The organism is Methylobacterium sp. 77, from assembly GCF_000372825.1.
In the GTDB taxonomy this organism is placed as follows: Bacteria; Pseudomonadota; Alphaproteobacteria; order Rhizobiales; family Beijerinckiaceae; genus Methylobacterium.
Genome location: NZ_KB910516.1, coordinates 3216495 through 3329592, shown reverse-complemented (window position 1 = coordinate 3329592; position 113098 = coordinate 3216495). Strand labels below are relative to the sequence as shown.

General features: G+C 67.4%; 104 protein-coding genes (2 of these 104 only partly in view). 52 read left to right on the top strand and 52 right to left on the bottom strand.

All coding sequences use genetic code 11. The features are described from left to right. From A3OK_RS0115785 to A3OK_RS24635, 8 genes are all read right to left on the bottom strand, one after another. Positions 1-361, bottom strand: partial view of a hypothetical protein gene (locus A3OK_RS0115785; RefSeq protein WP_019905864.1) — the 5' portion only. It extends 443 nt beyond the left edge of the window; 361 of the gene's 804 nt are visible here — the first part of the coding sequence; it begins with the start codon at positions 359-361; its stop codon lies off the left edge, out of view. A 162-nt stretch (positions 362-523) separates the two neighbouring features. After that, entirely contained in the window at positions 524-892 is a 369-nt protein-coding gene (locus A3OK_RS0115780; protein WP_019905863.1) for a helix-turn-helix domain-containing protein, read from the bottom strand. Between the two features lie 119 nt (positions 893-1011). Then, positions 1012-1464 carry a hypothetical protein gene (locus A3OK_RS24085; RefSeq protein ID WP_155912041.1) on the bottom strand — a complete coding sequence of 151 codons (453 nt, stop codon included), beginning with the start codon at positions 1462-1464 and terminating at the stop codon, positions 1012-1014. Between the two features lie 93 nt (positions 1465-1557). Beyond that, positions 1558-1782: a hypothetical protein gene (locus A3OK_RS24080; protein WP_155912040.1), complete on the bottom strand. Its 225-nt coding sequence runs from the start codon at positions 1780-1782 to the stop codon at positions 1558-1560. Beyond that, on the bottom strand, positions 1760-2989 hold the full coding sequence (locus A3OK_RS0115775) for a site-specific integrase (RefSeq protein WP_026597315.1): 1230 nt from the start codon (positions 2987-2989) through the stop codon (positions 1760-1762). The genes A3OK_RS24080 and A3OK_RS0115775 overlap by 23 nt, the downstream gene beginning before the upstream one ends. Positions 2990-3297: 308 nt before the next feature. Further along, positions 3298-4350, bottom strand: a complete 1053-nt coding sequence (locus tag A3OK_RS0115770) for a zinc ribbon domain-containing protein (protein WP_019905861.1) — start codon at positions 4348-4350, stop codon at positions 3298-3300. Positions 4351-4545: 195 nt separating this feature from the next. Continuing rightward, positions 4546-5334 (bottom strand): DUF4239 domain-containing protein, encoded by a 789-nt coding sequence (locus tag A3OK_RS0115765; RefSeq protein ID WP_019905860.1) that lies wholly within the window; start codon positions 5332-5334, stop codon positions 4546-4548. Between the two features lie 15 nt (positions 5335-5349). After that, positions 5350-5799 carry a hypothetical protein gene (locus A3OK_RS24635; protein WP_245259369.1) on the bottom strand — a complete coding sequence of 150 codons (450 nt, stop codon included), beginning with the start codon at positions 5797-5799 and terminating at the stop codon, positions 5350-5352. 352 nt (positions 5800-6151) lie between these two features. Between A3OK_RS24635 and A3OK_RS0115755 the strand changes: the two genes are divergently transcribed. From A3OK_RS0115755 to A3OK_RS24075, 4 genes are all read left to right on the top strand, one after another. Continuing rightward, positions 6152-6571, top strand: a complete 420-nt coding sequence (locus A3OK_RS0115755; RefSeq protein WP_019905858.1) for a CopG family transcriptional regulator — start codon at positions 6152-6154, stop codon at positions 6569-6571. A gap of 60 nt (positions 6572-6631) precedes the next feature. Next, a complete protein-coding gene (locus A3OK_RS0115750; protein ID WP_019905857.1) occupies positions 6632-7891 on the top strand; it encodes a PHB depolymerase family esterase in 1260 nt (419 codons plus the stop codon). Between the two features lie 270 nt (positions 7892-8161). Next, positions 8162-9253: a DNA polymerase IV gene (gene dinB / locus A3OK_RS0115745; RefSeq protein WP_019905856.1), complete on the top strand. Its 1092-nt coding sequence runs from the start codon at positions 8162-8164 to the stop codon at positions 9251-9253. Positions 9254-9512: 259 nt separating this feature from the next. Beyond that, the gene (locus A3OK_RS24075) at positions 9513-9755 is read left to right on the top strand and encodes a hypothetical protein (RefSeq protein ID WP_155912039.1); all 243 of its coding nucleotides are present in this window, start codon (positions 9513-9515) and stop codon (positions 9753-9755) included. Here A3OK_RS24075 and A3OK_RS0115740 read toward each other — a convergent pair. Further along, the gene (locus tag A3OK_RS0115740; RefSeq protein WP_019905855.1) at positions 9724-10023 is read right to left on the bottom strand and encodes a hypothetical protein; all 300 of its coding nucleotides are present in this window, start codon (positions 10021-10023) and stop codon (positions 9724-9726) included. The two genes, A3OK_RS24075 and A3OK_RS0115740, sit on opposite strands and share 32 nt — an antisense overlap. A gap of 457 nt (positions 10024-10480) precedes the next feature. Here A3OK_RS0115740 and A3OK_RS0115735 point away from each other — a divergent pair, with 457 nt between their 5' ends. Continuing rightward, a complete protein-coding gene (locus A3OK_RS0115735) occupies positions 10481-11494 on the top strand; it encodes a DUF2778 domain-containing protein (RefSeq protein ID WP_036302988.1) in 1014 nt (337 codons plus the stop codon). 62 nt (positions 11495-11556) lie between these two features. Then, positions 11557-12024 (top strand): hypothetical protein, encoded by a 468-nt coding sequence (locus A3OK_RS0115730; RefSeq protein ID WP_245259368.1) that lies wholly within the window; start codon positions 11557-11559, stop codon positions 12022-12024. Positions 12025-12110: 86 nt separating this feature from the next. Here A3OK_RS0115730 and A3OK_RS0115725 read toward each other — a convergent pair whose 3' ends face one another. Then, entirely contained in the window at positions 12111-12308 is a 198-nt protein-coding gene (locus tag A3OK_RS0115725) for a hypothetical protein (RefSeq protein WP_019905852.1), read from the bottom strand. A gap of 274 nt (positions 12309-12582) precedes the next feature. Here A3OK_RS0115725 and A3OK_RS0115720 point away from each other — a divergent pair, with 274 nt between their 5' ends. Then, positions 12583-14910, top strand: coding sequence for a PAS domain-containing protein (locus A3OK_RS0115720; protein WP_019905851.1), 2328 nt, complete (start codon positions 12583-12585; stop codon positions 14908-14910). Between the two features lie 19 nt (positions 14911-14929). Here A3OK_RS0115720 and A3OK_RS0115715 read toward each other — a convergent pair whose 3' ends face one another. Continuing rightward, the gene (locus A3OK_RS0115715; RefSeq protein WP_019905850.1) at positions 14930-17158 is read right to left on the bottom strand and encodes a CHASE3 domain-containing protein; all 2229 of its coding nucleotides are present in this window, start codon (positions 17156-17158) and stop codon (positions 14930-14932) included. 378 nt (positions 17159-17536) lie between these two features. On the opposite strand from A3OK_RS0115715, the gene A3OK_RS0115710 reads away from it, so the two are divergent. After that, positions 17537-18538 (top strand): HWE histidine kinase domain-containing protein, encoded by a 1002-nt coding sequence (locus A3OK_RS0115710; protein ID WP_019905849.1) that lies wholly within the window; start codon positions 17537-17539, stop codon positions 18536-18538. Between the two features lie 15 nt (positions 18539-18553). Here the strand turns inward: A3OK_RS0115710 and A3OK_RS0115705 are convergent, their stop codons facing one another. Continuing rightward, a complete protein-coding gene (locus A3OK_RS0115705) occupies positions 18554-19003 on the bottom strand; it encodes a MarR family transcriptional regulator (RefSeq protein WP_019905848.1) in 450 nt (149 codons plus the stop codon). A 235-nt stretch (positions 19004-19238) separates the two neighbouring features. Here A3OK_RS0115705 and A3OK_RS0115700 point away from each other — a divergent pair, with 235 nt between their 5' ends. Next, entirely contained in the window at positions 19239-19550 is a 312-nt protein-coding gene (locus A3OK_RS0115700; protein WP_019905847.1) for a hypothetical protein, read from the top strand. A 153-nt stretch (positions 19551-19703) separates the two neighbouring features. Then, positions 19704-19931 (top strand): hypothetical protein, encoded by a 228-nt coding sequence (locus A3OK_RS0115695; RefSeq protein ID WP_019905846.1) that lies wholly within the window; start codon positions 19704-19706, stop codon positions 19929-19931. A gap of 260 nt (positions 19932-20191) precedes the next feature. Here the strand turns inward: A3OK_RS0115695 and A3OK_RS0115690 are convergent, their stop codons facing one another. From A3OK_RS0115690 to A3OK_RS0115655, 8 genes are all read right to left on the bottom strand, one after another. Then, positions 20192-21946, bottom strand: coding sequence for an ABC transporter ATP-binding protein (locus A3OK_RS0115690; RefSeq protein WP_019905845.1), 1755 nt, complete (start codon positions 21944-21946; stop codon positions 20192-20194). After that, on the bottom strand, positions 21940-22686 hold the full coding sequence (gene fhuF, locus A3OK_RS0115685) for a siderophore-iron reductase FhuF (protein WP_019905844.1): 747 nt from the start codon (positions 22684-22686) through the stop codon (positions 21940-21942). Before fhuF ends, A3OK_RS0115690 begins: the two co-directional genes overlap by 7 nt. After that, positions 22683-23885: an MFS transporter gene (locus A3OK_RS0115680; protein WP_155912168.1), complete on the bottom strand. Its 1203-nt coding sequence runs from the start codon at positions 23883-23885 to the stop codon at positions 22683-22685. Before A3OK_RS0115680 ends, fhuF begins: the two co-directional genes overlap by 4 nt. 530 nt (positions 23886-24415) lie before the next feature. Further along, complete coding sequence (locus A3OK_RS24630) at positions 24416-27109, bottom strand: PAS domain-containing protein (protein WP_019905842.1); 2694 nt, start codon at positions 27107-27109, stop codon at positions 24416-24418. Further along, positions 27106-27264 (bottom strand): hypothetical protein, encoded by a 159-nt coding sequence (locus A3OK_RS24355; RefSeq protein ID WP_019905841.1) that lies wholly within the window; start codon positions 27262-27264, stop codon positions 27106-27108. The genes A3OK_RS24630 and A3OK_RS24355 overlap by 4 nt, the downstream gene beginning before the upstream one ends. A 320-nt stretch (positions 27265-27584) precedes the next feature. After that, on the bottom strand, positions 27585-28817 hold the full coding sequence (locus A3OK_RS0115665) for a CoA transferase (RefSeq protein WP_019905840.1): 1233 nt from the start codon (positions 28815-28817) through the stop codon (positions 27585-27587). A gap of 94 nt (positions 28818-28911) precedes the next feature. After that, complete coding sequence (locus A3OK_RS0115660; RefSeq protein ID WP_019905839.1) at positions 28912-30168, bottom strand: MFS transporter; 1257 nt, start codon at positions 30166-30168, stop codon at positions 28912-28914. A gap of 352 nt (positions 30169-30520) precedes the next feature. Next, complete coding sequence (locus tag A3OK_RS0115655) at positions 30521-31696, bottom strand: aminotransferase class V-fold PLP-dependent enzyme (protein ID WP_019905838.1); 1176 nt, start codon at positions 31694-31696, stop codon at positions 30521-30523. Between the two features lie 159 nt (positions 31697-31855). On the opposite strand from A3OK_RS0115655, the gene A3OK_RS0115650 reads away from it, so the two are divergent. Next, complete coding sequence (locus A3OK_RS0115650) at positions 31856-32614, top strand: GntR family transcriptional regulator (RefSeq protein WP_019905837.1); 759 nt, start codon at positions 31856-31858, stop codon at positions 32612-32614. A 7-nt stretch (positions 32615-32621) separates the two neighbouring features. Here A3OK_RS0115650 and A3OK_RS0115645 read toward each other — a convergent pair whose 3' ends face one another. Then, positions 32622-33668, bottom strand: a complete 1047-nt coding sequence (locus A3OK_RS0115645) for a threonine aldolase family protein (RefSeq protein ID WP_019905836.1) — start codon at positions 33666-33668, stop codon at positions 32622-32624. 126 nt (positions 33669-33794) lie between these two features. Here A3OK_RS0115645 and A3OK_RS0115640 point away from each other — a divergent pair, with 126 nt between their 5' ends. The 4 genes from A3OK_RS0115640 (at position 33795) to A3OK_RS0115625 (ending at position 39962) form a co-directional block, all read left to right on the top strand. Further along, a complete protein-coding gene (locus tag A3OK_RS0115640; RefSeq protein WP_019905835.1) occupies positions 33795-36827 on the top strand; it encodes an FAD-binding and (Fe-S)-binding domain-containing protein in 3033 nt (1010 codons plus the stop codon). Positions 36828-36983: 156 nt separating this feature from the next. Next, entirely contained in the window at positions 36984-38675 is a 1692-nt protein-coding gene (locus tag A3OK_RS0115635; protein WP_019905834.1) for a HAMP domain-containing methyl-accepting chemotaxis protein, read from the top strand. Positions 38676-39120: 445 nt separating this feature from the next. Next, positions 39121-39537, top strand: a complete 417-nt coding sequence (locus A3OK_RS0115630; protein ID WP_019905833.1) for a YeeE/YedE thiosulfate transporter family protein — start codon at positions 39121-39123, stop codon at positions 39535-39537. Next, the gene (locus A3OK_RS0115625) at positions 39537-39962 is read left to right on the top strand and encodes a DUF6691 family protein (protein WP_019905832.1); all 426 of its coding nucleotides are present in this window, start codon (positions 39537-39539) and stop codon (positions 39960-39962) included. The genes A3OK_RS0115630 and A3OK_RS0115625 overlap by 1 nt, the downstream gene beginning before the upstream one ends. Positions 39963-40047: 85 nt before the next feature. Here A3OK_RS0115625 and A3OK_RS0115620 read toward each other — a convergent pair whose 3' ends face one another. From A3OK_RS0115620 to A3OK_RS0115580, 9 genes are all read right to left on the bottom strand, one after another. Continuing rightward, the gene (locus A3OK_RS0115620) at positions 40048-42063 is read right to left on the bottom strand and encodes a family 2A encapsulin nanocompartment cargo protein cysteine desulfurase (protein WP_019905831.1); all 2016 of its coding nucleotides are present in this window, start codon (positions 42061-42063) and stop codon (positions 40048-40050) included. Next, positions 42050-43441 carry a family 2B encapsulin nanocompartment shell protein gene (locus A3OK_RS24750; protein WP_026597312.1) on the bottom strand — a complete coding sequence of 464 codons (1392 nt, stop codon included), beginning with the start codon at positions 43439-43441 and terminating at the stop codon, positions 42050-42052. Before A3OK_RS24750 ends, A3OK_RS0115620 begins: the two co-directional genes overlap by 14 nt. Positions 43442-43790: 349 nt before the next feature. After that, complete coding sequence (gene cysE, locus A3OK_RS0115610; protein WP_196805444.1) at positions 43791-44657, bottom strand: serine O-acetyltransferase; 867 nt, start codon at positions 44655-44657, stop codon at positions 43791-43793. Positions 44658-44714: 57 nt separating this feature from the next. Then, entirely contained in the window at positions 44715-44906 is a 192-nt protein-coding gene (locus A3OK_RS0115605) for a hypothetical protein (RefSeq protein ID WP_019905828.1), read from the bottom strand. A 483-nt stretch (positions 44907-45389) separates the two neighbouring features. Further along, a complete protein-coding gene (locus A3OK_RS0115600) occupies positions 45390-46169 on the bottom strand; it encodes a molybdopterin-dependent oxidoreductase (RefSeq protein ID WP_019905827.1) in 780 nt (259 codons plus the stop codon). Continuing rightward, positions 46166-46825 (bottom strand): cytochrome b/b6 domain-containing protein, encoded by a 660-nt coding sequence (locus A3OK_RS0115595; RefSeq protein ID WP_019905826.1) that lies wholly within the window; start codon positions 46823-46825, stop codon positions 46166-46168. Before A3OK_RS0115595 ends, A3OK_RS0115600 begins: the two co-directional genes overlap by 4 nt. An 88-nt stretch (positions 46826-46913) precedes the next feature. Beyond that, positions 46914-47513 carry a hypothetical protein gene (locus A3OK_RS0115590; RefSeq protein ID WP_019905825.1) on the bottom strand — a complete coding sequence of 200 codons (600 nt, stop codon included), beginning with the start codon at positions 47511-47513 and terminating at the stop codon, positions 46914-46916. A 121-nt stretch (positions 47514-47634) separates the two neighbouring features. Continuing rightward, the gene (locus A3OK_RS0115585; protein ID WP_019905824.1) at positions 47635-48255 is read right to left on the bottom strand and encodes a hypothetical protein; all 621 of its coding nucleotides are present in this window, start codon (positions 48253-48255) and stop codon (positions 47635-47637) included. Between the two features lie 164 nt (positions 48256-48419). Then, positions 48420-49280 carry a universal stress protein gene (locus A3OK_RS0115580; protein ID WP_019905823.1) on the bottom strand — a complete coding sequence of 287 codons (861 nt, stop codon included), beginning with the start codon at positions 49278-49280 and terminating at the stop codon, positions 48420-48422. A gap of 387 nt (positions 49281-49667) precedes the next feature. On the opposite strand from A3OK_RS0115580, the gene A3OK_RS0115575 reads away from it, so the two are divergent. After that, complete coding sequence (locus A3OK_RS0115575; protein ID WP_019905822.1) at positions 49668-50369, top strand: DUF4142 domain-containing protein; 702 nt, start codon at positions 49668-49670, stop codon at positions 50367-50369. 155 nt (positions 50370-50524) lie between these two features. Here the strand turns inward: A3OK_RS0115575 and A3OK_RS0115570 are convergent, their stop codons facing one another. The 3 genes from A3OK_RS0115570 to A3OK_RS0115560 all read right to left on the bottom strand — a co-directional run bounded on the left by A3OK_RS0115570 (position 50525) and on the right by A3OK_RS0115560 (position 52690). Further along, positions 50525-51196: a carbonic anhydrase gene (locus A3OK_RS0115570; protein ID WP_026597311.1), complete on the bottom strand. Its 672-nt coding sequence runs from the start codon at positions 51194-51196 to the stop codon at positions 50525-50527. Between the two features lie 141 nt (positions 51197-51337). Continuing rightward, a complete protein-coding gene (locus A3OK_RS0115565) occupies positions 51338-51928 on the bottom strand; it encodes an NUDIX domain-containing protein (protein ID WP_019905820.1) in 591 nt (196 codons plus the stop codon). A 9-nt stretch (positions 51929-51937) separates the two neighbouring features. Next, positions 51938-52690, bottom strand: a complete 753-nt coding sequence (locus A3OK_RS0115560) for a DUF429 domain-containing protein (protein WP_019905819.1) — start codon at positions 52688-52690, stop codon at positions 51938-51940. A gap of 167 nt (positions 52691-52857) precedes the next feature. On the opposite strand from A3OK_RS0115560, the gene A3OK_RS0115555 reads away from it, so the two are divergent. The 3 genes from A3OK_RS0115555 (at position 52858) to A3OK_RS0115545 (ending at position 54632) form a co-directional block, all read left to right on the top strand. Then, a complete protein-coding gene (locus A3OK_RS0115555; RefSeq protein ID WP_019905818.1) occupies positions 52858-53256 on the top strand; it encodes a DUF3775 domain-containing protein in 399 nt (132 codons plus the stop codon). 238 nt (positions 53257-53494) lie between these two features. Further along, complete coding sequence (locus A3OK_RS0115550) at positions 53495-54172, top strand: transglutaminase-like cysteine peptidase (RefSeq protein WP_019905817.1); 678 nt, start codon at positions 53495-53497, stop codon at positions 54170-54172. A gap of 115 nt (positions 54173-54287) precedes the next feature. Further along, positions 54288-54632, top strand: a complete 345-nt coding sequence (locus A3OK_RS0115545; RefSeq protein ID WP_019905816.1) for a hypothetical protein — start codon at positions 54288-54290, stop codon at positions 54630-54632. Between the two features lie 62 nt (positions 54633-54694). Here the strand turns inward: A3OK_RS0115545 and A3OK_RS22890 are convergent, their stop codons facing one another. Further along, complete coding sequence (locus A3OK_RS22890) at positions 54695-56803, bottom strand: EAL domain-containing protein (protein WP_019905815.1); 2109 nt, start codon at positions 56801-56803, stop codon at positions 54695-54697. A gap of 624 nt (positions 56804-57427) precedes the next feature. Between A3OK_RS22890 and A3OK_RS0115535 the strand changes: the two genes are divergently transcribed. The 4 genes from A3OK_RS0115535 (at position 57428) to A3OK_RS0115520 (ending at position 60481) form a co-directional block, all read left to right on the top strand. Continuing rightward, positions 57428-57643, top strand: coding sequence for a hypothetical protein (locus A3OK_RS0115535; protein ID WP_019905814.1), 216 nt, complete (start codon positions 57428-57430; stop codon positions 57641-57643). 107 nt (positions 57644-57750) lie between these two features. Next, the gene (locus A3OK_RS0115530) at positions 57751-58638 is read left to right on the top strand and encodes a CoA ester lyase (RefSeq protein ID WP_026597307.1); all 888 of its coding nucleotides are present in this window, start codon (positions 57751-57753) and stop codon (positions 58636-58638) included. A 29-nt stretch (positions 58639-58667) separates the two neighbouring features. Next, the gene (dut, locus tag A3OK_RS0115525; RefSeq protein ID WP_026597306.1) at positions 58668-59156 is read left to right on the top strand and encodes a dUTP diphosphatase; all 489 of its coding nucleotides are present in this window, start codon (positions 58668-58670) and stop codon (positions 59154-59156) included. 209 nt (positions 59157-59365) lie between these two features. Then, positions 59366-60481, top strand: a complete 1116-nt coding sequence (locus A3OK_RS0115520) for an HD domain-containing phosphohydrolase (RefSeq protein ID WP_019905811.1) — start codon at positions 59366-59368, stop codon at positions 60479-60481. 28 nt (positions 60482-60509) lie between these two features. On the opposite strand, the gene fabI is transcribed toward A3OK_RS0115520, so the two are convergent. The 3 genes from fabI to fabA form a co-directional block, all read right to left on the bottom strand. Further along, positions 60510-61337, bottom strand: a complete 828-nt coding sequence (fabI, locus tag A3OK_RS0115515) for an enoyl-ACP reductase FabI (RefSeq protein WP_019905810.1) — start codon at positions 61335-61337, stop codon at positions 60510-60512. A gap of 389 nt (positions 61338-61726) precedes the next feature. Next, positions 61727-62953 (bottom strand): beta-ketoacyl-ACP synthase I, encoded by a 1227-nt coding sequence (fabB, locus tag A3OK_RS0115505; RefSeq protein WP_019905808.1) that lies wholly within the window; start codon positions 62951-62953, stop codon positions 61727-61729. A gap of 121 nt (positions 62954-63074) precedes the next feature. Next, positions 63075-63632, bottom strand: a complete 558-nt coding sequence (gene fabA, locus A3OK_RS0115500; protein ID WP_019905807.1) for a 3-hydroxyacyl-[acyl-carrier-protein] dehydratase FabA — start codon at positions 63630-63632, stop codon at positions 63075-63077. A gap of 305 nt (positions 63633-63937) precedes the next feature. On the opposite strand from fabA, the gene irr reads away from it, so the two are divergent. After that, on the top strand, positions 63938-64444 hold the full coding sequence (gene irr / locus A3OK_RS0115495) for a Fur family transcriptional regulator Irr (protein WP_019905806.1): 507 nt from the start codon (positions 63938-63940) through the stop codon (positions 64442-64444). A gap of 86 nt (positions 64445-64530) precedes the next feature. Here irr and A3OK_RS0115490 read toward each other — a convergent pair whose 3' ends face one another. Then, a complete protein-coding gene (locus A3OK_RS0115490; RefSeq protein WP_019905805.1) occupies positions 64531-65118 on the bottom strand; it encodes an SH3 domain-containing protein in 588 nt (195 codons plus the stop codon). Between the two features lie 321 nt (positions 65119-65439). Between A3OK_RS0115490 and A3OK_RS0115485 the strand changes: the two genes are divergently transcribed. The 3 genes from A3OK_RS0115485 to A3OK_RS0115475 all read left to right on the top strand — a co-directional run bounded on the left by A3OK_RS0115485 (position 65440) and on the right by A3OK_RS0115475 (position 68281). Further along, the gene (locus A3OK_RS0115485) at positions 65440-66444 is read left to right on the top strand and encodes a D-glycerate dehydrogenase (protein ID WP_019905804.1); all 1005 of its coding nucleotides are present in this window, start codon (positions 65440-65442) and stop codon (positions 66442-66444) included. Between the two features lie 239 nt (positions 66445-66683). Further along, positions 66684-67724: a PAS domain S-box protein gene (locus A3OK_RS0115480; protein WP_019905803.1), complete on the top strand. Its 1041-nt coding sequence runs from the start codon at positions 66684-66686 to the stop codon at positions 67722-67724. A gap of 134 nt (positions 67725-67858) precedes the next feature. Next, the gene (locus tag A3OK_RS0115475) at positions 67859-68281 is read left to right on the top strand and encodes a SufE family protein (RefSeq protein ID WP_019905802.1); all 423 of its coding nucleotides are present in this window, start codon (positions 67859-67861) and stop codon (positions 68279-68281) included. A gap of 15 nt (positions 68282-68296) precedes the next feature. On the opposite strand, the gene A3OK_RS0115470 is transcribed toward A3OK_RS0115475, so the two are convergent. Beyond that, positions 68297-69151, bottom strand: coding sequence for a DUF6456 domain-containing protein (locus A3OK_RS0115470; protein ID WP_036302963.1), 855 nt, complete (start codon positions 69149-69151; stop codon positions 68297-68299). Positions 69152-69325: 174 nt separating this feature from the next. Then, the gene (locus A3OK_RS0115465) at positions 69326-69760 is read right to left on the bottom strand and encodes a MucR family transcriptional regulator (protein ID WP_019905800.1); all 435 of its coding nucleotides are present in this window, start codon (positions 69758-69760) and stop codon (positions 69326-69328) included. A gap of 520 nt (positions 69761-70280) precedes the next feature. Here A3OK_RS0115465 and A3OK_RS0115460 point away from each other — a divergent pair. Next, the gene (locus A3OK_RS0115460; protein WP_026597303.1) at positions 70281-72431 is read left to right on the top strand and encodes a S9 family peptidase; all 2151 of its coding nucleotides are present in this window, start codon (positions 70281-70283) and stop codon (positions 72429-72431) included. Positions 72432-72450: 19 nt separating this feature from the next. Here A3OK_RS0115460 and A3OK_RS0115455 read toward each other — a convergent pair whose 3' ends face one another. Next, the gene (locus A3OK_RS0115455) at positions 72451-76062 is read right to left on the bottom strand and encodes an AsmA family protein (RefSeq protein ID WP_019905798.1); all 3612 of its coding nucleotides are present in this window, start codon (positions 76060-76062) and stop codon (positions 72451-72453) included. A gap of 185 nt (positions 76063-76247) precedes the next feature. Then, complete coding sequence (locus A3OK_RS0115450) at positions 76248-76496, bottom strand: hypothetical protein (RefSeq protein ID WP_019905797.1); 249 nt, start codon at positions 76494-76496, stop codon at positions 76248-76250. Positions 76497-76638: 142 nt separating this feature from the next. Between A3OK_RS0115450 and A3OK_RS0115445 the strand changes: the two genes are divergently transcribed. The 3 genes from A3OK_RS0115445 (at position 76639) to A3OK_RS0115435 (ending at position 80583) form a co-directional block, all read left to right on the top strand. After that, on the top strand, positions 76639-79044 hold the full coding sequence (locus A3OK_RS0115445) for a UvrD-helicase domain-containing protein (RefSeq protein WP_026597302.1): 2406 nt from the start codon (positions 76639-76641) through the stop codon (positions 79042-79044). Between the two features lie 448 nt (positions 79045-79492). Then, positions 79493-80209 carry a PhoH family protein gene (locus tag A3OK_RS0115440; RefSeq protein ID WP_026597301.1) on the top strand — a complete coding sequence of 239 codons (717 nt, stop codon included), beginning with the start codon at positions 79493-79495 and terminating at the stop codon, positions 80207-80209. 131 nt (positions 80210-80340) lie between these two features. Further along, entirely contained in the window at positions 80341-80583 is a 243-nt protein-coding gene (locus tag A3OK_RS0115435; RefSeq protein ID WP_019905794.1) for a hypothetical protein, read from the top strand. 81 nt (positions 80584-80664) lie between these two features. Here the strand turns inward: A3OK_RS0115435 and A3OK_RS22885 are convergent, their stop codons facing one another. Both A3OK_RS22885 and A3OK_RS0115425 read right to left on the bottom strand, forming a co-directional pair. Beyond that, entirely contained in the window at positions 80665-82230 is a 1566-nt protein-coding gene (locus tag A3OK_RS22885; protein ID WP_245259440.1) for a murein L,D-transpeptidase family protein, read from the bottom strand. Positions 82231-82622: 392 nt separating this feature from the next. Continuing rightward, entirely contained in the window at positions 82623-83585 is a 963-nt protein-coding gene (locus tag A3OK_RS0115425) for an acetyl-CoA carboxylase carboxyltransferase subunit alpha (protein WP_019905792.1), read from the bottom strand. A gap of 312 nt (positions 83586-83897) precedes the next feature. Here A3OK_RS0115425 and A3OK_RS0115420 point away from each other — a divergent pair, with 312 nt between their 5' ends. From A3OK_RS0115420 to A3OK_RS0115400, 5 genes are all read left to right on the top strand, one after another. Continuing rightward, a complete protein-coding gene (locus A3OK_RS0115420) occupies positions 83898-85037 on the top strand; it encodes a patatin-like phospholipase family protein (RefSeq protein WP_019905791.1) in 1140 nt (379 codons plus the stop codon). Between the two features lie 37 nt (positions 85038-85074). Further along, positions 85075-85818, top strand: coding sequence for an acetoacetate decarboxylase (locus tag A3OK_RS0115415; protein ID WP_019905790.1), 744 nt, complete (start codon positions 85075-85077; stop codon positions 85816-85818). Between the two features lie 26 nt (positions 85819-85844). Continuing rightward, the gene (locus tag A3OK_RS0115410) at positions 85845-86630 is read left to right on the top strand and encodes a 3-hydroxybutyrate dehydrogenase (protein WP_026597300.1); all 786 of its coding nucleotides are present in this window, start codon (positions 85845-85847) and stop codon (positions 86628-86630) included. Between the two features lie 33 nt (positions 86631-86663). Then, positions 86664-86933 (top strand): hypothetical protein, encoded by a 270-nt coding sequence (locus tag A3OK_RS0115405; protein ID WP_019905788.1) that lies wholly within the window; start codon positions 86664-86666, stop codon positions 86931-86933. A gap of 73 nt (positions 86934-87006) precedes the next feature. Next, positions 87007-87393, top strand: a complete 387-nt coding sequence (locus A3OK_RS0115400) for a DUF4279 domain-containing protein (protein WP_019905787.1) — start codon at positions 87007-87009, stop codon at positions 87391-87393. A gap of 73 nt (positions 87394-87466) precedes the next feature. Here A3OK_RS0115400 and A3OK_RS0115395 read toward each other — a convergent pair whose 3' ends face one another. From A3OK_RS0115395 to meaB, 3 genes are all read right to left on the bottom strand, one after another. After that, the gene (locus tag A3OK_RS0115395) at positions 87467-87811 is read right to left on the bottom strand and encodes a CsbD family protein (RefSeq protein WP_019905786.1); all 345 of its coding nucleotides are present in this window, start codon (positions 87809-87811) and stop codon (positions 87467-87469) included. Positions 87812-87938: 127 nt separating this feature from the next. Further along, complete coding sequence (locus A3OK_RS0115390; protein ID WP_019905785.1) at positions 87939-88571, bottom strand: hypothetical protein; 633 nt, start codon at positions 88569-88571, stop codon at positions 87939-87941. Further along, positions 88568-89572 carry a methylmalonyl Co-A mutase-associated GTPase MeaB gene (gene meaB, locus A3OK_RS0115385; protein ID WP_019905784.1) on the bottom strand — a complete coding sequence of 335 codons (1005 nt, stop codon included), beginning with the start codon at positions 89570-89572 and terminating at the stop codon, positions 88568-88570. Before meaB ends, A3OK_RS0115390 begins: the two co-directional genes overlap by 4 nt. 206 nt (positions 89573-89778) lie before the next feature. Between meaB and A3OK_RS0115380 the strand changes: the two genes are divergently transcribed. The 3 genes from A3OK_RS0115380 to A3OK_RS24070 all read left to right on the top strand — a co-directional run bounded on the left by A3OK_RS0115380 (position 89779) and on the right by A3OK_RS24070 (position 91915). Next, on the top strand, positions 89779-90831 hold the full coding sequence (locus A3OK_RS0115380; RefSeq protein ID WP_051092929.1) for an alpha/beta hydrolase: 1053 nt from the start codon (positions 89779-89781) through the stop codon (positions 90829-90831). 155 nt (positions 90832-90986) lie between these two features. Beyond that, a complete protein-coding gene (locus tag A3OK_RS0115375) occupies positions 90987-91349 on the top strand; it encodes a hypothetical protein (RefSeq protein ID WP_019905782.1) in 363 nt (120 codons plus the stop codon). A gap of 191 nt (positions 91350-91540) precedes the next feature. Continuing rightward, the gene (locus tag A3OK_RS24070) at positions 91541-91915 is read left to right on the top strand and encodes a VOC family protein (protein WP_019905781.1); all 375 of its coding nucleotides are present in this window, start codon (positions 91541-91543) and stop codon (positions 91913-91915) included. A 13-nt stretch (positions 91916-91928) separates the two neighbouring features. Here A3OK_RS24070 and A3OK_RS0115365 read toward each other — a convergent pair whose 3' ends face one another. After that, positions 91929-93440: a L,D-transpeptidase family protein gene (locus tag A3OK_RS0115365; protein WP_019905780.1), complete on the bottom strand. Its 1512-nt coding sequence runs from the start codon at positions 93438-93440 to the stop codon at positions 91929-91931. Between the two features lie 142 nt (positions 93441-93582). On the opposite strand from A3OK_RS0115365, the gene A3OK_RS0115360 reads away from it, so the two are divergent. Then, positions 93583-94455: an SDR family NAD(P)-dependent oxidoreductase gene (locus A3OK_RS0115360; RefSeq protein WP_019905779.1), complete on the top strand. Its 873-nt coding sequence runs from the start codon at positions 93583-93585 to the stop codon at positions 94453-94455. 45 nt (positions 94456-94500) lie between these two features. On the opposite strand, the gene A3OK_RS0115355 is transcribed toward A3OK_RS0115360, so the two are convergent. After that, positions 94501-96042, bottom strand: coding sequence for a Dyp-type peroxidase (locus A3OK_RS0115355; protein WP_019905778.1), 1542 nt, complete (start codon positions 96040-96042; stop codon positions 94501-94503). A gap of 810 nt (positions 96043-96852) precedes the next feature. On the opposite strand from A3OK_RS0115355, the gene zwf reads away from it, so the two are divergent. Both zwf and A3OK_RS0115345 read left to right on the top strand, forming a co-directional pair. Continuing rightward, positions 96853-98331 (top strand): glucose-6-phosphate dehydrogenase, encoded by a 1479-nt coding sequence (zwf, locus tag A3OK_RS0115350; RefSeq protein WP_019905777.1) that lies wholly within the window; start codon positions 96853-96855, stop codon positions 98329-98331. 189 nt (positions 98332-98520) lie between these two features. After that, positions 98521-99195, top strand: coding sequence for a GntR family transcriptional regulator (locus A3OK_RS0115345; RefSeq protein ID WP_019905776.1), 675 nt, complete (start codon positions 98521-98523; stop codon positions 99193-99195). Between the two features lie 137 nt (positions 99196-99332). Here the strand turns inward: A3OK_RS0115345 and A3OK_RS0115340 are convergent, their stop codons facing one another. Both A3OK_RS0115340 and A3OK_RS0115335 read right to left on the bottom strand, forming a co-directional pair. After that, a complete protein-coding gene (locus A3OK_RS0115340; RefSeq protein ID WP_019905775.1) occupies positions 99333-101009 on the bottom strand; it encodes a methyl-accepting chemotaxis protein in 1677 nt (558 codons plus the stop codon). A 128-nt stretch (positions 101010-101137) separates the two neighbouring features. Beyond that, a complete protein-coding gene (locus A3OK_RS0115335; RefSeq protein WP_019905774.1) occupies positions 101138-101794 on the bottom strand; it encodes a GntR family transcriptional regulator in 657 nt (218 codons plus the stop codon). A gap of 164 nt (positions 101795-101958) precedes the next feature. Between A3OK_RS0115335 and dctP the strand changes: the two genes are divergently transcribed. The 5 genes from dctP (at position 101959) to A3OK_RS0115310 (ending at position 105723) form a co-directional block, all read left to right on the top strand. After that, positions 101959-102978 carry a TRAP transporter substrate-binding protein DctP gene (gene dctP, locus A3OK_RS0115330; protein ID WP_019905773.1) on the top strand — a complete coding sequence of 340 codons (1020 nt, stop codon included), beginning with the start codon at positions 101959-101961 and terminating at the stop codon, positions 102976-102978. Further along, positions 102975-103634 carry a TRAP transporter small permease gene (locus A3OK_RS0115325; protein ID WP_019905772.1) on the top strand — a complete coding sequence of 220 codons (660 nt, stop codon included), beginning with the start codon at positions 102975-102977 and terminating at the stop codon, positions 103632-103634. Before dctP ends, A3OK_RS0115325 begins: the two co-directional genes overlap by 4 nt. Further along, a complete protein-coding gene (locus A3OK_RS0115320; RefSeq protein WP_019905771.1) occupies positions 103631-104983 on the top strand; it encodes a TRAP transporter large permease in 1353 nt (450 codons plus the stop codon). Before A3OK_RS0115325 ends, A3OK_RS0115320 begins: the two co-directional genes overlap by 4 nt. A gap of 133 nt (positions 104984-105116) precedes the next feature. Continuing rightward, positions 105117-105419, top strand: coding sequence for a BrnT family toxin (locus A3OK_RS0115315; protein WP_019905770.1), 303 nt, complete (start codon positions 105117-105119; stop codon positions 105417-105419). Next, on the top strand, positions 105391-105723 hold the full coding sequence (locus A3OK_RS0115310) for a BrnA antitoxin family protein (protein ID WP_019905769.1): 333 nt from the start codon (positions 105391-105393) through the stop codon (positions 105721-105723). Before A3OK_RS0115315 ends, A3OK_RS0115310 begins: the two co-directional genes overlap by 29 nt. 17 nt (positions 105724-105740) lie before the next feature. Here A3OK_RS0115310 and A3OK_RS0115305 read toward each other — a convergent pair whose 3' ends face one another. Further along, a complete protein-coding gene (locus tag A3OK_RS0115305; protein WP_019905768.1) occupies positions 105741-106337 on the bottom strand; it encodes a TIGR00730 family Rossman fold protein in 597 nt (198 codons plus the stop codon). A 214-nt stretch (positions 106338-106551) separates the two neighbouring features. Here A3OK_RS0115305 and A3OK_RS0115300 point away from each other — a divergent pair, with 214 nt between their 5' ends. The 5 genes from A3OK_RS0115300 to A3OK_RS0115280 all read left to right on the top strand — a co-directional run. Further along, positions 106552-108309, top strand: coding sequence for a LysM peptidoglycan-binding domain-containing protein (locus tag A3OK_RS0115300; RefSeq protein ID WP_019905767.1), 1758 nt, complete (start codon positions 106552-106554; stop codon positions 108307-108309). Positions 108310-108441: 132 nt separating this feature from the next. After that, on the top strand, positions 108442-110409 hold the full coding sequence (locus A3OK_RS0115295) for an ABC transporter ATP-binding protein/permease (protein WP_019905766.1): 1968 nt from the start codon (positions 108442-108444) through the stop codon (positions 110407-110409). A gap of 450 nt (positions 110410-110859) precedes the next feature. Then, positions 110860-111114 (top strand): acyl carrier protein, encoded by a 255-nt coding sequence (locus A3OK_RS0115290; RefSeq protein WP_019905765.1) that lies wholly within the window; start codon positions 110860-110862, stop codon positions 111112-111114. Positions 111115-111125: 11 nt separating this feature from the next. Further along, positions 111126-112289: an acyl-CoA dehydrogenase family protein gene (locus tag A3OK_RS0115285; RefSeq protein ID WP_026597297.1), complete on the top strand. Its 1164-nt coding sequence runs from the start codon at positions 111126-111128 to the stop codon at positions 112287-112289. Continuing rightward, positions 112289-113098, top strand: partial view of an amino acid--[acyl-carrier-protein] ligase gene (locus tag A3OK_RS0115280; protein ID WP_019905763.1) — the 5' portion only. 153 nt of this gene lie beyond the right edge of the window; 810 of the gene's 963 nt are visible here — the first part of the coding sequence; the start codon lies at positions 112289-112291; its stop codon lies beyond the right edge, outside the window. Before A3OK_RS0115285 ends, A3OK_RS0115280 begins: the two co-directional genes overlap by 1 nt.

Genomic DNA, 113098 nt, shown 5'->3' with positions numbered 1-113098 from the left:
TGCTGGGGGTGATGCCGCTGGCCACAGCGGCCGCCTTCACCGCTGCGAGGACCCGCCGGCAAACGGCCGCATCAAGCTCGCGCGGCAGGACGCAGCCCCAGCTGGGCACCACCGTGATCATGGTCATCCGGCCGCGCAGGGCCCGTGCAGGCCCGCGAACGAACCGATTTGCTAGGTCCAGGGCAGCGAGTTGGAGAAGGCCGCCGCACTCGGTGCAGGCACCGCTCAAGCAGGGATCGGCTTCGGTGCAGGCAACGAGTGTCGCAGCAAGCTGGCGCTCGGCGTTGCTGCCGTGCTCCAGCCGGCCGATCAGTCGCCGTCGGTTCTGGCGCCGAGCCTTAAGGTAGTAGGGTTCAGACATGCGGGATCCTTGGCAATAGCTGCCCTGCCGGCCGGGAGGCCGGTTGCTTTGGTGGCGGGGTGATTTTCGTGAGGGGAGTGAGAGAGCGGCTGGCTGGTTTCCCGGTTGCCAGAGTGCTCGTTGTTGCCTGTGCGGTGCAGGTTTACGCGGTGGTGGGGCGGATTACTCCGCCGCCACCCTGGTGGCCTCGCGGGCCGCGCGCTCGTAGTCGAGGATGTCCTGGACGCTAAACCGCATCGCTCGCGCGCCGATGCGCACGGGAGCTGGCAGTCGATCCTGCTGGATCCAAAGGTGCATCGTGCTGTTGCTGATTTGCAGGCGGGCCTGCACCTGGGCGTAGGTGGCGTAGCCCTCGGCCGGGAACGCAATGGGCGCGGGCTTGGACTTCGGCTTGACCGGCTTGTGCGGGGCGAAGCCCTCCTTCACGGCCTTCAACGGCGCCGTCGCAACCGGCGTAGGCAGGTAGGCAACGTAGCCGTCGGGCAAGAAGCCTTGGGGGTTGGGTTTTTCGGGCTTGGCGTACTGATCCATCGGACCCTCCAGCTTATTGGACAGGGTCGGACATCAACCACCGCACATGACGGTTTGCGAGCGAATCCTAGGACACGATTGACCGTGATTTTGATGGCTCATCGTGTCTTCGTTCAGCGTTATGGCCGCTTTTTGCCCTCGTCGCGCGCTTCTGCCTGCTGCTTTTGCCACGCGAACCACGCCCTCAGACCCGTTTTGATTGGAGGTAAGTCCAATGTGGGATCGATGGCTTGTATTGCCGCCTGAACAAACAAAGCATCTACCGACGAAAACTCGTTTTCCCCGGTCGTAAACCTGCTGTTTGCGCCTCGTTTCGTCACCTCATAAGTACGCAAGAATGGTTGACCAGAAAGCCGCTCGCGAACGCTGACGATGGCGCCGCATGCATTGCGTATCGAAGCTTGCGTTTGTTTTGTTGCTTTGCGACTGACGAGTAGGTCGATGCACGCTTGAACGTCTTTAACCGCAAGTAGGGCATCATTGAATGATCGCGTGGATAATGGCAGCTTCAGTATTTCGCTGAGTGTTTTGCCACTTAGACCTCTTCGGGCAACGGGGGAGAGGCTTTCCATTCCTTGGACCAGGGCATCTGCATGTGGTTTGAGCTTGCTAAGCTCAGCTTTGATGGTGCCAGCAGCTGCCCTGTCATCATGCTCCTTATCAGACTAATAGCGGGCCGATACTTGACATAAACTTTGTAGGATCAGCTGACGATTGTCTCGCCATTTGTCCTTGGCGACCGCAGATTTTCCATAGCTGACAAAACTTCGAAGAATGAAGTAAGCCCGACGCGTGCTCGCCTTTTCTGTAGCCTTGTCGCGAAAGAGCTTGATGCCAAAATTCGGCTGTAGCTCAGGGAAAGCATCGCTAGGCTGTTTTTTGTTGGTCATGAGAGATCGTAGCGCCAGCTATGTATGACGCCCAAGCTTCCATCATCTCGCGTCGTTTTGCCAGCAGATCGCCTCGCCGATAGGCCGCCTCGACCCGGTTCTCTACGGCATGGGCCAGTGCCATCTCAGCAACCTCGCGCGGCAGGTTGGTTGCCTCAGCTGCCCAGTCGCGAAATGACGACCGGAACCCATGGGCGGTGATCGGCACTGCCATCCGGCGCAGGGCCATCAGGAAAACCATGTTCGACAGTGGTTTCACGCCCGACCGCCCAGGGAAGATGAGGGTACTGCCGCTACCCAGGGCTTTCGCCCGTGCCAGCACCGCAACCGCGCGACTGCTGAGGGGGACCCGGTGCTCGCGCCCCGCCTTCATGCGAGTTGCCGGCACCGTCCACAGCGCTTCAGCGTCGTTGACCTCGGACCACGCAGCGCCGAGCACCTCACTGGTACGGGCAGCTGTCAGAATTAAAAACTCGAAGGCTAGTCGGGCGACTTCACCCTGCTCGCTCGACCCGCGCAGTTGCGCAACGAAAGCGGGAACCTCAGCATAGGGCAGCGCCGCATGGTGCTCCGCGCGCTCGCCTTGCTTCGGCAGTCCCCGGCTAACCCCGTCAATCGGATTGTCGCCGCTGCGATAGCCGGCAGCCTTGGCCCAGTCGAGGACAGTGCCAATGCGCTGGCGTACCCGCCGCGCCGTCTCCGGCTTTGTTAGCCAGATCGGTGACAGGGCGCGAAGCACATCGGGTGTTTCGACCTGATCCACTCGCCGGCTCCCGAAAAACGGATTCGCGTAGGTTTCGAGGGTGGTATTCCACTGCGCTGCGTGCTTCGCGTTATTCCACGAGGGCTTGTTGTCCTTGAAGACCCGAATGACCGCTTCGGCGAAGGTCGGGATCGTCTCGACAGGCTTGCGCCGTTCGGCGAGCGGGTCGCCACCATCGCGGGCAAGCTTACGGTAGGCGAACGCTTTTTCCCGGGCTTCGGCCAGCGTGACAAGGCTGGCACCGCCTAATCCGATGTCGCGCCGAGTACCCTGGATAACGATCCGCAGAAGCCATCGTTTTGAGCCGGATGGCTCGACAACAAGGTAGAGGCCATGGCCATCTGCATGTCGACCCGGAGCCTTGAGCGCCCGAACCTGCACGGCGGTGAGTGCCTTTTCAGGATGGCGACCTTTTCGTTTTCCTGAAGCGTCCGTCGAACTCATAGCACCCACATTTTCAACCACACTTTATGTGGGGTGTAGGTGGATTGCAACGGACAAGCTCGCACAAGGTATGATAGCTAAGCCATTGACGAACAACAGCTTGTCGAACAACAATGGTTGTTGTCGCATATGAGTAGGGCAGTCCCCCTCTCCGCCATTTGCCCTCGCTTAGCTCCGGATCCAGCGAAGACCGTTCGCTACGGTTCCGGCGGGAAATCCCTTGACAGTCCCCGACTCCCAAACCCGGTCATAGCGACTTCAGCCGGTCGGTCCGGCGCAGCGCCGGACCTCATCCTGTCGTCGCGTGGCTAGTACACGTCCACCGCCTGCGCGGAAGGCGTTCCGCAGGCGCGGCAGAAGCGCTCGAAGGTGCTCTTGCGCTGATCGCAGGCCGGGCAGCGCTCGAAGACGCCGAGGCCGCAATGGGGGCAGAAGTTCAGGCTCGGATCGTCGAGGGCGATCGGCCGCTCGCAGCCCGGGCAGGACTTCTTGGCGAGGCGCTGGAGCGCCTGATCGGTCGCGATCTCGCCGCGACGCTCCTCCGTCGAGCGGGTTTCCGCGAGCTTCTGGCGCTCGTTGTAGGATTGCAGGGCGCCGATCGCGGCCCGGCCGGCGATGAGGGTGGCGAGGACGCCGACGCCATACTGCACGTATCCGCCGTAGCTCGGCATGTAGGGGACGAGTTCGACGAAGAAGGCGAAGGCCGCCGCGAAGGCGAAGCCCCAGACGAAGGGCCAGTTGCGGGTCCGGCGTCGCTTCAGGAGCAACCAGCCGGCCAGCGCCAGAAGCGGCACCGTCAAGGCGAGGCGGTATCCGAAGACGCGCAGCTCCTGCTCACGCTCCACGGCGTCGAGCTTGACCTGGGCCGCCGCGCGCAGGTCGCTCTCCGCCCTCATCCGGGTTTCCTCCCGCTCGGAGAGATCCAGCCGGGCCTTCGCCAGACCTTCCAGCCGTTCCTCGACGGTCCGTTCGGCAGCCTTCAGCGCATCGAGCGTCTGCGTGCGTGCGATGAGGTCGGGATCCTGGTCGACGCGCTGCGTCGCGTCGCGGGTCTTCAGCCAGTTGGCGAAGGTCTCCCGCGCCGCCTCCGAGGCCGAGCGCGCGGCATCGAGGGCGAGCTGCTCCTGCTCCGTCCGGCGCCGATTGTCGTCCAGCTCTCGGCGGATCTGCTTCAGGGATTCGGCGGCCGGTCCGTCCTCGGCCCCGTCGAGGAATTGTTCGAGGGTGTAGCGGTTCTCGACCTGCGGCAGGTCGCCGACGACGAGGGAGCCGAGGCCGATCAGGAACCACGCGAAAAGGATGGCGATGAGCCAGAGCCCGAGCGTCAGCCAGCGTTCGGACAGTCTTCGGCTGGAGCGCATGTCATGGACCTCGTTGAATGAGGAGCGGTGGGGTTTCGCTCGCAACCGGCTTCGGATCAAGCATCGACGGGATCGATCGAGCATCATCCCGACAGGTGGACGCCGGTTTTCGCGCACGATGATGTACCATCGAGAGCCGACTGCATCGCCCCCGATACGGTATCGGGGAGGATGACGTCGCCACGCCGTCCAACGTCAGTTGCCCGGCGCGACCACCGTATAGACTTTCTCCAGAAGCCTCGGACTGAGCGCGAGCGGCCCGTCGAAGGGACGTTCGTGCATGGCGACCACGCCGAGCGTGATCACCATCGCCATGCCGAACATCGCCAGGGTGATGGCTTGCGACAGCGGGCGCTCCGTATGGATGGAGGCGATGATCAGGAGTGTGAGGGCGGAGAGCGCGAGGAGGGTCGCCCATTTGCTGTCGTCGCCCTCCACCTCGCTGAGGGCGAGCCGCTCGCTGCGGGCGGTCTGCAGGCTGAGCACGGCGCCGAGCAGCGCCGAGTGGTTCGCCCTGCCCACCACGATATCGAAATTCGGCGCGACCACAGCCTGCAGCAGGCGGCCGAAGGCGAGATCCGCCTTGGGTGAGGCATTCCCGCCATTCGCCATCGCCGGCCATTCCTCGACGACGATCGCCTCGATGTATTCGGCCAGCATGATGCGGATGTCCGGCAGATCCTTGGACACCGATCGGCTGAGGTTGAACACGGCGCGGGCATGGCCGCTCTCCGTCTGCACGATGCGGGATGCCTGGCGCTGGCGCTCCCAGGCATCGTTGGCGACGAAGCCGATCAGCAGCGAGAGCAGCACCGAGACGACGCCGACGAAGGCGGGTGCGATGCCGGTGCCGACGAACAGGATGAACGGGCGTGTCCGCTTCGCGTTCGTCAGCGCCACCAGGACGAAGCACCAGGCCGATATGAAGAGGGCGAGAAACCCGAAGATGAGCCAGACCGGTTGATCGAGCCAGAACGTGAGCATCGTCGAGGGCCCGGCTCAGCGCGCGCTGAAATCGGTCATGGCATTGCCGGCGAACTTGCAGTCGACGTTCCAGAATGCGGAGGACGATCCGGGCTTGTTGATCTCGAAGGACAGGGACGCGCGCTTCTCCCGGCCCGGGAACACGAAGCTCGTCGCACGGCGCTTGATCGGGTAGGGAGCGACCTGTCGTGCGCGGCGTTCGCATTCCGAAAGCGCGAGACCGTCGGAAATGGTCTGCTCCCCGGCCGGGGGCGCGATGCGACCCCCATACGGCGCGGGCCGGGCCTCGTCGCTGCGGCGCTCCAGGGTCACGCGGCATTCGACATAGGCCTGAGTGCCGCGCGTGGTCCCGTAATCGAGGCAGCGTCGGTCGTCCTCCGCATCCGCGTCCTGAGCTGATCCGGCGGAGCCGAACACGGGGATCAGCGCGAGCGTGATCAGGCACAGGGCAATCGATCGCGACACCGGCGTCTCCACACTTCATCGCCGGAGATGCGCCATGGCGATCGGCCGACGGCAACGGCTATCCGATGTTTTCGGATCGATGGCCATGGCGCGATCCGTCGTCATGCACAGCAAGTCTCGCACAGTGAGTCTCGCACGGCTGGTCTAGGTGCCATCCCCTCGACAGCGCCTCGGCTGCCGCTCCAGCTTTCGCACAGGGTGAGGAATGCCTTGTGCCGAGCCAGGGCCATCGCCCGCCGGAACGCCGCTTCCGAACGACCCGAACGAGGCCCGGCGACGACATGCCCTTGTGCTTTTCTATCTGGATACCATCTCCAGACCATCCAGCCGGATGGTTTGTGGAGTGCGGTAGATGGCGGACAATGTTCGGGACCTTCGTCCCAAGGCGCCCGACAGTGAGAAGCTGACCCTCAATCTCGGCTTCGTCGATCTCGGCCAGATCGACCTCCTGGTCCGGGACGGTTTCTACGCCAACCGCGCCGATTTCATCCGGACGGCCGTGCGCAACCAGCTCGACCGGCAGGGTGACGCGGTGAAGCAATCGGTCGCCCGCAAGCAGCTCAGCATCGGCCTGTCCCACTACACGATCCGCGACCTCGAGGCCGCCAGGGATGCCGGGATGCCTCTCCATATCCAGGTGCTCGGCCTCGCCAGCATCGCCGTCGACGTGACGCCGGAACTGGCCCGCGAAGCCATCGCCTCGGTGCAGGTGCTCGGCGCATTCCAGGCCAGTCCTGCGGTCAAGGCAGCCCTGGCCGACCGCATCGCCTGACCTTTCGCGACGACACGTGCGGGACGCCGTCCCCCCCTCTCTCAATCCAGGATCGTGACCATGACCGTTTTCTCCAAGATCGACATGAGCGAGGTGACCCGTCTCACCCGCGCCGGCCAGTTGAACGAGGCGATGGCCCTGCTTCAGGGCAGGCCCGCCTCCGGGACGCCCGCACGGGCGGGCAGCGTCCCCGAGGCATCGAACGTTGGCGCGACCATCGACATGGTGGCGCCGTCCCTCTCCGGGGGCGCCTGGACCGCTCCGGGCATCGGACCGGACACCGAAGAGGCACCCGCGCATGCGAAAGCCTTCGCGCGGCCGAGTCTCGCGGAGACGATACGGAGCCTGCGCGAGCGTTTCCCCAAGATGGGCGCCATGCCGGAATTCGGCGGGGGATTGGGCGCGGGGCTCGGCGGCGGACTTGGATCGTCGCGTGGCGTCACCGTCGCGGTGCCGGCGGGGGCGCGGTTCGAGGAGCGAAGCTTCGCCAACGCGGCGGGCAGTCGCTCGTACAAGGTCTACGTCCCGAGCAGTTATACCGGCCAGGCACTTCCCGTGGTGATCATGCTGCACGGATGCACCCAGAACCCGGACGATTTTGCCGCCGGCACCCGCATGAACGAATTGGCCGAGGAGCAGACCTTCCTGGTGGCGTATCCCGGCCAGCCGCAATCGGCCAACATGCAGAAATGCTGGAACTGGTTCAACGCGAGCGACCAGCAGCGGGACCGCGGCGAACCCTCGCTGATCGCCGGAATCGCCCTGGAGGTGGTGAAGGAATTCTTGGCCGATCCGAGCCGGGTCTACGCGGCGGGCCTGTCGGCAGGCGGGGCTGCGGCCGCGATCATGGCGTCCACCTATCCCGACGTGTTCGCGGCAATCGGCGTCCATTCGGGGCTCGCCTGCGGTGCCGCTCGCGACATGCCCTCCGCCTTCGCGGCGATGAATGGCGGCGGCACCCCTGCGGCGCGGAAGGACGGGACCGGCGTGCCGACCATCGTCTTCCACGGCGATGCCGACAGGACGGTGTGCCCCGTCAACGGCGAGCAGGTCATCGCGCAGGCGCTGTCCGGCGAGACGCTGACCCGCGTCGTGACCCAGGGAGAATCCGGGCAGGGGATGAGCTTCACCCGCACGGTCCAATCGAGCGCCTCGGGACGCGCCATGGTCGAGCATTGGGCCCTGCATGGGGCGGGGCATGCCTGGTCCGGCGGGAGCACGGACGGCAGCTACACCGACCCGCGCGGTCCCGATGCCAGCCGTGAGATGATGCGCTTCTTCATGGCCCACTCGACCTCGCCCGCCCAACCACGGCACTGAACCGGTCTGAACCGCCGCGACCGCCCGTCGGCAAAGTCCGGCGGGCGGTCTCGTTGAAGGCATGAAAGCTGTTCGGGCCGATGGCCGATGCGTGGGCCGCCCCGGCATCGATGGGGGCGGGGCCGCGCGATGCCCTGGCGCGGATTACCTATTGAGAGCCTGGCATGCGCCGCTGCCCGCCGGTTGACCGGGAGCCCCGGATGCAGGAAGAACAAACACCGAACGAGAAGCACGTCCCGTCTCCGACCATCCAACCGACAGCCCGATGCGATGTCGAGCCCCGATGACGACGTCCCCGTCCGCAAGATCATCCATATCGACATGGATGCCTTCTATGCGTCCGTGGAGCAGCGCGACGATCCGGCCCTGCGCGGTCGGCCCCTGGCGGTCGGCGGCTCGCGCGAGCGTGGCGTCGTGGCCGCCGCCAGCTACGAGGCGCGGGTCTTCGGCGTGCGCTCGGCCATGGCCTCGGTCACGGCCCGGCGCCTATGTCCCGACCTGGTCTTCGTCAAACCGCGTTTCGAGGTCTACCGGGGGATCTCGGAGGAGATCCGTGCGGTGTTCGCCGAGCATACCGCGATCATCGAGCCGGTGGCGCTCGACGAAGCCTATCTCGATGTCACCGAGAACCTGCAGGGTCTTGCCACCGCCACGGAAGTCGCGCGGGTCATCCGGGCCGACATCCTCGCGCGGACCGGCCTCGTCGCCTCGGCGGGCGTGTCCTACAACAAGTTCCTCGCCAAGGTCGCCTCGGACTTCCGCAAGCCCGACGCGCTGTTCGTGATCACGCCCGCGATGGGGCCGGGCTTCGTCGAGGATCTGCCCATCGGACGGTTCCACGGCGTCGGCCCCGTCACCGAAGCGAAGATGAAGCGCCTCGGCATCCTCACCGGTCGCGACCTCAGGGCCCGCTCGCTGGCGGAATTGCAGGCGGCCTTCGGCAGTTCGGCGCCCTATTACCACTCGGTCGCGCGCGGCATCGACGAGCGACAGGTGCGCGCGCATCGCATCCGCAAGTCGGTGGGGGCCGAGAGCACCTTCTCCGAGGATCTGAACGGGTTCGACGCCATGGCCGGGCGATTGGAGCCGCTGATCGACAAGGTCTGGACGTCCTGCACCGCCAAGAACGTTTCAGGGCGCACCGTGACGCTCAAGGTGAAGTTCTCGGATTTCGTCCAGATCACCCGGGCGCAGTCTTTCGAGGTTCCGATCAATGAGCGCGAAGCGATGCTGCACTCGGTCCTCGGCCTGCTCCGCACCGTGTTCCCGCTCCGACGCAGCGTCCGCCTTCTCGGCGTGTCCCTGTCGGGCCTGCATCATGGTCAGCCCGAGGGACCGTGCCAGCTCGGATTGGCGATCTGACGCCAGCGGAAGGCAGGCGCCGGAACGCTCGCGCCGGAGCGGTGCCGCTGCCGGTTCGAGGACGCGGCGCACGGAGCAGGATGCAGCGCAGAGAAAAAGGATGCCGACGTAAACCTACGGCAGATCGTGAGACGAGCGCCAAGAGCCGACAGTCGAATGCGAGTCATGCGTAAGCATCATGTGTACGGTATCAATCGGCCTTGTACGCCTACGCTGTAGCCGATAGCGTTCTTCCGACGTCTCTGCGCGGAGGAAACGCATGTTGGTCGAATACCACAAGCACTCCGCAGGCGGTTACGCATTCATCGTCTACGAGCCACCGGCCGAAAGCCTCCCCTGGCTGGCGGTCTGCATAGGGCCGGCCAACGTCGTTCTCGGAGCCGAAGCTTATGCGACCGTCGAGGAAGCCAATCGGCGCATCATGGAACTCGCCGACAAATTTGCTGCTCGCGCCGATGGTCCGACAAATTTCAGTTGGTCCAAGTCGCCATTGAGTCAGTAGACAGAATGCTCGAACCTTGGATCACGCGCAGTTCTGCGGCCTGAGGAAAGGGCACGAACGCGACCGTTGCCCCGCCTCCATCGCAGATGTCGATGACGCCGTCCAAGGCTTCGCTGAGCGGAAGCCCCTGCATCAGGTCGAAGGCGATCATCTGCCTCGCGCTGGCAACCGCCTCCTTGTGAACCGCGTCGAGCGTGGCGAACTCTCTGCCCTCGGTATCCAGGATCTGATCGCCGCGAAGTTGCAGATGGATAAAATATCTGGCCATGGGCGCTTTTCGGCTGCGAGCGAGCGAGACTTCAGAGTTCCTGCCGCTGGCGCTCGAGGACTGCCTGCCAGCAGTGTTCGATATCAACCCGACTTCTGGAATGCCCGCAACTCCTTATGGTGTCACCTGAAGGAAAGTGAACGAAAGGATACAATTTTGCCGCAGAGCGCATCGGGCCGGGATGCCGGCGCGATCGGTCCGGCCGCATAGCGGCTTGGCGGCGGGCATCCGAAAGTCGACGGGGAATTGGCAGTCCGATTTCGCCCTGGCCGGGGCAATAGAGCGATTCTCCTTGGTCCTCAAAGTTGGCGCAATCCAGCCACAGAAATGCCGACCCCCTCGGATTAGACAGAATTCGTGGCGGATCATTACTTGTCTTTCCGTCACCTGCGCAGCTGACAGCGCGGAAGGAAGGGGTGGCAACCACGCCAACCCAGAATGGCGGATGGCCCTGACCATGGCTGAAGCTCCCCGGACTTCCATGATTGCGCGGTCGGGTCGTCCCATCGGAGGCGTCCTGGCGATGGTGGTCGTCCTCGGCGGCGGCATGGCCGGCCTTTCCTATCGGTCCCAGCTTCCGTCCTTCGCCCGTCTCGACCCGGCCGCTTCGCCGACGATGGCGACGTCGGACGGTTCCGCTGCCTCCGACATCGCCACCGCAGCCGATATCGCGACGAAGGCCCACGATGACCTGCTCATCGCGGACCAGGGCGAGGCGTCCGCTCCTTCGCAGGATGTCGCAACCTACGCGGCCGCCCCTGAGCCTTCGCCGCCGGACAACCAATCCGCGCCGTCGATCCCGGACGCTGCCATGCCGGCCCCGGCAGCGCTGGCCTCGCGGCTGGTCCCCCTTCCGGTGCCGCGTCCGCCCGAGTTCCGCACCGGCAGAGCCGCCTCGCCGGCCCCGCGCCTCGCCGCGCGCCGGGCTCCGCAAGTGGCGGCGGCACCGCCCGAGGACACGCGCTCGTTCTTCGAGAAGCTGCTCGGTCTCGAACGCTCGGATCCGCCGCGCCTCGCCTACGCGGCCCTGGAGACGAAGCCCGTCGACACCGTATTTCGCAGGGCCTTGAGCGTCGTGCCGAATGCCGGCACCGGCGGCGTCGCGATCTACGACATCCGCGCCAAGGTGGTGACGCTCCCGAACGGAGAGAAGCTCGAGGCGCATTCGGGACTCGGCGACAGTATCGACGATCCGAACCACGTCCATGTCCGCATGAAGGGACCGACGCCGGTGGGGACCTACGATATCACCGAGCGCGAGCAGCCCTTCCATGGAGTTCGCGCCTTGCGCCTCAATCCCGTGGGAGGTCCCGAGGCCGTGCATGGTCGCGTCGGTCTACTCGCCCATACCTACATGCTGGGGGCGAACGGGGCCTCGAATGGCTGCGTCTCGTTCAGGGATTACGAGAAGTTCCTGCAGGCGTATCTGCGCGGCGACGTCCAGCGCCTCGTGGTGGTCGCCGGAGGCTGAGACCGCCCACTCTCCCGAGGGCACCGACGGCAGCGGAGGGCGTGTTGATGTGGCGGCGCCCGATGAAATTCCTCCACACGATGGGGGCGACCGGATTGATGGGGGCGATGGCGGCTTTGATCGTCATGCTGAGCGTCGCGCCCCCGCCGAGCAAACTGGTCGGCTACACGGCCTCGCGCGGGGCCATGGGCGCCGTCGCCACCTGGATCGTCCTGCCGAGCCTCGCGCTCATGCTGGTCTCCGGGCTGCTAGCGATGACGCTCAATCGCGCCTTCCTCAACGCGGGCTGGGCCTGGCTGAAGCTCGCCACCGGGGTCCTGATGTTCGAAGGCGTGCTCGTCTACGTGGAGGGGCCGATGCGGCAGGAGGCCGAGCAGAGCGCCGGGGCGCTCGCCGGTCGGGTCGATCCCGCCACGCTCGCCGCCTCGCTCGGGCCGGAGCGCAACACGCTCTGGCTGCTGCTGGCGATCGCGACGGCGAACGTCGTGCTCGGCATCTGGCGACCCCGGATCCTGCGATTGCCGCGATAGGCGGCATCCCTCCGCATGGTGACGCGCCGTCCGATGGACGGCCGCCCAAATCCCGAGACGGATGGGGCGACCGGCCCCGGCAAGGCCTATCGCAGGGTCGAGGATTCACCGGGATGCAGGGGCCGCTCCTCGTCGGGTCCGCTGACCGCGTTCAGCCGCTCCAGATGCTCGAAGACGTGTTCGAAGGCGCTCGTGACGGCCTGTTCGAAGGAACCGTCACCCTTGCCCTGGGCCGCCTTGAGCGCGGTGAGCAGGGCCTGATGTCTCTCGGTATCGCTCGCCATGATGGCAATCTCCCAGCCGGACGGCGTGCCGGCGCAGGTTGGCAAGCCTCGGCGCCACGAGCGGGTTCCGAAGGGCCGCGATCGGTATTCTCCGGCTCCGCGGTTCCGACCGTGTTGTCACCGTCACCTCATGGTCGCCGTGACGGGATGAATGCTTCGTTCCACTGAATGAAGGCCGGCCGCACTTGTTCGAGCCGGATGTGTTAGACAATGTCGATGCGACGCCCGGGCAACCTCAGATCCGCGCGAGTCAGCCGAAAGCCGATCCCAGCTTGTGACATCCTCACCGACCGGTCTCGAACTCGCGGCGGATGCCGAACGCCTGGCGGCGCTCGACGGGTATGACATCCTCGATACCGAGCCCGAGCAGGGTTTCGACGACATCGTGCTGCTGGCCTCCCAGATCTGCGAGGCGCCGACCGCCCTCGTCAGCCTCGTCGCGAAGGACCGGCAATGGTTCAAGGCGCGCATCGGCTTCAACCCCTGCGAGACGCCGCTCGATCAATCGGTCTGCGCCCATGCCCTCGGCGCCGACGACCTGCTCGTCATCACGGACCTGACGCAGGACCCGCGCACTTGGGGGAACGCCCTCGTCACCGGCGAGCCGCATCTGCGGTTCTATGCCGGGGCACCCCTCCACACCCCGGAGGGAGCCACCCTCGGGACACTCTGCGTGATCGACACGGCGCCGAGGCCGCACGGGCTCGACGACGGGCAGCGGAGCGGATTGAGGGCGCTCGCACGCCAAGTCATGGTGCAGCTCGAACTCCACCGCGCCGTCGAGAACCGGGGGCAGGCCCTGGCGGCGCGGGCGAAGGCCGAGGAACAGATGCGCCTCGCCGCCGAGGCGACCGGCATCGGGGTGTTCGATTTCGAGCCGCGAAGCGGCGCCCTGCATTGGGACCATCGCGTCCGGGCGCTGTTCGGCGTGCCCGAGCGGAGCCCGGTCAGCTACGAGGGGTCGTTCCTCGCCAATATCCACGCGGATGACCGCGCCCATGCCGATGCCGCCGTGCAATCGGCGCTCGATCCCTCGGGGGCCTGCCGGTTCGATACGGAATACCGCGTGATCGCCGCCGATACGGGCACCGAGCGCTGGCTCGCCGCCCGCGGCCAGGCCATCGTGGAGGGGGGCGAGACGGTCCGTTTCGTCGGCACCGTTCGGGACATCTCGGCGCAGAAGGGCGCCGAATTCGCCCTGCGCGCGACCGAGGAGCGCTACCGTCTGGCGGCTCGGGCCACGACCGATGCGATCTGGGACTGGGAGTTCGCCAGCAACCACGTGCTGTGGAACGAGGCGTTGACGGAGGCCTACGGCCACGCCCCCGAGGATGTCGAGCCGACCGGGGATTGGTGGATCGACCATATCCACCCGCATGACCGGGCCAAGGTCGATGCCTCGATCCATGCGGTGATCGACGGGACGGGCACGGCCTGGACGGACGAGTATCGCTTCCTGCGGGCCGACGGGAGCTACGCGCCGGTGCTCGATCGCGGCTACGTCATCCGCGATGCGAACGGGCGCGCGATCCGCATGATCGGTGCGATGCTGGACCTGACCAGTATCCGTGCGGCCGAGGCCGCCCTGCGCGATGCCCGGCGCAAGCTCGACATGGAAAGAAGCCTGCTCCAGGCGATCTTCCGGCAGGCGCCGGTCGGCATTGCCGTGGCCGACGCCGCATCGGCCTGGACTACGATGATCAACACCCAGGCGGAGGAGATGCTCGGGCATGGCCTCGGCGCGCCCGGCGAGGAGAGGCAAGCGGGATACGGCGCGCTCCATGCGGACGATACGCCCTATGCGCTCACCGATTATCCCACCCTGCGCGCGCTGCGCGACGGCGAGGCGGTCCGCGCCGAGGAGATGCGCTACCGCAACGGCATCACCGGCGAGGTGCGCCGGTTCGAGGTGTCGAGCGCGCCTGTCCGTGACGAGGCGGGCGGCATCCAGGCGGCGGTCACCGTGCTGGTCGACGTCGAGGACCGGCGGCGGGCCGAGGCGATGCAGACCCTGATGAATCACGAACTCGGCCACCGCATGAAGAACCTGCTGACGATGGTCCAGTCCATCGCGGTGCAGACCCTGCGCGGGGCCACGGATCTCGGCGCGGTCAAGGAGATTCTCGGCGAACGCCTCGTCGCCCTCGGCAAGGCGCAGGATATCCTGCTCGGGAGCGATCTCGATCGTGCCGCCATCGGCGCCGTCATCCGCGGGGGCGTCGGCGCCCACGACGAGTTCGGGCGCTTCCGCTACGAGGGGCCGGATGTCGAGATCTCGCGCGGCGCGGCCCTATCGCTGTCGCTGATGATTCACGAGCTCACCACCAACGCGGCGAAATACGGTGCGCTCTCGGTCGAGGACGGCCGGGTCGAGGTGACGTGGTCCCTCGCTCCCGGAGCCGAGGAGGCGGACCTCTGCATCGCCTGGCGGGAAAGCGGCGGTCCCGTGGTGGTGGCGCCGACCCGAAAAGGCTTCGGCTCACGGCTGATCGAGCGGGGCCTGTCCGGCCAGGTCGGAGCCGAGATAGCGGTCGACTACGCCGCCGGCGGCGTGACCTGCCATGTCCGCGCGCCCCTCGGTGCCTTCCAGAAGGAGGGTTGAGCGGGGCCCGTCATGACCATCACGGCTCGCGTCTCGCCCTGAATTCGACGACCTTGCCGGTCTCGTCCCTGACTTCGGCTCCGGTTCCGAGAATATCGGCGATCTTCACGGCGAGTTGCTCGCGCTTGAACGGCTTGCCGATCAGGTGGACGCCCTCGTCGAGGCGTCCATGATGGACGATGGAATTCTCGGTGTAGCCCGACATGAACACCACCTTCACCTCCGGCCGGATCGCCCGGATCCGCTCCGACAGCTCCCGGCCCCGGATCTCGCCCGGCAGGATGACGTCGGTCAGCAGCAGGTCGATCGCGGCGGCGTTGGCGCCGAAGACGCGCAGTCCCTCTTCGCCGTCGGACGCCTCCAGCACGCGATAGCCGAGATCGCCCAGGATCGCGCAGGCGATCTCGCGCACCGCCGCCTCGTCCTCCACCACCAGCACCGTCGCCGACCCGCGGGGCAGCTCCAGCGGCGTCCCCATGCGCTGGCCAGCGACCCTGACCGTCCCCGTCGCGCGGGGAAGGTAGAGCTTCACCGTCGTACCCTCGCCGGGCTCGGAATAGACCTTCACGTGGCCGCCCGACTGCTTCACGAAGCCGAACACCATGGCGAGTCCGAGCCCCGTGCCCTTGCCGTCTGGCTTCGTCGTGAAGAACGGCTCGAACACGCGAGCAATTACCTCCGGCGTCATGCCGTGACCGGTGTCGGAGACCGCCGCCATGGCATAGTCGCCGGGCGTCACCTCCGCATTGTGGCGCGCATAGTCATCGTCCAGCACCGTGTTGCCGAGCTCGATGGTGAGCCGGCCGCCGCCCGGCATCGCGTCTCGCGCGTTGAGGGCGAGGTTTAGGACCGCGCTCTCCAGTTGCGCCGGGTCGGCCATTGCCGGCCACAGGCCCGCCGTCTCGACGTAGCGCACGTCGATATGCTCGCCGAGCGTCCGTCGCAGGAGCGGGATCAGGTCGGGCATCGTCGCCGAGAGGTCGATGGCGGCCGGTGCCAGGGGTTGCTTGCGGGCGAAGGCGAGGAGCTGCCCGGTCAGCGTCGCGCCGCGTTGGGCGGCCCAGGTCGCGCGCTCGATGCGGGATTGGAGCTTGCCGTCGCCGTCGAGCTTGGCCCGGACGAATTCCAGGTTCCCGAGGATGACCTGGAGCAGGTTGTTGAAGTCGTGCGCGATGCCGCCGGTGAGCTGGCCGATGGCCTGCATCTTCTGGGCCTCGCGCAGCACACCCTCGGCCTGGGCGCGCTTGGTCATGTCGGAAATGGTCAGGACGAAGCCGCCATCCGGCATCGGCGTCCGCCGGATTTCGAGATGATGCCCGTCGGCGCGTTCGCGCTCGTAGGTGATGGCCTCGCGCAGGGGCCGGGTGCCGTGCCGGACCTGGTCCTCGCTTTCCAGCTCCGGCCTGCCGGGCTCGGCCGTATGCTCGACGAAGGCCAGATAGGATGCACCGGGCCGGACCATGGCCTTCGGGAGGTCGAGAAGGATCTGGAAGCACTCGTTCCAGTTCTTCAGCTTGCCGTCGGGACCGAACACGGCGACGCCCTGGCTCAGGCTGTCGAGGGTGGTGCGCAGGCGCAGGACCAGGGCCCGCTGCTCGGCCTCCGCCTTGTAGGAGCGCGACCAGGCGTGGTTGAGCAGCCTAGCTGCCAGGAGCAGGGTCAGGATGGCGAGGCCCGAGCCGCCGATCACCAGCCAGCGGACCCAGGCCGCGCGCGCATCGTTCTGGACCTGGCGCTGGGCGAGCAGGACCTGCTCATCGGCGAGAAGGTCGGAGAGCATGGCTTCGATTTCGCGCATAAAGGTGCGACCGGCATCGGTGTTGACGATACGCAGCGCCGCTTCGAGGCCGCTGTCGCGACGGGCCTGCACCGTCTGGGCAAGCTCTTCGAGCTTGTGCTGGATCGTCGGGGACATGGCGCGCAGGCGTTCCTGTTGCGCCGGGTTGTCCGCCGTCAGCTTCTGCAACTCGCCCTGCAGCAGACCGATGCGGTCGCGCGCGGCGTTGTAAGGCCCGAGGTAATCGGCCTTGCCCGTGAGAAGGTATCCCCGCTGGCCGCGCTCGGCGTCGCGCAGGGCGATGGCGAGATCCTTCATCGTGCCAAGCACACCGTAGCTGTGCTGCGACCATTCCCGTGCGTCACGCGAGGCGTTCAGGCGCTCCCAGGTCACGGCCCCGACGAGGCTCAGAAGCGCCAGCAGGACGCCGAGGACGAGAATGTTGGCACGCGCGACGAGATGTTTGGTCATGCCGGCGTCTCATGTTTCGTCATCGGTCGGAGGCGGAGGCGGAGGCGGAGGCAGGGGGCGGAAACGGAGATCGTCCGATCCGTGTCCGAAGACCGTACCTCTCGTCCGCGATTGCGCATTATTTGCGGCCCGGACGACGCATCCTTTCCAAAACGGCGAGAGCCCCGCCTCGGGGCCTTCAAGTCTTCCTGGCGCCAGATCTTCGAGCCACCAATTCTTACCGCGCACGGATCATCCTGCGTCCAGGTGTCCGGCACCGGCGGCCGCAACCGACGGTAACGCCGGTTGTTGTTCCGTTCAGGGAGATACCTGCCGCGTGGCGTGCCCGAGCGTCCGGGGTGCGGCGTCGACATGGCACCCCGGGAGGCGGTTCGGACGATGCGTCGTGATGACAACGGGGTGGGGGGAGTCGACCCGAGACTCCTGAAGGCTGCGGTCGAGGCGGCGGGCGAGGCCATCCTGATCACCACGGCCGAGATCGAGGAGCCCGGCCCGAGCATCGTCTACGCCAACCCTGCCTTCACCCGCCTGACGGGATACGAGGAACGCGAGGTCACCGGACGCAGTCCCAGGCTGCTGCAAGGGCCGGGCACGGACCGCGCCACGCTCGACCATGCGAGGGCCTCGCTCCGTGCCGGAGAGGCGTTCCAGGGCGAGGCGCTCAACTATCGCAAGGACGGCTCGACCTACAGGGTCGAATGGCTGATCACGCCGATCCGCGACGCGGATGGGCGGATCACGCATTGGGTCTCGGCACAGCGCGACGTCACCGAGCGACGGGCCTTCGAGGACCGGCAGGCGCTGATGGTGCGCGAGCTGCATCACCGCGTGAAGAACACCCTCGCCACCGTGCAGGCCGTGCTGAACGCGACCATGCGGTCGTCCGTGACCATGGCGGAGTTCGGACGCGCGTTTTCGGGGCGGATCATCTCGCTGGCCCGGACCCACGCGCTCATCACCGAGGACGAGGCCCAGGTCGCCTCGTTCGCTGGCCTGCTCCGGGCTGAGCTGAATCCTTACAGCGAGGGGGGCCGCATCGCGCTGGAAGGCCCGAACCTCAAGCTGCCATCCGAACTCGCGGTGCCGATCAGCATGGCGCTGCACGAGCTGACCACCAATGCCGTGAGGCATGGGGCGCTCGCGCATCCGGACGGGCGGGTCGCGGTGACCTGGGATGTCGAGGAGGGCCCTGACGGGTCCTGCCTCGCCTGGGTCTGGAACGAACATGACGGACCGCCGCCGACGCTGCCGACACGGGAAGGCTTCGGAACGCGGCTGCTCAACAAGATCCTGACGGCCCAGACATCGGCCAAGGTCGACATCGCCTTCGATACTGACGGATTGAGGGTCCGGATCAAGGTTCCGCTCCGGAACCGGTAGACCCGGTGCCCGTGCTCAGGTCGACAGCGCCGTTACGGCCGCGCGAAAATTGGTCTGATCGACCGTGCCGAGCTGTTCGGCGCACGCCGCCTGCGCTTCCTCCCAGAGCGGGTATGCCTCGGTCAGGACTGCGCGCCCCTCATCCGTGAGCAGGATGCGCCGGATCCGCCGATCGTCCGCGTCGGTCTGGATCGCGAGCAATCCGCGGCGCTCCAGGGGTTTCAGGTTGGCCGTGATGGTGGTGCGATCCGTCGCCATGTCATGCGCCAGCGCGCCCACCGTCGGCACCGCGTCGCGGACGAGCATCATCAGCAGCGTGAACTGCCAGTTCGACAACCCTGTCGGGCGCAGGGCCGCATCATAGCGGCGACCGATGGCACGTGCGGCCTTCTGGGCCGCGAAGCTGAAACAGGCCTGCTCCACCGCAGCCGCGACGATCGGTGTCAGGACGGGGGGCGTAGCCATGGGCGGCTCCTCGGGAAAGTTGATACCAACCCTATAGCACATCTCCCGTCGTGGCGCAGCCGGCCGCGACCTCAATCCTGCACGTCCCCTCCGATAAAGTTGATATCAACCCATGTGTCGTACTGCACGGCGAAAAGCTGAGACAGGTTTATATCAACCTTATCGCAATGAGCATCCACGCCGGGTTCCCGGGGACCACACCGCACCCATCGCTCACCGACCAAGGAGACTTCCGATGACCGTACGTTCCGCTCTCACCATCGCTGCCATCGCCGCCGCTATCGCCGCCCTCGGCACTCCCGCCTCCGCCCAGGACGTCCGGACCTTGGCGATCTGGAACCATACCTTCGACGTCATGGAGTGGCGGCCGGCCTCGGTTGCGGCCTTCCCGGCCAGTGACAGCGCAATCCGGACCACCGGCTCGATCGCTCCCAAGCGCGCCTACGCGTCGGCCAAGGCCGGTGTCGCCGACGCAGGGGCCGTGGAAGTGCAGCCGACCCGTACCCTCGACGTCTGGGACGCCGCGGTCTCGGCTCCGGTCCGGTAGACCAAACCATCCGGCAAAGCCGGCCTGCGCCCATCATCATTGATTTCGTCGATATGGAGTATTGACGATATCTGTTTGAATGATGGTGCGGTGCGAAGTACATCGGTCTCACGAAACAGGGCGCTGCCCTGAAGCATCAGAGGAAGTTTTACCATGACAGTCCGAGTTCTCGTTCTCGCCGCTCTGGCATCCGCCACCCTGGCCGGCACGGCCATCGCCGATGAGCGGATCAACCTCACTCCGCCGCTCTACCGTGAGCAGGCCCGCGTGACGGCAGCCGTGCGTCCGGCTTCCGAGCTGACGACCACGCCGTCCGTGACCGCGCGTGCTCTCCCGACCCGCCGCATCGTTGCCGAGGCAGTCGACACCTCGACCCGCTAAGGTGGCCCCGTGGCTCGAACCGAGTCATCTCGGCGCATCCGCGTTCCAGTAGGGTGTTCCCTACTGGAACGTTTTTTAATGGTGGCGGGCGTGGACGAAAGAGCCCGAACGCTTCAGGCTCGATCCGTCACACCACACAACGGGACCAAACATCTAAGAGCGAGCAATCCGAATGAGGGCGATGACGGTCGTGATCCCGTCGAATAATTTCGGGTCGTCTGGCTACTTCTTACCTGCCTGAACCCAAGTGCCTTGGGGCTTCACTCGGCTGCGAACTCCGCGGGCGATCCGTTCTCCTGGCGTTGCGCGAACTGGGCGGTGTAGAGGCGTCTGTAGGCTCCGTTTGCCGAGAGAAGCGCCTCGTGCCGGCCCTGCTCGACGATGCCGTCCGTCCCGATCACGACGATCCGGTCGGCCTGGCGGATGGTGGCGAGGCGGTGGGCGATGACGAGGGTGGTGCGCCCTTCGGAGAGTTCGACCAGGGAGGCCTGGATCGCCTGCTCGGTCTCGCTGTCGAGGGCCGAGGTCGCCTCGTCGAGGATCAGGATCGGCGGATTCTTGAGAAACACCCGGGCGATGGCGAGGCGCTGCTTCTGGCCGCCGGAGAGCTTCACGCCGCGTTCGCCGACCAGGGTGTCGAGCCCGTTCGGCAGGTTCTCGATCAACCCGCCGAGCTTGGCCCGCCGCGCCGCCTGGGTGATCTCCGCCTCGCTGGCATCGAGCCTTCCATAGGCGATGTTCTCGCGGATCGTGCCCGCGAACAGGAAGACGTCCTGCTGGACGATGCCGATCTGCCGACGCAGCGAGGCGAGCGTGAGGTCGCGGATGTCCCTCCCGTCGATGGTGATGCGCCCGCGATCGACGTCGTAGAAACGCGGAATGAGCGAGCACAAAGTGGTCTTGCCGGCCCCCGAGGGCCCGACGAAGGCGACCGTCTCTCCCGCCGCGACGTCGAGGTCGAGCCCGGTCAGGACGGGCTGCTCTCTGGTGTAACCGAAGCTCACGCCCTCGAAGCGGATGTCCCCCTTCAGCGCCGGCACGGAGACGGCATCCGGACGGTCGACGATATCGGGCTCGGTCGCGAGCAGTTCGGCGTAGCGCCGGAAGCCGGCGACCCCTTTGGGGTAGGTCTCGACGACGGCGCCGATCTTCTCCAGCGGCCGATAGAACACGCCCACCAGCAGCAGGAACCCGATGAAGCCGCCGGGCGAGAGCTCGCCGCGCACGACGAAGGCGGCCCCGCCGAGCAACACCACGATCTGGACGAGCCGCATGCCGAGATAGTTGATCGACAGGCTGGCCGCCATGATCCGGTAGGCTTCGAGCTTGGTCTCGCGGTATTTCCGGTTGTCGGCGGCGAACAGGTGGCGCTCGTGCGGCTCGTTGGCGAAGGCCTGGACCACGCGGATGCCGCCGACATTCTCCTCGATACGGGCGTTGAAGGCGGCGACGCGGCCGTATTGCGCCTGCCAGTTCCGGGTCATGCGGCCGCCGTAGCGAAGGGTGACGAAGGCGATCACCGGCAGGATCCCGGCGGTCAGGAAAGCCAGCGGCGGGTGGACATAGACCATCAGGGCGAAGGCGCCGATGAGTGTCATCACCGCGATGAAGAGATCCTCCGGGCCGTGATGCGCGACTTCGCCGATCTCCTCCAGGTCCTTGGTCACGCGGGCGACGAGGTGGCCGGTCTTCTGGTTGTCGAAATAGCGGAACGAGAGTTTCTGCAGGTGATCGAAGGCGCGCCTGCGCATCTCGGTCTCGATGTTGATGCCGAGAACGTGCCCCCAATAGGTCACGACCACCATCAGGCCGGCATTGGCCACGTAGACTAGGCCGAGACCGAGGGCGGCGAGCAGGATGAGCTGCCAATCCTGGCGCGGCAGCAGCACGTCCACAAACACCTTCACCGCCATCGGGAAGCTGAGTTCGAGCAGGCCCGACAGGACGGCGCAGCCGAAATCGACGAGGAACAGGGTCCGGTGCGGGCGATAATAGGCGAGGAAGGCCTTCAGCATGATGCTTTCGTCAGATGATCGACGGGGCAGAGGGCTCCGCAGGACGGCACGCCCGGTAGCTTGTAGCGCATACAGCAAACCCGCCGTCGCCGCTCCTCGCCGACGCTGAAGGCCCGGGCCAGCGGGCAGCGGCCGAACGCATCCGCGCCGCAGCGACCGAGGCAGGCTTCCACGCGGAACTGGACCGGCACCATTGCCGCCGTGCCGATGCTCAATTCGCGCAAGGCGAAGTCGGCGGTGACGCCGGCATTGCACCAGAGCACGCGGCGGGACAGTCCGTAATGCCCGTGGCACAGGTCGAAGAACGGCCGCAGATGGCCCTCGATCAGGGGATCGAGGCCGGGCTCCGGCTCGGCGTCACGGGAATCCGCCTCCGCCACGATGAAGCGGGAGACGATGCCGGCCTCGTCGAGTTCGAAGCCGACCCGGTCGAACCCGATCGGCAAGGCACGGCCGAGGCGGCTAAGAGCGGTGAAATAGGGGATGATGAGGGCAGGAAGGTAGTACTGGGTCCAGAGCGAGACCAGGGCCCGCCGGTCGGCTGTTTCGAATCCCTGGCCGGCGCCTCCGCTGCCCCCTTCGCCCAAGGCTCTGCCGAACCCGTCCACCACACCGTCGAAGGCCGCCTTGCTGGCCAGGATCGAGAGCGGCCGGGCCTCGGGCCTGGACGGTGTCGCGGCGATGCGGCAGCCGAAGGCCGCGAGCGAGGGTGGAACCAGTGCTGCGAGCCGATCGATCATGCGTCCCCCGCGACCCGATCGGCCTCGAGGGTTCGGCCGATCGCCGAGCGCAGGCCGGCGAAGGCGACGGCGTAGAACAGGATCGCGGCAGCGAAATAGACCGGCCAGCCGGCATGCGCCGCGAGAGCCGGGGCGGCGATCCGCAGCGGCATCGCGGCGAAGAACGCCGCCCCGAACAGCAGGGCGTAGTCGGTGGCGGGGCGCGGCCCCTGCGCCCAGCGATAGATCATGTTGAACACCGGCACGCCCAGCCCTCCGCCGCTGACGATGCCGAGGATCGTCGCCGCGATGGCCAGCCAGGCCGATCCGACGGCGCAGGCGACGAGCATCAGGACGCCGCCGACGAGCATGCCGAGAGCCGAGACCCCGATGAGGCGCAGCGTCCCCACCCACTGCACGAGGCCGCCCGAGACCAGTGCCATCACGAGATTGACGATCGGCGAGAGGCTGCCGGTGACGAACCCGACGTCCTGCAGCGGCACGCCGAGATCGAGCAAGGCGAGGTTGTTCAAGCCGGAGAGGACGAACAGGGCCGCGAAATAGAGGCCCAGCACCAGGATGCGCGGCGCCAGCGCTCGCAAGCGCTCGAGGGAGCCTCCCGATCGTTCCGCCGGCGCGGCGTCCCGGTAGAGCCGGGCTTCCGGATACCGGAGCATCGGCAGGAGGCAGAGGAGGTTGAGGCCGGCGACGCCGAGTACCGCGGCCTGCCAGCCGAGGGTGTCGTAATATCCGATCAGCAGGCCAGCACCGGCGATGCCGCCGAGCGAAGCGCCGGAGAGTTTGGCCGAGGCCACGAACGGCCGCCGGTCGGCGGGCACCGTCTCGACCACGAGCGCTTCGAGGGCGATGTCCATCGTCGCGATGCAGAAGCAGGTCGCCACCGCGAGACCGAGCAGCACGGCGAGCGGCCAGGTCTCGCCCTGGCTGAGGACGATGAGCAGGGCGATGGCCGCACCCTGCATCAGCACGATCCAGCCGATGCGGTGCGGGAGGCCCGGCAGGCGAAACCTGTCGACAGCGACGGCCCAGAGAAACGTCAGGCCGACGGGCAGGTTGATCAGCTGCAGCAAGCCGATCTCGGCCAGTTCGACGCCGCGTGCCCGCAGGATCAGCGGGGCGCCGCTCGACAGGAAGCCGAGCGTCGTCCCGAAGGTGATGTAGAGGCAGAAGAACGGCAGTAGGGGCCGCACCCAATGCATCCGGGAAGAACCTTCGAACCGGGTGCCGATCGCGCGCGCCGCCGCGTCCGGTCCGCCGACCTGCCACGAACGAGGATCGGCTTCGGCCTCCCTCCGGCCGTGCGGCTCAGGCATGCCCGACGGAGAAGCAATGTCGACGGGCACGCGGAATGATCAGCGACCGTCCTGCGAGTCTGCGAGCCGAAGGATACGGCCTCGATTCGAGCATCGGGAGCATGCGTCCGTCCTACTCCATGGCCGGCCTCTTCGCGGCAGGCGTAGTTTTTAAATAGAATAATGTACTGTAATCATTGATCTTTTCATGAAGTATGCGGTGTCCGGATCGGGCGCAAGGGCGGTTTGCCCGCAGCGATGCCGGCCGGAGTGGAGCGGCGTCGAAGGCTTGGGATCGTCGAAGGCGTGGGCTCGTCGAAGACTTGGGCGCGTGGGTCTCTTGGGCGCGTCGGTGTCTTGGGAGGAGTCGAAGGCTTGGGCGCATGGACGGTGTGTGCCGAAGGGCGGGCGGTTCGGGGTTCCGGCCCGGCCTTCGATCACACCTTCCCTTCGATGAGTCCTCGAATCCGCGTGGCGAGTGCCTCGAGGGCGAACGGCTTGACCATGACCTGCATGCCGGGGGCGAGATGGCCGTGGTTGAGGGCGGCGTTCTCGGCGTAGCCGGTAATGAAGAGCACCCTGAGATCAGGCCGGGACAGAAGGGCCGCCTCCGCCATCTGTCGTCCGTTCATGCCGCCGGGCAGGCCGACATCGGTCACGAGCAGGTCGATGCGCACGTCCGATTGTAGCACTTTCAGCCCGGAGGCACCGTCCGCCGCCTCGATGGCGGCATAGCCGAGATCCTCCAGCACCTCGGTCACCAGCATGCGCACCGTCGGCTCGTCATCGACCACCAGCACCGTCTCGCCGGCCTTGGCACGCGCCGCCTCCGACAGATCGGGGACCGGTTCCGACCCTTCCGCCTCGCCGCGATGGCGCGGCAGGTAGAGGCAGACCATCGTGCCCTCGCCGGGCTCCGAATAGATCCGCACCTGTCCGCCGGATTGTTTGGCGAAACCGTAGATCATGCTGAGACCGAGCCCGGTGCCCTCGCCGAGCGGTTTCGTCGTGAAGAAGGGATCGAAGGCCTTGGCGGCGACGTCCGGCGTCATGCCGGCGCCATTATCCGAGACGCAGAGCGAGACGTACTGGCCCGGCTCCAGGTCGCGCTCGCGGGCACCGCGCAGGTCGAGCCAGCGGTTGCCGGTCTCGACCACGACGCGGCCACCGTCGGGCATGGCGTCGCGCGCGTTGATGCAGAGGTTGAGCAGCGCGTTTTCCAACTGGCTCGGGTCGACCAGTGTCGGCCACAGGCCGCCGGCCCCGACCACCTCGACCGACACGCCCGGCCCGACGGTGCGGCGCACCAGATCCACCATCCCCTCCACCAGACGATTCACGTCGGTCGGCTTCGGGGCGAGCGTCTGCCGACGCGAGAATGCGAGCAGGCGGTGTGTCAGGGCCGCCGCCCGCCGCGCCGCTCCCTGCGCGGCGCCGATGTAACGTTCGAGGTCGCCCACCCGGCCCTGGAGCATGCGGGTCTGCATCAGCTCCAGGGAGCCGACGATGCCGGCGAGCATGTTGTTGAAGTCGTGGGCGAGGCCGCCGGTCAACTGACCGACCGCCTCCATCTTCTGCGCCTGACGCAGCGCCTCCTCGGTTCGGGCGAGGATGTCCGCCTGCTCCTTCGCGGCGGTCACGTCGCGCACGGTCGCGTAGATCAGCCCCTCGCTGGTGACGGCGTTCCAGGAGAACCAGCGGTAGCTTCCGTCGCGGTGCCGGTAGCGGTTCTCGAACGAGAGCTGCGCCTCTCCGCGCGTGAGACCCTCCGAGGCCGCCACCGTCGTGGCGCGGTCGTCGGGATGGACGAGGTCGAGGAAGGGCCGTGCCTTCATCTCCTCATCGCTCCAGCCGAGGGTCGCCGACCAAGCGGGGTTGAGACTGATGAACCGCCCGTCGAGACTGGCGACGCTGAGCAGGTCGGAGGTGGCCCGCCAGATCATGTCCCGCTCGGCGGTGCGGGCGGCGACCTGACGTTCGAGTTCCGCGGCGTGGCGCCTGCGCTCGTCGATGTCGGTATTGGTGCCGATCCAGCCCGTGACCGTCCCCGCGCCGTCCCGGATCGCCTCCGCCCGCGCCAGGAACCAGCGGTAGGTCCGGTCGGCGCGGCGGATGCGGAACTCGACCTCATACGCGGCGCCGGTCGCGAGGGAGCGGGACCACGCCCCGGCGGCGACAAGGAGGTCGTCGGGATGGATCAGGTCTTCCCAGGCCAGCTTGCCGTCGATGGCGCCCGCCTCGACGCCCGCATAGGCGTAGGCCTGGGCGTTGAACCAGTAGAGGTCGCCGTCCGGCCGCGCGGCCCAGACCTGGTTCGGCACGGCCTCGGAGAAGGCGCGGAACTGCGCCTCGCTCGCGCGTAGATCGGCTTGCGCGCGCTTGCGTGCCGTGACGTCGCGAAACAGCACCGAGACCTGGCGGTTGCTCGCGGGCTCGATCCGCGCCGCCGAGACCTCGATATGGCGTCGTGCCGCCGGGAACGCGCGCTCGAACCGCACCGGCTCACCCGTGCGCAGCACGCCGCCATAGAGGCCGAGCCAGCCTTCGGCCTCGTCGGGCGCGAGGTCGCGCAGGGTGCGGCCGACGATGTTCGGGATGCCGGTATGGCGCTCGTAGCCCGCATTCGCCTCGACATGGACGTAATCGCTCAACGGGCCGTGCGGTCCGTCGAAGAACTCGATGATGCAGAAACCGTCGTCGACCGCATCGAATAGCGCACGGTAGCGCGCCTCGCTCGTGGCCAGCGCATCGAGGGCCGAGCGTTGTTCGGTCACGTCGCGCGCGACCCCTGAGAACCGGATCGGGCGTCCCGAGACGTCGCGTTCGAGTTCGCCCTTGCGCGCGATCCAGCGGATCTCGCCGGTATCGGCGCGCCGAATGCGGTACTCGACGTCGAGGACCAGTTCGCCCCGGCGCCGGCCCTCCACCGTCGAGACGAGATGCGCGTCTTCGGGGATGACCAATCCCTCGAACGCCGTCGCGGGATAATTCGACCGCTCCGGCAAACCATAGAGCCGACAGAATTCCCAGGTCGGATGGAGAACCCCGTCGTCGATGCCGACCGAGAAGACGCCGATGCCACCGGCTTCCTGGGCGCGGCGCAGAAGCGCCTCGGTTTCGGGCCGGCTCATGCCTGGACCGCCGATCGTTCGGCACGCCTGCCGGAAGCGTGGCCCGCACCTGCGATGCCGTCGGCCCAGCAAACGGTGCCGGTCTCGGCCTGTGCGGCCTCGTGGGCGAGGCGATGAGTGAACCGGCTGATGGTGACGATGGCGAGACGTTCCATGGCAGCTTTCTGCCGCAATCCTCGGGGTGGCGCCAGAGTGGGCCGCGCCGGGCGCGATCCGCCGAGTGGCCGAATCCATCGTGTGTGGCGCCGCTGATCGCGTCATGCCAGGCCATGAATCGCGGGCGTCACCCTCCCGTCATTGCGGTCGTGAGGTCAGTCTCGAAGTGACGCGCCCACCTTGGCGCTCACAGGACAAAGCCATGTCCTTTGGGCATGATCATGGGGCGGGGGGCATCCTCAAGACCGATAGGACTGCCCGGCCTCTCGCTTCACTCGGCTCACTGTCGTTGATCCGAGCACCGGCTCACCAAGCGCTGTCATGCGGCGAAGGCCCCGCGCGAGCGCAGGGTCTCGATCTCGTCCGCCGAGAGACCGAATTCCGCCAGCACGTCGTCGGTGTGTTCGCCGAGCAGGGGGGCGTGCGTGCGGACGCGCTGGGGCGTGCCCATCAGCTTCACCGGAAAGCCGATATTCGGCACCGTGCCCTCGATCGGGTGGGGAACCTCGATGCGCATCTGCCGGTGCCGGCCGTGCTCGCTCTCGAACGCCTCCGGGTACGTGTTCATGCGTCCGGCCGGGATGCCGGCGTCGAGAAGCAGGGAGACCCATTCCTCGGCGCTCTTGGCGGCGAAGCTCCGCTCCAGCTCCTCGATCAGAGTCTCGCGGTTGGCGAGCCTTGCCGGGATGTCGACGAAGCGGTCATCGTCGAACAGGTCGCCGCGGCCGAGCACGTCGCAGAGCAGGCGCCAGAGCTTCTGGTTCGTCGCCCCCATGACGAAGTATCCGTCGGAGGCGCGCACCGCCTGATAGGGCGCGCTCATGCGGTTGGAGGTGCCGAGCGGCTGCGGGATGCGGCCCGTCCCCCAATATTCCGAGACATCCCAGATCGAGAAGGCCAGGGCCGCATCGAACAGGGAGGCGTCGATATACTGGCCCTCGCCACTGGCCTGTCGGCCGATATAGGCGGCCAGGATCGCGTAGACGGTGAACAGCGCGCAGCCGATATCGGCGACCGGGACGCCGGCTTTGACCGGCGGTCCGCCGGGATGGCCGGTGACGCTCATCACCCCCGACATCGCCTGCGCCATCAGGTCGTAGCCGGGCCGTTTCGCCCAGGGGCCCGACTGGCCGAAGCCCGAGATGCTCGCATAGATCAGCCCCGCATTGCGGGCGCGCATCGCCTCGTAGCCGAGGCCGAGCCGGGCCATCACGCCGGGCCGGTAATTCTCGACCAGCACGTCCGCGCTGGAGGCCATGTCGAGCAGCAGGTCGCGCCCGGCATCGGATTTGAGGTTCAGGGCGAGGCTGCGCTTGTTCCGGTTCATGTTGAGGAAACCCATGCTGTCGGGCCCCTTCATCTTGAACCCCATGGCGCCGCGGGTCTGGTCGCCCGTGCCCGGCGGCTCGATCTTGACGACATCTGCCCCGAGATCGGCGAGCAGCATGCTGCAGAACGGCCCCGCCATCACCTGGGTCACGTCGAGGACGCGGATCCCCGCCAAAGGAAGGGGGCGGCTCGGCGTGGCGTCTTCGCGCACGGATTCGTCCATCCTGCTCGGTTCCTCTGTTGTGTCGTCTGGCGGTCGATGGAAACCGGCGCATGGGGCTCCCCTCCCCCTCGCGAGGGGAGGGGAGCGTGGTGCGCTATTCCGCCGGTACGGGCCGCCCCACCGGCAGCGACGGTTCCTCCTCGAAGGGGCGCTCGGGGTGCATGGTGAAGGCGAGGCCGGCACCCACCAGGCAGAGGCCGATGGAGCCGACGAAGGGCAGCGTCCAGCTTCCCGTCGCGTCGACGATGAGCCCGAACACGATCGGCGAGATGATCGCCGCCACGGCCGATCCGGTATTCATCAGCCCGGCCGCCGTGCCCGAATAGGTCGGCGCGATATCCATCGGCACCGACCAGATCGGGCCGATGACGAGCTCGGCGAAGAAGAAGCCGGAGCTCAGAAGGAGCGCCACCAGGGTCAGGTCCTTGGTGAAGAACACGCCGGTGAGGCTCGCCGCCGCGCCGAGGAAGCCGACCACGATGATGCTGAGCCGGGCGAGCTTGAGGTTGCCGGTCTTCTTCAGGATACGGTCGCTGAGCACGCCGCCGAGCGTATCGCCGACCACGCCGGCGAAGAACACGCCCGAGGCGAACAGGGCCGAGTTCTTCAAGTCGAGCCCGTAATTCAGCTTGAAGAAGCTCGGCAGCCAGCCGAGGAACAGCCACAGCGTCCAGCCGTAGCAGAAATAGGTGAAGGTGACCGGGAGCATCCGCATGGTCAGGCGGCTCCAGGGGATGTTCTGCTTGGCGCCGACCTTGCGCGGCGGAGGCAGCACCGCGAGTTCCTCCGGCGTGATCGCCGGATGCTCGGCCGGGTCATCGCGGAAATAAAGGTACCAGACCACGACCCAGAGGAAGCTCGCCACCCCCAGGATGACGAAGCCGATGCGCCAGCCGAACTGGTAGATCAGGACGGCGACGATGGGCGGCGCCACCGCGTTGCCGAGGCGCGCGAACGCATGGGTGATGCCCTGCGCGAAGCCGCGCTTGCCCGGCGCGGTCCAGTTCTGCATCGCGCGGGTGGCGGTGGGGAAGGTCGCGCCCTCGCCGAAGCCGAGGAGCACGCGGGCGAGGAACAGGCTGACGAGGCCGCCCACGAGTCCGGTGAGGATCGTTGCCGAGGCCCAGATCAGGCCGCAGACGAGGAGGGTGCGCCGCGCCCCGAACTTGTCGCCGACCGAGCCGCCGATGACCTGGAAGATGGCGTAGGGGTAGGCGAAGGCGGACAGGATCAGACCGAACTGGGTATTCGAAAGCCCGAGATCCTTCATGATCTCGCCGCCCGCCGTCGCGATGTTCACCCGGTCGAGATAGGTGACGAAATACATCAGGCAGAGCAGGAACAGCACCATGTTCGACGCGCTGACGCGTCGCTTGGCAGGTTTCGACGCGATGACGCGTCCATCAGCAGGTTCCGACGCGGATACGCGTCCATTGGCAGGCGTCATCGGGGTTTCCTCAGGTTGGAAGTGCGAGGCCGCCCGATCTGATCGCCGAGCTTTCTGGTGGCTGCGCGCGCGGTTGGTGGTTCGTGTGGTGTCGGTTTGTTCGTGTTCGCTGAGTTCGGCGCCCCGTCATCCCGGGGCCGGGTCGGGGAACCCGAAGTCCGGGGAGCCCGGCGGTGCAAAGCCGCGCACCGTCCGCGTCCCGGAAGGACGATGCGCGACGGCGCCAGCCGGTCGGAGCGGCTGGACGCGTCGTCCCTCAATCGTCGAGGCCGGAGCGCAGGGCGGTCATCGCCGCGAGCACGCCGCCGCTCCTGTGCGGAACGCCGGCAGCCTTGAGGCCCATCTCGACGCCCGACAGCGCCGCCATCAGCATCAGGTCGTTGCACTCGCCGAGATGGCCGATGCGGAAGACCTTGCCGCTGAGCTTGGCCAGCCCGGTGCCGAGGGAGAGGTCGAACTTCTCGAGGATCAGCTTTCGCAGGGCATCGGCATCCTGGCCCGCGGGCAGCATCACGGCGGTGAGGACCGGCGAATAGTCCGACGGCTCCTGACACAGGACTTCGAGGCCCCAGCCCTCGACGGCGGCGCGGGTCGCGGCGGCGAGGCGGTGATGGCGGGAGAAGACCTGCGGCAGACCTTCCTCTCTCAGCATGGCGATGGCTTCGCGCAGGCCGTAGAGGAGGTTCGTCGCCGGCGTATAGGGGAAGTAGCCGCTGGCATTCGGCTTGAGCATGTCCTCCCAATCCCAGTAGGAGCGGGGCAGCGTCGCGGTTTTCGCGGCGGCGAGCGCCTTGTCCGACAGGGCGACGAGGCCGAGCCCCGGCGGCAGCATCAGGCCCTTCTGCGAGCAGCTCACCGCGACGTCGACGCCCCATTCGTCATGGGCGTATTCGGCCGAGCCGAGGCCGGAGATCGTATCGACGAGGAAGAGGGCCGGATGGGAGGCGCGGTCGATGGCCTTTCGGATGTCGGCGATCCGGCTCGTCGCACCCGTCGAGGTCTCGTTATGGACCACCATCACCGCCTTGATGGATTTCGCCCGGTCCTCGGCCAGGATCGCCTCGACGCGCTCCGGATCGACGCCGCGGCGCCAGTCGCCGGGGACGAACTCGACCTCGATGCCCCAGCGCGCCGCCATCTGGCGCCACAGGGTGGCGAAATGGCCGGTCTCGAACATCAGCACCCGGTCGCCGGCCGACAGCGTGTTGACGATGGCGGATTCCCAGGCGCCCGTGCCGGAGCCCGGATAGATGATCACCGGTGAGCGGGTCTGGAACACCGCCTGGGCTCCCTCCAGCACCGACTTGCCGAGTTCGGCGAAGTCGGGTCCGCGATGGTCGATCACCGGCATGTCCATGGCGCGAAGGACGCGCTCTGGCACCGGGCTGGGGCCCGGAATGTGCAGGAAGTGGCGTCCGGTCCGTGTCGTCATCGGTGTCTCCGCGATGGCCGGTCGAAGGGAGTGGCCCCCCGAGATCGACGGATCGGGGCGGCATGCGGCGGAAAATTGCATTCATTTTTTGAGAGGGCAAGCATTATTATGCGAACATTCATCCTCGACCGCATCGCTTTCGGCTGGTAAGCCCGCATTATGGTGCTTGACCCCATCTCCGAACCCGACGCCGATACCGGTCCTCCGGCGAGCGACGGAGCGCGCCCCGCCGCTGTCCCGTTCCTGGCGAAATCGCTGCACGGCGAGCTTCTGGCGCGCCTTAGGGACTATATCGTCGAGGGCAATCTGGCGGCCGGTGCGCGGGTGCCGGAGCGCATCCTGTGCGAGCGTTTCGGCATCTCGCGCACACCTCTGCGCGAGGCGCTGAAGGTGCTGGCCTCGGAGGGGCTGATCGAGCTCCTGCCGAATCGCGGCGCACGGGTGCGCCAGCTCGGCACCGAGGAACTGGTGGACCTGTTCGACGTCATGGGCGGGCTCGAAGCCCTGGCCGGGCGCCTCGCCTGCGAGAAGATCACGCCCGCCGCCTATGCGGAGATCGAGCGGCTGCACCATGAGATGTACGGCTGCTACATGCGGCGCGACCTGCACGGCTACTTCGCCTGCAACCAGGCGATCCACGACCGGATCGTGCAGGCGGCGGACAACGAGCCGTTGCGGGCGAGCTACGCCAATTTCGCCGGGCGCCTGCGCCGTGTGCGCTACTCGGCCAATCTCGACGAGAATCGCGACCGCTGGGGCGAGGCGATGCGCGAGCATGAGGAAATCCTCGATGCGCTGCGGCGGCGCGCCGGCAACGAGCTCAGTGACATCCTGTTCGGGCACCTGCGCAACAAGCGCCGGGCGGCGGCCGGGCGCGAGACGGCGTGCCCGCCGGACGTCGCCTCCGCCGCATCGTGACGGCGGCTCAGCGGAAGGCCTCATGAAACCGTGCGGCCTGCGCCCGGATCACGTCTGCTGCGGTCAGGATGCCGGCCCGGTCGACGTCGAGATGGGTGGTCGCGCGGATCTGATGCGCGCCGATGGCGCGGATACGCACATCTTCTGCGAGACACGCCTCGGCGAAGGCGGTCGCGGTGATGCCCAGCGGCTCCACCGAGAAGCACAGGATGTTGGACTGGGCCGCATCGGGCGCGATGGTAAGGCCCGGCGCGCCGGTGATGCGGGCCTTCAACTCGCCGGCATTGGCGTTGTCGAGTTCCAGCTGGTCCACATGGTGATCGAGGGCGTAGAGCCCGGCCGCGGCGAGGATCCCCGACTGGCGCATGGCGCCACCGAGCCGGTACTTCCACCGCCACGCCTCGACGATAAAGTGCTTCGATCCGCACAGAACGGCGCCGACCGGGCAGCCGAGTCCCTTGCTCAGGTCGATCCAGACGCTGTCGAAGCCTTTGGCGTAGTCCCTGGCGGAGATGTCGGTGGCAGCCACGGCATTGAGCAGGCGCGCCCCGTCGATATGCGCCTTCATGCCGCTGTGATGGGCGAGATCACGGATGCGGCGCATGTCGGTGAGCGGCCAGACCGAGCCGCCCGAAAAGCTCGTGGTCTGCTCCACCGAGACCAGGGCCGAGCGCGGCGCCGTGCGAGCCGGAGGGCGGATCGCCGCCTCGAACGCCTCGGGCGTGAAGACGCCTGCCGGCGTCGCCAGGGCCTTCACCGACACACCGCCGATGGCGGCCGAGCCCGCAGCCTCGGTGTTGTAGATGTGGGACTGGTCGTCGACCACGATCTCGTCGCCGGGGCGGGTCTGGACCAGGATCGAGGCGAGGTTGCACATCGTGCCCGACGGCATGAACACGCCCGCTTCCTTGCCGAGCAGGGCGGCGACGCGCTCGCACAGGGCCAGGGTCGTCGGATCGGAATCGGATTGCTCGTCGCCGACCTCGGCGCGGGCCATGGCCTCGCGCATGCCGGGCGTTGGCCGCGTCTGCGTGTCGCTATACAAATCGATCATTCGGCGGCCCTGTTTTGCATGCAATTCGTGCAGACCACTTTAGCCGGTCGGAGCGATCCCGCCACCCTGCCGAAACCCGGATCGCCGTGATGCCGGCTTACGGCATCCTCACGAGGACGATGGATCATGACCGCCACGGCTGAGCCCGCCACCGGCCCGAATCCCGCCGGGTCGCCCGCCGCTGCCGGATCGGGGCCGATCAGCCCCCGCGCCGCCAACCGCCAGGGTGCGGGCCTGCCGCGACGTCTCGCCGAGGCTCTGCGCGGCGAGGCGCGATTCGATGCCTTCACCCGCGGGCGCTATTCCAACGACGCCTCGATCTACCAGATCATGCCGGCGGGCGTGGTCCTGCCGCGCAACGCCGCCGACATCGCCGCGACGCTGAAGATCGCGGCCGAGCACGATGTGCCGGTGATCCTGCGCGGCGGCGGCACTTCGCAGAACGGCCAGCCCATCGGGCGCGGCCTCGTGGTCGATTGCTCGCGCCATTTCAACGGCATCATCGCCTACGATCCGGAACGAGGCACCATCACGGTGGAGCCCGGCATGGTGCTGGAGCGGCTGAACACCCGCGTGAAGGCCGATGGCTGGTTCTTTCCCGTGGAACCCTCCACCGCGACTCGTTGCACCATCGGCGGCATGGCCGGCAACAATTCCTGCGGCGCGCGCTCCCTGCGCTTCGGCAAGATGAGCGACAACGTGCTGAGCCTGGAGGCGTTGTTCCATGACGGCGAGCCCTTCGGCTTCGGCCTCACCGGAAACGAGGCGACGGGCGTCGTCGGCTCGGAGCGCGCCGGTGACCTCGCCGCCGCGATGCGGGCGCTCGCCGATGCTGAGCGCGACGAGATCCTGCGGATCTACCCCCGGGTCCAGCGCCGGGTCGGCGGCTACAATCTCGATGCGCTGATCGAGGCGCGGCCGAACCTCGCCCATCTCCTGGTCGGTTCGGAGGGCACGCTGGCGGCCACGACCAGCGTGACCCTGAAGCTCTCGCGCCTGCCGACCCACCGGGTGATGGGCGTCTGCCACTTTCCCTCGTTTCGCTCCGCGATGGAGACGACGAAGGCCATCGTCGATCTCGACCCCGTGGCGGTGGAACTCGTCGACAACAACGTGCTCGTGCTCGGCGCCGACATTCCCCTGTTCCGGGCGACGCTCGCCGACATCACGCGCGGCCGGCCGAACTGCCTGCTGCTGGTGGAATTCGCCGGCGACGACCGGGATGCGTTGCTGCGCGACCTCGAACGCCTCGATACCTGCATGGCCGATCACGGCTTTGCCGGTGCGGTGGTCGAGGTGCCGGAACCCGTCCGCCAGAAATCGGTATGGGAGGTGCGCGAGGCCTGCCTCAACATCATGATGTCGATGAAGGGCGACGCGAAGCCGGTCTCCTTCATCGAGGATTGCGCGGTGCCGCTGGAGCATCTCGCCGATTATACCGACGCGGTGACGGAGGTGTTCACCCGCCACGGCACGCGCGGCACCTGGTATGCCCACGCTTCCGTCGGCTGCCTCCACGTCCGCCCGATCCTCGACATGAAGCAGGGCGGCGACGTCGCCAGGATGCGGGCCATCGCCGAGGCCGTGAGCGAGCAGGTCCGCCGCTTCAAGGGCTCGTATTCGGGCGAGCACGGCGACGGCATCTCGCGCTCGGAATACATCGCGCCGATGTTCGGGGAGCGCCTGACCCGCGCCTTCGAGCAGGTCAAGGACGGGTTCGACCCGGAGAACCGGCTCAATCCCGGCAAGATCGTCCGGCCGCTGAAGATGGACGACCGCTCATTGATGCGGTTCCAGCCGGGCTACGCCGTGAGCCAGCCGAAGACGACCGCCCTCGACTGGTCGGAATGGGGCGGGTTCGGCGGCGCCGTCGAGATGTGCAACAACAACGGCACCTGCCGGAAGCTCGCCGGCGGGGCGATGTGCCCGTCCTATCGCGTCACGAAAGAGGAGCAGCACCTCACCCGAGGCAGGGCGAACACCCTGCGGCTCGCGATCTCGGGTCAGCTCGGCAACGACGCCTTCACCAGCCGCGAGATGAAGCGGACGCTGGATCTCTGCGTCTCGTGCAAGGCCTGCCGCCGCGAATGCCCCACCGGCATCGACATGGCGAAGATGAAGGTCGAGTTCCTGCACCATTACCATGCCCGCCACGGCCTGCCGCTGAAGGAGCGGCTGGTGGCGGCGTTGCCGCTCTATGCCGGCACGGCGGCGTGGCTGGCGCCCCTCCTCAACCTGCGCGACCGCCTGCCCGCTCTCGCGAGACTGTCCGAGCGGGTCGCCGGACTCTCGGCGCGGCGCACCCTGCCGCGCTGGCGCCGTCCCTGGGTCGAGCAGGGCGAGCCGGCCCATCCCGCGGACGTCGCCGGCGACGTCCGCGACATCGTCCTGTTCGGAGACACGTTCAACCGCGCCTTCGAGCGCGAGAACCTGGAGGCGGCCGAGCGCGTGCTGATTGCGGCCGGTTACCGGCTGCACCGGGTCGTCCCCCATCGCGGGCGGCGTCCGCTCTGCTGCGGGCGGACTTATCTCGCCTCCGGCCAGACCGACCGGGCCCGCGAGGAAGCGCGCCGCACGCTCACCGCGCTGCTGCCCTTCGTGAGGGCCGGCGCGCGGATCGTCGGGCTCGAACCCTCCTGCCTTCTCACCTTCCGCGACGAGTTCGCCTCCCTGCTCCCCGGCCCGGAGGCGGGGGAGCTGAGCAAGGCGAGCTTCCTGTTCGAGGAATTGCTGGCGGTGGACCTCGATGCCGGGCGGATCACGCTGCCCATGGCCGATCAGCACGGGCGGGTGGCGCATCTCCACGGCCATTGCCACCAGAAAGCCTTCGCCGCCATGGGCGCGGTGGAGACGGTCTTGCGCGCCGTGCCGGGGCTGGACGTGCGGGTGATCGAGTCGAGCTGCTGCGGCATGGCAGGGGCCTTCGGCTACGGCGCCGAGACCATCGACGTCTCCCTGGCCATGGCCGAGCTCTCGCTGTTCCCGGCCCTGCGCAAGGCCGGCCCCGATGATCTCGTCGTGGCCGACGGGACCAGCTGCCGTCACCAGATCCATGACGGTCTCGGCATCCATGCGCGTCACGTGGCTCGGGTACTGGACGACGCGATGGCGGAACGCCGCCGGACAAGTACGAATACTCGATCCCGTAGGGATATCTGACGGAAAATCTATGTCACTTCGTGTTTTGTCGAAGTGTATATTTCTATAATGGCCAGACGGCGATCGATAGCCTTTTTATTCGCAGGAAACGAGGCATTAGCCAAAAATTTAAGCATGATGTGATTGAGTATGCCGCGGCATTGAAGGCGGGCACACATGCAGATCCTCTCCAGAATCAAAATCCTTCCGAAGTTGTTGGCGGTCCTGATGTTCATCGCCACGATCGTGGGCGGCTGCGTGTGGTACGCCCAATCGCGCATGAGCCAGATCGACGACGCCTATAGTCATCTCATCGGCCAGGAGTCCAAGGCCGTCGCCAGCGTTCGACGGACCAATCATCTGATCTATGCGCTGAATTATTGGGTCTTCCGCGTCATCGCCGAGACCGAACCGGATCAGATGAAGAGGGCCGATGCCGGCTTCGAGGCCACGCTGCCGAACATGGATAAGGTCCTGGCCGAACTCCGCGACCAGGCTCCCACCTTCGCGGCACGCATCGACGCGCAGACTGCCCTCGTGAAGCGTTTCGTGCAGGATGTGAACGAGGTTCGCCGTCTCGGCGTCCTGAATCAGAATGCCGAAGCCATTGCGCTGATGCACTCGTCCATCGACCCGACCTTCGGGGCGATGACGAAGGAAGGGGCCGCCTTGGCCGAAGACATCGCCAAGTACATGGAGGTGCGCTCGGACGCTCTCACCGACCAGACGGACTCCACCCGCCTCGCCCTGACGATCTTGAGCGCCGTCGGGTTGTTGGGTGGAATGGTGGCCGCCGTCGCCATCTCGATCTTCGGCATCACCCGTCCCCTCGGCGGCCTGGTCGGCGTGCTCCAGCGCATGGCCTCGGGCAACATCGACGCCCAGATCCCGGAAGCGGCACGCCGCGACGAGATCGGCGAGGTCGGTCGCGCGGTCGAGGGCATCAAGTCCATGGTCGCTGCGAAGGCTGCCGAGCAGGCCGAGATCAAGCGCATCGCCGATGAGGCGGCGACCGTCGCACGCAAACGGACGATGGTGGAACTGGCCGACGGCTTCGAACGGGCGGTGGGCAGCATCGTCGAAATGGTGTCCTCTTCGGCCACGGAACTGCAGGCCACTGCGCAGAGCATGAACGTCACCGCCACGGAGACCGCCAGCCAATCCACCACCGTGGCCGCCGCAGCGGAAGAAGCCGCGACCAACGTCCACACCGTGGCCGCCGCGGCCGAGGAACTCGGCTCCTCGGTCCAGGAGATCGGACGTCAGGTTGCCGGCTCCTCGACCCTGGCGCAGACGGCGGTGCACGAGGCGGACCAGACCCTGCAACTCGTGCAGGCCCTGAGCCAGGCGTCGTCTCGCATCGGCGACATGGTCGGGCTGATCGCCAACATCGCGAGCCAGACCAACCTGCTGGCGCTCAACGCCACCATCGAGGCCGCGCGAGCCGGCGAGGCCGGCCGGGGCTTCGCGGTGGTGGCCACCGAGGTCAAGGAACTCGCCGCCCAGACCGCGCGGGCCACGGAGGAGATCGGAGGCCAGATCAGCCAGATTCAGGGCGCGACGGGTCAGGCCGTCTCGGCCATCGGCGGGATCACGGCGCGCATCCGCGAGATCAACGACGTGGCTGCCTCCATCGCGGCGGCCGTGGAGCAGCAGGGGGCGGCGACGCAGGAAATCGTCCGCAATGTGGCGCAGGCGTCGTCGGGCACCGGCGAGGTGACGAGCAACATCGCCGGCGTGGCGCAGGCCTCGGAAGAGACGGGTGCCGCAGCCGCGCAGGTTCTCTCGGCAGCCTCCGAACTGTCTCGCCAGTCCGAGCATCTCGGGACCGAAGTCACCCGCTTCCTCGAGACCGTGCGGGCGGCCTGAAAGGCGAGGCGACCGGGTGGCTGGCCTTCGTCAGGCCAGCCACCCGAAGAGCGAGCGCGGCGGTTCGACATGCCATCGAGGCAGTCGGCCGCCGCCTCATGTGACGCCGCACCGGCCAGGAGACGCCGCACCGGCCAGGAGACGCCGCACCGGCCAGGAGACGCCGCACCGGCCAGGAGATGCCGCACCGGCCATGACGATACGTCGACCATGCCTCACGTCCTTGCGATCCTGCACGAGCGCTCGGCGCAGCGCCCGGTGTCGGAAGCAGGCGCGTCCCATTGACAGTGACGCTCCGGCATTCGACCTATCGTCGGGAGTGCGAACCGTGGCCGTATTGCCGTTTTCGGTTCGTGACGATGGGCGCGTCATCGCCGACCGTTTCGGTCCGCCATGGCCGTGGCCCGTTCCGGATAGCCCCATAAAGTCGGGCCGGAGTCGCTGAATGAACACCTACCTGTCGGCCCTCGCCGGAGGTGCCCTGATCGGGACCTCCGCCGCACTGCTCCTCATCCTCAACGGCCGCATCGCCGGCATCAGCGGCATCGCCGCCGGGGCGATGCGGCCGCCGAGCCGCGAGGTCCTCTGGCGCTGGACCTTCCTCGCGGGATTGCTCCTCGGGCCGATCCTGTTCCGCCTCGCCTTCGGCGCCTGGCCGGTCGTCCAGCTCGACGCGCCGTGGATCCTCGTCGTCCTCGGCGGACTCCTCGTCGGCTACGGGACGCGCCTCGGCGGGGGATGCACCAGCGGCCACGGCGTTTGCGGGCTCGCTCGGCTGTCGCCCCGCTCCATCGCCGCGGTGGCGACCTTCATGGTCACCGCCGCCGCGACGGTGTTCCTCGTCCGCCACGGAGGATGGTGATGGATGTCCTGCGTTCAGCGGTGGGGTTGCTCGCCGGGCTCCTGTTCGGCTTCGGCCTCGCCCTGTCGGGCATGATGGACCCGGCGCGCGTGCTCGGATTTCTCGATGTCGCGGGAGCCTGGGACCCGAGACTCGCCTTCGTGCTCGCCGGCGCGGTCGCGGTCTCGGCCCTGGGCTACGCCCTCGTCAAGCTCATGCGGAAGCCCGTTCTCGCACAGCGGTTCGAGATTCCCCACAACCGTCCGATCACCGCCAGCCTGATCGGGGGCGCGGCCCTGTTCGGCATCGGCTGGGGGCTCGTCGGTCTCTGCCCCGGCCCTGCGCTGGCCGGCCTGGTTCTCGGCCTGCCGCAGGTCATCGGGTTCGTGGCGGCGATGCTGGCGGGGATGCTGCTCCATCGCTTCACCCGCGAGCGCTCCGCCTGATCCCACCCCAAATGCGTTCAGACCTCGATGGGGCGAGCCCATCGAGGTCTGGTCGAGATGATCGTCCTGCAGGCGTCGCCGGGAATTACCGGCGCGGCAGGGCGTGCAGCGCCTTGAGGAACACGTCCACCTCCGCCCGGGTGTTGTAGAAGGCGAGCGAGGCGCGGACCGACTGATCGACGCCGAAGCGGCGCAGGGCCGGGAGGGCGCAATGGTGGCCCGAGCGCACCGCGATGCCGCTAGCGTCGAGGTGCTTGGCCACCGCCTCGTTCTCATGTCCATCGATCACGAAGGACATCACGCTGGCCTTCTGCCGGGCCGTGCCGATGAGGCGAAGGCCCTTCACCTCGGCGAGTCCGTGTTGCGCGTAGTCGAGCAGGTCGTGCTCGTAGGCCGCGATTCCGGGCAGGCCGACGCTCTCGAGGTAGTCGAGGGCCGCACCGAGTCCGACCGCGCCGGCGATGTCCGGGGTGCCGGCCTCGAACTTCTCCGGCGCTCCCTTGTAGACGGTATGCGCGAAGGTGACGTCCTCGATCATGTGGCCGCCGCCCTGCCAGGGGGGCATCGCCTCCAGCAGGTGCTTCTTGCCGTAGAGGGCGCCGATCCCGGTCGGGCCGAACACCTTGTGGCCGGAGAAGACGAGGAAGTCGGCATCCAGCGCCTGCACGTCGAGGGGGATGTGCGGCGAGGATTGGGCCGCATCCACCAGCACAGGCACGCCGTAGGCATGGCTGAGGGCGATGATCTCCGCGACCGGGTTGATGGTGCCGAGCGCGTTGGCGACATGGGTCACCGACACGATCTTGGTGCGGCCCGAGAGCAGGGCGGCGAACTGCTCGAAGATGAGCTCGCCCCGGTCGTTGACCGGGATCACCCGCAGGGTCGCCCCCGTGGCCTGGGTCAGGAGCTGCCAGGGTACGATGTTGGCGTGGTGCTCGATCTGGCTGACGATGATCTCGTCGCCCGGACCGATATTGGCGCGGCCGTAGGAATTGGCGACGAGGTTGATCGCCTCGGTGGTGCCGCGCAGGAAGACGATGTCGTCCTTCGACGGTGCGTTGATGAAGCGCCGCACCTTCTCGCGACCGCCCTCGAACAGGTCCGTCGAGCGCGCCGCCAGGGTATGCGCGGCCCGGTGGATGTTCGAGTTGTGCCGGGCATAGAACTCGGACGTCGCGTCGATCACGCTCTGCGGCTTGTGGGTGGTGGCGGCGTTGTCGAGCCAGACCAGCGGATGGCCGTTGACGCTCTGGTGGAGCGCCGGGAAGTCGCGGCGCACCCGCTCCACGTCGAACGGCGCGGCTACCGGGCTAGAGCCCTGGCCGGTGGGAAGGCGAGCGGATTCTCCGCGTCCCTGGTTCTCGCGGGTCTTCACCTGCGCGGGCGCGGTGCTGCCAGAGCGGCTGCGATCCGCGAGGAAGTAATACTCGTCCGTGGCGTAGGAATCGGCCGAGCCGGGCTTCCCGGTTGGCGCGGTGACCCGGCCGGGGCGCCCATGGGATTCCTGCGACACGTCGTGCGACGCATGAGAACCCCGAGCGGTCGGGGCGGAGGGCGTCGGGGCGGAGGGCACCAGCGATGGGGCGAACCCGTGCGCGAAGGCATTGGCGCGCGGGTGGTCCTTGGCGATCGTCGCGTGGAGGTCGCGTCCCCCCGGAAGGAAGGCGGCCACGTCGTCGACGCTCGGCACGAAGAATTCCGGCAGGCCGCCACGGGGAGCCTGCGCCTCGGGATGGACCGAGGGGAAAGCCGAGGGCTGGGCGAAGCCCGGCCCGGTCAGGCCCGGAAGACCGACGGGCGGGGCACCGAAGGAGCGGGCGGCGAGGGCCGACGCGTCGGGCTGCAATCCCGAGGGCGCGGAACCCGAGGGGATCGACGGCGTACCGAGATCCGCCTTGGGCGCCAGCGGGTGGCCGAAGCCCTGGGGAAGATTCTCCAGGGCCTGCGGTGCCTGCGGGGTCTGCGGCAGGTTAGGGGTCAGGGGCGCGCTCGCGGCCTGCCCCTGGCCGTAGATCTCGCGGGCGAGACGCCCGACGAGATCCGCATGCGCCGTATCGCCGAACAGACCCGTGGGGAGGCCCGGCGCGCTAGGCGTAGTCATGGTAGTTGCCCAGCAGCACGTTATCGAGGCGTGCGATGGCATCCTCCACCAGGACGGCGGCGGAGAAGTAGCGGGTCACGAGGTGCGAGGCGATGGAATGGTCGTTGGTGCCCATGTAGCGCACCGACAGGCCGGTCTCGATCTCGCCGGTGACGCCGGACTTCTGAAGGCCGACCACGCCCTGCTCGCCTTCGCCGACGCGCAGCAGCAGGATCGAGGTGGTCTGGGCGCCGGTCACCGGATCGATGTCGATCGGCAGCTTGTCGCTGGGCACGATCGGCACGCCGCGCCAGGTGAGGAAGGGCGAGCCGAACAGGTGGATCACCACCGGCGGCACGCCACGGCGCGTGGCTTCCCGGCCGAACGCCGCGATGGCGCGGGGATGGGCGACGAAGAAGGCCGGCTTCTTCCAGACCAGGGTCAGGAGCTCGTCGAGATCGTCCGGGGTCGGCGGTCCGCCACGGGTGGGGATGCGCTGGCGCTGGCTGACTTCGTGGAGCAGGCCGAATTCGGAATTGTTGAACAGCTCCCACTCTTCACGCTCCTTCACGGCATCGACCGTGAGGCGGATCTGCTCGCGCAGCTGGTCGATCTCGTTGGAATAGAGATCGGTCACGCGGGTATGGGTGTGCAGGATCGTCTGGATCGTGGAGAGGTGGTACTCGCGCGGATCCTCTTCGTAATCGACGAAGGTGGTGGGCAGGCGCGGCTCGCCGGTATGGACCGCGAGCAGCTCGATGCCCTGCTCTCCGTGGCTGTTGGTGTGGCCCTTGAGGCGGTCGCGCTCTTCCACATACTGGGTGATGCGCGAGCGGATGCCCTCGTCCTCGATGGCGGCGCGGTCGAGGGTGAGCAGCGTCACCGCCGAGAGCGCCTTCACGGCCGGGGCGGGCGTGTTCTCGCCGACGAGGTCGCCGTCACCGAAATAGTCGCCGCCGGTGGCGAGGCCCTGGCGCAGGCGACCCTTGAACGGACCGGACAGGGTCAGCTCGACGGTGCCGTCGGCGACCACGGTGAGGCTGCGGCCGGTGGAGCCCTCCTCGGCGATGATCTCGCCGGCCTTGTGCTGGGAGGTCGTGAACTTCGATGCGAGAGCCGACAATTCGTTGTCGCCGAGGCGGCTGAACAGCGGGATGCGGCGCAGGGAGGCCGGACGCACGCTGCGCTCGTTGCCCTCGCTGCTAAGTTCGATCCGGCCGGGCTTGGCCAGCACGACCGCGCGGCGGTTGACGCGATAGACGCCGCCGGCGACGTCGACGAAGGGCAGCAGGCGATGGAACCAGCGCGGGGTGTTGGCCGCATTCTGGACCGAGGTGACGGTTGCGGTTGCAAGATTACGTGCCGCCGAGGCGCTCACGCTCAGACCAGGTCCACTCATCGGTATGTATCTCCGTATTGCGGCAGGAGGCGTTGGCCGACCCCGACGCAGCCGTAGCCGCGTCGGAGCCGCACCTATCGCGCGTCCGCTCTCGCTCGTTGGATAATCTTGGACTGATCTTGATCGGCGCCCGCTGCCTCAGACAAAGCGTCACTGCGGGAGCGATTTACCTCTAGCTCTTGTAATGGAAGGCGGTCAACAAAAAGATGTTCTATAATTCAGTCACTTTATAGAATGGATATTCTATTTTGCTGGATATGAACTAATTATATTCTATAAAATAGCGATCTGGTGGATGAAATATCTCGGAGTTGCGCGTTGCACGGAAGTGAATAGTCGAAATCTTTTTCTAAATCCCGTCGCCGAAAAACTGGTCCATGCTGAGCGCCGGATCCTCGGCGGCGCTGATCCGGGACACGACACGGGCAGGCACCCCTGCGACGGTGGTGTGAGCGGGCACGTCGTGGAGCACCACGGCGGCGGCGGCGACCTTCGCCCCCTCGCCGACCCGGATGTTGCCCAGCACCTTGGCGCCGACGCTGAGCAGCACCCCGCGCTCGATCTTCGGATGGCGGTCGCCGCTCTCCTTGCCGTTGCCGCCGAGGGTCACCGATTGCAGGATCGAGACATCGTCGGCGATCACGGTCGTCTCGCCGATGACGACGCCGGTGGCGTGATCGATGAAGACGCCCGAGCCGATTCGCGCGGCGGGATGGATATCGGCCCCGAACACCTCGGAGATCCGGCTCTGGATATGGAGGGCGAGGGTGGCGCGGCCCTGGTGCCAGAGCCAGTGGGCCACGCGGTAGCCCTCCAGGGCGGCGAGGCCCTTGTAGAACAGGAAGGGATCGAGGTAGCGCCGGCAGGTCGGGTCGCGCTCGCGGATGGCGACGAGATCGCGCACCGCATGGTCGCCCGCATGCGGATCGGCCTGGAACGCGGACAGGCAGAGGTCGCGGGTGGAAAGCCGCGAGAGGTCGCCATCGCCGAGGCGATGGGCGAGCCGGTAGGCGAAGGCGTGGATCAGGCTCGGCTGATCGAGCACCGTCGCCTGGACGATGCCGGCATAGAGCGGCTCTTCGATCAGCGCGGCCTCGGCCTCCGCGCGCATCGCCCGCCAGACGTCGGATTCGGCGTGGGTCTGGCTCACGCTGCGCAGGGGCGGGCGCAGGATGTTGCTCGGCATACTGCGCGTGGCCAGACTGCCGGCTGTCATGAGTTCGTCGTCCTCGTGGCGGCTCGGGCGAGCCCCGTCGGCACCGGAATTCCGGTCTCAGCCGACGCGCTGGAAAAGCGAGGCGATGTAGCCCACCAGCAGGCGGTGGCCTTCGAACTGGACGTTCACCGCGTCCGCCCCGTCGGCGCCGGATACGATGTCGACGACTCGCCCCGTGGCGTGGCGCCAGATGCCGAGTGCCTCGGCAACGTCGAGTCTCGCGAACACGACCTGATCTCCGAGAACCATCGCTCTCTCCTTCGGGTGCCGTTTGGTGTGTGGGGGGGGCAGTTGCGTGCCTGACGGCCTTCGCCTGTCAGGTCGTCGGCGGCATCGGATCGGGTATCGTGCCGGTTCGCTGCTACGAGGCTCGGCGGGACACGGGCTTACTTCCGCGAGCCGGCATTCGGCCGCCGACCCGGCATCGTCGTTCGATCCCGTTCCGCGACACCGAACCTGTCGTCATGTCGGCGGGGAGCATTCCAAGGCGTCGCGACACGGTTTTCCAATCGAAGCATTGCATCCCGACAAGACTGTCGTCGGGAGCATGACGCGGGCGAGTGATATTTCCTTCGGCCCTGGCTCTATTGTGCCTATCCTGACCCGTCCGGGTCAACGACAGTGATTTTCAAAGACAAAGCGCTTGCGAAAAGATCCTTCCCTGTGCCGCGCGGACGGGAGCAGGCTTGTTCTTCGGCGGCCTCGCCCGGTGTCGCCGGATCGCGCCGACGATCAGATGCCGCTGAACCAGTTGTAGCCCTGGTCCTCCCAGTAGCCGCCCGGATAATCGTTGGTCACGAAGATCGAGGCGATGTGCTTGGGGCTCTTGAAGCCGAGTTTCGTCGGCACCCGCACGCGGAGGGGATAGCCGTATTCGAGGGGCAGGGCCTTGCCGCCGAAATCCAGTGCCAGGACCGTCTGCGGATGCAGGGCGCTCGGCATGTCGAGGCTGCCATAATAGCGGTCGGCACATTTGAAGCCGACATATTTCGCGGTGAGGTCGGCGCCGACGCGTTCCAGGAAGGTCCTCAGCGGAACGCCGCTCCACTGGCCGATCTGGCTCCAGCCCTCGATGCAGATGTGCCGGGTGATCTGGCTCTCCTGCGGCAGGGCGCGCAGCGTCCGCAGCGTCCAGGGCGTCTTGTCGGAGACGAGGCCGGAGATTTCGAGTTTCCAGCTCGCCTCGTCGATCTCGGGGATGTTGTCCGGCGGGTAGAAGGCGTTGAAGCGGAACGGCGTGTCGATCATGCTCGCCGGGTAGGTCGGCGCCAGGGTGTTCGGATCGAACAACCAGGCCTGGACCCTGTCGTTGGCGCGCGACATCGCCCAAAGCGTCCGGTCGATCAGCGTGCCATTGGTGCCGGTGGAGAGGTCGCAGCCCGAGAGCAGCGACAGGGCACCGAGCGACAGGCCCGAGCGCAGGAACAGGCGGCGCTCCAGTCTCACCAAGTCCGGCTGGATCTCGCGGCGGAGGTCGCGCAAGCGCTGCGCTTCGGTCGGGTCGCGGCTCATGGGCGGCTCTCCACCATGTCGGAGGGCGGATCGACGGGAACGCGGGCACGGCCGGTGACCATCGCGACGAGGGTGCGCGGCACCAGGATCACCAGCGCCAGATGCAGCAGGATGAAGCCGACGAGGCCGGACATGGCGGCGAAATGGACGCGCCGCGCCCATTCATAGCCGCCGAACAGATTGGCGAGTCCCTGCAACTGCACCGGCTTCCACAGGGCGAGGCCCGAGGCGATCAGCAGGATTCCGAGCAGGAACGCCACCAGATAGGCGAGCCTCTGCACCGCGTTGTACTGGCCGATGCGGTGGGTGAGGCGCAGCCTCAACGCGGCCGTGGCGTCACGCCAGAACGCCGTCGGGCTCAACGGCAGGAACGATCTGGCGAAATGGCGGCTGAACAGGCCGTAGAGCGCATAGGCGAGGCCGTTTAGGGCGAACAGCCACATGGCGGCGAAATGCCAGGCCAGGGCCCCGCCGAGCCAGCCGCCGAGGGTCGCCCATTTCGGAAAGGCGAAGGGGAAGAGCGGCGAGGCGTTGTAGATCGCCCACCCGCTGAACAGCATGCAGAACACCGCGACCGCGTTGATCCAGTGGGTCACGCGCACGACGAGCGGGTGGATCACGAGGAGACGGGACCGGGGGTCGCCGGGTGATGACATGATCTGGTCTCCCTGTGGCACGCGTGCCGGATCAGCGCCGATCCGCGAAGACCCTCCCCCCGTAGAGAGGGGAGGGCCGCCCGATCCGTTACATCGACGGGACGGTGCCGTTCCGGCCGACGATGAGGATGATCGCGCCGGGCTTGCCGTCGCTGCCCTTCTTGGTGAAGGCGACAACCTTCGCGCCGTCGACGACGATGGACTTGTCACCCGGATCGACCAGCGTCACCGGCACGTCGTCGGGGACGTTCACCTTCTTCTCGCCGCCCTGGTACTTGACCAGCATCGTCCGTCCCTCGGTGCCGGAGATCGTTCCGATGGCACCGTTGGTCATGGTGGAATTGGAGCCGAGATCCCACGGATAATGGCCGTCGGCCGTGCCGCGCAGGGACGAGGCGAACACGGTGACCTGCAGCGCCTTCTGCGATCCGTCCGGCTGCGGGATGGCCGCCGTGCCGATATAGCTGTCGGGCTTGATATCGGTGAGCTTGCCGGTGGTGGCCGACAGTACCTTCACGTCGGGGGCCATGGTGACCGTCAGCGCGTCGCCGATGCGCGGCTTGATCGTTACCGCCGTTCCATCGACCTTCTCGATGGTGCCGCGGTAGCGCGTGACGTCGTCGGCCTGGGCGGCCGTCGCGGTCACGGCCAGGGTCAGGGTGAGCGTCGTGAGGAAGGATTTCAGCATGGCGTTTCCTTGAGCGTCGGAGTTCGGCGTCGTTGTCATCGGGGCCAGGCCGGGAAGGCCCGGCACCGATGCCGGGACCGCGCCGCTGCCCCGGAATGTCGTGTTCGGGGATAGGCGCGGCCTACATCGGCGGCACGGTGCCGTTCTCGCCGACGATCATCCGGTCGGCGACGATCGCGCCGGCGGCATCCGCCTTGGTGATCGCCACCACGCGGGCGCCCACCTTGATCACCGATGTGTCGGACGGGTTGAGGGCGACGATCGGCACGTCCTCGGGCACGCTGATGGTCTTCTCGCCGCCCTTGTAGGTCACGGTGATCGTGCGGCCCGACGTGCCGGCGAGCGCGCCCACCGCGCCGTTCGTCATCGTGCTCTCCTTCTCGAGATCCCACGGATAATGCCCGTCGCCGGTGCCGCGCATGCTCGGGGCGAAGACGGCGACTTCGAGGGCCTTGAGGGTGCCGTCGGCCTGGGGCGTCGCGGCGGTGCCGATGTAGCTGTCGGGCTTGATGTCGCCGATCTCGGCCTTGCTGGCGGCAGCGACCCTCATCGCATCGGCGAACTTGACCGAAACGGCCTGTCCGATCCGGGGCTTGATCGTCACGTGATCGCCCTCGATCGACTCGATCGTGCCGCGAACGCGAACCACGGCGGAATCGGCCAGGGCGGCCGGGCTCAGTGCAGTCAGGCTGGAAAGCAGGCCGAGGCACAGGGTGCCGGCCGTGATGATCCGTCGTGTCATGAAATGCCTTGCGCTGGAGCGGTCCCGAGTGTCGGGACCGGGCCGGATGCTTCCGCCTTCGCGGCAAGAAGCGTTCGGACAACGCGCAAGGTGGCATCGGGTTCGTATGCGCACAAATCAATTGTGCGCCATCATGAGCCGGCTCGGAAGCGGCCCGGAAGGGGTCAGTGCGCCATCAGCATCGGCATCGTGGCATGGGCGAGAACGTGGCTGGTGGCGCCGCCGAAGATCATCTGACGCAGCCGGCTCTGGGTATAGGCGCCCTTGATCAGCAGATCGCAGCCGAATTCCTGCGCCTCGTTGAGGAAGACTTCGCCGGGCGTCCGCCGGCCTTCCGGGAACGCCCTGTGATCGGCGTAGATCCCCTCGCAGGCGAGAGCCTTGGCGAGATCCTCCGCGCTGGGTCCTGGCACCATGCCGCCTTCCGCGCTGATGACCCGGATCCGCGCGGCCTTGCGGAGGAAGGGCATGGCGAAGGCCACCGCCCGCGCGGTCTCGCTCGAACCGTTCCAGGCGATGAGGATCGCCTCGCCGAGGCTCGTCGGAGGTTTGGGGGGCGCCAGCAGGATCGGCCGGCCGCTCTCGAACAGGGCCGTCTCGAACGTGGTCATGCGGGGGGCGCCGTCGCCCGAGCCGGGACGTCCGACCACGGTGGCGGTGAACAGGCGGGCGTAATGGCCTAGGAAGGCATCACCCGCCGGCACGTCCGGGCGCCAACGATAGCGTGCCCCGGCCGCGGCTACGAATTCCGGCGTGCACGGCCCCTCTGTGGCCAGGGGGATGCCGGCACCGACGAGGAAATCGACGAAGCGCTTGCCGGCCGCCTCGGCCTCGGCCTTGTCGGCCTCCTCGTCGCGCAGCCAGGTCATGCCGCCGACCATGTCGACGGGGACGTATTCGGCCAAGGCCGGCCGCAGGGAGACGCCCTCGATCAGGCTGCCGAACCTGCGCGCGGTCAGGAGCGTCGTCTGGAACACCGAAGGCAGCGCGTCATGGAGCGCCACCGGAACGAGCAGGGTCTTCATCGCCGGGAGCCTCCATCACCGTCATCGCTATCGATCCGGAGGCTAGAGCGGTTTCGCATCCCGGAAAACTCCGCCGCCCCGTAAACCCACGCTTTTCTGCAGGTTCGGGGCCGCAGGTTCGGGTTTCGCGGCATGCCGTAGTGCCTGCGTGACGGCTCGGGCGCGAGCGGCAGGCGCTTACGCTGAGGGCGGATAGAGCTTGGCTATAAAGCCCGATGAGAAGCGTAGAATGTCAGTAGAATGACGGAGCCTGTAGCGGAATTTGTGCGGAACCGATCGGATAGTCCATCGTTGTCCGCCAAACGTGGCTTGAATGGGCTCGCTCATCTTCAATGATGCACGCCGGCCTTTCGCCCATGCGTTTTCCGATCATATCCAGAGGTCAGAATGATGAATAAGTACGTTGCGCTTTCCGCTGCCGTCGTCGCCATGGCGACCCCCGCCGCCGCCCAGACGATGTCCGGCGATTTCCGCCTCCAGGCGATGCAGGCCAATGCGTTCGAGGTCCAGTCCAGCCAGATCGCGCTGTCGAAGAGCCGCAACCCGCAGGTGATCCGCTTCGCCCGTGATGCCGTGCGCGACCACCGCGCCGCCAACGTGGCGCTGGCCGGCGGTGAGCGGACCTATGCCGGCAATGGCGGTCCCGGTGGCCTGATCGGCGCCCCGCTGGCCATTGCCGGCGGCGCTGTCGGCGCGGCCACGGGTGCGGCCACCGGCGTCGTTGCCGGTACGCTGAGCGGCGGTCCGGTCGGCGCGGTCGAGGGTCTCGGAAGCGGCGCGACCAACGGTGCCGCCGCCGGCAGCCGCGCCTTCAACGGCGATGTCGATACCACGGCCGGTACGACCATGGTCCCGGTCGACCCGCAGCAGCAGGCGATGCTGGCGGAGCTCGCCGCTGCCCCGGCCGGCCAGCGCTTCGACCGTCTCTACGGTGAGATCCAGGTGAAGTCGCATCAGATGGCGATCGGCATGTACCAGTCCTACGCCCAGTCGGGCACCAACCCGGCCCTGCGCGCCCATGCCGAGCAGGCCCTGCCGGTGCTGCAGCAGCATTACCAGATGGCGCAGCGTCTCCCCGGCGCCCGCTGAAATTCGCGGTCTCGCCGCCCTTCGACAGGATGACGGCGAGACATAGGAAATGAGAAACGCCGGGCTGGTGAAGCCCGGCGTTTTTCGTGCGCGGATCGGTCCGTGCTGAGCGCCGAGCCTCCGTACCCGGCTCCGGATACGGAGGCTCGGCTCGGTCAGACTTCGCTGCTGTGCATCAGGGAGGCGGGGGTCATCGGCTTTCCGCGTCCATCGACGGCGGGCTCGAAATCGCCCGTCTCGGGATTGCGCAGGAGAAGCTCGCCGTGGGCGATGCCGAAATGCGCGCCGTGAAGCGACAGGCGACCGGAGGCCACACGCTCGCGGACGAACGGGAACGTCATCAGGTTCTCGAGGCTCTGCGCCACCGTCGCGTATTCGAGGCGCGTCAGGTGATCCGGTCCCTTCTGGACCTTGAGCTTCTCTTCGGCGCCCGCCACCAGGGAAACCCACTTGCCGATGAAGTCGCTCTTCGAGAGCGGGCCCGGCGGGTTGGCGTAGGCCTTGATGCCGCCGCAGGTGGCATGGCCCAGCACGACGATGTGCTTCACTTCCAGAGCCTGGACCGCGAACTCGATGGCCGCCGACGTGCCGTGATACTCGCCACCTTCCTCGAATGGGGGAACGAGGTTCGCCACGTTGCGGATGATGAAGAGCTCGCCCGGTCCGGTATCGAAGATCACTTCCGGCGAAACGCGGCTGTCACAGCAGCCGATCAGCAGGACTTCCGGGCTCTGGCCTTCCGCGAGGGCGGCGTAGCGCTTGGCCTCGTCGGACAACCGTCCGTCGAGAAACGATCGGTATCCTGTTCTCAGCTTTTCTGGAAACATGCGTTTGCCTTCCTTGTTCGGTGTTGATGGGGGCGGGGCTGCCCGATCGTCGACACGTTGCCTTCGACGATCACGGCCCGTGCCATACTCGACTGTGACGCCACATGTTCCTCAGGATCGACCGCAGGGGCCAGTGCGGAGTCACACGTCGTGCCGTGATCCCGGGTGCCAGGCCAGAATGACCGGCGCGTCGGGCCGCTCGCCGGACGCGATCCGCCTGGCCAGGCGAGCCAGGCCGGCCGGTTCGATCCGTTCGCCGCTGGCGTCCAATTCATCGAGCGTCCACCAGCGCGTGCCGAGGACGGTGCTGTCCTCGGTCTCGGCGAGGCGGCTGGTATCCACCTCGTCGCTGGGAAGACGCACCACGAAGTAGCGTTCACGGGCATCGCGCGGTTTCGGAAACAGGAAGAACGGGCCGTCGCAGGCCGCGACCTGCGGTCCGATCTCGGCATCGAAAACCCCGATCTCCTCTCCCAGTTCCCGAAGGCAGGCCTCCCTGTGATCTTCGCCGGGCTCCAAGCCGCCTCCCGGCATGAACCAGAAGGTGCGCGCCTCGGGGTTCGAGGACTCGAATGGCCTCTGCGCCTCGTAGGCGATCAGGAGCAGCCGGTCCTGCGGATCGAAGACCAGGGCTCGGGCGATGTGGCGCAGAGCAGGCGCTTCGGAGGAAGGCGCTTCAACGGCTTGGCTCGATGAAGGCCCGGACGTCCCGGTGGTCGGAGGTGAAGTCATCCCACCGCTTTAGCAGGGAATCGGACCCCCGCCAGCCGGTGCCCAGATGACGATGGGCAGGCCATGGCCGTCGCGCCCCGGCGGGTCGGGCATCGGGATGGCGCGACCGAGGGCGATGTCCCGGGCGACGACCAGGGCGGCGAGGGCGTCGAGGTGATCGTCGGCGCCGACGCCACGCGGCCTTGCAGCATTCACCAGCGGGGCGGGAAGGCCGGCCTCGCGCAGGAGCGCGCGGCGCTCCTCCAGCCCCGCCTGGCGTCCCGGCCCCTTCTTCCGAAAGGCCAGTGGCCGGTCTCCGTTGAGGCGGCGAAAGGCGACTTCTGGATGGACCTCGTGAACCCGCTGGCGAAGCGGCGGCGTCGAGAGCAGCAGATCGTCGACCTCGCGGATGGAGCGGGTGATGTTCCAGCACTGGATCGACGGCGCGAAGGGCGGGGTGCTGGCGGCGCGGGAGAGGGCCTTCGCCTCCTCGTAGCTCGCGGCATGGATCGCCGCGCGCGGTGGCACCGGAAAGACGCTTGCCCGACCGCCCGCGAGATAGGCCCTGGCCGCGCGATCGGCGACGCGACCGCCGCCTTCGACGACGTCGGGCAGGCCGATCGGCACGTCGATCCCGACGCAGACCGGCGCCTCCGGCGCGTCGAGGATGTCGACGACGCGGGCGAAGAGCGCAGCCCGGTAATGGCCGGGATCGTCGAGGTCGAGAAGCGTTCCGGCCCAGGCGCCCCGGCAGCCGTCGAGTCCGGCGATCCAGCGCGTCATGCCAACCCCATACGTCATGCCAACCCCGTGCGCCTTGCGAACCGATGCATCACGCGAACCCCGCCGGCCCTGGCGGGTTGACGCTGCACAGGGATGGCCGGCCGCAATGGCCGCCCTCCCGGATCAGGACACGCCGCCTCTGGCGACACGCATCACAGGATCGTTTCATGGACATCGCCATCGACAAGGTCACCGACATCATCCTCCGGGTCAGGGCGCTCGACGTGAAGGAGGGGCCGACCGATCCCGATTCAGGCTCCAACCCGATCGATGACGGCTCCACCGACGTGCTCACCTCCGGCACCGACGATGCCACGGAATCGGAGGTTCGCTCCATGATCAGCGGCCTCAACGACGACGAGCGGGCCAACCTCCTCGCCCTGATCTATGTCGGGCGCGGCGACATGGAGGCGGAGGAGTGGAGCGAGGCGGTGCGTTTCGCCCGCGAGCGCGAAGCGGCCGGCGAAGGCGCCATGCGCGAGATTCTGGGCTCGCCCGATGCCGGCGATCTCCTGGACGAGGGCCTCGCCGCCCTCGGGATCAGCCAGGATCTGCCGCAAGCCTAGGCTATCCGAAGAGTCGAGATCGACCTCGAGACACATCGATATGCGACGACGATCCGGTGCGGCGATGCCCTGTCGCCGCACCGGTTTCGGACGCTCCCCCATGTCGTCCGGAACGCGTTGTAATTTTACGTCATGCACAGCTGTTCACAGCATTAACCTTTTCTTAACCCGGAGATTGCCGCCCAACCCTGGCCGTGAGACGTTCGTTAACAACAGATTAACGGGACGAGCGGCGGCCATGCGGATCGCGATTTCCAAGCTCCAGAATGCGGTGACTGCCCTCGGGCGCACCGTCGGACGTCTCGGCCTCGTCTCGGGCCTGATGGTTGCTTCCCTTGCCGCCGTACCGGATGGCGCCGCCGCCCAGACCCTGGCGTCGCTGCCCGGCGTGGCAAGCTCGATCGCGACGTCGGGGGCCGCCCGCCCGATCACCGCATGGGTCACGTTCTGCGAGTCCTACGTCTCCGAATGCGCGGTGAATGTCGGCGAGCCCGCCACGATCGCCCTGACGCCCGCCATCTGGAACACCATCGTCTCGGTGAACCGCCGCGTGAACAAGTCGATCCGGGCCGTCACCGACATGGAGCAGCTGCACGTGGCCGACCGTTGGGATCTCGCAGAATCCGGCGCCGGCGATTGCGAGGATTTCCAGCTCCTCAAGCGCAAGCTCCTCGCCGATGCCGGCCTGCCGCGCCGGGCCATGCGGATGACCGTGGTGATCGACGAGAAGGGTGAAGGCCATGCCGTCCTGACCCTGATCACCGACAGGGGCGACCTCATCCTCGACAACAAGACCAGCAACATCCTGCCCTGGCGCCAGACCGGCTACACCTTCATCAAGCGCGAGAGCCAGGATGCGGTGGCCTGGGTCTCGCTGGGCCGCGCCACATCGCCGGTGACGACCGCAAACCGCTAGGCGCGCGCCCCTCCCCGGGGCGCCCGTCCCGGTTCGGGATCGTATCGAAGGCGACGCATTAGCGAGTTGTTAAGCTTGCGCAGGCGAGGGTGAGCGGGTTCGGGAACCCCTCCTCATGACGAAGCTGAGCCGCGTGCCCGCAGCTGTCCTGCTGGCTGCCATGGTGCTTTTGTCCGCCATCCCTCAGGCCTCGGCCGAGGATTCCGATGTCGGTGCCCTGCATGCGGCATGGCGCGGATGCCTGCACCGGAATTTCGGTCTGCAATCCGTCCTGACGAGCCGTGTTCTGGCCGTGGAATCGGCGCTTAAATCCTGTCGTGGCAGCGAGGGCGCCTATCTTTCCGCCCTCTCGACCTCGCCCCTGGTCGATGGCGAGGACGTGGCCCGGGTTCGCCCGGCCCTGATCCAGCGCGCGAAGTTCTGGCTCCTCCAGAAGCCGAACGCGACCCGCCCGCTCTAAAACCGGTCTTACACCGGCCCTCGACGAGACTGACCTATGGGTCAGCTCATCGAGTCTTGGAACTACGCTGCCTTCTTTCCCTGCCGGCCCTCGGTCCGTACGGCCGTGATGAGAGCGGCCAGCGCGTCGGCTTGCATGGCCCGGCCATAGAGATAGCCCTGGCCCTCGCGGCAGCCCATCATGCGCAGCATCGTGTCCTGCTCGGCCGTCTCGATCCCCTCGGCGATGACGTCGAGGCCGAAGCTCTGGGCCATGCCGAGCACGGCACGGACGATTTCCGCATCGTGACGGTCGGTGAGGATGTCGCGGACGAAGCTGCGGTCGATCTTCAGCCGTGTCAGCGGAAACCGCTTGAGTGAGCTCAGCGAGGCGTAGCCGGTACCGAAATCGTCGAAGGCGATGGAGACGCCATGCCCGTGGAGCTCACGCAGCGGGTCCAGCACGGAATCGTCGTTCTGGAGGGCGATCCTCTCCGTCACCTCGATCTCGAGCAGGTGCGGCGGCACCGCATGGCGCGTCAGGGCGGCCATCACCTCGGCTGCGAGCGTACCCTTCCTCAGGTGAGCCTCGAACAGATTCACGGCGAGGCGCAGGGGCGGCAGGCCGTCGGCTCGCCAGGCGGCGGATTGCCGGCAGACGTCTTCGACGATCCAGCTGCCGATCGATGCGGCGCGGGGATGGGCTTCGAGGGCGTCGATGAAGGCGGCGGGGAGAAGGAGCCCGCGCGTGGGATGCTGCCACCGCAACAGGGCTTCCGCCCCGATGATCCGCCCGGAAGCGATCTCGACCTGCGGCTGGTAGTGCAGAACCAGTTCGGCGTTCTCAAGCGCCCGGGTCAATTCGTCATGGAGGGCCCGGCGCGCGACGACGGCACTGCGCATGGGCTGTTCGAACAGGCGAAAGCAGCGTCGCCCGTCACGTTTGGCCTGGTAGAGCGCCAGATCCGCATCGGCGATCAACTCGTCCCGGATGCTGCCCGGCCCGCCGATCGCCGCACCGATGCTGAGGCCGACGTGAAAGATATGGCCCGCCACCGGGATCGGGGTCTGGAACGCCTCGAGGATTCTCGCGGCGCAGGCCCCCGCTTTCAGCGGATCGCCCTGGCCCGGTAGGAGAATCGCGAACTCGTCGCCGCCGAACCGCGCGACCGTGTTGTCGGAGGTGACGCAGGACGACAGACGCACCGCGACGGCCTGGAGCAGGATATCCCCGACGGCATGGCCGAGGCTGTCATTGACCTCCTTGAAGCCGTCGAGATCGAGCAGCATCACCGTGGCGTCCCGGTTCGCCCCGAGGCTTCCATCGAGGCGCTCGTCGAAGAGGGCGCGGTTGGTGAGGCCGGTCAGTTTGTCGTGATGGGCCAGCTGAACCAGCTTGGCATCACGGGCATGCCACTCGCTGATGTCGCGAATGACGGCCCCCATCCCGATCTCGCCGCCCTCATGCCAGAGCGACATCGAGAACTCGATCGGGAAGGTGCGGCCGTCGCGATGCAGGGCGATCAGCTCGATGGTGCGACCGGCGAGATGCGAGGCGCTGCCCGAAGCGATCCGGGAGAAGCCTGCCCTGTGAGCGGCCCGGAGCGGCTCGGGGATGATGATCTCGATGGACTGGCCGAGCATCCCGCCTGACTCGTAACCGAACAGGGAATCCGCCGAGGGATTGCAGAAGGCGATCGTGCCGGTGCCGTCCACGGCGAGGAAGGCATATTCGGCGGCCTTGGCGAAGCCGAGCACCACGGCTTCGTCGGAGCGGCGGCTCTGCAGCCGGTCCATGACGATGTCGGCGAAGGCCGCGAGCCGGTGCCGGCCGGCCTCGCCGAAATCGACATGCGGTTCGGTGTCGAGCACGCAGAGCGTACCGATGCACTGCCCCGCGCCGGTGACGAGGGGCGCGCCGGCATAGAACCGGACGTCGGGCAGGACCTGAGGAAGCCGGTCGTCCCGGAGCTCATGTCCGCCATCGGTGACGATCAGGATGTCGGAGCTCGCGATCACGATCTCGCAGGGCAGGGCATGTCGCGGGAATCTGTCCCGATCGACGCCGATCCGAGCCGCGAGCCACGCAACGTCATCATCGACGAGCGAGACCCACGCCATCGGCATTCCGAAGCTCGCGGCCGTCAAGGCAACGATGCGGTCGAGGCCGGAATCCGGAGCGGCGCCGATCATGCGACGGGAGCGAGACGCGGCGGGTCGATCACCTTCCTGCGTCGCGCATTCCGGGTCGTCGTTTCCGGCGGGTGCCGAAAGTGGAGCAAGCATAGAATCGGCACCGATCATGAGCAGCTTGATCGAGACCATAATATAAAATGCTAACAGACCATGCTACAGAGCCGGGAAGTATCGCCTTTCGCGACATATTCGAGCGACTGTTTTCATCGGACGGCACTCGCCGATTCGAGGTCGTCGGAAGGCTAGGTCCGCAGCCGGTGCGGTCGAAACCTTGTCGATGCGCGCTAAGGTTGTGATGCGGCCTGCCGGTCAACCTGACGGGCGTGGCGGCTTCCGAGCTGGGCAACCGCGAAATTTGCTCTTGCCTACCGACCGAACGTGCCGCCCGTCGCCCTCGCCGGGGAAGACTTCCGTCCGGCCGTCACGCCGCTCTGCAACCGGAGGATGCCGCCCGCGATCTCCGGCGCCTCGCCGTGATCATGAAGCAAAAGGCCAATCAAATACGAGAAAAGCTATTAAGATCGATTAACCATATTGCATAATCTCTGAAAACCAAATGCTCGGCGCCGGCTTGATGTAGATATCTCGGCCCATCAAATCCCTTTTCGAAGGAGTCCAATCATGGCGCATTCGATCTACGTGAGGAAAATCGTCGAAGGCGATGAAAGCGCCTGGAAGACTCTCGCCCATGCCATCCACACTCGGACCGAGGCCGTCCTGCTCGCGCGGAGACTGGCGTCGTCCTACCCGGAATCGGGAGCGAATCCGTTCAAGCGGGTCTTCTGGTTTCGCGACCGGACCGGACTTCATGAGATCTGCGCGGCACCCGAGCGCTAGCTTCTCCTGAGCCACCTTTTTCCGGGGGAGCTTGAAACCGAAGGGGGGTGGCGGTATCGCCGGCCGGCAGGGGCACCAAGCTGCGGCTTCAGGGAGACCGACGCGCCATGACAGAGATCCGTCCGCGTCGAAGCGTTCTCGCCATGCCCGGCTCCAATCCACGGGTGATGGAAAAGGCGCGCGGCCTGCCCACCGACGTCGTGATGATCGACCTCGAGGACGGCGTCGCGCCCGACATGAAGGCGGAGGGACGGGAGGCCGTCGCCGCCACGGTGGCCGCCCGGCCCTATGGCCGGCGCGAGGTCGTCGTCCGCATCAACAGCCTCGACACGCCATGGGGCGAGGCCGATCTCGCCCGCATCGCGCCGGCCGGGCCGGATGCGATCGTGATCCCGAAAGTGTCCGGTCCCGACGCCCTCGTCTCGGTGGGCTCGCGCCTGCGCCGGCTCGGCGCGCCGGACCGTACCCGTGTTTGGGCGATGATCGAGACGCCGCTCGCGATCCTGCATATCGCCGAGATCGCCAGCGCCGCCCGCGACGTGGATACGCGCCTGTCGTGCCTCCTGGTCGGGCCGAACGACCTCGCCAAGACGAGCCGGGTCCGGCTCGGGGTACCCGGTCGTCCCGCGCTGATGCCCTGGCTGATGAACGTGGTCATGGCCGCCCGCGCCTACGACATCGACGTGATCGACGGCATTTACAATGCCTTCCGCGACGAGAGCGGCTTCCGGGCCGAGTGCGAACAGGGCCGCGACAGCGGCTTCGACGGGAAGATGCTGATCCACCCCAGCCAGATCGCCACCGCCAATGCGTTGTTCGGCCCCTCCGAGGCCGAGATCGAGGAAGCGCGGGCGATCATCGCCGTCTTCACCGAGCCCGAGAACCGTGCGCGTGGCGCCATCGGCTTTCGCGGCCGGATGATCGAGCGGCTCCACGCCGTGGAGGCCGCCCGGATCGTCGCGCTCGCCGATGCCATCGCGGCACGAGCGGCGTGAGCGGGGCCGTCCCAACCGATTCCCCCGGAATCGACGCGCCGAAGATCGACCTGCGCATCCGCGACCCGCGCCTGAAGGAATGGGGCTTTCCGCGCTGGGGGTCCTCGGCGGCGGCGGGGCTCGACCTGCATGCCTGCCTCGACGAGGCGCTGACCCTGGCGCCGCACTCGCCCGCGATCCTGATCCCGGCGGGGTTCAGCGTGCTGATCCGCGACCCGGATTGGTGCGGCCTCATCTTCCCGCGCTCCGGGCTCGGCCATCGCGACGGTTTGGTCCTCGGAAACAGCGTCGGCGTCATCGACGCGGACTACGAGGGACCGCTGATGATCTCGGTCTGGAACCGCAACGCGGATCCGGCCGCCACGATCCACATCCGCCCCGGCGACAGGATCGCGCAACTCGTCTTCACGCGGGTGACGAGGCCCGTCTTCACCATCGTGGATGCCCTCGATCCCGAGGAGCCGGAGCCGCGGGATGGTCGCGGGCAGGGCGGTTTCGGATCGACCGGCCGGCGCTGATCCGGTGTTCTGAGATGCGGGTCGCGGAGCCCCCGGCGCGAGACCGGCCGATCGAGGTCCCGCGCACAATTTCGCTTGATGACGTCCATGCCGGGCATGCGGGCGATGGAACTCGCGTGGATCGCGGGTTAGCCTGAGGCGCCCCGTCACCTTCCGGATCGTCCGGAAGCCCTTGCGGCGTTACGACGACCGGGAGAGACCGTGTCCTGATGCCCGCCACGCCCGCCGCCGTTTCCTCCGTGCCCGTTTCGTCCGAGCCCGCTTCCTCCGAGCAAGCCTGGGCCCTCATCGCCATCGTCTGCACCTCGGCGCCGGTCCATCGCGTCCTGAACCTGCGGGGCCTCGATTGCGCCATCCGGCTCGTCACCGGGGCGAAGGCCGCCGCGAGCGAGGAGATCTTTCAGCCGGCGGACCTCGTCATCGTGATGCATGATCCCGAGGGCGGGATCGACGGGCTCACGGTGGTCCGCAACCTGCGAAGTCGCGAGTGCCATGCCCGCACCGCCATTCTGGTCCTCGGCACGCCCGCCGCCCTGCGGCGCGCCTCGGTCGAGGCCGGTGCCACCGACGTGATGATCGAGCCCATCGATCCGCTCGACCTGCAGATCCGGGTCTGCAGCCTCATCGAACTCACCCTGGCGCGCCAGCTCCTCGACCGGCAATCCGATGCGATGAACCGCAATATCGATCGCGCCCGTACCGAGGCGGCCCTGCGGGAGCGTGAAATCATCCGTCGCCTGATGCTGGCGGCCGAGTTCCGGGACGATCAGGCGGGGGATCACCTGACGCGCGTCGCCGGCTGCGCCATCGCCATCGCCGAGGGGCTCGGCCTGTCGGAGGCCGATGCCAACGATATCGCGCTGGCCTCGACGATGCACGACATCGGCAAGATCAGTATTCCCGACAGCATCCTGATGAAGCCGGGGCCTCTGAGCGAGAGTGAGCGCGAGGAGATGAAGCAGCATGCGATCCGCGGCTACCGCATGCTCCACGACAGCCCGTCGCACCTGCTGCAGCTCGCCTCCGACATCGCCCTGACCCATCATGAGCGCTGGGACGGCGGCGGCTATCCCCAGGGGCTCGGCACGACGCAGATCCCTCTCGCGGGACGCATCGTCGCCGTCGCCGACGTGTTCGATGCCCTGATCTCGGAGCGGGTCTACAAGAAGGCCTGGACGCCCGAGGCCGCGCGCCGGCATCTCGAAGAGCATGCGGGCACCCATTTCGATCCGGCCTGCGTCGCCGCCTTCGTGTCCCGCTGGGACGACATCCTCGGGCTGGTCGAGAGCAACCGGCCCGAAACCGCCGCCGTTCCGGATGCCTGACCCCCCGGATGCCTGACCCCGCAGGGGATCAGGTGTCGGCGACGCCGGCCTCGTCCTGGGCCTGCAGGACGTCGGGCCGCGGCATCGAGATGATGTTGTAGCCGGAATCGACGAAATGGACTTCGCCGGTGACGCCGCCGGACAGGTCCGAGAGCAGGTAGACCGCCGAGCCGCCGACCTCTTCCAGCGTCACCGTGCGACGCAAGGGGGCGTGGGCGCGCTGATGGTTGAACATCAGGCGCGCATCGGCGATGCCCGCGCCGGCCAGGGTCCGCATCGGGCCCGCCGAGAGGGCGTTGACGCGGATTCCCTCCGGGCCGAGATCGCCGGCGAGATAGCGCACGGAGGCTTCGAGCGCCGCTTTCGCGACGCCCATGACGTTGTAGTTCGGCATGATCCGGGTCGAGCCGCCATAGGTCAGCGTCAGCATCGAGCCGCCCTTGCGCATGCGCTTGGCCGCGCGCTGCGCGATCTCGGTGAAGGAGAAGCACGAGATGACCATGGTCCGCGAGAAGTTCTCCCGGCTGGTCACATCGACGTAGCGGCCCTTGAGCTGCGCCTTGTCCGAGAAGCCGATGGCGTGGACCACGAAATCGATCCCGTCCGGGAAATGCCCGTCGAGAGCCTCGAACAAGGAATCCACGCTGGCGATGTCTTCCACATCGCAGGGGATGACGATGTCGGAGCCGAGGGAGGCTGCCAGCGGCTTGACGCGACGGCCCAGGGCTTCGCCCTGATAGGTGAAGGCGAGTTTCGCCCCATGGTCATGAAGGGCCTTGGCAATGCCCCAGGCGATGGAATGATCGTTGGCGACACCCAGGATCAGGCCACGCTTGCCTGCCATCAAACCCGTCATGCGTTTCCCCGCGTCCATCGCGCCGAAGTCCCGAGACGTCCGGCTGTTGTGAGGACGCTTAGCGCGGGCGTCGATGGACTGTCCAATCCGGTGTCGATGATGATGAGGATACCGAGGTCTCGCCGTCGCCCAAACGCGCCACGAGAGGCAGGTGATCAGAAGTAACCGCGCGTCTCGTCGAGGGCTGTATCGAACAACGCCTGCTTGGAGCGGATGCAGGCCACCGCCGCGATGCCGACGCTGCCGACGGCGATCAGAGAAATCATCATCACGACCATCGCGTCCTCGCCCGCCTCATCCATGAAACGCGAGGTTGAATCCGCGGTTCCGGACGAAGAGGCCGGAGGCATGCCGGTACGGCCGAAGTCGAGTTCCGCAGGCGCTGCGGTTCAGGCGTCGATATGCTTCAGCACGAGCGTGGAATTGGTGCCCCCGAAGCCGAACGAGTTCGACACGACATGGCCGAGCTGGACGTTGTCGCGGCGCTGGCGAAGGATCGGCATGTCGGCGAAGGCCGGATCGAGCTCGTCGATATGCGCGCTCTCGCAGATGAAGCCGTTCTGCATCATCAGCAGGGAATAGATCGCCTCATGCACCCCGGTCGCGCCGAGCGAATGCCCGGTCAGCGACTTGGTGCCCGAGATCGGCGGGCAATCGTCGCCACGTCCGAAGACCTCGCGGATCGCCTCGATCTCCTTGAGATCGCCCACCGGCGTCGCCGTGGCATGGGGGTTGATGTAGTCGATCCTGGCGCCCTTCAGGCCTTCCATGGCCTGGCGCATGCAGCGCACCGCGCCCTCGCCCGACGGCGCCACCATGTCGTGGCCGTCCGAGGTGGCGCCGTAGCCGGCGAGTTCACCGTAGATCCGCGCGCCGCGCGCCTTGGCGTGCTCCAATTCCTCGAGCACGAGGACGCCGGCGCCGCCCGCGATCACGAACCCGTCGCGATTGACGTCGTAGGCACGGGAGGCGCGGGCGGGGGTGTCGTTGTAGCGCGAGGACATGGCGCCCATCGCATCGAACAGGACCGACAGGGTCCAGTCGAGATCCTCGCAGCCGCCGGCGAAGATGATGTCCTGACGTCCGCCCTGGATCACTTCAGCGGCATTGCCGATGCAGTGATTGGACGTCGCGCAGGCGGACGAGATCGAATAGTTCACGCCCTTGATCTTGAAGAAGGTCGCGAGCGTCGCCGAGGCGGTCGAGCACATCGCCTTGGGCACGGCGAAGGGGCCGACGCGCTTGGGACCCTTCTCCCTGGCGATGTTGGCCGATTCGACGATCGCCTTCGTCGAGGGGCCGCCGGATCCCATGATGATCCCGGTGCGGTCGTTCGAGACGTCTCCCGCCTCGAGGCCGGCATCGCTGATGGCCTGATCCATGGCGATGTGGTTCCAGGCGGTGCCGCCGCCGTGGAACCGCATGGCACGCCGATCGACGACACCCTCGGGGTCGATGCTGGGACGACCCTCGACCTGGCTGCGGAAGCCGAGTTCGGCATAGGAGGCCGAACGGCTGATGCCCGACTTCGCCTCGCGCAGGGAGGCGAGGACTTCCTGGGTGTTGTTGCCGATGGACGAGACGATGCCCATCCCGGTGATCACGACACGCCGCATGGAAACGCTCTTCTCTTTCGCCGAAGCGCGATCGCGCCGACGCCTGTGAGGTAAGACGATGGCGAGGCAATCTCAACCACCGGAATGCCGGTAGCGTACAAAGATGCCTCAGGCGGCGGGGCTAGGCCGGTGCCTGGAACAGGGCGACCCTCAGATCCTTGGCGTCGTAGATCCTGGCGCCATCCGCCTCGAGCCAGCCATCGGCGATGCCGAGGACGAGTTTGCCCTGGCGCACGCGCTTGATGTCGATGCCGTAGACGACCTTCCGCACGGTCGGCAGCACCTGATCGCTGAACTTCACCTCGCCGACGCCGAGCGCCCGGCCGCGGCCCGGGGCTCCGAGCCATCCGAGATGGAAGCCCACGAGCTGCCAGAGCGCGTCAAGGCCGAGACAGCCGGGCATCACCGGATCGTTCTTGAAGTGGCAGCCGAAGAACCAGAGGTCCGGCCGCACGTCGAATTCCGCCAGGACATGGCCCTTGCCATAGGCGCCCCCCTCCGTCCCGATCGAGGTGATGCGATCGAACATCAGCATCGGGGGCAGGGGAAGCTGCGCGTTGCCGGCACCGAACAGCTCGCCACGGCCGCAGGCCAGCAACTCCTCGTGGGAATAGTGGGAGGCGCGGGGAACAGTCTGGTCTGAACCGGCGGTGGCGGGCGATTCGGAATCGGAAGACATGATCGGTGTGTCGGTCCTTGGTGGAGGGCGCACTCGAAACGCCGGACATCGCCCCCGGACACCGAAGCGACCGTGGCCATCGAGGTCCATGATCCGTTCGAGCTCGCGAGCGGCGCTTCGTTAACACAGGGCTTTGGCGCCTCAAAACACCTCTGTATCCCGCAAGCTCAATAGAACGATTTTAAACAAGCCTCATGTTCACAACGCACGGCCACCCGTCATCGAGCTTGGGTTGCGACGAGGGGGCAGGTTCGTATACAGTTATGCCTGTAATCTGCTCGCTCCGTGAGATGTCAGTACCGCCGATGTCCAACTTGCTGCCGCTGCAGGCCATGCTGAACGCACGTGGCACTCCGCTCGACTCCGCTTCGGTCGCGGGGCGCCGGGGGTGTCCCCTGTCCGACCTGCGTGACCGCCTGCGTCGCGCCGGTCTGCGGCCGACCCGTCAGCGGCTCTCGCTCGGCTGGCTGCTGTTCGGACGCGGCGACCGTCACCTGACGGCGGAAATGCTCTACGACGAGGCCATGCGCGCCAAGGTGCCGGTCTCGCTCGCCACCGTCTACAATACCCTGCACCAGTTCACCGAGGCTGGGCTCCTGCGCCAGCTGGCGCTCGATGGGTCGAAAGCCTATTTCGACACCAATCCGAGCGAGCATCACCACTTCTTCCTCGAGGACGAGGGACAGGTTCTGGACATGCCGGATTGCGGCATCACCGTCGATTCTCTCCCCGATGCGCCCGAGGGCATGGAAATCGCCGGCGTCGAGGTCATCGTCCGCCTCCGCCGCCGCCACGGCGCACGCGCATCCTGAGGCGCGCTTCCGCCATCTGATCGAGATCATACGAAAAAGGCCCGGTCGAACCGGGCCTTTTTCGTATGCGTGGATCCGCGATCCCCTCAGTCGATCTTCTCGTTGGGGTAGACGCCCCAGAGGCGGTCCTGGCGGATATAGCCGTCCACGTCGCCGCTCTTCTGCGGCAGCGCGACGACGACCCGGCACCAGCTTCCGGTGCAGCTCTTGACGCTGCCGATGACGCCGGCCTGGAGTTTCGCCTCCACCCCCGACCCGTCATCCGCCCGCGCATGCAGCGGGATCGCGGTATCGGCGCTCTTCGACGCCGTGACGATGGAGGTGCGCCGGCCCGACAGCAGCGAATGCAGGACCCAACCTTCGGTCCCCTCGGAATCGCGGATGCGCCGCCATGTCTCGAACTCGGCGACGATCTCGATGGGCAGCCCCGCCCGCTGGAACACCCAGAGCGTCCGGTGGTCCTTCGACGGGCCCTCGCGCAGGTTGACCCGGTCTGTCTTGAGGCTGGCATAGCGCGGCAGCGGCAGGCCGGTCGCCGGGCCGAGGCCCGTATCCGGGCCGCCTTTCGGTGCCGGCGCCGCGAGACCAGCCGACGAGATCGCCGCGAGAGACGCGGCGGCCAGGAGGCATGCCGGGAGGCCTTTGAAGAACGGAAGAGCAGGCAGGCGCGTCATCGGTCTTCCCAGAGGTTCGCGATCGTCGGTGTCCCACGATCGTCGTCGTGCATCCTCGTCTTCGCGGCTCTCGCGCACGATGCTTCAGGCGCATCGCGCGCGGGGCACGTTGTGTTCCGTGCCCTCTCTGGTAGAGAGGCCTCGGGAACCGGCAGCCAAGGCGTCGGAGCTATGGGACCTGTCTGGCCGATGCGTGGTTAATACCAGGTCAAGCCCCGGCATGAACCCGGCCTCCCGGCCGCGTTCGACGCGAGCCGGGCGAACCATCGGAACCGTGCGCGGGCGGCGACCGGCGCATCAGAAACGTTCGCGGGAGGGTGCATGTCGTCGTTGAAGCGCAAGCCACTCGTTGTGGTCACGCGTCGCCTGCCCGAGGTGGTCGAGGCACGCATGCGCGAGCTGTTCGATATCCGCCTCAACCCCGACGACAAGCCGATGAGCAGCGAGGCGCTGGCCGCCGCCTTGCGTGAGGCCGACGTACTGGTTCCCACCGTCACCGACAGGATCGATTCCGGGCTCCTCGCCCAGGCGGGTCCGAACCTGCGTCTGATCGCGAATTTCGGAAACGGCGTCGACCATATCGACGTGGCGGTCGCGCTCGAGCGCGGCATCACCGTCACCAACACCCCCGGCGTCCTCACCGAGGACACGGCCGACATGACCATGGCGCTGATCCTCGCCGTGGCCCGCCGCCTGGCCGAGGGCGCGCGGATCATTCCGGACGACAATTGGGACGAGGGCTGGTCCCCGACCTGGATGCTCGGCCGCCGCATCACCGGCAAGCGCCTCGGCATCGTCGGCATGGGCCGGATCGGACAGGCTCTGGCGCGTCGCGCCAAGGCGTTCGGTCTGCAGATCCACTACCACAACCGGCGCAAGGTGCCGGCGCAGATCGAGCGCGAGCTCGACGCGACCTATTGGGAATCCCTCGACCAGATGCTGGCGCGGGTGGATATCGTCTCGGTCAATTGCCCGCACACGCCGGCGACCTACCACCTGCTCTCGGCCCGCCGCCTCAAGCTTCTCAAGCCGGAAGCGATCGTCGTGAACACCGCTCGCGGTGAAGTGATCGACGAGACGGCTCTCGCGCGCCTGATCGAGGCGGGCGAGATCTCCGCGGCCGGCCTCGACGTGTTCGAGCAGGAACCGGCCGTGAGTCCGCGTCTCGTCAAGCTGGCGCGGTCGGGCAAGATCGTCCTGCTGCCGCATATGGGATCGGCGACGCACGAGAGCCGGACGGATATGGGCGAGAAGGTCATCATCAACATCAAGACCTTCATGGACGGACACCGGCCGCCGGATCGGATCCTGCCTAGCATGCTCTGAAATCCCGGCGTTTCGGCCGTCGGTTCGGCTCCGGGGCATGACCCTGGGCCAAGTCCGCAGGTCCGTCCGCGCATGGGTTCCCGCGTGGCTTGCAGGATTCTTGCATATTTCCCGTCGATTTTTCCCGTCCTCTGTGCACTTGCGTACCGAGGCCGTAGGAACGGCGCCATGTCCGATACGTTGACCGGCGCCGATATCTCGTCGATCGAGCGTCGCGCAGCGGGTAGAGTAGGAGCATCATGGCCGCGGAGACCCAGTCGACCGAGGCAAGCAGCGAGACCGTGATCCCCTGCGACGATTTTCGTCGCTTCGCGGATTTCGTCCCCCTGATGATGTGGCGCTCCGATACCGAGGGGAGCGCGGTTCATCACAATGAGTGCTGGCTCGACTTTACCGGCCGGACCCGCGAGGACGAACTCGGTCACGGCTGGCGGCGGGGGCTCCATCCGGACGATTTCGAGCGGCATGCGGCCCTAGTCGAGGAATCCTTTTCCTCCCGTATTCCCTATTCCATCGAGTTCCGCCTGCGCCGCCACGACGGCGCCTATCGCTGGTTGCTCAACAACGCTCGTCCCCTGACGGAGAACGGCGCGTTTCAGGGCTATCTCGGATCCTGCTTCGACATCACCGACCGCAAGCGCGCCGAGGAGCATGCCGAGCATGCCCTCGTGGAAAAGGAGGCCCTCCTCGCCGAGGTCTACCACCGCGTGCGCAACAACCTCCAGGTGATGGTCAGCCTGATCGGGCTCTACGGTCGGGCCGCGCCACCCGCCTGCCGCGGCAGTTTCGAGGCGCTCGGCCAGCGGGTCCGGGCGATCGCCCTCGTCCAGCAGCATCTGCACGAGGCGCCGCACATCGCCTCCATCGATCTGCGCGACTATCTCCACCGGCTGGCATCGGGGCTCGGCCAGCTGCGCCGGGTCGGCCGTATCGGCGTCGTGGTCGGCGGCAGCGGCACCAGCCTCGTCGAGCCGCGGACCGCCAATGCCCTCGGCATGATCGTCGCCGAAGTCGTGGCCGAATGCCTCGACGCCACGGCGGATTCGGTGTCGTGCACGATCGCGATCACCATCGACGCGAAGGCCGGCGCCCCGGTTCGCCTCACCATCGTGTCGGGCGGCGACCAGACCGGGGTCGACGTCCAGGACGTGCCCAATCTCGGTCCCCGCCTGGTCGCGGCCTATGCCGCACAGGCCGAGATCGCCGTTCGCGGCACCGGCACGCATTCCTCCCCGATGGAATTGCAGCTTCCAGAAGTCCTGGTGCACCCGTCGGAATAGAAGAGCGGCCCTCGGTGTGGGGTCGCTTGTCGGTGGTGCGCCCCCTATATCGACGGGATGACGTGTGCCGCCGCCGCGCGCGTCATCGACGTTCGCAGGCGTTTGGCCTGCCATCATGAGTTCAGCCCGCCATCATGCTTCCGCCCATTGAGACGATCATCGACAATTTCGGCATCCTCGACGAGGGGCCGGACCGGTACGAGTATCTGATCGAGCTCGGCCGCGCCCTGCCGGCTTTTCCCGATGAGTTGCTGACCGAGGAGAACCGGGTCCACGGCTGTGAAAGTCAGGTCTGGGTGGATTCCCACATCGACAGCTCGCAGGAGCCGCCGCGCCTGCATTTGCGGGGGACCAGCGATTCCTTCATAACCAAGGGGCTGATCGCCCTGGTGATGGCCTTGCACGACGGGAAGACGCCGAAGGATATCGCGGATGTCGACGTCTTCCAGGTCTTCAAGCAGATCGGTCTCGGTTCTCACCTGACCTCGAAGCGGTCGAACGGTGTCCGCGCCATGGCCGAGCGCATCCATCGCGACGCGGTCCGTCTGACCGCCTGAACCGGAACGCCGGTCTCAGGCCCGCTCGCGCCACTGGCGCAGGCGGGCATGGCTCGGTCCGACGGCTTCGCGCTCCAGGCCGTAATGCTCCGCCAGCCTTGCCAGGGCGATGCGGATGACGACTTTGGCCGAGCGCGCCGGCCAGCGACGCTCCGCCTCGATCCGCTCCAGGCCTTTGAGAAATCCGCACAGGTCGATCAGCAGGCCGGACAGGTCGCTGCCGACCGCGCCGAGGGCGGCGCGCACGCGCTGCCGGGCCGCCAGCATGGCGTCGGACCCGGCCGACGGATCGCGCGGGCCGCCGCCATCGACCTTGACCCCGCTCCAGTCCGACCCCATCCGCGGCATCAGGGCCCCCATCGTCATGTCACGCCGCAGCCGCTCGCCCGCCTCGAAACAGGCGGCGTCGATCAGGGGCGTCCCATCGCGGTCGCGGCGGCGCGCCATCCAGGCGAGCGGACTTTCGGAAGCGTCGCGCACAGGACGGGTCGGCTCGCCATCGCCGACGAGGTCGAGATGCTGGGCGAGGTAGGGCGTGTCGCGACCGGCCCGGTCGCGCCGCAGGCGCGCACGGCCTGCTGCGCTGATGGTGAGCCGGGCACGGCGCCCGGCCGCCTGTTCGGCGAGATCGCAGGCGATGAGCGTCTGCCCGGCTTGCGCGACGTAGCGGCCGCAACTCACCGAGATGCCGGAGCCGCCGCTCCGTACGATGATCTCGTCCTCCGCCAGAGGGTCGGGCAGCGCATAGGCGCCCTCCTCGGCGAGGGCCGCGAGAAGCCTGGCGGCATCGCGACCGAGTTCCGCCGGAACACGCGCCGGCTTCTGTTGCCGTCTTGTGCCGCGAGCGGTGGCGATCCGAGTTATGTTCATGATATGTTCCATGATGCATCGTCGCGGCAAACGCCGCAGCACCGTGGATAATAAAGGAAATAAATCCTAACGCAAGCCCCGCTAGCCGTCTGTCGCGACGATGCGGCTCTCATCGGACCGGAGGAAGTGCAAAGGCCGGGCGACGGAATTACCCATGCGCCCGGCCCGGAAGCCTTACGCGGCTTCGTCGTACGTGCCGTTGCGGGTCTGGCCGAGGCCGATGGCCTTGGCGAGGTCCGAACGTGCCTTGGCGTAGTTCGGGGCGACCATCGGGTAGTCGGACGGGAGGCCCCACTTCGCGCGGTACTGTTCCGGGCTCATGTCGTATTTCGCCCGCAGGTGGCGCTTCAGCGATTTGAACACGCGCCCGTCTTCGAGGCAGATGATGTGGTCGGCGGTCACCGACTTCTTCACGGGAACTGCCGGCTGCTGCGGGGCGGACGCGACCTTGGTCTCGGCCTCTCCATTCGCGACCTGGGTCAGCGAGGAATGGACCCGGGTAATGAGCTGCGCGAGCTCGCCGACAGGAACGGGATTGTTGCTCACATAGGCCGAGACGATGTCGACCGTCAGTTCCACGAAGTCTGCCGAATTCTCAATGTCGCTCATTGTCCCAACGGTTCCCTTTAGTACGGTATGGGTCTCGATATGCTCAGAACGCGGGCAAGAAGCCAACTACGTGCTGGTAACCACGGCTGTAATCCGCGGCGTCGCGTCGTCGCCCAAGAGTGCTCTACGATGATGGAGTGCTCTACGATGAAGGGCGATCGTAATCGCCTTAATCCACCTCTATGATATTCAAGTTGATCTCGCAAGACGGTCGCCAGTCCTGGGGATATGCCGAATCAACTTCCGCAGAGGGAATTTCAATTTAACGCGAGGTCGTTTCGACGCACCGTCTCGTGTCCTCAAATGGACATAGTGGACGATGCGGACCTGACAAGGTCGACCTTAGTGGCATAAGCCGATCCGGCAGCGCTTGACTGGCGCCGACTGGAAAAGACATTCCGATCCACCTTGCCCGCGAGCCCGACCTGAGACACATGCAGGCTTCGAAGGCGGCCACGGCGACGATGGGCGCTCGCACGCTGTTCAGCCGACTGTGGTTGGCAACCGTAAAGGTCTATCCATGGACGATCTTTTCCACGTGGAAAGCAAGTCACCTGTCGCTGAAGTGCGATCGCACACATTCGCGGTGCACGGCCGGTCAATTTCCGACAACTATGCTTGGCTAAAGGCCGAGAACTGGCGCGACGTTCTCAAAGATCCCGCCGCGCTTCCGGCCGACATCCGCGCGCATCTCGACGCGGAGAACCTCTATACGGATGCGGCTCTCGGCGATCTTGCCCCTTTCCGCAAAACGCTGGTTGCGGAGATGCGCGGACGCATCCGCGAGGACGATAGCGGCGTGCCCGAGCCGGACGGCCCCTTCGCCTATTACACACGACATCGTGAGGGGGGGCAGCATCCCCTCGTCTGCCGCCGGCCACGAACCGTGGTGGTGATCCCCGGCCAGGGCGCGGAAACCGCGGCAGAGGGCGGGCCCGAGCCGGGCGAGGCGATCCTCCTCGACGGCGACGCGGAGGGCAAAGGCCTGTCCTTCTTCGAGCTCGCGGCGGCGGTGCATTCGGACGACCACACCCGTCTTGCCTGGAGCGCGGATTCGAAGGGCTCCGAGCTCCATACCATCCGTATCCGAGACCTCGACACGGGCGAGGACCTGCCCGACCGGATCGAGGCGACGACGGGCGAGGTGGTCTGGTCCGCCGACGCTGCCTCGTTCCATTACGTCGCCGTCGACGAGAACCATCGTCCCGCCCGGGTCATGCGCCACGTGGTCGGCACGGAGCAGGCGGTCGATACGATGCTCTACGAGGAGGCGGATTCGGGCTTCTTCGTCCATATCGAGACGACGCAGTCGCGCGATTACCTAGCGATCACCGCGAGCGATCACGAGACGTCCGAGGTCCACCTCCTCGACCGTAAATCCCCTGACGCAACTCTGCTCTGCGTCCAGCCCCGCCAGCCCCTGCTGATCTATTCCGTGGAGAATTGGGGGTCCCACCTCTTCATCCTGACCAATGCGGACGGGGCCGAGGACTTCAAGATCGTCACCACGCGCGTCGGGGCGTCGGGCCGCGCGCATTGGAACGACCTGATCCCGCACCGGCGCGGCGTGATGATCCGTCACCAGCACGTCATTGGCCAGCATCTCGTGCGCCTCGAGATTGAGAATGCGCGGCCCCGCATCGTCGTCCGCGATACGCAGGGCAACGAGCACATCGTGGCCTTCGCCGAGGAAGCCTATTCCCTCGGCCTCCAGCCGGGCCATGAATTCGAGACGGCGGTGATCCGGTTCACTTATTCGTCGATGACGACGCCGGCCGAAACCTACGATTACGATTGCTCGACGCGCGCGCGGCAGCTGCGCAAGCGCCAGACGATCCCGAGCGGGCACGATCCCGCCGCCTACGTCACGCGCCGGATCTTCGCCACGGCGCCGGACGGCGCGGAGGTGCCGATCTCGCTGCTCCACCGCCGCGACCTCGTCCTCGACGGCTCGGCGCCGCTGCTGCTCTACGGATACGGTTCCTACGGAACGCTGATGCCGGCCTCGTTCCGCACGAACCTGCTGTCGCTGGTGGATCGCGGTTTCGTCTACGCCATCGCCCATATCCGTGGCGGCACGGAGAAGGGCTGGCACTGGTACATGGACGGCAAGCGCGAGAAGAAGCCCAACACCTTCAGCGATTTCGTCGCCTGCGGCCGCGCCCTGGCGGAGGCCGGCTATACGAGTTCGGGCCGCATCGTCGCCCATGGCGGATCGGCCGGCGGGATGCTGATGGGAGCGGTGGCGAACCTCGCGCCCGACCTGTTCGCGGGGATCGTCGCCGACGTGCCCTTCGTCGACGTGCTCAACACCATGCTTGACGGCGAGTTGCCGCTCACCCCGCCGGAATGGCCCGAATGGGGCAATCCGGGCGAGAGCGTCGAGGCTTTCGAGACGATCCTGTCCTACTCGCCCTACGACAACGTGGCTGCCCAGAATTACCCGGCGATCCTGGCGCTCGGCGGCCTCACCGACCCGCGCGTGACCTATTGGGAGCCGGCGAAATGGGTGGCGCGCCTGCGCGCCACCATGACGGGCGGCGGACCGATCCTGATGCGGGTCAACATGGAAGCCGGACATGGCGGCGCCGCCGGCCGCTTCGACCGCCTGGAGGAGGTCGGCCTGATCTACGCCTTCGCCCTGCGGGCGGTGGGCAGGGCAACGGCCTGATCCGCCAGGGTCGAGCGCCTCAGGGTTGCGGCGCCGGAGCCGCACCCTGGCGCGCGGCCTCCTGGTCGGCGCGGATGCGGGCCTGCCGCTCCGCCTCTTCGGCTGCCGCTCTATCGGACGCAGCTTTCTCCGCGGCGGCCGCCCTCTCGGCCTTCAGCTTGGCCTGACGCGCCGCCTCTTCCGCGGCGAGTTTCTCGATCGCCGCCTTTTCCAGGGCCGCCTTCTCGGCCGCGGCCTTGAGCGCGACGGCGCGCGCCTTGTCCATCTCGATCCTGGCGCGGCGGCGCTGGCGCTCGATCTGATCGGCCTCGAACAACTCGATCTTCTCGAGTTCGCGCTGGAGCACCACGGCGGCGAGGCCATTGGTCAGCGGGCCGGCATCGATGCTGCGCTCGGGTCTGGTCAGGGGACCGGAATAGCCGAGCTGCACGGAGGGAAACCCTGCGCTCCAGCCCTTCGGCACGCCGCCGGCCGTCAGCGTGCCGCGCGCGTCGATCCGCCCGGTCGTCAGGTCGAGGGAGAGCGTGCCGGCCCAACGCGGTCCGCCGAGATCGAAGGCGAGGGGAGCGGCGCGCAGCGAGCCGCCGACGAGGGTCGCGGGCGCCTTGACGGTCCCCCTCACCGCCATCGGCGCGGCGGCGAGCTCCTCGGCCACCAGTGCCTGAAGCCGCCCGTCGCGCAGCGGGTCGTCCTCGCCGAGAGCCGTGCCCAGAGCGCGCTCGATCCCGCCCGGATCGCCGCCGGGAAGCACGAGACCGGTCAGGGCGATCTCGCCGCTGCCCCCGAGATTGTTCGCCATGCTCGCGACGCTCTGGCCCGAGGCGCCGAAGCGCAGCGTCGCGCTCGCCTGTCCGGAGATGGGACCCGGACCGGTGAGTTCCGCGATGGACGCGTCGCTCACGATGGCTTCGCCGGCGATGGCCGCCGCGCCCCCCTGCCGGGACAGGGTGATGCTGCCGGTGAGGCGGCCCCCGGCGAGGCGTCCGCTGAAATCGCGGACCGTGAGAACACCGTTGTCGAGACGGGCGCCGAAGGCCGCACCCTCGGCGGTGAAGCGGCGGCCGAGATCGAGCGTGTCCGCCCGGACGTCGAGGTCGATGGGCGGCCGGGCCGGCGGCGGGGCGGCGAAACGCGCGCCGTCCCCGGCCTCCGTCCGCTTACCTTCGGGCGGAATCACCAGGGATGCGGCGAGCCAGGGCAGCGACAGCCGGCCCAGGGCCACACTGCCGAAGATGTCGCCCTCGGGTGAGCGGTTGAGATTGGCGATGATCGTGGCGCCCGCGATTCGCCCGGACACATCCGCATGGGCATCGCGCCCGGCCCGCGTCAGTCCCACCAGCAACTCCGCCGGAAGCGGCGAGGGCAGGGCGGCGGTGCTGCCGGCGAGCATCAGGAAGGGGGCGAGGTCGGGGGTCCTGGCCCGGATCTCGCCGGCTTCCGGCGGCGTCTGGCCCGGTCCGGGCACGACCGGCTTCACCGTCGAGAGGGTGAGATCGGCGATGGTGCCGGAGACATCGAGTCCGAGCGGCGGAACCGCCCCGTCGGCGGCGGCCTGTCCGCGTGTCCCGACGATGCGCAGGGCCGCCGGCTTCCGCAGGGTGGCCATGTCCTCGCGCTCGAACCAGCGTCCGGCGACCGGCGTCGTGAGTGCGAGGGAGAGGTTGTCGATACGGCCGCCCCGGGCCAGCAGGTCGAGGTCGAGGCTGCCGCCCGCCGCCGTGCCGCTGGCGCTGGTGCGCAGGGTGTCGGCGGCTCCCGCTTCTCGCTCCAGGGTCACGGCGAGATCGAGGGCGCCGGCGCGGAGGAAGGCCGGGATCATCCGCGTCTCGGCGATCCAGGTCCGGTCGAGGAGGGCGATCAGGGGGGCGGCCACCGGCGCCGACATCCGGCCCGCGATGCGGCCGGACCCGTCGGCGGCGATCCGGCCGGAGAGCTTGGCGTTGGCGCCGGCCAGATCGGTGACATCGAGGCTGCCGACATTGAGGCTCGCCCCGTCCGATTGAATGCTCGCCGAGATGGTGCCGTTGCCCGAATGCGCGCCGGCCGGCCCGTAGCGCACGTCCCGCGCCTGGATCGTCAGGCCGACATCGTGGTCGTGGAGCCCGGAGAGCACGCTGCCGAAGGCGGGCAGGGTGGCGACGTCGATGCCCTGCGCCGAGAGCTGGGCGTCGAAGCGCCCGCGTCCGCCCGGCTCCGCCTGGGTGTAGCGGGCATTTCCGGTGATCCGCGCCTCGCCGAGGGAGAGACGGAGATTGCGCAGCGACAGCGCGGGGCTTGCGCTTGAGAGGTCCGCCGTCGCCTGGATCGGGCGTCCGTCCATCACCGCGATGGCCGGGCCGCCGAGGCCGAACTTGCGCAGGTAGCGGCCGAACCCGTCCGAGGCCGCGGCGTCGAGAGAGACGGTGCCGGTGAACCGCAGGGCCGGCTGCGTGTCGATGTCGCCGGAGGCGGTGAGGGCGGCGTCGCCCGGGGTCGTCACCGCAAAGCGCCGGAGAGCGAGCCCCCCCGTCCGGTCGAACGTGCCGGACAGCCGGAGACCGGTCCATTCGTCGAGACCGAGGGCGATGCTGTCGAGGCCGAGGTCGAGATCGACCATCATCGGCAATTCGGAGCCGGCCCGGGGCATCCCGCGCGCGAGCAGGGCCTGACCGCCCGTGGAGAGCAGGAAGGCGTCGAGGTCGAGGCGGCGCGCCTCCAGCGTCAGCGCCGCTCTCCAGGCGCGCAGGTCGATCCGCCCGGTGCCGCCGAGGCGCATGGCCTGGCCGCCGGGATCGATCTCGGCCTTCACGTCGGAGAACCGCACCACGGGGCCGCGCGCCTTGAAGGTGCCGCCGATGGAGAACGGCAGATAGGCGCCCGCCACCTGGACCGGCGGCCCGACCACGATTCGCGCCGACCCTTCCGCCTTCGGGATCATCGCGCGGAGGGCGCTCCCTTGCGTGGAGGGCTCGCCGACCATCGGTTCGAGCCTGATGCGGGTATCGGCCTCGAAGCGCGGATGGGTATCGCCGCCGCCCGAGAACTTCACGGCGACGCTGCCGTCCTCCAGGGGCTCGCCGGTGGCGATGCGGAAGGGCACCGTGCCGGACAGGCCCTCGATCCGCCAGGGCCCGAGGAGGCGAGGCGCGGAGAGGTGCACCGTCTCGGCCCGGACCTGATCGGTGCGGCCGCTCTGCGGCACGACGGTGGTCAGGATGACCTGTCCGATGTTCAGATCCTCGACCGCGAGATCCTGGGCGGCGAGGGTCTGGTAGAGGTCGGCGGGCAGGCGCACCGCGTCGTCCTCGCTGATCGGCAGCGTGATCTCGGCGCGCCCGATCCGGGTTTCGGTGAAGCGGATCTCCCCCGTCAGCAGCGGCGTGAGACCGATCTCGGCCTTGACGAGCGTGAGGTCGAGGGCCGGCTTGTCGGCCTGTCCGCCGATGCGCAGGCGATCGACGCTCAGTTGCGGCGAGGGCAGGAGCCTGACGGCGATCCGGCCTTCGGTGCGTGCATCGAGACCGAGGGATGTCCCGATCGTCCGGTCCACCAGCGTGCGGTAACTCTCCCAGGCCACGAGGGGCGGGACCGCGAGGGCCGCGACGAGGATCAGGATGACGGCGCCCGCCAGCGCGGTCAGGATGTCTCGCACCGTCTTGGTTTCCGCCTCGCTCCGGCCCGGTCTCGGGGCCTGCCATGGGGCGGGCACGTCGTCTCACCGGACGTCGTGCCCGGTCGTGCCCCCACGCCATGCGGCATAGCACAACGGCCCCGGCTTCGCGCCAGGGCCGAATGTCATGGTCAACAAATGCCGGGCGAGCGCCCGGCGTTCTCCGGTCAGCGTCGCGGCGTGATGCCGGACCCGATCGGGGCCGGCCGGGTGACCTCGTTGCGCTGCATCTGCATCCGGATCTGGTTGTTCTCGAATTGCTGCTGATGCCGGACGCCGCGAATCTCGCTCTGGGTCGCCAGGCGGTCGTTGGTCTCGTTCAGCGACCGTGTGCCGGGGGACTGGGCCATGGCGGGGGACAGACCGAGGCCGGCGGCCACGGTGAGGATCGAGACGGCGGATAGGGCGGTACGCATGGAACGTCCTCGATTGATGGTGTTCACGGTATGGTGAGACGACGCCCGAGAGGAAACCGTGGTTCCGCGCCGAGTGGCCGTTCGAGCCCGGCCTTTTGTCCCAACCCTCGACGCCGTTCGCGTTTTGGTCCAGGGAAGCAGCATGAAACAGCATCCCGACGCGGCAGTGGCTCCTGTGCCGGCGCCGGCCTCCGGCGTGGCGGCCGAGGCCGCGCAGAGCTCCATCGCCGCCCGCGCCATGGCCTCCCTCAGGCCGCAGGGCTCGCCCTATCTCGAAGGGCTGAACCCCGAGCAGCGCCGCGCCGTCGAGACGACGGAAGGGCCGGTCCTCGTCCTCGCGGGCGCGGGTACCGGCAAGACGCGGGTGCTCACCACGCGAATCGCCCACCTCGTCTCGACGGCCAAGGCGCGGCCCTATGACATCCTGTCGGTGACCTTCACCAACAAGGCCGCCCGCGAGATGAAGCACCGCATCGGCGCGCTCATCGGCCCGGCGGGAGAGGGGATGCCGTGGCTCGGCACCTTCCATTCCATCGGCACCAAGATCTTGCGCCGGCACGCCGAAATGGTGGGGCTGAAATCCGATTTCACCATCCTCGGCATGGACGATCAGCTGCGCCTGATGAAGCAGGTCATCGTCGACCAGAACATCGACGAGAAGCGCTGGCCGGCCCGCGCCCTGTCCTCGGCCATCGACGGGTGGAAGAACCGCGGCCTCCTGCCCGAGCAGGTGCCTCCCGGTGAGGCGGGGGCCTTCGCGTTCGGCAAGGGCGGCGCGCTCTATACCGCCTATCAGGCCCGTCTCCTGACCCTGAATGCCGCCGATTTCGGCGATCTCCTGCTGCTCTGCCTCAAACTGTGGCGCGAGAACCCGGACGTGCTGGCGAATTACCAGCAGCGCTTCCGCTACATCCTGGTGGACGAGTATCAGGACACCAACGTCGCCCAGTATCTCTGGCTGCGCCTCCTGGCGCAGGGGCACCGCAACGTCGCCTGCGTCGGCGACGACGACCAGTCGATCTACGGCTGGCGCGGGGCCGAGGTCGACAACATCCTGCGCTTCGAGCACGACTTTCCCGGCGCCACCGTGGTGAGGCTGGAGCGCAACTATCGCTCCACCGGACACATCCTTTCCGCCGCCTCGGGGCTCATCGCCAAGAACGAGGGCCGCCTCGGCAAGACCCTGCGTACCGAGGACGTCCCCGGCGAGAAGGTGACGGTGTCCGGCGCCTGGGATTCCGAGGAGGAGGCGCGCCAGCTCGGCGAATCCATCGAGAGCCTGCAGGCCAGGCAGCATCCCCTGTCCGAAATCGCGGTGCTCGTGCGCATCTCGGCCCAGATGCGCGAGATCGAGGACCGCTTCGTCCAGCTCGGCCTGCCCTACCGGGTCATCGGCGGCCCGCGCTTCTACGAGCGCGCCGAGATTCGCGATGCGCTGGCCTATCTGCGCGTCACCATGAACCCGGCCGACGATCTCGCCTTCGAGCGCATCTTCAACACCCCGAAGCGGGGCCTGGGCGATGCCACGCTCCAGATCCTGCACGGCTATTCGCGCTCGCAGCGCGTGCCGCTGCTCCAGGCCGCGCGCAGCCTGATCGAAACCGACGAATTGAAGCCGCGCGCCCGGTCCGGCGTGCGCGCCCTGGTGGAGAGCTTCGGCCGCTGGGCGCGGCTGGTGGGCGCGCAGCCGCATTCGGAGGTGGCGCAGACCATCCTGGAGGAATCCGGCTACACCGAGATGTGGCAGAAGGACAAATCCGCCGATGCCGCCGGGCGCCTGGAGAACCTCAAGGAGTTCGTGCGCTCCATGGAGGAATTCCCCGACATGGCCGCCTTCCTCGAACACGTCTCCCTGGTGATGGAGGCGAGCGAGGCGGAAGGGGTCGACCGCGTGTCGCTGATGACGCTGCATGCGGCCAAGGGGCTCGAATTCGACACCGTGTTCTTGCCCGGCTGGGAGGACGGCCTGTTCCCGAACCAGCGAGCGCTGGACGAGAGCGGCCGTGCCGGGCTGGAGGAGGAGCGCCGCCTCGCCCATGTCGGCCTGACCCGGGCCCGCAAGCGCGCCAAGCTGTCCTTCGCGGTCAACCGGCGCATCCACGGATTATGGTCCTCGACGGTGCCGAGCCGCTTCATCGACGAATTGCCCGCCGACGCCGTCGACGTGATCGACGCGCCGGCGCATTTCTCCGCCGGCGCCTCGCGCTTCGACCGCAACCCGACGCCGTTCGGCTCCTCCTATGCGACGCCGGGCTGGCAGCGGGCGCAGGCCAACACTGTCGGCAACCAGGGGTTCGGCTCCGGTCACGGACAAGGTTTCGCGCGCTCGTCCTCTCCGGGCCGAGGCAACGCTGGCCCGCGCCAGATCGAGGGCGAACTCGTGGCGAAGTCGACGGGCGCGCCGTCAGCGTTTTCGGATGGGATGCGGGTCTTCCACACCAAGTTCGGCCCCGGCAACGTGGCGGCCGTCGATGGTAACAAGCTGACCGTTGACTTCGACAAGGCCGGCCGCAAAATGGTCCTCGACAGCTTCATCCAGCCTGGATGAAGCATCCCGCCGGCCGCATGCCGACAGGTTTCGCGGTTTGGTCGGTCATGTCCCTCGACAGGAGGGCGAGAGGGCCGTGGCCGAGATGGATGCTTCGTCATCCCACCCTCTCCATTGTCCAAAGCTTGTCTCTTCCGTCGTGCCCGCGCTCTCGACGTGGAATTCAGCCACACTCATAAGATTTCGTGCCGTCATACCCCTGTCGCCGCCGGCGCGGCATGGTGTGTGCGTGGCTGATTCGCGGCCGACGGCTTCGGGTGCCGCATCGTCCCTAGGCCAAGTCGTCCACAGGTGTTGTGGCGACTTGTGGAACTGACCGACCTGCCATCGAATTGTCTTGTTAAGGATTACGGGGCATCATTTAGCAAATCTTATCGAGGGCAGGACGCGTAAGCAGGTCGAAGATCAGTTGAACCCTAGTTGGCAAGTCCAGTTGGAGTGTTGATCGATGAAAAGACGGCGCACACGACTTGAGCTGGTAGAGGACCGCCCGGTGCGGCTGCACCGCACCCGGTTCGACGACGAGCGTAACTTAAGCCCGATCCAACCACTCACCGACCGGCAGGCGGAATATCTCGACGCCCTCGCCGTCAACAAGCAGGTCATCGTCCTCGGACCGGCCGGCACCGGCAAGACCTACATCGCCGGAACCCGCGCCGCCGACCAGCTCCGCCAGCGCCGCATCGGCAAGGTCATCATCACCCGTCCCAACGTCCCATCGGGCCGCTCGCTGGGCTTCTTCCCCGGCACACTCGAGGAGAAGATCGCACCCTGGGTCACGCCTCTCACCGAGACGATGAAGGAGCGCATGGGCGACGCCGCCTACGAGATCGCCATGAAGACCGGCGACATCGAGGTGGTCCCGTTCGAAGTCATGCGCGGGCGCACCTTCAAGAACTGCCTCGTGATCCTCGACGAGGCGCAGAACACCACCACGGCCGAGATCAAGATGTTCCTGACCCGCATCGGCGACGATTGCCAGGTCATCATCAACGGCGACGTGTCTCAGACCGATCTACGCGAGACGTCGGGCCTCAGAACCGTCATCCACCTCATCAAGAGCCGGATGATGCCGATCCCGATCGTCGAATTCACGCTCGACGACATCGTTCGCTCGGGCATCTGCGCAGAATGGGTTCGGGCTTTCGAGGAAACGAAACTCTGACTTGAGTGTTGATAGCGGCGGGTCGAACCGGACCCGCCGCGCGTCTCGACGTGCGGTAATCATCTCTCCAGCCCAAGCGGGGGAGATCATTCCGAGCGTCGCGCTCGGTTTAAAGAGAACGGAAACGCCCGATGAAAAAATTGATCTTCGCTCTCGCCATGGTCGGAAGCCTCGGCGCTGCCGCCCTCGCGACGAGCGCTTCGGCTGCCCCCGGTGCGCCGATGGGCGTTACCTCCTCCGAGACCGTCACCCCCGTTCGGATGCACCATGGCGATCGCCGCATGCATCGCCGGATGCACCACCGTCACCACATGAAGATGCACCGCCATCACATGCGTCACCGGATGATGCATCGCCGCATGAACCGCATGTGATCGCATCGACGATCCGAATGAGGAAAGGGCCCCGATCGGGGCCCTTTTTTTATGTCGCCGACGAGTGGAGGACTGCCGGGCTCAGAGCTTCGGCGTCGCCGCCGTGGCCTTCGCTGAAACATCCTTCACCGATGAGTCCTTGGCCGACGCTTCCTTGGAGGATCCCGCCTTGGCTGCAGGCGAGGAGTGGCCGCCCGAGGCCTTGCCGGCCTTCGCGGGCTCGGCGACCGTCTTCGCCTTCGACCCGACCGCGCCCGTGACCACCGGCGCCGTCACGGCATGGGCCGTATGGACCGGCTTGCCCGGTTTCGTCGGCGGCTGGACCGTCTCCGCGGCGGCGACGGCGGGGATCGTGGCGGCATCGGCCGAGGGCGTCGCCGGAACCGGCGCGGCCTTGCCGGTGAAGAGGCTGCCCAGCACCTTCGTATAGGAGGGTGAATCGACGTCGGCATCCGCGACCATGACGCGAGCCGGCTTCTGCGGCTCGGGAGCCGCCTCCTTCTTGGCGACGACGCTGCCGGGTTTGGTTTTGTCGGAACCCGCCTTGAGAGCGGCCGCTGCGGCCTTTGTCGGGATCGGCGCCTCGGCGGCGGCCAGCATGACCGGCCGCCCCTTGGCGTCGATCTCGACCTCGCGCTCGCCGGCAGCCAGGCTCTCGGGCCGGCTCACCTCGCCGAGATGGTGGCGCGCGTATTCCTTCGGGTCGTAGGGCGCGTCCGGCTCGTCCTTCTTCGTCAGGTTGGCGAAGGCCAGGGTCGAGGCGGGGGGCTGAGGCCGGAAGACCGGGTTCTGGCCGCCATCGTCGTACACGACGCGGGTCGCGGGCGTCCCCTTGGCGACGAGTTCGGCGATGTCGTGGTTGTCGCGCGACCGCTTCTCGGCGACCAGAGTGTCGACCTTGGGCGAGCACGATCCGGCGGCCACGTCCTGTCCGCCGAAGACGTAGCGCGTCCCGCACACGTTCACCCGCGGCTCGTCGCGCAGGGCCTCGAAATAATCCGAGCCCTCTTTCAGATTCTTCCAGAACGTCGCATTCGGGTCGTTGCGGTACTTGGCGAAGTTCGTCGCCGTCATCCGGAACGGGTAGGACTGGAACTGGAAGGCGCGCTGCCCGCCGGCGAAGGAATCCCGCGCCAGGGCGTAGAGCTCGCCCATCGACTCGTCGGTCATGGCGAAACAGCCCGACGACGAGCAGGTGCCGTGCACCATGATGTAGTTGCCGGTGCGGCCGTTGGCCCGGTCGTAGGTGTTCGGGTAGCCGGTGTCGAACGAGAGATAATACGACGAGTTCGGGTTCATCTGCCCCGGCGTCACCGTGTAGAAGCCTTCCGGCGCCTGCCGGTCGCCCTGCTTGGTCTTGGGGCCGAGCTGGCCCGACCAGCGGCAGATTGGAAAGGTCTTAAGGAGCGCGTACTGGCCGCCCGCGCCGCGCTTCCACACTTCCATCTCCGCTTCCTTCTTATAGGCGCGGATCAGGATGGGATCGTTGGTCGCCATGCCCTTCTGCGCCATCAGCGCGAGGGTCTTGGCGGGAACGGGTGTCAGGGCCCGCAGCGGCACGCCGCCGCTCATCGAGCCATCCTGGCAAGCGGTGACGGAGAGAGCGAGCGCAGCGAAACCGGCAGCCGTAGCCAAGCGTAGAGCCAGCGGGCGCAAAGCCATGGGGAACCCCGTCCTCATTCATGCGCTCGCGGGATCTCGCCCGTCGAACGCCACTCCCCAACCCAATAGCGTCGTTAAACTTACCCGGTTGTTACCGCAAGAAGACGCAAATGGCCGGCGAGGCGGGGTGTGGATTTCGGTGGCTCTCACACCACGGGCACCAAGTTGCCGCAAAGTGTCTTTCGGTCCGCCGGGGAAAAGAGCCCGCCCTGAGGGGAATCGGCTTGATTCCGCTGGTATTTCCGGTGCCGCAGCCATGTCTGGAGAGGCTCGCCGCCGCGATTCAAGCCACGGAGCCGTGGTGCGATGAGGGTTTTAACAAAACCCTCATCGGTTCCATCTGATTCATGCGCCAAAACGACGCACGGAACGTAGGATTATAGTTTCCGCCCGATATCGAGGAACTTCGATGCACGCCGATCGCGGATCTCGTCGGGGCTCAGGCCGGCGAACTCGGCCAGGGCCTTGGCGATGGCCTTGCCCGTGTTGGCGATCGCCGCTTCGCGACCGCGATGCGCACCGCCGGTGGCTTCCGGGATGATGCCGTCGATGATGCCGAGGCGGAGGAGGTCCTGCGCCGTGATCTTCATGGCGGTGGCCGCATCCGCCGCCCGTCCCTGGTCGCGCCACAGGATCGAGGCGGCGCCCTCGGGCGAGATCACCCCGTAGATCGCGTGTTCGAGCATCAGCACGCGGTTGGCCGTGGCGAGCGCGATGGCGCCGCCCGAACCGCCCTCGCCGATGACGACGGCGACGTTGGGCACGCCGAGCGCCAGGCAGGCCTCGGTGGAACGGGCGATGGCCTCGGCCTGGCCGCGCTCCTCGGCCTCGATCCCGGGGAAGGCGCCGGCCGTGTCGACGAAGGCGAGGACGGGCAGGCCGAAGCGGTTGGCCATCTCCATCAGCCGCACCGCCTTGCGGTAGCCCTCCGGCTTGGCCATCCCGAAATTGTGGCGCAGGCGGCTCTCGGTGGTGGAGCCCTTCTCCTGGCCGAGCACGCAGACGGGGCGGCCCTCGAAGCGGCCGAACCCGGCCACGATGGCCTGGTCCTCGCCGTAATTGCGGTCGCCCGCCAACGGGGTGAACTCGGTGATCAGCCCGGCGCAGTAATCGATGAAGTGCGGACGCTGGGGATGGCGCGCCACCTGCGTCTTCTGCCAGGGCGTCAGCGTGGCGTAGATGTCCGAGAGGGCGGCCGCGGCCTTGCCCTCGAGCCGGCCGACCTCATCGCTGATGGAGACCGCGCCGTCGCGGGCGGCCATGGTCCTCAGCTCCTCCAGCTTGGATTCGAGCTCGGCCACCGGCTTCTCGAAATCGAGATAGGAGCGCGTCACCGACATCGGTCAGAGATCCTTGTTCGTCGCCATGGGCGCGCCGGGAGGCCGTCTCGGGGACGACGGCGACGGGAGGCGGCCGGGGCGGGCGGGAAAAGCCGCGATGGGCCGGGGTGTTGGCGAAGCGGCACCGCCTGTCAACCATCCCGGCTTTCCGAGCCGGCCTTCGCCTTGCTTGAAGGCCGTGACTCCTGACGATGGTGCGCTGCAAGACCATAGCCATCAGCCGGGGCCTGGGTCATTGTGGCGTCATCGTTCGACGTCCATTCTCAACGCCCGTGCACGGCGTCGGGAGACGCTCTGGAGAGGTCCGCGCCCGTGACAGCGTTTCCCAGTGGCGAATCCCAGTTTCCCAGCGGGGAATCCCACGTCCTCGTGCTTCAGGGCGGCGGTGCGCTCGGCTCCTATCAGGCCGGCATCTACGAGACGCTGGCGGCCGAGGACATCGCGCCCGACTGGGTGGCGGGCATCTCCATCGGCGCGATCAACGCGGCCCTGATCACCGGAAACCCGCCCGAGCGCCGCGTCGAGCGGATGAGGGCGTTCTGGGAGCAGGTCTCCTCCGGCGTGATGGGCTCGCCCTGGTTCCCCGGCGAGCAGGCGCGGGCGGCCTTCAACGAGGCCAGCGCCAACTGGATCGCCACCTTCGGCGTGCCCGGCTTCTTCGCGCCGCGCTTCCCCCCGGCGACGTTCTATCCGCCCGGTGCCCCCGAGGCGCTGAGCTATTACGACACCGCTCCGCTCAAGGCGACGCTGGAGCGGCTCGTCGATTTCGACCTCATCAACGAGGGCCGTACCCGGCTCAGCATCGGCGCGGTCAACGTGCGCACCGGCAATTTCGTCTATTTCGACAATCGCTGCGACCGGATCACGCCCGAGCACGTGATGGCTTCGGGGGCGTTGCCGCCGGGCTTCCCGCCGGTGACGATCGACGGCGAGCAATATTGGGACGGCGGCATCGTCTCGAACACGCCGCTGCAATACATTCTCGACGAGGAGCGCAGCCGCGATCTCGTGATCTATCAGGTCGATCTCTTCGCGGCGCGCGGGCCGATGCCGCGCAACCTGATCGAATCGGCCGAGCGCGAGAAGGACATCCGCTTCTCGAGCCGAACGCGGCTCAACACCGACATGAACCTCGAAGCACGCCAGGCCAAGGCCGCGTTCCGGCGCCTCGCCGAGAAGCTGCCGCCGGAGCTGATGAGCGACGAGGACGTGACCTACCTGCGCCAGGTCACCCACGCCAACTTCACCACCGTGATGCAGCTGATCTATCGCCGGAAAGCCTATGAGGGGAATTCGAAGGATTACGAGTTCTCCCGCGCCACCATGCTCGAACATTGGGCGGCGGGCGTCGGCGACATGCGCCGATCCCTGCGCGCGCCGGCTTGGCGCGACCGGGTGCAGGACGAGACCGGCGTCGCGGTGTTCGACCTGACGCGGGACGCCCGCGACTGAGACCGTCCTGACCCTCCATCCGGGAGCCCCCCACGCCATGACCCGCGACGAGATCCTGCACGTCCCCTCGATGCCCGCCTTCAGCCCGAGCTATCCGCGCGGGCCGTATCGCTTCCTCAGGCGCGAATACCTCATCATCACCTACGAGACCGATGCCGAGGCCCTGCGCCGGGCGCTGCCCGAGCCGCTGGAGCCGCATCCCGAGAACCTCGTCTATTACGAGTGGATGAAGATGCCGGATTCCTCCGGTTTCGGCGATTACGAGGAGAGCGGATCGGGCGCCATCGCCACCTATAACGGCGAGGTCTGCAACTTCTCGATCCAGATGTATCTCGACGACGAGCCGCCGATCACGGCGGGCCGCGAGATCTGGGGATTTCCGAAGAAATGGGGCGTGCCCCGCCTCAAGGTCACGAAGGACACGCTCACCGGCACGCTGCATTACGACGACGAGCGGGTGGCGATGGGCACCATGACCTACAAGCACAAGAGCCTGGAAAACGAGCTCGACACCGTGAAGGCGGGTCTCGGCCGGCTCAACGTGAACCTCAAGCTCCTGCCCGACGTGACCGGCGGCCCGAAGGTGGCCCAGCTCGTCGGCTATCGCCTGGAGGACATCACCGTCCACGGCGCCTGGGACGGCGAGGCCCGCCTCGACCTCATCCCACACGTGAATTGCCGGGTCGCCGACCTGCCGGTGCGCCGCATCGTCGGCGGCCGGCACATGGTCGTCGACTTCACATTGCCCTACGGGCAGGTGCTGCACGACTATCTCGCCTGACCGCCCAGATGACCGAAGAGGCCTCCATGATCCTGACATCCAAGACCGCCATCGTCACGGGGTCCACCAGCGGCATCGGCCTCGCCTATGCCCGCGCCTTCGCCAAGGAGGGCGCCAACGTTGTCATCAACGGCTTCGGCAAGCCCGAGGACATCGAGAAGGAGCGCGCCGGGATCGAGGCCGATTTCGGCGTGAAGGCGGCCTATTCGCCGGCCGACCTGACCAAGCCCGGCGAGATCGAGGGGCTGATCCGCCTCGGCGAGGAGACCTTCGGCTCGGTCGACGTGCTCGTGAACAATGCCGGCGTGCAGTTCGTCTCGCCGATCGAGGATTTCCCGCCGGAGAAGTGGGAGCAGATCATCGCGCTCAACCTCTCCTCGGCCTTCTACACGATGCGCTATGCCATCCCCGGCATGAAGAGCCGCAAATGGGGCCGGATCATCAACACGGCCTCGGCGCATTCGCTGGTCGCCTCGCCGTTCAAGTCCGCCTACGTCTCGGCCAAGCACGGCATCGCCGGCCTCACCAAGACCGCGGCCCTCGAACTCGCCACCCACGGCATCACCGTCAACTGCATCTCGCCGGGCTACGTCTGGACGCCGCTGGTCGAGGCGCAGATTCCCGACACGATGAAGGCGCGGGGCCTGACCAAGGAGCAGGTCATGAACGACGTGCTGCTGGCGGCCCAGCCGACCAAGGAATTTGTGACGGTGGAGCAGGTGGCGGCTTTGGCGGTGTTCCTGTGCTCTGACGGCGCCAGCCAGATCACCGGCGCCAACATCCCGATGGATGGCGGCTGGACGGCGCAGTAAGCGGGACATTCGAGCGACGGAGGGATCCGAAGGATGGGAGGGCCCCTGAGCCATCCGCTCTATCGGATCCTACGTCTTCTCGAGGCCCAGCGGCTCTGGTTCCGCGTGGACCGGCACCGGGACGACAGCGTGATGATCAGCGTCACGGTGGTCGGGGAGCGCGTGGAGATCGATGTGTTCGAGGACGGACACGTCGAATTCTCGCGCTTCAAGGGCAACGAGGATGTGGACTCGGACGAGGCCGAGCTGGCCACCGTCATTCGCCAGCTCGGCGAGGAGCAGGACCAGGCTGTTCCGATGTAATGGACGTCTCGATTGGCAGAAGTAGGCAGGTAGGGGAGACGCCGAGCGTTTGGCTGAATTGGATCGAACGGCCGTGAGCCTTCGCGTCGTGGGAGATGATCTGGACCCGGCCGAGATCACCGCCTTGCTCGGACGTCCCCCGACTTTTTGCACCCGTAAGGGTGATGTGCGTCCGGCTCGGTCGCGCAGTATCGTTGCGCGTTCGGGGTCGTGGCACCTCTCCGTCGGCGACGACGTTCCGGGCGATCTCAATGCGAAAATCATGACGCTCTTCGATGACCTCACAGGCGATCTCACGGTCTGGACAGCGTTGTCTCGCCGCTACCGGTGCGACGTCTTCTGTGGCCTGTTCCTGTCTGAGAGTAACGAGGGGACCGAACTCTTCCCCGAGGTCTTGAGTCTGCTGTGCGAACGTGGACTGCGGTTGGGGCTGGATATCTACGGGTCGTTTTCCGAGTGAGGCGCCCGGATCGCAACAAAAACCCGCCCCGTCGGCATGACGGGGCGGGCTCGTTCAAGGATAAAGTGAAGGCTCAGCGGCGGCCGTGCAGGAGCAGGGCGAGGCCGTAGCCGACGGCGCCGGCGATCACGAGGGCGATGAGCGGGTTCTCCTCGACGCGGCTCTCCACGGCGCGGGCGCCATCGCGGACATAGGTGCCGCCACGGTCGTAGGCATCACCGGCATAATCCGAGACGTTGTCGGCGACGCCGCGCAGGGTATCCTTGGCCTGCCCGTAGACCTCCTGGGCGCGCCCTTCGGCCTCGCGGTAACGGCCTTCCGCCGACGCCCGCGACGATCCTACGGCATCGCCAATGGCGCTCTGCGCCTGGCCGCCGAGGTCCTTGGCCGCTCCGACGATGCGATCCGTATCAACCATTGATCTGCTCCTTCAGAATCGAGGACGCGTCGGCGGCACTTCCAAGGCGGCGCCCGCATCCGATGGTCACAGAACGTGCGAGCCGGCCAAGCGCACCATCGCGAGGCGATTTTCTTGAGGGACCGGTTTACGCGCGGTGTCGGCCTCGGGCGGCGACGAGCAGAAGGCGTCCCATCTCGGCCACTGCCCTCGGGAGAACGGCTAGGGGATCGCGCCGCTTGCGCGCGGGAGACGAGAGCCGCCGCCAGGCCGGCCGCGCCGGAGGAATGTGGAGGAACAGGACCGGACAGGGCTCGGCCAGCGCGCGAAAATAATTGGCGTTGCAGAGGTAGCGCCCGGCATTCACAGAGGAGATCGCCGCGACCCCATGGCGCCGCAAGCCGACGAGGGCGCGGGCCGCGAGCGGGGCGACGCGCTGGTCCGGTCCCTGCCGGTCGAGCCGGAGCCCGGCCGGCATCCGTCCCGACGCGTCGGGAAACAGCCGGCTCACCCGGTTGAGCGCTCGCGCCTCGACCCGGACCCTTTTCGCGCGGCCGGCGACGCCGATCATCAGCACGGCCGCCGGGTTCTCGGCGAGGGCCGGCTCCAGCATCTCGGGAAGCGCCGCGTAGGAGGTCCGCAGGACGAGCGTGCGCACCGGAAAGCCGGCGATCCCATGCCGGCCGAGCCTCCCCACCTGCCGGGCCAGGCTCTCGCTCGGGTTGCGCGGCATGCCCGGGAACGGGCCGAAGCCGGTGACGAGCAGGTGCTCGCGCGTCACAACCCGATGAGCGTCGCGATGGCCTCCGCGCCGGCGGCCGGCGAGGATTCGCCCCGCGCCACGCCGGCTTCCGCCTCGGCGGTCTGCTTTCGCACCTCCGGCGAGCTGACGAGGCGCTGGTGCAGGCGCTCGTGGACGAGGGCCCACATCCACTTCACGTCCTGCGCGCGGCGCTTCTTGGCGATCTCGCCCGTGGCGGTGAGCTTGTTGCGGTGGTCGACCACCTTGTCCCAGAGCGCGTCGAGGCGCTTGTTGTTGAGCCCGGAGATCGTGACGACGGGAGGCGTCCAGCTCGAACTCGGGGCGCTGAGGATGTGGAGCGCCGCCCGGTATTCGCCGGCCGCGACATTGGCCCGGCGCTCGCCCTCGCCCTCGTCGGCCTTGTTGACCGCGATCATGTCGGCGAGTTCGAGGATGCCCTTCTTGATGCCCTGCAACTCGTCGCCGGCGCCCGGCAGCATCAGAACCAGGAAGAAGTCGGTGAGGTCGGCCACCGCCGTCTCCGACTGGCCGACGCCCACCGTCTCCACCAGGATCACGTCGAACCCCGCCGCCTCGCAGAGCAGCATGGTCTCTCGGGTCTTGGCCGCCACTCCGCCGAGGGTACCAGAGGACGGGGACGGACGGATGAACGCGTTGGGATCGAGCGCCAGCTGCGCCATCCTTGTCTTGTCGCCGAGGATCGAGCCGCCGGTGCGGCTGGAGGACGGGTCCACCGCCAGCACCGCCACCTTGTGGCCGGCCGCCGTGAGGTTGGCGCCGAGATTGTCGATCGTGGTGGACTTGCCGACCCCCGGCACGCCGGTGATGCCGACGCGGATCGCCGTGCCGGTCTGCGGCAGCACCGCGTCGATCAGGTCGCGCGCCACCGCGCGGTGATCGGCCCGTTTCGATTCCGCGAGCGTGATCGCGCGCGCCAGAGCCGCACGGTCGCCCGCGAGCAGCCGTTCGCGCAGGGAATCGAGGTCGAGAGAGGAAGGAAGAGCCATGAGCCCCTTCATGCCGGGCCGGTCCGGTTTCGTCGAGGGGGCGCGTGGTTTTGGGCTGGGGAGGCCTGTTCCCCCCAGGCCACAGGCCGGCCTCTGCCCGCTATTCACATCGTCTCCCGCCACGCTCGTGCCCTGCCATGGTCACGATCGTCGCCGACAGGGTAGGACGAGAGGGCCGGGACTCAAGCGCCGGGCCATCACGAGGCCGCCAGCACGCCATGATCCGAAACCACCTGATTGGGGCGCCATTGCCGACCCGCCGCTCGCTGATCCGCGCCGCCGCCCTCATGGGCGTCGCCAGCGTGACGCCCGGACTCGCCGGCTGCGTCACCGACGGCCTCGTCACCGGGGGCACCGCCCCGGAGCGCCAGTCGAATCTCGACGTCAGCCCGATCCTGCTGGTGGCGACGACGCGCAAGCCCGTGGGCAATCCGCCGAAGAGCCCGTATTTCAGCTCCGAGCGCGGTCGCGGCCTGAGCTTCGCCGAAGTGCGCCTGTCGGCGCCCGACCGTTCGCTCATCGGCAAGGTCTCCTCCGTGGTCAGCGGCGACTGGGCGGTGACGTCGGTGCCGCAGGTCGAGACGGGAGCCGGCGCGGCGGCCGCCTTCACCCAGGCCGCCTTCGGGCGCGACGTGCTGATCTACGTCCACGGCTACCGCGAGAGCTTCGCCTCCGCCGCCGTCAGCGCCGCCAAGCTCTCCGACGGTATTCGGTTCCGCGGCGCGTCGGGCCTGTTCACCTGGCCCTCGGCCGCCGCGACCTTCGATTACGGGTACGACCGCGAGAGCGCCCTGTGGTCCCGCGACGCGTTCGAGGATCTCCTCAAGGCGCTGGCGGCGTCGCCGAGCGGCGGGCGGATCAACATCGTCGCCCATTCCATGGGGACGCTGCTGACCCTCGAGACCATCCGCATGCTGCGCGCCGAGGCCGGCGAGGCGGCGATGGCGCGGATCGGCGCTATCGTGCTCGCCGCCCCCGACATCGACATCGACCTGTTCACCGGGGCGGTGGAACGGATGGGGCCGGACGTGTCGAAGATCACGGTGATCTCCTCCACCAACGACAGGGCGCTGGAGCTCTCCGGCGCCATCGCGGGCGGCATCGTCCGCGCGGGTGCGGCCGACCGCGAGCGGCTCGAGGCTCTGGGCGTGCGGGTCGCCGACGCCTCCGATTACGGCGGCGGCCTGATCAACCACGACCTGTTTCTGTCGAATCCGGACGTGCAGGGTGTGGTCAAGCGCGCGATCGGGCGCGCGGCCGGCGGAGTCTGAGCGTCGGATCGAGTCTGAGCGTCGGATAAGGCGATGATGCGCGGCGACGGCCCTTGGCCTCGCGTCCGTTCGCCCCTAAACGGGCGGCGGTCGGGCTGACGATTCCCTCGCCGACGCGGCCGCCTTTCCGGCGCGCCCAGAATGAGGATTGTGCGATGTTCACACTGGATATCGATGGCGTGGCCATCGCGGTCATCAACGGCTCCGAGGAGGTCGCCCGTGACCTCTTCACCTGCGATGGCTTCAAGGAGGACATCCAGGCCATGAAGTCCGAAGGAAAGGCTTTGTGGAACGGCACGTCCGAGCTCAAGATCCGCCCCGCCACCGAGGACGAGATCGAGATCTTTGAGGATGCGCTGGCCGAGGACGATTCGGAGGAGGACGCCCCGTTCGAGCCCGACATGCGCCACGCCAAGAGCGCCGAAGAGCCCGATGAGGACGAGGACGAAGATGGCGAGGACGATGCGGACATCGTGTTCCTGGTCGATATCGACGAGGAGGCCGGCCTCGATTCCTGAGGCCCGGGTCCCGAACCCCGACATCTGAGCGGCCCGGTTCCCCACGGGACCTGTTCTGCCTGGGATTCTACCAAGGCCTCGCCCGGAAACGGGCGGGGCCTTCCTGCCTGCGACGGGCGGGGCCGGCGGACGCCGAGGCCGGCAGATACTAAAACCGGCAGGCGCTAAAGCCGGCATGAGCGAGGATCGTCATGACTTTCCGCTTCGAACACCTCCACCTCCGCAGCGCGGATTGCGTGAAGGCCGCCGGCTTCTATGTCGCGTTCTTCGGGGCTCGCGAACTCAGCCGCGAAGGCGCTTCCGCCGTGACGCGCATCGTCCTCGATCTCGGCGGGCTCACCCTCTTCATCGAGCAGGCGCCCGAGGCCGGCCCGCCGGCTAAGCCGCCGAACCGGGGCATCGAGCATATCGGCCTCGCCGTCGACGACATCGCGACGACGGTCGCCGATCTGAAGCAGCGCGGAATCGGCTTCGTGTTCGACGTCACCGATGTGAAGCCGGGGCTACGCACCGCCTTCCTCGATGGACCGGACGGGGTCCGCATCGAGATCCTGCAGCGCGGCTGACCCGGCGGAAACGTCAGTTCGCCGGCCGTGCCGCCTTGTCCGGGATCTGGCCGGGCGGGAGGAGGCCGGGAGGAAGCAGGCTGCCGCCGGCCGGCTTCGCGGGAGCGATGAGAACCGGCCTCTTCGGCTCGATCGACCCCGTCGTGACGACGTCCGGCATCGGCACCGCCGGGCTGTCGATACCGTAGATGTCATCGCGAAAATGGGCGCGGCCGTCCGGCGTGGCGTAGCCGGTCAGGTAGACGAACGTCACCGGGATCTGCTTCGGCAGCTTGATGTCGAGGCGCTCGTTGGTGGCGATGCTGGTCTCGATCTCGATCGGACCCCAGGTCGAGCCGGCTCCATTCGGGCCGGGCGTGCCGTCGAGGAGCCAGCCCGCCAGTTCCTTCACCTGCGCCACCCGCACGCAGCCATGCGAGTGGAACCGGACCTCGCGCGCGAACAGCGATTTCGACGGCGTGTCGTGCATGTAGACCGCCTGCTTGTTCGGCATGTCGATGCGGACCTGACCGAGCGAGTTGTCGAGGCCGGAATCCTGGCGCAGCGTGTAATTCGCCGCCTTCTCGCCGGCCCAGTCGATCGTGGTCGGATCGACCTCGACACCGCCGGGGCCGAGAATGCGGATGCGCTCGCGGGCGAGGTAGCCCGGATCCTTGCGCATCTTCGGAATGATCTCCTTCTTGATGATCGAGACCGGCAGGGTCCAGGTCGGGTTGAGGTTCACATCGGTGATGCGCGCCTCGATCCGCGGCGTCGCCTTGTCGGGCTTGCCGACCACGGCCACGTAGCGGCGCACGACGATGCCGTGCTCCACCGCCTCCACCGTGGCGGAGGGGATGTTCACCACCACGTAGCGGTCGCCATAGGGGAAGTTCGAGCCGATCTGCCGGGTGGCCGAGGCCGAGAGCTGGCGCTGGCGCGTGGCTGCCGGCACGTTGAGCGCGGTCACCGTCTGACGGCCGACGAAGCCGGTCTCGGGCAGCCCGTGGCGGGCCTGGAACGCCTTCACCGCCGAGACCAGGACGGGGTCGAGCTGGTCCGAACTCGGCACGCCCGCCGGCAGGTCGCCGGTGAGCACGAGGTGCTGGCGCAGGGCCGGGATGTTGGGGTCGCGCGCGCCCGGCTTGATCGACAGGTCGGCGGGCAGCGTGCCCCAGCCGCCGGCATCGACGATGCCCTGGTAGCGCTCGGCCATGCGGAACGTGTCGAGGAAGGTCGAGGGCGCTAGGGTCGGAACGGGATCGTCCGAGACGCGCGCCACCACGAGCGGAGGCAGTTCCCGCGATTTCCTCGGTGCCGGCTCGGCGCCCTGAGCCAGGGGGACCGGCATCGCGCCCGCGTTGGGGAGAGCGTCCTGCCTCGGGGGCGCCTCCGGCCGGGGCGCGGGCTTGGCGGCCGGCAATGGGTCCGGGGGAGTCGGAAGCGGTGCCGGTTCGGCCCGTGCTCCGGTGAAGCACAGCATCAGCGCGAGCGGCGACAGGCCGCCACGCAGGATCGAGGGGAACGCGACGCGACGCGACGACACAGGCAGTCCTCTTGAGCAGATGAAGCCGGATCATGCGGGTGGATGGTTACCAAGTCCCTCCCGTCTCCGACCCGAGGCCCTGACGGAGCCGGCGGCAGCGCCCTACTTTCCGCCGGACGCGACATCGGCAGGAGCCCCGACCATGATTCATCATCCCGCGATCCGAACCGGCGGTACGGCCGTCGTGACCGGTGGGGCGAGCGGCATCGGGCTCGCCGCCGCCAAACACTTCGCCACGGCCGGCATGCGCGTCGTTCTCGCCGACCTGCCCGGCGAGGCGCTGGAGGCGGCCCGAGCCGAGATCGCGGCGGCGGGTGCGGAGGTTCTGGCCTGTCCGACCGATGTCGGACGGCGCGAGGACATGGAGGCCCTGCGTGAGGCGGCGGGAGAAGCGCCCGCGCTGGTCATGCTCAATGCCGGCATCGAGGCGGGCGGCACGCTGTTCTCGGACGAGGCCACGTGGCGGCGCATCCTCGACACCAACCTCTGGGGCGTCGTCAACGGCATCCAGGCCTTCGCGCCCGCGATGATCGAGGCGGACCGGCCCGGCGCGATCGTCGTCACCGGCTCGAAACAGGGCATCACCACGCCGCCGGGCAACACGCCCTACAACGTCTCGAAGGCGGGGGTGAAAGTGCTCGCCGAGGCTCTGGCCCATGATCTCCGTACGCGGGAAGATCTTCGTACGCGGGAAGATCGTCGCGGCAGCGAGGAGGGCAAGGTGAGCGCCCATCTCCTCATCCCCGGTTTCGTCTATACCGGGCTCACCCGGGCACGTGGCGTCGCCGAGAAGCCCGAGGGCGCCTGGACACCGGAGGAGACGGTGGAGTTCATGGTCGAGGCCATGGGACGGGGCGATTTCTACATCCTCTGCCCCGACAACGAGACCACCCGCGGGCAGGACGAGAAACGCATCGCCTGGGCGGCGGGCGACGTCATCGAGAACCGGCCGGCACTCTCGCGCTGGCACCCGGACTATGCCGAGCGGTTCGCGGATGTCCTGAAGACGCCGTGAGTGATGCCGCCCCGGGTGCCGTGTCAGGATGCGCCGGCCCCGTCGTCACAGTCCCTTCATCGCCGGAATGGAAGGGGCGAAGAAGTATTCGCCGCCCTGCATCTCGACGAAGTTCCGCAGGTCGAGGTCCGGTTTGTTCGCCGCCACCTGGGATAACGGTGCCGCACCCTTGAACGGACGGATGGCCGCGGCCGATTGTCCGATGATCGGATCGATGCCGCTATCCGGCTGCGAGAAATCGACGGCGTTGCACCATTGCTGCTGGACGAATTCGAACTGGTCGTCGATCGAGGTCACGTAGCATTTGAACAGCAAGCCACGGGACAGCCTAGCCTCACTGTTCGCATCGGTGGCGCCGGACGCGTCCTTCGCTCCGGAAATGCCGGACAGGGCCTCCGCCTCCGTGACTTCGGGGCCGAACGAAATCCCCCGGCGCATCATGCGGTGGGTCTGGGTGAACGCCTCGGCTGCGGCGACAGCGCCATCGCCGGGGTCGAGGTCGTGCCGGACATCGTCGCGCGGGTAGGCCTTGCGGATATGGGCCGCCCAGGGGCAGACGACGCCCTCGCGGTCGCCTCCGAACTCGAACGCGTTGGCTCTCGGCGTGTTGTCGCCCACCGTGCGGTCGTTCGCCCTGGGTGCGTTGATGAGCGCCGCGCCGCTCTTCCAGCGCCCGACCATCTGGGCGCCGAGGAGATCGGGATCGGCCCGGTCCGCCCCGGCGGGAATCGCCGCGGACGCGGTCTTCACCGAGGCGTTGAACTCCGGAACGAACTGGGCGAGGCGCCGGATCACGAGATAGGCCCCGTGGTTCATGAACGGGATCGGCGGTTCCTTGACCGGGCCCTGGACCTCGAAATTCGGAGCGCCCGCATTCTGCCCCGGGAAGCCGAACACGAACTCGCCCGGCCACAGAAGATCCTGGCCCAGGGCCGCCTGATTGTCCTGACCGCCATCGACGGTGGGATGAAAGGGGGTGCCGCGCCCTGTTCGGCCGCGCACGCCGGGCTGGGAGACGCCGTCCGCGTAGCCGAAATGCTCGTGTCCCACCACCGGCTCGGGTCGCACCGTGCCGACCTCCTCGAACAGCAGGGCCCATCCGTTCGCACCGGGCGGAACCAGGCGCAGCGACATGACGTCGACGACTTCCGCATGCGAGGCGCCGGTGACGATGAAGACGCCGTGGAGGTTGGGATCGGGCCTGAGCGTCTTCCAGCTCGACGAGGGCGGATCCAGCAGGATCGCCTCGCGGCTCGCCATCCCGTTCCTGTAGGCGTCGGCCCCGCTCATCTGGGCGGCCCCGTCGACATTCAACCTCGTCAGGCCCGCGAAGGTGAACGCCACGTTCAGTCCGGGTGTCGGCACGAGTTGTGAGTTGATGAGCTTCTGTGCGGCGATGTTGTCCCGATCGTCGAGACAATCCTCCATGCTGGTCACGTGCAAGGTCTTGAGGAATGACTTGAACGACACCGGATCGGTGATGGTGAAGAACATCAGATGTTCATGGCGCTTGGGCAGGCCGGCCAGGATGTCACCCTGGATCACGTCGAGCGGAAAGAGCGGCTCTGCCTCGAGATCACGGGCCATGTGGCATTCCTTTCAGGTTGCTCGCACCGACCCGGCATCCGGGCGCGATGGGCTAGATCATTGCGATGACATGATATTTTCAGACGACCGGATGCGCCGGATCCGCATCGTTCTGGATTCCGGACCTCCCGTGAACGCGGTCGTTCCGCCGCGTCATGAGGCCCGTGGGCACGTCTCAACCTGTGCGGCCGACGGAGAGACCGGCCACAATCTCAGGTCGCCTGCCGTTTTGGCGGCATGGCTCTTTGGAAATGAGAGGCTATTGACCGAGAAAAATATCGAAACGTATTCAACTATGTTAGTGTAAATTGATAACGATCAATGTTTATGCGGAAGTATTGCGGTCTTGTGACCGGTTCGACGGCTGGGGCAGGAGGATCGAATCGAAGATGCGGTGCCACCAAGACCATCGAGTCGAAATCCATGGTTGTCAATTGTAAATCGCTTTCGCGAAATGCGATACGAACGATGATAATTTGTATTCATCGACGATTTTCGTCGAAATCTGATGTATTCGCGAATATCCGCGAGTCTTCGGGGTGCCGCCCGCAGGGGCGGGGTCAGGCTGTGGCTCACAACCCATTGCGATGTCGGCCCGATCGCATCGGCTCCGCGTGAGAATCGTCCCGCATGGGATGCCGCATCCGATGCGGGTACGAGGCGATCGATGCATTCGCGTGCCTGCCCCGCTGGCGAAGCTCTTGCTTGCAGGGTAAGTCACCCCCACGATCGTGGGGCATGGGCGGCGAGTGCCGCTGCCCCCCTAGGCTGGCAGATTTCGACCGGCGCAACGAACCCGGGAGCCGCTTCTTGGCCACCATCATCCCCGTCGCTTCCTTCGATTGCGTCGTCTTCGGCGCCACCGGCGATCTGACGACGCGCAAGCTGCTGCCGGCGCTGTATTACCGCTACAAGGACGGCCAGATCCCCGGGACCAGCCGCATCATCGGCGCCTCCCGCTCCGAGATGAGCGCCGAGGCGTTCCGCGAGCGGGCGCGCGATGCGCTCAAGCGCTTCATTCCGGCGCGCGACCTCGACGAGGACAAGCTCGCCGCCTTCCTCGATCATCTCGATTATGTGGCGGTTGACGGGGCCGGCGACGACGGCTGGGACGATCTCGCCGCCAAGCTCGCCGAGCGGCCGGACCAGGTGCGGCCCTACTACCTCGCCACCTCGCCGGATCTCTACGGCTCGATCTGCCGCAATCTCTCGGCCCACGGGCTCATCGGCGAGAAGTCGCGGGTGGTGCTGGAGAAGCCCATCGGCAAGGACCTGAAATCGGCCCGCGCCATCAACGACGCCGTCGGCGAGGTCTTCCCCGAGGAGCAGATCTTCCGCATCGACCATTATCTCGGCAAGGAGACGGTGCAGAACCTGCTGGCTCTGCGCTTTGCCAACACCATCTTCGAGCGGCTCTGGACGGCGGACGTCATCGACCACGTCCAGATCACGGTGGGCGAGACGGTGGGGGTCGAGGGCCGCGCCGGCTATTACGACACGTCCGGCGCCCTGCGCGACATGGTGCAGAACCACCTGCTCCAGCTCCTCTGCCTGATGGCGATGGAGAGCCCGCTCACCCTCGACGCCAATTCGGTGCGCGACGAGAAGCTGAAGGTGCTGCGCGCCCTGAAGCCGATCACGCCGCGCGACGTCCAGGCCGTCACGGTGCGCGGCCAGTACTCGGCCGGCGCCGTCGACGGCAAGCCGGTGGAGAGCTACCGAACCGATCTCGGCGGCGAGACCGCGAGCCGGACCGAGACCTTCGTCGCCCTCAAGCTCGAAGTGCAATCCTGGCGCTGGGCCGGCGTGCCGTTCTACCTCCGCACCGGCAAGCGCCTGCCCCAGAAGCTGTCCGAGATCGTGGTGCAGTTCCGCGCCTCGCCGTTCTCGATCTTCCCGGCCGAATCCTTCGGGCGCGAGCCCAACCGCCTCGTCATCCGGCTCCAGCCGGAGGAGGGGATCAAGCTCGAAGTGATGACCAAGGATCCCGGTCCGGGCGGCATGCGCCTGCGGCCGACCAATCTCGACATCTCCTTCGAGGAGACGTTCAAGCAGCGCTATCCCGACGCCTACGAGCGCCTGCTGATGGATGTGGTGCGCGGCAACGCCACCCTGTTCATGCGCCGCGACGAGGTCGAGGTCGCCTGGGCCTGGGCCGACTCGCTGCTGAAGGCCTGGGCCGACCGGCCCGAGCCGCCGCGTGCCTATCCGGCCGGAAGCTGGGGCCCGACCGCCGCCATCGCCCTGATCGAGCGCGACGGACGGACCTGGCACGAGGAAATGCACTGAGCCGGGGCGCCGAGTCCCGCGCCGGTCCCGCCGGACGGGTCTGTTCGCGCCCGTCTCTTCGCACATGCGAAGAATAGTTATGCCCCGGTGACTGCGATCAACTGTTCGGGCGCTCCCTCGACAGGCCGATGTCCGACGCATACACGTTTGGAGAGTATCTAACCCTCCAACATCAAGACCCGCGCACCCATGGAAAAGCTGGAATCGACGATCGGGATCAATCGTCGCTACCTCCATGACGAAGTCGTGGATCGGATGCGCGATCTCATCCAGTCCGGTGAACTCGAACCGCGGGCCAGGGTGAACGAGAGCGAGCTCACCGAGCGGTTCGGCATTTCGCGCACGCCCCTGCGCGAGGCGATCAAGATTCTTGCCACGGAAGGGCTGCTGGAATTGCTGCCCAACCGTGGGGCGCGGGTGGCGAGCCTGTCCCAGGCCGAGATCGAGGAGATGATCGAGGTCATCGCCGGTCTCGAGGCGACGGCCGCCGATCTCGCCTGCCGCACGATCACCGACGAGGAGGTCGCGGTCATCGAGCGGGATCATCAGGTGATGGTGACGGCCTGGAAGAACGGCGAGGAAGCCACGTATTTCCGGCTCAACCGCGCGATCCACGAGGCCATCATGGCCGCCAGCCGCAACTCCGCGTTGGGCGCCATCTACGCGAGCCTGTCCGGCCGCATCCAGCGCTCGCGCTACGCCGTCCACCAGACGGCGGAACAATGGAGCCGGGCCGTGTCCGAGCACGAGCGGATGATCGCGCTCCTCCACGCCCGCGACGGCGAGGCGCTGGCAGCGCTCATGCGCGCCCATATCCGATCGAAGACCCCGGTCATCGCCGAGAATTTCGGCGTGGGCAATTGAGGGACCGGCCGGAGGGCGACGGTCCGCCGGTCGTTCGCGCGGGCAACGCCCGCTTGGTTTAGCGACGAATCCCGGGGCTCCGCGTCGGAGCTCCGGGATCGTCGTGTCGATGGCTCGATCCGCTCGGGCGCCCGTCTTCAGGCCGCGCGGATGGTCGCGAGGAACTGCCCCACTTCCGCGGTGAGATGCTCCGATTCCCGAGAGAGTTCGGAAGCGGAGGCCAGAACCTGCGAGGCGGCGGCGCCCGTCTCCTCGGCGGCGCCCGCCACGCCCGCGATGGTGGCCGTGACTTCGCCGGTGCCCTCGGCGGCCTGGTTGATGTTGCGCACGATCTCCTGCGTCGCGGCGCCCTGCTGCTCCACCGCTGCGGCGATCGAGGTGGCGACGGAGCTGATCTCGCGGATGCGGGCCGTGATGGTCTCGATCGCCGTGACGGCCTGACCGGTGGAGCCCTGGATCCGGCTGATCTGGCTGCCGATCTCGTCGGTGGCCCGCGCGGTCTGGTTGGCGAGTTCCTTCACTTCCGCCGCGACCACCGCGAAGCCGCGACCCGCATCGCCCGCGCGGGCCGCCTCGATGGTGGCGTTGAGGGCCAGCAGGTTGGTCTGGCCGGCGATGGTGGCGATCATCGCGACCACGTCGCCGATCTTCGCCGCGGCATCGCTCAGGTCCTTCATCTGCGCGCCCGTCCGCGCCGCTTCCTCGACGGCCCGGTGCGCGAGGCTGGTGGAACCGTGGACCTGCCGCCCGATCTCCATCACCGATGAGCCGAGTTCCTCGGCCGCCGCCGCCACCATGGTGACGTTGGTGCCCGCCTCCTCCGCCGCCGCCGCGACGGCGACCGATTGCTGCGCGGTCTCGGTGGCCGTGCCCGACATGCTCTGCGAGGTCGCGCGCAGCTGGGTCGCCGCCGCCGAAACGCGGGTCAGGATCCCGCCGACCGCATTCTCGAAACCCTCGGCCAGGGCGAGCGCGGCCGCCTTGCGCTGGGCTTCCGCTCCGGCGCGGGCCTGCGCGGTCTCGGCTTCCAGGGCACGGGTCCGCACCAGATTATCGCGGAAGGTGTCGAGGGTGGCGGCCATGGCGCCGATCTCGTCGGTCCGTCCGATGCCGGGGATCGCCACCTCCGTGTCGCCGGAGGCCAGCCGGCGCATCGCCGCCGTCACCCGCTCGATCGGGCGCGACACGCCGAGGAAGGCGAAGGCCATGGCGGCCAGGGCCATGGCGACGGAGATCGCCAGCATCGCCTGCGTGGTGACAACGGCCTGGGCCTGTTCCTCGCGCGCCGCCACGCCGGCGGCGGTCCCGGCCTCGACGTTCAACTGCACGAGCTTGCGCGCGGCGGCGGTCGCGGCGAGGTATTCGGCATTCATCGGGCCGCGGAAACGCTCGGAGAGCAACGCGCGCTGGCCGGGATCCATCTCGCGCAGAGCGGTCCAGCCCGTCATCATGACTTGCCACTTGGCGGCGAAATCATCGAACAGCGCCTGTTCCGCCGGTGACGCGATGAGCGACGGGTAGGCGGCTCTGCCCTTCTCGGCGCTCTGGATCATCTCTCCGGCATTCTTGACGCCCAGGGCACGCTCGGCCTCGTCCTCCGCCATGAGATAGCGGAACTGCCAGAGGCGGGTGCGCATCACCAGCGTACTCAGGGTGTGGGCCGCATCCACCGAGGGCAGGACATTTGTGGCCAGCAACTCGATCCGGCCGCCGATGGCGTCGAGTTTTCGCAATGCAACCAGTCCTTGCACTGCCGTAATGAGGGCCAGTGCCGTGAAGAGGCCGATGAGCGTTGTCTTGATGGAGGGGCGCATGAAACGGTCCAGGAAAACGAGCGAGTTTGTGCAACGTCGCCGTAACCATGGTGGCCAATCCCTAAAGATTGCTTGGCTTCAGCCCAATGACTTGATGAGGATGCCCCATCCTCGTCATTCACCAGTTCTCACGCGGCGTCGTTGAGCGAGCGCAGGTTGGCGACGAGGTCGGAGAAGCGATCGCCCTGAACGATGACGTGGGCGCGCAGCCTCTCCGATGCCGCGATCTCGTCGCCCGCGACGATGGCGGCGACGATGGCTTCGTGCTCCGCCAGCGATTGTCCGAGCCGGTGGCGCGCCCTCAATTGCATCCGCCGGAACGGTGTCAGGCGCCGATGGAGCAGCCGCGCCTGTTCGCACAGGAAGTCGTTGCGGCAGGCGCGGTAGATCACCGTGTGGAAGACGTAGTTCTCCTGGTAGTAGGTTTCGGGATCCTCGTCCGCCGCCGCCGCGGCGCAGGCGGAGAGGGCCGCCTTCAGGGCCGCCTCGTCGGCCGCGATCAGCCGGCGGGCCGCGAGCCGGCCGCAGGACGCCTCGATCTCGGCCATCGTCTCGAACATCGCGATGAGCAGTTCCGGGTCGGGCGCACTGACGATGGCGCCCCGACGCGGCTTGATGTCCACGAGCCCCGTCATGGCGAGCTGCAGCAGCGCCTCGCGGATCGGCGTGCGCGAGACGCCGAAGCGCTCGGCGAGGTCGGTTTCGTCGAGGCGGGAGCCGATGGCCAGCCGACCATCCACGATCTCCGTCTCGATCGTCTGCCTGAGGCTGAGCGATCGGCTCATGTCGGTCCCATCCCTACGCAGCTTGAAATTCGTCACTGCCCATTATTCAATGCAGTTGACAAAATATACAAGGCATAGTGTTTTGTATAAAGAATTGGCGCCGCAGTATAAATGCTGCGGTGCAAAACAGCGAGACCTCAAAGGTCCGCCTCGGGAGAGACGCCATGACGTTGACACGCCGCGCCCTCGTCGCATCCGGCCTCGCCGCCCCCGCCATCCTGTCCATGGGGCTGAGGGCGAAGGCGGCGACCACGCTGAAGATCTCGCACCAGTTCCCCGGCGGCACGATCGACGAGGGCGATTTCCGCGATCGCATGTGCCGCAAATTCGCGGCCCTGGTGGCCGAGCGCTCCAAGGGCGCCCTGGAGATGCAGGTCTATCCGGGCTCGTCGCTGATGAAGACGAACGCCCAGTTCGGCGCCATGCGGAAGGGCGCCCTCGACATGAGCCTGTACCCGAGCCCCTATGCCGGCGGCGAGGTGGCGGAGATGAATATCGGCCTGATGCCGGCGCTGGTGAGCTCCTACGAGCAGGCCATCGCCTGGAAGAAGGCGCCGGTCGGCCGGAAGATCACCGAAATCCTCGATTCGAAGGGCATCATCCTCGTTTCCTGGGTCTGGCAATCGGGCGGCATCGCCAGCCGCGAGCGCCCCCTCTTTGCCCCAGAGGACGCCAAGGGCCTTAAGGTTCGCGGCGGATCGCGCGAGATGGACCTGATGATGAAGCAGGCGGGAGCGGCCACCCTGTCGATTCCCTCGAGCGAATCCTACGCCGCCATGCAGACGGGCGCCTGCGACGCGGTCATCACCTCGTCCACCAGCCTGATCTCGTTCCGCCTGGAGGAACTGGCCAAATCCCTGACCTCGGGCCGCGAGCGCTCCTACTGGTTCATGCTCGAGCCGATCATGATGTCGAAGATCGCCTTCGAGCGTCTGCCCAAGGACCAGCAGGACCTGATCATGGCGATCGGCGCCGAACTCGAGCCGTTCGGGCAGGCCGGCGCCAAGGCGGACGATACCAAGGTCGAGGAGATCTTCGGCAAGGCCGGCGCCAAGGTCCAGAACCTCGACGAGAAGACCCTGGGCCAGTGGCGCGACATCGCCCGCGAGACCGCCTGGAAGGACTTCGCCGGCAAGTCGGCGAGCTGCGCCGAACTCCTCAAGCTGGCGGAGCAGGTCTCGTGAGCCACGCCTTCGACGCGGCCTCGGCCGCTTCAGAGACCGGGACGGCCACGCCCGAACCCCGGATCCCCGGGATTCTCGGGCATCTCGACCGGGGCATGAAGGCCATCAACCGGGTGATCATGGTGCTCGGCGGCATCGCCCTGGTCTGCGCCTGCCTCGTGCTGAGCTACAGCGTGCTCGTGCGCTACGCCCTGCATGAGCCCACCGACTGGCAGGACGAGATGGCGGTGTTCCTCATCGTGGGGGCCACCTTCTTCTCCGCCGCCGCCGTGCAGGCCAAGCGCGGCCACGTGGCGATCGAGGCCCTGAGCGGCCTGCTCTCGCCCCGCGTGAACCGCGTCCGCCTGCTGATGGCCGACATCATCAGCATCGTGTTCGTCACCTTCTTCGCCTGGAAGAGCTGGAGCCTGCTGCATGAGGCCTGGGTCGACGGCCAGGTCTCGCAATCGTCCTGGGGGCCGCCCCTGTGGATTCCCTATGCGCTCATGGCGGTCGGCATGAGCTTCCTCGGCCTGCAATTCCTGTTGCAGATCGTCGAGGCGCTGACCTACGGCCCGCGCGCGGCCGGCTGGGCCAACCCGAAGGTCGGCCTCGGCGCCGACCTCAACACGCCCAACCCGAACCAGACCATTCTCAAGACGGGCACACACCCATGAGCGTCGCGGCCATCGGCTTCCTCTATGCGGGCGCGACGCTCAGCGCGATGCTCGCCGGCATCCCCATCGCCTTCGCCCTGGGCTTCGTCGCCCTGGCCTTCATGTACTTCTTCATGCCCGCCGCCTCCCTCGATACGGTGGCGCAGAACGTCTACGAGGAGATGGCCTCGATCACCCTGCTGTCGATCCCGCTCTTCATCCTGAAGGGGGCGGCCATCGGCCGGTCCAAGGCGGGGCAGGATCTCTATTCGGCGATGCATGCCTGGATGCACAAGATCCCGGGCGGCCTCGGCATCGCCAACGTCTTCGCCTGCGCGCTGTTCGCCGCCATGGCGGGGTCGAGCCCGGCGACCTGCTCGGCCATCGGCTCGGCCGGCATCCCGGAGATGCGCAAGCGCGGCTACTCGCCGGGATTTGCCGCCGGCATCATCGCGGCGGGCGGCACGCTCGGCATCCTGCTGCCGCCCTCGATCACCATGATCCTCTATGCGGTGGCCGCCGAGCAGTCGCTCGGGCGCCTGTTCCTCGCCGGAATCGGGCCGGGGCTGCTGCTGGTGGGGCTGTTCGCGGCGTGGTCGATCTACCGCTTCCGCTCGGAATACGCCGCCGCCAAGCAGGCCTACGAACGTCACGGCACCGCCTCGGCCATCCTCAACGAGGATACCTACAGCATGCGCCAGCGCTTCTCGACGCTGCCGCGGGTGCTGCCCTTCGTGATCCTGCTCACCGGCGTGATGGTGGCGCTCTATGGCGGCTATTCCACCCCGTCCGAGACCGCCGGCCTCGGCGGACTGCTGGCGCTCGGCCTCATCGCGATCATCTACGGGGTCTGGCGCCCGAAGGACGTGAACCCGATCCTCGCGGCGACCCTGCGGGAATCCACCATGCTGATGCTGATCATCGGCATGTCGCTCCTCTACGCCTACGTGATGAGCTACCTCCACATCTCGCAATCGGCGGCCGCCGCGATCGTGGCGATGCAGCTGTCGAAGTGGGTGCTGCTGGTGACGATCCTCGGCCTCGTGATCCTGCTCGGCTTCTTCCTGCCGCCGGTCTCGATCATCCTGATGACGGCGCCGATCATCCTGCCGCCGCTGAAGGCCGCCGGGTTCGACCTCGTCTGGTTCGGCGTGGTGATGACCATCACCATGGAGATGGGGCTGATCCACCCGCCCGTGGGCCTCAACATCTTCGTCATCAAGAACATCGCCCCCGACATCCCGCTGAAGGACATCATCTGGGGCACGCTGCCCTTCGTGATCCTGATGGCCGTGGCGATCCTGATCCTCTGCCTCGTCCCCGGCATCGCCATGTGGCTGCCGAACTGGCTGCTGCCGTCGACGCGGTGAGGATCGCACCGGTGCAATGACGAGCGGCCCGGACCTCACTGGTCCGGGCCGTTTTCCGTCGTGCGCCCGTTGCTGGATCGACCGCGCAGGAAGCCTCGTGTAACTACAAAAATGTCATTGCTACCGAGGCGTGATGCTGTATTTTTGCTGGGACCAAGCAAAGGCTGAGAGCAATCTGCGCAAGCATCGCGTCACATTCGCGCTTGCGACGCGTGTCTTCGCCGACCCTTACGCCCTCATGGACCAGGATCGGATCGAAGGCGGAGAACGGCGCTGGCTGACACTCGGTCTGGTCGACAACCTACTGGTTCTGGCGGTCGCCCACACCGTCACGGACGCGCAGGATGGTTCGGAGACGATCCGGATCATCGCGGCCCGACCCGCCGATCGACGAGAACGGAAGCGCTATGAGCAAGAACGATCACGTCAGATTTGAACTGGACCCGGAGCATCCGCCTGCGCTCACCGCGTCGGAACGGTCCGAACTCGTGGCGCTGGCCGCCTTGCCCGACCGGGATATCGATCGGTCGGACATCCCCCCTCTCACCGAGGCGTTCTTCGCGAACGCCGTTCGCAACCCGTTCTACCGGCCGGTCAAGGCTCAGCTGACGACTCGGATCGATGCCGATGTCCTGGCTTGGCTGAAGGCCGGGGGACGCGGCTATCAGACCAAGCTCAATGCGATCCTGCGGCAGGCGATGTTGAGCGAGACCGCCAAGGCAAAACCGCCGCGGACTTAGGCCGCGCCGCCGAGCGGTTACAGCCGCTCGGCCACGAAGGCCTCGGCCGCCGGGGAGGTCTCGCTCGATTCGTGCTGCAGCAGGCCGATGACCTCGCCCGCATCCTTCGCCACGAGGTAGTTCAGGTCGAGCCCCTCGCGGATGAAGCCGAGGTCGCGCATGTGGTCGAGAAGCGTCAGCAGCGGCGTCCAGAAATCGGACACCGAGAGCAGCAGGATCGGCTTCTTGTGCTGGCCGAGCTGTGCCCAGGTCAGCTGCTCCACCAACTCCTCCAGGGTGCCGATGCCGCCGGGCAGCGCCACGAACGCGTCGGACCGCTCGAACATCAGCCGCTTGCGGGTATGCATGTCGCCGACGACGATCGTCTCCTGGATCTCGTCGAGCATGCGCTCGCGCGATTTCAGGAAGTCGGGGATGATGCCGGTGACGTGGCCGCCGGCATCGAGCACCGCCTGCGCCACGGTGCCCATCAGCCCGACATTGCCGCCGCCATAGACGAGGCCGATCCCGGCTTCCGCCAGGGCGCGGCCAAGCGTCGCCGCAGCCTCGGCGAAGGCCGGATCACCGCCGAAGCCGGAGCCGCAATAGACGCAGACGGTCTTCACCGGGGCCATGGCCGGCCTCCGACGCTGAGAGGCAGAACGGCGCCATCCAGGGGCCAAACTGCTGATTTCGTGAATGATCCCGCCTTTTGGGGGGAAGCGTGATTTGGTCTTGCGGTCATGTCGGCTAGTATGTCGCCATCAATCGACACTTTGTCGACAGCCAGAGCCGAAGCTCGACGATGTTATCTGCCGCAAAGTCGATGGGCGTGAGGAGTGAGGGACCATGACGGCGGAGTTGCGGCGAAGCCTGATCCTCGCCTGCGGTGGCCTGTTATGCGGCTTTGCCCTCGTGGTCGTGCTGTTCGGCACGGGCGAGTTGTTCAAGCGCGTGCAGGGCGACAAGGTGCCCTTGGCCGGAACGGCCGAGCCCCAGGCGAAGGACACCAGCACCCCGGAATCGCGCTCAGCGGAATCGCCCGCCGCCGCGGGATCGCCCGTGACCCCGCCGGCCCGCCGCGAGGAGGGGGCTTCGACGACGCCGGGAAAGTCGCTGGCGGGCGGGCGCGCCAGCGGGCAGACGGGCAATCCCTCCGCCGCCCAGGACCAGGGGCAGGCCCCGACCTTCGACATCATCCGCGTCGAGCCGACGGGCGAGACCGTGATCGCCGGTCGCGGAGCGCCCAACACCACCGTCGAGATGCTGCGCGACAATCATCCGATTGCCCGTGCGCTCATCGACCCGTCCGGCCAGTTTGCCATCGTCCCGCCTGCGCTCCCCGCCGGTAACAGCGAGATCACGCTGCGTGCCATCGGCGCCGACGGCCAGGGCCGTCAGGCGAAAGAGACCGTGGTGGTGGTGGTGTCGGCCGACCGCACCACCAAGCCCCTCATCGCGCTGACCTCGCCCGACAAACCCACCGTCGTCCTGTCGCAGCCCGATCGCCCGGTGGCGGATGCGGCGGCTGGCCAAGGGAATGGCAACGCGGCCGGTCAAGCGTCCGGCAAGAAGGCCGGCCCCGAGGCGGCGAAGGGCGCAAAGCCCAACAAGCCCGGCACGGACGACCCGGCTTCAGCCGGGCTCGCGAAGCCGGGCGGCGCCGATTCCGCCAAAGCCGAAGCCGCGACATCGGAAAAGGCCGAAGCCGGCAAGTCCGAAGCGAGCAAGACTGAAACCGGCAGGCCCGATCCCCAGAAGCCGGACGCCGTGCCGGTCAAGGTCGTCAGCGTCGATGCCGAGGAGGGGGGGCGTCTCTTCGTGACCGGACAGGCGCCGGCCGGGGCCACCGTCCGCCTCTACATCAACGACACCCTGATCGCGCCCGGCAGTGTCGGTGCCGACGGGCGGGTTTCGTTCACGATCGGACGCGGGGTCGCGCCCGGCGATTACCGCATCCGCATCGATCAGGTCGATCCCGTCTCGGGCAAGGTGAAGAGCCGGTCGGAAGTCGCCTTCGCCATGCCGAACGCGGTCAAGCCCGTGGTGGCCACGGGGCCGGACGCCGCGCCGCCGCATGCGGTCGCGGCCCTGTCGCCGCCCGGATCTCAGGCCAAGCCTTCGCCGAGTGCGGCGCTGGCGGGCAAGGTGCTGGACAAGATGCAGGACAAGCGGTCCAAGCCGCCGCTCGTCGACCGTTCGGTCCCGGCGGCTCCGCAGGACGCCTCGCCGAGCGCGCCGGCATCGACGATGACGACGGGCCGTTCGCAGCCGGGGCCCACCACGGACCAGGCCGCCGCGGCGTCCTCCTCCCCTTCCGCGTCCCCTCTCGCTTCTCCTTCCGCGTCGCCTTCGACTCTGGCGCTTCAGCCCCCGGCCGCACCGCAGACCGTGTTCGTGCCCGAGATCAGCACCGCCAGGATCACACGCGGCGACAGCCTGTGGGAAATCAGCCGGCGGATCTACGGCAAGGGCACCCGCTACACCGTGATCTTCGACGCCAACCAGCCGCAGATCCGCAACCCGGATCTGATCTATCCCGGTCAGATCTTCGTCCTGCCCTCGGAGAACGCGTCGGCAATGCCGCAGGAGAAGCGCAGGAGCTGAAAGCGCGGGAGTTGAAGGGACGCAATCGGGCCGCGCGGCCTGCATCCCGGCCTTGCGCCGCCGCGCGACTGTCTGGAACGGTTCCGAAGGACTATATCGGGGCCTGAGCCCGCCCAATCCGAGTCGTTTTGAATGAACATCGATCCCACCCCAGCGGCGGGCGGCGGCACCACGCCGCCCGAGCGCCCCGGCCTGTTCGCCACCTATCGCCGGCTCTGGCCCTACCTCTGGCCCCATACGCGGCCGGACCTGCAGCGGCGCGTCTTCCTCGCCTTCGGCCTGCTCCTCGTCGCGAAATTCGTGACGATGCTGACGCCCTTCACCTTCAAATGGGCGACCGATGCCCTGGTCGCCGCGATCGGCGACAAGGACGGCGTCCGTGCCGCGCTGCCGACCGGGCTGTTCGCGGCGCCGATGCTGATGATCGGGCTCTACGGCGTGACCCGCGTGATCATGGCCGTGCTCACCCAGGTGCGCGACGGCCTCTTCGCGAAGGTGGCGATGCACGCCGTGCGGCGCCTCGCGCTGCAGACCTTCGAGCACATGCACCGGCTGAGCCTGCGCTTCCATCTCGAGCGCAAGACCGGCGGCCTCACCCGCGTGCTGGAGCGCGGGCGCGGTGGCATCGAGGAATTGTCGCGCCTGATGGTGCTGACGCTGGTCCCCACCATCGTCGAGTTCCTGCTCGTCATCGGCGTGCTCGCCTACGAGTTCGACTGGCTCTACTCGGTCGTCGTCTTCGTCATGGTCGCGGCCTATCTCGGCTTCACCTGGAAGGCGACGCAGTGGCGGATCGAAATCCGCCGCCGGATGAACAATTCGGATACCGACGCCAACACCAAGGCGGTGGATTCGCTGCTCAACTTCGAGACGGTCAAGTATTTCGGTGCCGAGCGCCGCGAAGCCGAGCGCTACGACGCCTCCATGGCGAAATACGAGAAAGCCTCGACCCAGACCTACGTCTCGCTCGCCGTGCTCAATGCCGGCCAGGCGCTGATCTTCACCATCGGCATGACGATCGTGATGTGGCTTGCCGCGCGCGACATCATGGCCGGGCGCACGACGCTGGGCGGGTTCGTCCTCGTCAACACCATGCTGGTGCAGCTCTCGATGCCGCTCAACTTCATGGGCATGATCTACCGCGAGATCAAACAGGCGCTCATCGACATCGACGACATGTTCCAGATCCTGCATCGCAACCCCGAGATCGCGGACAGGCCGGGTGCCAAGCCCCTCGTCGTGTCGGCGGGCGTGGTCCGTTTCGAGGACGTGCGCTTCGCCTACGATCCGGCCCGGCCGATCCTGCGCGGCGTCAGCTTCGAAGTGCCGGCCGGGCGCACCATCGCCATCGTCGGTCCGTCCGGCGCCGGCAAGTCGACCCTGTCGCGCCTGCTGTTCCGGTTCTACGAGCCGCAATCGGGCCGCATCCTCATCGACGGCCAGGACATCGCGCAGGTCGAGCAGGGCAGCCTGCGGGCCGCCATCGGCATGGTCCCTCAGGACACCGTGCTGTTCAACGACACGATCGGCTACAACGTCCGCTACGGCCAATGGGACGCGAGCGACGCGGAGGTCCGCGAGGCGGCGCGTCTCGCCCAGATCGACCGCTTCGTCTCCGCCCTGCCGGAAGGCTACGACACGCCGGTGGGCGAGCGCGGGCTGAAACTCTCGGGTGGCGAGAAGCAGCGCGTCGCCATCGCCCGCACGATCCTCAAGGGACCGCCGATCCTGGTCCTCGACGAGGCGACCTCGGCGCTGGATTCCTTCACCGAGCGCGAGATCCAGGACGCCCTCGACAAGGTCAGCCGCGGACGCACCACCCTCGTCATCGCCCATCGCCTGTCGACGGTGGTGAATGCCGACGAGATCATCGTGCTCGACCGAGGCGTGATCGTCGAGCGCGGCGACCACCAGAGCCTTCTCGATGACGGTGGGGTCTACGCCTCCCTCTGGAGCCGCCAGCGCGAGGCCGACGAGGCCCGCGAGATCCTCAAGCGGGCGGAAGAAGACCGCGCCGACGACGAGACCCCGCTCCCCGAAGAATCCGCCCTCCCGAAAGTGAAGCGGCCCACGGTGCCCGAGCCGATGCCGGCGGAGTAGAGCGTTCGCACGGCCCTCGTCCCCGACCTCGATGAGCGTGTCTCGTCGAGGTCTGCCCGCGCGGCGGCGATCGTCCGCCGGGCCCCGGTGAGACGCGTTGAGCTTTGGTCTGCGTCGTCCGGCCTTTCATGGGAGCAGCCGCCGTCCGATGTGGCCGCGCCGGTCTCTCCGACCGACATCGACGCTCGTCGATGAGCCTTCCAGCCCCCCTTTCACCGCCCGCCTTTCGGCCTCCCGGGGCGCGTCCGCGCGATCGATGGCGCCGACAACGTGGCGTCTCTCCACGGCCCCTATGCAACGACTGCTCGCATGAGAGGCAAGTATAGGACTTCGTTTACCAATGCAGGACATGAGCACGTCGCACCTTATTAACTAGCGGTGTGCTTTGATATTGACCGCGCCGAACAACGCGATAATTTCGATTGAATATTACCTAAAAGGCTCGGCAATATGGTCCATTCCCAAGATGTACGCGAGACGCTGAAGGGCGTGGCGGCATTGTCCGAGACGGTCGACGCGATCGGTGAGGACGACAACCTGTTCGACAAGGGTCTGGATTCGTTCGGATCGGTCCAGCTGATGCTGGCGCTCGAAGAGCGCTTCAACATCGAGTTTCCGGACAACCTCCTCAACCGGCGCTCCTTCTCCACCATCCGCATCATCGTCGAGACGGTGAGCAAGCTGACGATGTCGGCCGCGGCATGACCGACACCGGCATGAACGACATCGCCCTCCGCGCGAAGCGGGTCGCGGCGATCGCGGCCCTCCATGCCGACGATGTCGACCGGCAGGCCCGTTTCCCCGCCGAGGCGGTCGCCTCTCTCAAGGCGGAGCGCCTGCTCGGGATGCAGATCCCGATGCAGTTCGGCGGCGAGAGTGCCGGCATGTCGCAGATCGCCGAGGTCTGCTTCACCCTTTCCCAGGCCTGTTCCGCCGCGGCGATGGTCTTCGCCATGCACCAGATCAAGGTCGCGAGCCTCGTCTCGCACGGCCTCGACAGCGATTGGCATTGCACCCTGATGGAAGATGTGGCGCGCGAGCAGCTGCTCTTTGCCTCGGCCACCACCGAGGGCGGCGTCGGCGGCGACCTGCGCAACAGCCTGTGCGCGGTCGAGACGGTGGGCGACGTCTTCCATTTCTCCAAGGACGCCACCGTCATCTCCTACGGCGCCCATGCCGACGTCATCCTCGCCACCGCCCGGCGCCACCCCGACGCGGCTTCGTCCGATCAGGTCCTCGTCGCGCTGATGAAGGGTCAGATGTCGCTCGAGCGCACGAGCACCTGGGATACGCTGGGCATGCGCGGCACCTGCAGCGACGGGTTCAAGCTCGAGGCGCGCGACGTGCCGGTGGCGCAGATCCTGCCGAAGCCCTTCGCCGAGATCGCGGCCCAATCGATGCTCGCCTCGTCGCACCTCCTCTGGAGCAGCGTCTGGTTCGGCATCGCCAGCTCCGCGCTCGATCGCGCCAGGGCCTATGTCCAGGGTGAGGCACGGCGCCGGCCGGGGCAGGTTCCTCCCGGCGCCCTGCGCCTCGCCGAGGCCGCCAACGAGCTTCAGGCGATGAAGGGGACGGTGATCGCCGGTCTCAGGCGCTTCGAGAACGCGCAGGGCGACGCGGACGAACTCGGCTCGATCGGGTTCGCCGTCATGCTCAACAACGTCAAGACGACGATCTCGGCGAAATCCGTCGACATCGTGCAGCGCGCCCTCGGGATTGTCGGTCTGTCCGGCTACAAGAACGGCACGCCGTTCAGCCTCGGCCGGCCCCTGCGCGACGTCCTGTCGGCGCCGCTGATGATCAGCAACGACCGTATCCTCGCCAACACCGCCAACCTCCTGCTCGTGCAGAAGGGCGGGGGCCAGCTTCTGAGCGCATGATGGACCAGCTTCTCGCCCTCGATCCCGTGTCCGATGCACGCGACGAGGCGGCGTCGTCCGAGCCGCGCTCGCTGCTCGACCGGCTTTTCGACCGCGGCCTCCTCGTGCGCACCGGCGTCGACGGACTCTATGGGCGCAGCGGCGATTTCGAGAGCGTGGTCGAGGCCGTGGACCGGATCGCCACCCGGCTCGGTGCCGGGGATGGCGCGGAATCCCTGCGCTTCCCGCCGGGCATGAGCCGCCCCGCCTTCGAACGCAGCGGCTACCTCAAGGGGTTTCCGAACCTCGCCGGCACCATCCACTGCTTCTGCGGCAACGATGCCGATCATGCCCGGCTCCTCGCCTGCATCGAGGCCGGCACCGACTGGACCGGCGATCAGGCCGCCAGCGAGATCGTGCTGACGCCCGCCGCCTGCTACCCGCTCTATCCGGTGGCGGCCGCGCGCGGCGCGCTGCCGGCGGCGGGCCTGTTGTTCGATCTGCAATCCTACTGCTTCCGGCACGAGCCTTCGCTCGAACCGACGCGGATGCAGATGTTCCGCATGCGCGAATACGTCCGCATGGGCAGCCCCGATCAGGTTCTCGCCTTCCGCGAGATGTGGCTGGAGCGCGGCACGACGATGATGCGCGAACTCGGCCTGCCGATCGCGGTCGATCCGGCCAACGATCCGTTCTTCGGCCGCGCCGGCCGGATGCTGGCCAACAACCAGCGCTCGCAGGGGCTGAAATTCGAACTGAACGTGCCGGTCAACAGCGAGGACAAGCCCACCGCCTGTCTCAGCTTCAACTACCATCAGGACCATTTCGGC

Excerpts from the sequence above, each read along its gene's own strand:
- A3OK_RS0115395 (WP_019905786.1), bottom strand. The coding sequence starts at position 87,811 with ATGGTTGATACGGATCGCATCGTCGGAGCGGCCAAGGACCTCGGCGGC.
- A3OK_RS0115560 (WP_019905819.1), bottom strand. The coding sequence starts at position 52,690 with ATGACGCGCTGGATCGCCGGACTCGACGGCTGCCGGGGCGCCTGGGCC.
- irr (WP_019905806.1), top strand. The coding sequence starts at position 63,938 with ATGTCCAACTTGCTGCCGCTGCAGGCCATGCTGAACGCACGTGGCACT.
- A3OK_RS24355 (WP_019905841.1), bottom strand. The coding sequence starts at position 27,264 with ATGGAACGTCTCGCCATCGTCACCATCAGCCGGTTCACTCATCGCCTC.
- A3OK_RS0115355 (WP_019905778.1), bottom strand. The coding sequence starts at position 96,042 with ATGGCCCGTGATCTCGAGGCAGAGCCGCTCTTTCCGCTCGACGTGATC.
- A3OK_RS0115300 (WP_019905767.1), top strand. The coding sequence starts at position 106,552 with ATGACGGCGGAGTTGCGGCGAAGCCTGATCCTCGCCTGCGGTGGCCTG.
- cysE (WP_196805444.1), bottom strand. The coding sequence starts at position 44,657 with ATGACAGCCGGCAGTCTGGCCACGCGCAGTATGCCGAGCAACATCCTG.
- A3OK_RS0115750 (WP_019905857.1), top strand. The coding sequence starts at position 6,632 with ATGACCGTTTTCTCCAAGATCGACATGAGCGAGGTGACCCGTCTCACC.
- A3OK_RS24070 (WP_019905781.1), top strand. The coding sequence starts at position 91,541 with ATGACTTTCCGCTTCGAACACCTCCACCTCCGCAGCGCGGATTGCGTG.
- A3OK_RS0115645 (WP_019905836.1), bottom strand. The coding sequence starts at position 33,668 with ATGATCGATTTGTATAGCGACACGCAGACGCGGCCAACGCCCGGCATG.
- A3OK_RS0115590 (WP_019905825.1), bottom strand. The coding sequence starts at position 47,513 with ATGCTGAAATCCTTCCTCACGACGCTCACCCTGACCCTGGCCGTGACC.
- A3OK_RS0115380 (WP_051092929.1), top strand. The coding sequence starts at position 89,779 with ATGATCCGAAACCACCTGATTGGGGCGCCATTGCCGACCCGCCGCTCG.
- A3OK_RS0115360 (WP_019905779.1), top strand. The coding sequence starts at position 93,583 with ATGATTCATCATCCCGCGATCCGAACCGGCGGTACGGCCGTCGTGACC.
- A3OK_RS0115315 (WP_019905770.1), top strand. The coding sequence starts at position 105,117 with ATGCTGTATTTTTGCTGGGACCAAGCAAAGGCTGAGAGCAATCTGCGC.
- A3OK_RS0115375 (WP_019905782.1), top strand. The coding sequence starts at position 90,987 with ATGTTCACACTGGATATCGATGGCGTGGCCATCGCGGTCATCAACGGC.
- A3OK_RS0115770 (WP_019905861.1), bottom strand. The coding sequence starts at position 4,350 with ATGCGCTCCAGCCGAAGACTGTCCGAACGCTGGCTGACGCTCGGGCTC.
- A3OK_RS24630 (WP_019905842.1), bottom strand. The coding sequence starts at position 27,109 with ATGAGCCGGCCCGAAACCGAGGCGCTTCTGCGCCGCGCCCAGGAAGCC.
- A3OK_RS0115730 (WP_245259368.1), top strand. The coding sequence starts at position 11,557 with ATGAAATTCCTCCACACGATGGGGGCGACCGGATTGATGGGGGCGATG.
- A3OK_RS0115780 (WP_019905863.1), bottom strand. The coding sequence starts at position 892 with ATGGATCAGTACGCCAAGCCCGAAAAACCCAACCCCCAAGGCTTCTTG.
- A3OK_RS0115460 (WP_026597303.1), top strand. The coding sequence starts at position 70,281 with ATGGACGATCTTTTCCACGTGGAAAGCAAGTCACCTGTCGCTGAAGTG.
- A3OK_RS0115335 (WP_019905774.1), bottom strand. The coding sequence starts at position 101,794 with ATGAGCCGATCGCTCAGCCTCAGGCAGACGATCGAGACGGAGATCGTG.
- A3OK_RS0115490 (WP_019905805.1), bottom strand. The coding sequence starts at position 65,118 with ATGACGCGCCTGCCTGCTCTTCCGTTCTTCAAAGGCCTCCCGGCATGC.
- A3OK_RS24750 (WP_026597312.1), bottom strand. The coding sequence starts at position 43,441 with ATGAGTGGACCTGGTCTGAGCGTGAGCGCCTCGGCGGCACGTAATCTT.
- meaB (WP_019905784.1), bottom strand. The coding sequence starts at position 89,572 with ATGAAGGGGCTCATGGCTCTTCCTTCCTCTCTCGACCTCGATTCCCTG.
- A3OK_RS0115435 (WP_019905794.1), top strand. The coding sequence starts at position 80,341 with ATGAAAAAATTGATCTTCGCTCTCGCCATGGTCGGAAGCCTCGGCGCT.
- A3OK_RS0115710 (WP_019905849.1), top strand. The coding sequence starts at position 17,537 with ATGCGTCGTGATGACAACGGGGTGGGGGGAGTCGACCCGAGACTCCTG.
- A3OK_RS0115320 (WP_019905771.1), top strand. The coding sequence starts at position 103,631 with ATGAGCGTCGCGGCCATCGGCTTCCTCTATGCGGGCGCGACGCTCAGC.
- A3OK_RS0115705 (WP_019905848.1), bottom strand. The coding sequence starts at position 19,003 with ATGGCTACGCCCCCCGTCCTGACACCGATCGTCGCGGCTGCGGTGGAG.
- A3OK_RS0115570 (WP_026597311.1), bottom strand. The coding sequence starts at position 51,196 with ATGTTTCCAGAAAAGCTGAGAACAGGATACCGATCGTTTCTCGACGGA.
- A3OK_RS0115425 (WP_019905792.1), bottom strand. The coding sequence starts at position 83,585 with ATGTCGGTGACGCGCTCCTATCTCGATTTCGAGAAGCCGGTGGCCGAG.
- A3OK_RS0115580 (WP_019905823.1), bottom strand. The coding sequence starts at position 49,280 with ATGAAGACCCTGCTCGTTCCGGTGGCGCTCCATGACGCGCTGCCTTCG.
- A3OK_RS0115680 (WP_155912168.1), bottom strand. The coding sequence starts at position 23,885 with ATGCATTGGGTGCGGCCCCTACTGCCGTTCTTCTGCCTCTACATCACC.
- A3OK_RS0115600 (WP_019905827.1), bottom strand. The coding sequence starts at position 46,169 with ATGAGCCGCGACCCGACCGAAGCGCAGCGCTTGCGCGACCTCCGCCGC.
- A3OK_RS0115445 (WP_026597302.1), top strand. The coding sequence starts at position 76,639 with ATGAAACAGCATCCCGACGCGGCAGTGGCTCCTGTGCCGGCGCCGGCC.
- A3OK_RS0115410 (WP_026597300.1), top strand. The coding sequence starts at position 85,845 with ATGATCCTGACATCCAAGACCGCCATCGTCACGGGGTCCACCAGCGGC.
- A3OK_RS0115650 (WP_019905837.1), top strand. The coding sequence starts at position 31,856 with ATGGTGCTTGACCCCATCTCCGAACCCGACGCCGATACCGGTCCTCCG.
- A3OK_RS0115545 (WP_019905816.1), top strand. The coding sequence starts at position 54,288 with ATGACGAAGCTGAGCCGCGTGCCCGCAGCTGTCCTGCTGGCTGCCATG.
- A3OK_RS0115345 (WP_019905776.1), top strand. The coding sequence starts at position 98,521 with ATGGAAAAGCTGGAATCGACGATCGGGATCAATCGTCGCTACCTCCAT.
- fabI (WP_019905810.1), bottom strand. The coding sequence starts at position 61,337 with ATGACGGGTTTGATGGCAGGCAAGCGTGGCCTGATCCTGGGTGTCGCC.
- fhuF (WP_019905844.1), bottom strand. The coding sequence starts at position 22,686 with ATGATCGATCGGCTCGCAGCACTGGTTCCACCCTCGCTCGCGGCCTTC.
- A3OK_RS0115740 (WP_019905855.1), bottom strand. The coding sequence starts at position 10,023 with ATGGCCAGATATTTTATCCATCTGCAACTTCGCGGCGATCAGATCCTG.
- A3OK_RS0115340 (WP_019905775.1), bottom strand. The coding sequence starts at position 101,009 with ATGCGCCCCTCCATCAAGACAACGCTCATCGGCCTCTTCACGGCACTG.
- A3OK_RS0115655 (WP_019905838.1), bottom strand. The coding sequence starts at position 31,696 with ATGACGACACGGACCGGACGCCACTTCCTGCACATTCCGGGCCCCAGC.
- A3OK_RS0115640 (WP_019905835.1), top strand. The coding sequence starts at position 33,795 with ATGACCGCCACGGCTGAGCCCGCCACCGGCCCGAATCCCGCCGGGTCG.
- A3OK_RS0115635 (WP_019905834.1), top strand. The coding sequence starts at position 36,984 with ATGCAGATCCTCTCCAGAATCAAAATCCTTCCGAAGTTGTTGGCGGTC.
- A3OK_RS0115520 (WP_019905811.1), top strand. The coding sequence starts at position 59,366 with ATGCCCGCCACGCCCGCCGCCGTTTCCTCCGTGCCCGTTTCGTCCGAG.
- A3OK_RS0115690 (WP_019905845.1), bottom strand. The coding sequence starts at position 21,946 with ATGCTGAAGGCCTTCCTCGCCTATTATCGCCCGCACCGGACCCTGTTC.
- A3OK_RS0115550 (WP_019905817.1), top strand. The coding sequence starts at position 53,495 with ATGCGGATCGCGATTTCCAAGCTCCAGAATGCGGTGACTGCCCTCGGG.
- A3OK_RS22890 (WP_019905815.1), bottom strand. The coding sequence starts at position 56,803 with ATGATCGGCGCCGCTCCGGATTCCGGCCTCGACCGCATCGTTGCCTTG.
- A3OK_RS24085 (WP_155912041.1), bottom strand. The coding sequence starts at position 1,464 with ATGGAAAGCCTCTCCCCCGTTGCCCGAAGAGGTCTAAGTGGCAAAACA.
- A3OK_RS0115660 (WP_019905839.1), bottom strand. The coding sequence starts at position 30,168 with ATGGTGCTGTTCCTGCTCTGCCTGATGTATTTCGTCACCTATCTCGAC.
- A3OK_RS0115775 (WP_026597315.1), bottom strand. The coding sequence starts at position 2,989 with ATGAGTTCGACGGACGCTTCAGGAAAACGAAAAGGTCGCCATCCTGAA.
- A3OK_RS0115290 (WP_019905765.1), top strand. The coding sequence starts at position 110,860 with ATGGTCCATTCCCAAGATGTACGCGAGACGCTGAAGGGCGTGGCGGCA.
- A3OK_RS0115585 (WP_019905824.1), bottom strand. The coding sequence starts at position 48,255 with ATGACACGACGGATCATCACGGCCGGCACCCTGTGCCTCGGCCTGCTT.
- A3OK_RS0115465 (WP_019905800.1), bottom strand. The coding sequence starts at position 69,760 with ATGAGCGACATTGAGAATTCGGCAGACTTCGTGGAACTGACGGTCGAC.
- A3OK_RS24075 (WP_155912039.1), top strand. The coding sequence starts at position 9,513 with ATGTTGGTCGAATACCACAAGCACTCCGCAGGCGGTTACGCATTCATC.
- A3OK_RS0115415 (WP_019905790.1), top strand. The coding sequence starts at position 85,075 with ATGACCCGCGACGAGATCCTGCACGTCCCCTCGATGCCCGCCTTCAGC.
- A3OK_RS0115595 (WP_019905826.1), bottom strand. The coding sequence starts at position 46,825 with ATGTCATCACCCGGCGACCCCCGGTCCCGTCTCCTCGTGATCCACCCG.
- A3OK_RS0115440 (WP_026597301.1), top strand. The coding sequence starts at position 79,493 with ATGAAAAGACGGCGCACACGACTTGAGCTGGTAGAGGACCGCCCGGTG.
- A3OK_RS0115625 (WP_019905832.1), top strand. The coding sequence starts at position 39,537 with ATGGATGTCCTGCGTTCAGCGGTGGGGTTGCTCGCCGGGCTCCTGTTC.
- A3OK_RS0115485 (WP_019905804.1), top strand. The coding sequence starts at position 65,440 with ATGTCGTCGTTGAAGCGCAAGCCACTCGTTGTGGTCACGCGTCGCCTG.
- A3OK_RS0115305 (WP_019905768.1), bottom strand. The coding sequence starts at position 106,337 with ATGGCCCCGGTGAAGACCGTCTGCGTCTATTGCGGCTCCGGCTTCGGC.
- A3OK_RS0115565 (WP_019905820.1), bottom strand. The coding sequence starts at position 51,928 with ATGACTTCACCTCCGACCACCGGGACGTCCGGGCCTTCATCGAGCCAA.
- A3OK_RS0115555 (WP_019905818.1), top strand. The coding sequence starts at position 52,858 with ATGGACATCGCCATCGACAAGGTCACCGACATCATCCTCCGGGTCAGG.
- fabA (WP_019905807.1), bottom strand. The coding sequence starts at position 63,632 with ATGTCTTCCGATTCCGAATCGCCCGCCACCGCCGGTTCAGACCAGACT.
- dinB (WP_019905856.1), top strand. The coding sequence starts at position 8,162 with ATGTCGAGCCCCGATGACGACGTCCCCGTCCGCAAGATCATCCATATC.
- A3OK_RS0115695 (WP_019905846.1), top strand. The coding sequence starts at position 19,704 with ATGACAGTCCGAGTTCTCGTTCTCGCCGCTCTGGCATCCGCCACCCTG.
- A3OK_RS0115725 (WP_019905852.1), bottom strand. The coding sequence starts at position 12,308 with ATGGCGAGCGATACCGAGAGACATCAGGCCCTGCTCACCGCGCTCAAG.
- A3OK_RS0115755 (WP_019905858.1), top strand. The coding sequence starts at position 6,152 with ATGGCGGACAATGTTCGGGACCTTCGTCCCAAGGCGCCCGACAGTGAG.
- A3OK_RS0115715 (WP_019905850.1), bottom strand. The coding sequence starts at position 17,158 with ATGACCAAACATCTCGTCGCGCGTGCCAACATTCTCGTCCTCGGCGTC.
- A3OK_RS0115450 (WP_019905797.1), bottom strand. The coding sequence starts at position 76,496 with ATGCGTACCGCCCTATCCGCCGTCTCGATCCTCACCGTGGCCGCCGGC.
- A3OK_RS0115480 (WP_019905803.1), top strand. The coding sequence starts at position 66,684 with ATGGCCGCGGAGACCCAGTCGACCGAGGCAAGCAGCGAGACCGTGATC.
- dctP (WP_019905773.1), top strand. The coding sequence starts at position 101,959 with ATGACGTTGACACGCCGCGCCCTCGTCGCATCCGGCCTCGCCGCCCCC.
- A3OK_RS0115285 (WP_026597297.1), top strand. The coding sequence starts at position 111,126 with ATGAACGACATCGCCCTCCGCGCGAAGCGGGTCGCGGCGATCGCGGCC.
- A3OK_RS0115535 (WP_019905814.1), top strand. The coding sequence starts at position 57,428 with ATGGCGCATTCGATCTACGTGAGGAAAATCGTCGAAGGCGATGAAAGC.
- A3OK_RS0115765 (WP_019905860.1), bottom strand. The coding sequence starts at position 5,334 with ATGCTCACGTTCTGGCTCGATCAACCGGTCTGGCTCATCTTCGGGTTT.
- A3OK_RS24080 (WP_155912040.1), bottom strand. The coding sequence starts at position 1,782 with ATGACCAACAAAAAACAGCCTAGCGATGCTTTCCCTGAGCTACAGCCG.
- A3OK_RS0115575 (WP_019905822.1), top strand. The coding sequence starts at position 49,668 with ATGATGAATAAGTACGTTGCGCTTTCCGCTGCCGTCGTCGCCATGGCG.
- A3OK_RS0115310 (WP_019905769.1), top strand. The coding sequence starts at position 105,391 with ATGAGCAAGAACGATCACGTCAGATTTGAACTGGACCCGGAGCATCCG.
- A3OK_RS0115605 (WP_019905828.1), bottom strand. The coding sequence starts at position 44,906 with ATGGTTCTCGGAGATCAGGTCGTGTTCGCGAGACTCGACGTTGCCGAG.
- A3OK_RS0115700 (WP_019905847.1), top strand. The coding sequence starts at position 19,239 with ATGACCGTACGTTCCGCTCTCACCATCGCTGCCATCGCCGCCGCTATC.
- A3OK_RS0115735 (WP_036302988.1), top strand. The coding sequence starts at position 10,481 with ATGGCTGAAGCTCCCCGGACTTCCATGATTGCGCGGTCGGGTCGTCCC.
- fabB (WP_019905808.1), bottom strand. The coding sequence starts at position 62,953 with ATGCGGCGTGTCGTGATCACCGGGATGGGCATCGTCTCGTCCATCGGC.
- A3OK_RS0115620 (WP_019905831.1), bottom strand. The coding sequence starts at position 42,063 with ATGACTACGCCTAGCGCGCCGGGCCTCCCCACGGGTCTGTTCGGCGAT.
- A3OK_RS0115470 (WP_036302963.1), bottom strand. The coding sequence starts at position 69,151 with ATGAACATAACTCGGATCGCCACCGCTCGCGGCACAAGACGGCAACAG.
- A3OK_RS0115405 (WP_019905788.1), top strand. The coding sequence starts at position 86,664 with ATGGGAGGGCCCCTGAGCCATCCGCTCTATCGGATCCTACGTCTTCTC.
- A3OK_RS0115665 (WP_019905840.1), bottom strand. The coding sequence starts at position 28,817 with ATGGACGAATCCGTGCGCGAAGACGCCACGCCGAGCCGCCCCCTTCCT.
- A3OK_RS0115530 (WP_026597307.1), top strand. The coding sequence starts at position 57,751 with ATGACAGAGATCCGTCCGCGTCGAAGCGTTCTCGCCATGCCCGGCTCC.
- A3OK_RS0115475 (WP_019905802.1), top strand. The coding sequence starts at position 67,859 with ATGCTTCCGCCCATTGAGACGATCATCGACAATTTCGGCATCCTCGAC.
- A3OK_RS0115295 (WP_019905766.1), top strand. The coding sequence starts at position 108,442 with ATGAACATCGATCCCACCCCAGCGGCGGGCGGCGGCACCACGCCGCCC.
- A3OK_RS0115630 (WP_019905833.1), top strand. The coding sequence starts at position 39,121 with ATGAACACCTACCTGTCGGCCCTCGCCGGAGGTGCCCTGATCGGGACC.